This is a genomic window from Polyangium mundeleinium (genome assembly GCF_028369105.1).
Taxonomy (GTDB): domain Bacteria; phylum Myxococcota_A; class Polyangia; order Polyangiales; family Polyangiaceae; genus Polyangium; species Polyangium mundeleinium.
In genome coordinates this window covers 749,731-863,733 of sequence record NZ_JAQNDO010000001.1, presented here as the reverse complement: position 1 = coordinate 863,733, position 114,003 = coordinate 749,731, and the positions used below count along the sequence as shown (strand labels likewise).

Here is a 114,003-nt window from a genome sequence, read left to right as displayed (position 1 = left end):
ATTACGGCGGCAGCGGGCTCGGGCGGATCGATCTCGCGACGATGGAGCTCGAGACGCTCGGGTTTTACGACGCGATCTTCGACTCGGCCGAGCTCTCGGGCACGGGCGATGGGCACCTGTGGGGGTTTTTCACGACAGCCCCGCCGATCGTCGCCGAGCTCGACCCGAAGACGTCCCACGTCCTCTCCCAGTCGTCACAGCCGAGCCTCGACATCGGCACGGCGTGGGCGTTCGCGTTCTGGGGAGGCGATTTCTACCTGTTCACGTGTCCCGGCGTGGCCTCGCGCATCGATCGATATCGCCCCAAGGACGGGACCACCGTCAACCTGAAGTCGAACATCGGCTTCCGGGTCGTCGGCGCGGGCGTCTCCACCTGCGCGCCGCTCGAACCCCCGAAGTGAAGGCTCGTTTTCCAGCCCACCGCTCGCCATGGTCAGCAAAAGTCGACTGACAGATGTTGACTTTTGTCATCGCGTTGCTGATACTTCTGCCCATCCAGCTTCGCGACAGGAGTCCACCATGATCACGCGTTCGCTCGGCTCGAAGGGTCCTCGGGTGTCGGCCTTGGGCCTCGGGTGCATGGGCATGTCCGATCTCTACGGCCCGTCCGACAGGGCCGAGAGCATTGCCACGATTCACGCAGCGCTCGACGCAGGGATCGATCTGCTCGATACGGGCGACTTCTACGGCATGGGCCACAACGAGCTGCTCCTCCGCGAGGCGCTCGAAGGACGGGCCCGCGACAAGGTCGCCATCAGCGTCAAGTTCGGCGCGATGCGCGATCCTGCCGGCGGCTGGGTCGGCATCGACGGGCGCCCCAGCGCGGTGAAGAACTTCCTCACCTACTCGTTGCGCCGCCTCGGCACCGATTACGTCGACGTCTACCGCCTTGCCCGCGTCGATCCGGCCGTGCCGATCGAGGACACGGTCGGCGCGATCGCCGACATGGTCAAAGCCGGGTACGTCCGCCACATCGGGCTCTCCGAGGCGAGCGCCGACACGATGCGCCGCGCTCACGCGACGCACCCGATCTGCGATTTGCAGATCGAATATTCGCTGGTCTCGCGCAGCATCGAGGCCGAGATCCTCCCTACCGCGCGCGAGCTCGGCATTACGATCACCGCGTACGGCGTGCTCTCCCGCGGCCTCATCAGCGGCCACTGGTCGAAGGATCGCGCGATGGCGCCGACCGATTTCCGGAAGTACAGCCCGCGCTTCGCGCCGGAGAACCTCGACAAGAACCTCGCGCTCGTCGAGGCCTTGCGCGGTATCGCCGAGGCGAAAGGCACGACCGTCGCGCCGATCGCCATTGCGTGGGTGCTCTCGCGCGGGAGCGACATCATCCCGCTCGTCGGGGCGCGGCGGCGCGACCGTCTCACCGAGGCGCTGAGCGCGCTCTCCATCGATCTCGGGCCGGAGGACCTCGCGCGGATCGAGCGCGCCGTGCCGGCCGGCGCGGCCGCGGGCGAGCGGTATGCCGCGTCCCAAATGGCGCACCTCGACAGCGAACGCAAGGCGCATTGACATGGTCGAAGAGGCGCTTACCGCTGAACGTATCCTCGAAGCGGCCGAGGAGGTCCTCCGTCGCTTCGGGCCCGCCAAGGCCACGGTCGTCGACGTGGCCCGCGCGCTCGGCGTCAGTCATGGCAGCGTGTATCGGCATTTCCCGAGCAAGACGGCATTGCGGGACGCGGTGGCGGAACGCTGGCTCACGCGTGTATCGAAGCCGCTCGCGGAAGTCGCCGCCGAAAAGGGCCCGGCCACCGAGCGCCTGCGGCGCTGGCTCGGCCTGCTCTTCGAGCTGAAGCGAAAAAAGGCGCGCGACGAGCCCGAGCTCTTCGCGACGTACAGCAATCTCGTCGCCGACGCGCGGGACGTGGTCCGCGTGCACGTCGAGACGCTCGCCATGCAAGTCGCCCGGATCCTCACGGACGGCGTGGAGCAAGGCGAGTTCACCCTCGACGATCCGGTTGCCTCGGCCTGGGCCGTCTTCCACGCGACGGCGCGGTTTCACAATCCAGTCCACGCGTCGGAATGGTCCGACCCGGGTATCGATGCGGCCTTCGAGGGCGTGTGGTCCCTCATCCGCGGCGGCCTCGGCGCGCGAGAAGCTCCCGCGAAGGCGCGCAAGAAACCCTCGAAGAAATAACCTCAGGATCCGTTTCGCACCTCAGCGTTCGCGCCCGCGGCGGTGAGGGAATCGACAATGACGCGTGCCTCGTCGCGCGTGATCCACCGGCGTACCACGACCGGCGCCGACTCCACGAGGTCCTTCGCCTCTTTCACAGGCATCTCCCACAGCGCACGCACGGCCTTCACGACAGCGAATTTGTCCTTTCCGACGTCCAGGAGGACCACGGAAAACTCCGTGAACACCTCGGCAGGATCCGGCAATGGCGCGCCCATCGTGAACCGCATGGGTTGCGGCTCGACGAACGCCGGGAGCCCGAGGCGCTGGACGAGCTCGTCCGCAAGCTCTCCAAGCTCCTCGGCCGTGAGGCTTTCGAGGTACGCAATGACCTCCTCGCGCGTGAGGCTCATGCCTCCCCCTCCGTCTGCCTTCGCTGGGCAAGCAACGAGAGCACCGCAACCATTCTCTCCTGCTGCGTGGTCCTCGTGACCACGTTCCCCTGCCGATCGTGGGCATAACGCACGCAAAGCCGGCTCTCCGGAGGACGCGTGGATAGAAGGCGGTCGGCTTCGGTGCGCGTGAGCTCCGAGAGATTCGTGACGTGCAAGTCGCAGCGCTCGCACCGGCGCGCGCGTTCGTCGCCCGTCATCACTTGCCAGTCCTCGTGGCAGGGCTCGTCGATACGCAGTGTGCTGAGCTTCATGGAGCTTGATGTATCACGCGTCGGCCCGTGTTCGGAAGGTGCATCGCCGGACGGGATGCGGTAGACATCGCCCGCACATGAGCGAAACGCAAGGCGGAGGCGCCACGTCGCCGAAGGAGAGCCGCAAGAGGGGGCGGAAGGTGTTCCGCCGGATCGGAATCGGACTGCTCTCGATCGTGCTCGGGCTCCTCGGCTGGGATGTCGTCACGTTCGACCGCGGCGCGTGGCAGCGCGATTTCGAGGTGCTCGAGGTCGCGATGGCAAAGGAGTACGCGAACCTCGATTGGATGGTCGAGCATCGCGGCGTCGATCTCACGAAGCTCGACCGCGACACGCGTGCCTCGCTCGGCGGCGCGTTCACGCGGGTGCAGGCCTTCCTCGCCCTCCGTCGCTTCGTTCGCACGTTTCAGGATCCGCATTTCAAGCTGACGCGGGGTGCCGGCCGCCCGAGCGCGCCGCCTTTGCAAAGCGCAGCGGCGCCCGAAACGCCTCCCACTCCCGTCGCGAGCTGCACGGCGGCCGGGTACGAGGCGCGCCCGGTCGATTTTCGTTTTCCCTTCAAGAAAATGCCCGGCTTCACGGCCGTGCACGAGGCGCCCTTCTCCGCGGGTGTGGCCGGCGAGCTCGGCGTGATTCAGATTGCCCATTTCGGGGAGGACAGGTACCTCGCCACCTGCGAGGCAGTTTTCGCCGCGGGAATGGATGAAGATGCCTTGCGACTCGCGGTCCGGGCCAAACTCCAGGAGGCCTTGCAGAGGGCGATCGGAGCGCTGCGGGATCGCGGGGCCAAACGGCTCGTCGTTGATCTCACCGGCAATGGCGGTGGCACCGAGTGGGTCTCGGAAGCCGTGCCTCTGTTCACGGGCAGCACATTGCGACGGAGCGAGGCCCGGATCGTCTCGCCGAGCTGTGATCGGACGCCGATCTGGAAGGGCGAAAAGGTGTGCTCGATCTTCGGCGAGCCGCCCGGGATGGCGACACTCGAAGGCAAAGGCGCCTGGAAGGGCCCGCTGTTCGTCCTCGCGGATCGCGGCACGGGCTCGGCCTCCGAGGATTTCGTCGCCTGGTTCAAGGACAATCACGTGGCCACGATCCTCGGCGTGCGCACGGCAGGCGCGGGATGTGGATACGTGAACGGCGGGGGGCGCGTCGAGCTCCGGGAAATCGGCTTCGAGGTGCGAATGCCAAACTGCGCGCGTTTCCTCGCCGATGGGACGAACGAAGTGGAGGGCATCGCCCCGGATGTCGCCCTCCCGCTCGACAAGTCCGACGAGGAGAAAATCACGGCGCTGACGGCCGCGATCGCCGCGACACGGGATTGAACCCCGCTCGCAGGGATGGCACCATCCAAGGCGTGCGCTGTTCGGCTGTCGGGAGGGAACCCATGCGTCTCGCATCGCTGCTGCTCGTGGTGTCGCTCCTCGGTGCCTGCGGGTCGGCGCCGCCCGCGGCTCCCCGCGCGAGCAGCCCGAAGGCCGCGCCCACGCAAAAAACCGCAGAGCCTGCTCGGCCGCGGCTTCCGAAAGAAGAAGTGACCTTCGCCTTTGATCGTGGCCTCTGGCGTCTCGACGGGACGTTGACGTTGCCCACGCGTGAGGAGGGGGAGCGTGTGCCCGCCGTGGTCATCGTGCACGGGAGCGGCCCCATGTCGCGCGACGGCGTGATGCGTGGACAGATCGGGCTCGGCTTCGGCTTCGAGCTCCCCGTCTACCAGCGCCTCGCCGACGCGCTCGCCGATCATGGGTACGCTGTGTATCGGTATGACAAACGCACGTGCGGCGCATTCAACGATTGCGCCGATGGTGGCTTCACGTCCGTTCCATACTCCCTTCTCGAAGTGGAGTTCGCCACGACCGAATACGTGCTCGACGCCGAGGCGGCGCTCGACGCGGTCGCAGAGCGCCCCGAGATCGATCCCGATCGCCTCTTTTTCGCGGGGCACAGCGAAGGCGGGGAGCTCGTGCCCGTGCTGCTCTCGGACAGGCCGCGGGTGCGCGCCGGGGTCATGCTGGCGCCGCCCTTCCACACGATGACCGTCTTGCTGGAGCAGCAAAGCGAGCGCGTCCGCTGGTCCTTCACCATGGCCGGGCAGCCGGCGCGCGCCGAGGCGGAAGGTCGTGAATTGCTCGCGGCCGCGCAGGCGCTCCGGCAAATCGAGCGAGGGACGCACCTCGGCGCGCCCATCCTCGGGCAGCCGCCGGGCCTGTGGGAATCGTGGATCGAGCTGGCGAGGCGGGCGCCCGAGCTTGCTCGAAAGCTCGACAGGCCGCTGCTCGTGCTCGGCGGGAACTACGATTACAACGTCGCGCCCTCGGAGATCGAGAGCTGGGCGAAATGGCTCGACGGCGCGTCACGCGCCCCGCATCGGGTGCGCGTGCTCGATTGTGTCACGCACGCCCTGAACTGCATCACGCAGCCAGACGCCACGCGGATCAAGCCGGACGACATCGGGCGCGACATCTCCCCCGCGGTGCTCGCAGAGGTGTCGCAGTTCCTCGATGCCCACGCCGCGCGTGCCAAGCTGACAGAAGCAGGGCGCTGATCCGCGGCGCGCGGGCCATTTTGTCGCCCGTCCGGGCGGGCTCCGAGCCGTTCTCGCGGGGATCTGCAACGTTCGAAAGCTGGCACGAGGCTCGCTTGTTCCCGTTGTTCATGGGATTCGACGCCCGTTTGAAACGATGGTTCCCCGCGGTCCTGGTCGTGCTCGTGGGTCTCGTCGCCTATTTCCAGGCAGCCGGGCTCGGACGGCTCGTCTCGTCGAGCCTCACGGGTCCGCCGTTCGAGCCGCTCTCGCCGAGGCCGTCGTCGAAGGTGCGGAATGCGCTGGCCGCGCTGCAAGACGAGAAACATGGCGAGGCCATTCTCGGACGAAACCCCTTCGATTCGATCACCGGCCCCCTCACGCGCCACGACCCGCCGGACGACGGGGCCCCGGAGCCCGCCAAGCCGCTCGGGGATCCGTACGCCGATCCGATCTGCGACGCGGCCAAGGTCCTGCTCATCACGGAGGCTGACGACGCGCTCTGGTCGTTCGCGGCCATTGCAGGGTCGGACGGCAAAGCGACGCTGCGTCGGCTGGGAGACGACATCGGCGGGCGCACGGTGCACGCCATGGCCTGGGATCGTGTATGGCTCCGGCAAGGCGAGGCGCGATGCCAGCTCCCCTTGCACGAGCAGCGCGAGGACAATGCGGCGCGGAAGGAGCCTCGAGGCGCGCCGTCGAAGCCCGCCGCGGGCTCGCGTGTGCCGCCCGAGATCGCGAATGGGATTCGCAAGGACGCGGACAACCATTACGTCGTGGAACGATCGATCGTCGACACGATCCTCGAACGTCCGGACCTCCTTGGCGCGGCGCGTTTCGCGCCCGTGCGCGAAGGCGACAGGGTCGCTGGCCTGCGGGTCAGCGGAGTCCGGCCCGGCTCGTTGCCCAGCATGCTCGGGCTTCAGAATGGGGATCGGCTCGACAACATCAACGGATTCGAGATGGGAGATCTCACGAAGCTGATGGAGGCGTTCGCGCGGCTACGCGCCGCCGACCGGCTCGACGTGCGTATCGTTCGCGGCGGCAAACCCATGTCGATCGGGGTCGAGATGCGTTGAAGCGCACGCCGTCGAGCCGCGCCCGCTTGATCAGCCGCCCGCGAGGCGCCCCGAGCGATAATCCTCGAAGGCCTGCCGGATCTCCTCGGCCGTGTTCATCACGAAGGGGCCGCGGCGCGCAATGGGCTCGCCAATGGGCTGCCCCGCGAGGAGCAAGAGGCGCGCCCCGGTGGCGCTCGTCGAGACGGCTGATCGCCCCGCGCCGAGCACGGCGAGTTCGCCCCGCGCGACGGGCGTGCCCTCCGGCCCGATCCGCGCGGCGCCGTCGATGACGTACACGAATGCATTGTGCTCGATCGGGAGCGCATGCCCAAAGCTCGCGCCCGCAGCCAGCGTGACGTCGAGCAAGCTCGGCGCGACGACGACGCCGTCCACGGGCCCGCGCCGGCCGCCCGCCTCCCCGGCGACCACGCGCACCCGGGCGTCCACGATATCGACCTCGGGAATCGCCGAAGGCGGGATGTCCTGATACCGCGGCTTCGTCATCTTCCGCGCGGCCGGCAGGTTCACCCAGAGCTGAAAGCCCCACATGAGCCCCTGCTCCTGTTTCGGCATCTCGGAATGAATGAGCCCGCGCCCCGCGGTCATCCATTGCGCGCTGCCCGGGCCAAGGCGCCCCCGATTCCCCACGCTGTCCCGGTGCTCCATCGCGCCATGGATCATGTACGTGACGGTCTCGAAACCGCGGTGCGGATGGTCGGGGAATCCCGCGATGTAATCTTCGGCGCGATCGGTGTGGAACTCGTCGAGAAGGAGGAACGGGTCGAGATCGGGGAGCGCCTGGCCCCCGAGCGCGCGCGAGAGGCGCACGCCGGCGCCGTCCCGCGTGGGCTGCGCCTGGACGATCCGCCGCACGGGGCGCGCGTCGGGATCGAGCCCGCCCCCCGCGGCGAGGGGCGAAGGCGCGTCGGACTCACGCGCGAGCAGGGCGAACGTCGCCGCAGGAAGGGCAGCCCCCGCGGCGAGGAGGAAGTGGCGCCTGGTCGGAACACGGGCCATGCACGCGAAGATAACGCGCGCGTGGCCCGTGCACAATCGTCGGAACTCAGCTCCGACGGCCGCGCGGGGGACGCGGCGGGCGCGGGCCCCGGGGGCGCGGCTGCTCGGGCGCGAATGCGCGGCGCGGCTCCGGGCGCGGAGCGGGGCGCAGAGCGGGCATCTCCTCGGCGGGAGGCGCCTGCCCCTCCGCGACGGGAATGCGGCGGCGGAGCAGCTTTTCGATATCCGCGAGCAAGGCGCGCTCCTCGCGATCGCAGAACGAAATGGCGCTGCCCGTCGCACCCGCACGACCCGTGCGGCCGATCCGGTGCACGTAACTCTCGGGCACGTTCGGCAGGTCGTAATTGATGACGTGCGAGACGCCCTCGACGTCGATGCCGCGCGCTGCGATGTCCGTGGCGACGAGCACGGGCGTGACGCCGCGGCGGAACCGATCGAGCGCGCGCTCGCGGGCGCCCTGCGACTTGTTGCCGTGAATGGCGAGGGCCTCGATGCCGGCGCGCACGAGCTGCTCGGAGATGCGGTTCGCCCCGTGCTTCGTGCGGGTGAAGACGAGCGCGCGCTCGACGCTCGACGTCCGCAGGAGACGCTCGAGCAGCGCGCGCTTGTCGGCCTTCTCGACGAAGAAGATCGATTGCTCGACCGTGTCGGCCGCAGCGCGCGCCGGCGTGACCGAGACGCGCGCCGGATCGACCAGGATGTTATCGGCGAGCGCGGCGATCTCGCGGGGCATCGTCGCCGAGAAGAAGAGCGTCTGCCTTTGCTTGGGCAGCGCGGCGACGACGCGCCGCACGTCGTGGATGAAGCCCATGTCGAGCATCCGATCGGCCTCGTCGAGGACGAAGACCTCCACGCGATCGAGGCGCACGAACCCTTGCTGCATCAAATCGAGGAGGCGGCCGGGCGTCGCGACGAGCAGGTCGGGGCCCTTCGCGAGGTTCTCCTCCTGCGGCCGCTGCCCCACACCGCCGTAAATGACGGTGTGGCGGAGGCCGAGGTGCCGCCCGTACGCGGTCACGCGCTCGCCGATCTGCGCGGCGAGCTCGCGCGTCGGCGTGAGGACGAGCGCGCGAATGCCGCCGTGCCGCTGCGTCTTCGAGAGGCGCTGGAGGATTGGCAGGACGAACGACGCCGTCTTGCCGGTGCCGGTCTGCGCGCAGCCCAGCAAATCACGGCCGGAGAGCGCCTCGGGGATGGACTGCGATTGAATGGGGGTCGGACGCTCGTACCCCTCTTTGACGAGGGCGCGCACGAGCGGAGCCGCAAGGCCGAGCGCGACGAACGCGGCGCCCGGGGCCTCGGAGGCCATGGAAACGGGAGCGAGCGGCGCGCTGCTCTCGGCACGCGGCGCCTCGACGGGGGCCGCCGTGGGCCGCCCGGGAACGGAAAAAGTCACGATGAAAATGCTCTCTCGCGGCCCGAACCCGTGAAGGGTGTGCTTGTCGCTCTCCCCCTCCCGCCGAGCCGCCAGGGTTCGGGAAGGGCGTGAAACGACCCGTCTGGCCGCTCCACCGCGGCGCGACACTCATCAAGGTGCGCACCGCCACGCCTTCCCGGTCGCCTTCGTTCGGACGCAAGCACGCAGGGCTCTGCCCGCGCATGCTCGCCGGATAGGATCGTGAGCCCGAGCGTGGTAGCGCACGGCAGCCGCACGCGCAAGCGTCATGTTCGCCACGCTCCGCGCCGCCGAGGCTTGACAGTGCGTCGCGCGAGGACGTCTGATCCGCCCCCATGGCCGCCTCATTTCGTGAACGACTGGAAGCCATGGTCGGAGCGCTGCGCGCGCACCCGGACGTCGAGGTGTTCGACTTCCGTTTCGGCTCCCCGGCCGCCGGCGCCGCGCTCTCGCGCGCGGAGCAAGCCGCCGGCATGACGCTGCCGGACGCTATTCTAGAGTTTTACACGGCGCACAACGGCGTTTTCCTGGAATGGGGCCTCCGCGGCAGCACGTATACCCGGACCGACCCGTACGACTTCCCCGATTACGACGCGCCTCCGGGCTGCATCAACCTGCTGCCCATCGCCGCCGCATTCCAGCCCGACTGGCAGAGGGATTTCCATGTGAATGAGCTCCTGCCAGGGCAGGAAGAGCTCTTCTTCGGCCAACAGCTCGATCCCGAGCGCCCGCTGAAGGCCATCACGCTCGACAACTTCAGCAAGTACAACCACGCCGACTTGATCGTCGGCCCCGAACCCGTGGTCCTCGTGTCCACCGATCACGGGGCCGATCTCGATAGCTCCGACTTCATGTCGTTCGAGACCTATCTCGACGTCACGCTCGCCGTGTTCGGATCGAACCGCTTCGCCGCCGTTCGCGCGGACAAACCTGCACGCCTCATTTCGCCTCGCGAACGGCCGACGCTCGACGCGATCGTGGCGTACGTGCGCGAGGACGAGCGGTAATCCGAGCGGACGCGGCGCGGTCGATCCGAACAATCGGAGCTCAAAAGGTACCGACTTCGCCGAGCAGCGACCCGTTCTCGATCAGGTCCACATGGCCCCGAGGGGTCGACGCGCCCGACTCCCAGCGCGCATCGACGGCCAGCTCGAAGTTGGAGCCGCACAGGGAGCAACTGTCCCCCGACCCACCGCCGGCATACACGTCCGGGAACGGGTTTTCGTCGAAGACGAAGGCCAGGCGAAGGTGCGCGGCCCCGTCGTCGCCCCGATAGAGCTCCCCGCGCTGCTCGTGCGCGAGAATGCCATCGGCGCTCGACGCCTGCCCGAGCACGAGGACCTTCAAATACCCGTCGGCACACTCATTGTTGCGGTCGAAGTAGGCCACCACCGGCGAGCTCTCGGTATCGGCAGCGAGAGACCAGCTCACGGCGCTCTTCGTTCCATTGGCCCACGCCACGTCAAAACTCCCGGTCCCGCCCGTCGCATCGAGGGCCTCCTGGCCGCTCACGCCAAGGGGCGTCGGGTCGGTGAGGCCATGCTCCGCGGCCGGACCCACCGGTGAGAAGGAATCGCAGGGATCGGCACCGATCTCCCCCGTCTGTCCCCCGGTCGTCGAGCATCCCACGAGCAGTCCTGCCAAAGCCCAGCAAGCAAGCCGTACGTTCATCGAAAGCCTCCTTCGCCCCACCAATTGCCGCAGCGCGGGGGCCAGCGCAAGCGCCGCGTAGCGCACATACGCATTATCTATCGTGCCGATCTGCTAGAATCGATGCATATATGCGATACAAGAAGGCGCAGTACGATGGAATCGCTAAGGATTTTTGCCGAGCGATCCGCGGTCGGCGCTCGCAGCGGCAGCTCAGCGTTCGGCTCGGGTACGGGACGAACGTCGCCTTCGGCTGGGAGTCCGGGCGACGCTTTCCCACGCTCCCCACGCTGCTTCGCGTCGCGGCGTACAACGGCGTCGACGTTCATCGCGCGCTCTCGGAGTTCGTGCGCCAGGAGTCGGCCCTCGGCGCAGACGTCGCCGTCTCCGACCCGGCCCTCACGGCCGCCTTCTTTCAGGTCATCAAGGGCGGCCTGAGCAACGCCGAGATCGGCTCCCGCATCGGGCGCAGCGCATCCCAGGTGTCGCGCTTCATGGCGGGCACCTCCCAGCCCCGTCTCCCCGATGTGCTCGCCATCGTCGACGCGACCACCGACCGGCTCCTCGACTTCCTCGCCCTCTTCGTCCCGCCGAGCCAGGTGCCCTCGGTGGCGCGCGACTTCCGTGTGCTGGAGGAGCGCCGCCGGGTCGCGACCGAGCTCCCCTGGTCACACGCCGTCCTGCGCGTCCTCGAGCTCGCGAGCTACGCGGCCCTGCCCTGCCATGACGATGCCTGGGTCGCCGCTCGCCTCGGGCTCCCCGACGACGAGGTGCGCGCGTGCCTCGAAGCCCTGTCACGCGCGGGCCTGGTCCGATGGCATGAGGGGCGGTACGCGGCCACGGCCGAGACGGTCGACATGACCCGAGGCCCCGCCGAGCCGCGGCAACGGTTGAAAGCGCACTGGCTCGACGTCGCCGCGCGCCGGCAGCTTCGCGGCGCTCCGGGGCTGTACTCGTACAACCTGGTCAGCGTCGCGCGCCGTGATCTCGAACGGCTGCGGGCCTTGCACGTGCGGTACTTCCACGAGCTTCGGCAAATCGTGTCGGACTCGCGCGAGCCCGACTGCGTCGCGCTGGTGGCGATGCAGCTCTTCGAGCTGGGCGCGTGAGGCACTGCACGCTCGGACCCCAGCGTGCAGAGATTTCGCTTGAAGGACGGGCACCTTGACACCCAACGTGGCTCGCGTTGTCCTCACGGTTCCTCGCTGAGGAAGAGCGCCCATGCTTCGCTTCTGGCAACGCCGCAAAGACGATCCGCGCGCGGGTCCTCCCTCCCCGGAGGGGGCCGACGAGGGCGCGGCGCGCGCGGCGGAGCTCGAAAAGGCGACGTTCAAGCCGGGGATGCAGATCGCCGGCAAGTTCACGCTGCAACGCCTCATCGCCGCGGGCTCGATGGGCACCGTCTTCGAGGCCTGGGACATGTTCGTGGAGCGGCGCGTCGCGATCAAGCTGATGCACCCGAACTACGATCGCGACCCCGGCATGATCGCTCGCTTCCGCCGCGAAGCGCAGACGACGGCCGCGATCCAGCACCCGAACGTCGTCACGATCCACGAGGTGGGGCAGCGCCGCGACGGCACGTTCTACATGGTGCAGGAGCTGCTCGAAGGCGAGAGCCTGCGCGAATACCTGGCGCCGCGCGGCCGGCTCACCGAGCACGAGGCGATGACGATCATGGTCCCGATCATGGGCGCGCTCATCGCCGCGCACCGCCGGGGCATCGTGCACCGCGATATCAAGCCGGAGAACATCGTCCTCACGGATTCGACGTCCGGCGAGATCGTCCCGAAGCTCATCGATTTCGGCCTCGCTCGCGTCAACACGCTCGACCCGAAGCGCAAGCTCACGCTGAGCGGCGTCGTCATGGGCACCCCCGAGTACATGGCGCCCGAGCAGGCGAAAGGAGATCCGGGGATCGACGCGCGCGCCGATGTCTGGTCCGTCGGCGCGGTGCTCTTCGAGCTGCTCTCCGGTCGGCGCCCCTTCGACGGCCCCACGCACCAGGCCGTGCTCATCAAGATCGTCACGGAGGCGCCGCCGATCTTGTCCACGCTCGTCGACGACATCCCCGCGGCCTTCCTGGAGGTCGTCCAGGGCGCGCTCGTGCAGGCGCGCGAGGGGCGCTACCCGTCGATGCAGGCATTCCGAGACAGCTCGTCTTCGCCTACGAGAACATCTCGCACCGCGTGGTGCTCGCGCCGACACGAGGCCCGAAGGACGAGGGCGAGGAGGCGCACGAGCCGCGCGACGAGGTGGAGGAGGCGCACGAGGCCAGCGGCGCGGACGTGCTGGAGCTCGACCCGGCGGATCTCGTCCTCGACGAGGACACGGTGACCGAGCTCGACGAGGCGATCGCAAGCCTCGCGAGCACGACGATCGCCACGCTCCCGCGCTCGGAGATCGAGTGGCGCGACGCGACCGCGCTCTTCCCCGGCGCGCCCCCGACCGCCGACGAGAACGCCGCGTTCGACGCGCTCGGCGTGAACGCGCTGCGCGACGCGGCGGCGCACGCGGCACGCGCGATCGAGGCGTCGGGCACGCCGGAGACGATCGCGCGCATGCGGCTCGTGCAGGCGATCGCCCATCGCTGGCTCGGGAACACGGTCGAGGCGAGGCGCGCGGCCGAAGAGGCGATCACGGGCCTGCCGCGAGGGAGCACGGCCTATCACGCCGCGCTCGGTCACCTCGTCATCGCGTCGGGCAGCATGGGCGACGTCGCGCAGATCGAGGCATTCGTCGACGAGCTCGCGGCGCTCGCGCGCGAGGGCGTGATCAGCGAAGCGCACATCGTAACGGCGGGGCGCCTCGTCATCGCGCTCGTGCGCGCGGGCCTGCCGGATCGAGCGCACCAGGTCTTCGCCGGCGCGCAGCGGCTCGCGCAGCGGCACAGCGTGGTGAGCTCGTTCGTGCTCGGGTGGCTCGACGTGGCGCGCGCGGAGATCGCGCTGCACGAGGGGGATCTCATCGCCTACGTGCGGCGGGTCGAGTCGGCCGTGGAGAACTTCACGTCGGCGGGCGACATGCGCAACGCCTGCTTGCAGCGCTGCAACATCGGCAACGCCTACCTGCAGCTCGGCGCGTACGCCCTCGCGGTCGCGGCGTTCCGCGAGGCGCAGGCGATCGCCGAGCCGATGCAACTCGACTTCGTCTCCTCGCTGCTCGCGAACCTCGGCTACGCGCTCGCGCACATGGAGAACCTGACGGAGGCGATCACCGTGGAGACGGCGGCGCTCGAGCTCCTCGTGCGACAGGGCAACCGGCGCGGTGAGGGGTTCGTGCGGGTCTACCTCTCGATCATCCTGCGGCTCGCGGGACGCACGGACGAGGCGCTCACGATGGCGCGGCACGCGATGGAGGTCTCCGAGGGCGTGCCCGCGGCGCGGGCCTGCGCGCTCGCGCTCATCGCGGCGATCGCGATCGCCCGGAACAACATGCGGGAGGCGTACACGAAGGCCTCGGAGGCGATGCAGATCCTCGGTCGGCTCGAAGGGATCGAGGAGGGCGAGAGCCTGATCCAGTGGACCTACGCGCTCGCGCTCCGTGTGAACGGCGCCGAGGAGGAGGCGCTCCGCCGCATCACGGAGGCGCGGCGGAGGCTGCTCAAGCGGGCGGATCGGATCAGCGATCCGCGCTGGCGACAGAACTTCCTGGAGCAGGTACCCGACAACGCGCGGGTGATGGAGTTCGCAGCGATCTGGCTCGGCGAGCGGTGAGGGACGCGGGCGCGGACTACGGCGTGTCTCCGAGGTAGTCGCCGTACGCCTCGATCTTCGCTTCGAGCTTCGAAGCGAGCGGCGCGCTCCCCGGGCCCAGCGCCGAGAGGATCCGCCTCGCCTCCTCGCGGTACGCGATCCGCTTTTCCCGCGACCAGTACGGCGGCGGCGCGGCGAGGTTCGTGATGCGGTCGGCGAGCTTCACCATCCACACCTCGCGAGGCTCGCGCTGGATGCGTGCGAGCGAATCGGCCATCTGCTCTCCCTTCGGCAGGCGTGCATCCTTGCTCAGCGCGCGCACCCCGCGCGCCACGGAATCGCCGAAGATCCTCGTGATCTCGTCCTCGGACGCGCTCGTATCCTCCAGCGTGTCGTGGAGCAACGCGCACGTCATGGCGAGATCCACGTCGAACGTGTCCTTCGTCGCGACCGCGAGGATCTCCGCGGCGACCTTGGCAACGTGGGTGATGTACGGATGCTGCGTACCGGGCACGCGTTGCGCGCCGTGGGCCTCGGCTGCGAAGCTGAGGGCGCGCGCGTACGTGTCGGGGGAGAACGTCATGCGGGGGATCGTACCCCGCGTTCAGGCCGAGAGCTTCTCCGACAGCTCCCACAGGCCTTTCGCCAGGTCGTCGTTCCTCGCGAGGCTCGTCGTGCGCGTGAGGGCGCGATCGAAGAAGTACTCTCCGCTGTACGACGCGACGTCGTCGCTCGTCGCGAGCCAGATGATCGTCTCGGCGCCCTTCTCCGGCGTCCGCGCGAAGAGCGCGGCGGCCGCCTTGACGAAAATCGCCGCGATCGGGCCGGTGTTCAGCGCGAACCCCGTGCGTACGTAGCCGGGGTGCATGCAGTTCGCCGTCGCGCTCGACCCCACGAGGCGCCGGGCGAGCTCGCGCGTGAAGAGGATGTTGGCGAGCTTCGAGTCGCCGTAGGCGCCAAAGCCGGCCTTGCCTTTCCGCTTGGCGACCGTCGCGAGATCCATCTTGCCGACCTTGTGGGCGTCGCTCGACGTGCTGACCACGCGGGCCTTCGGCGTCTTCTTGATCAGGTCGAGCAGGCTCGTGGTCAGGACGAAGTAGGCCATGTGGTTCAGGGCGAACGTCATCTCGATGCCGTCGGCGCTGAGCTTGTAGTCGGTGAAGACGGCGCCGGCGTTGTTCACGAGCACGTCGAGCCGGTCGTACTTCGCGCGGAAGCCCTCGGCCACGGCGCGGGTGTCGGCGACCTTCGAGAGGTCGCCGAGCAGGAGCTCGATCTTGTCGTTGCCGCTCGCCTCCTTCAGCTCCTGCACCACGCGCTCGCTCTTCTCGCGGCTGCGGCCGACGAGCACGAGCGTCGCGCCTCGCTGCGCGAAGTCCCGGGCGGCGGCCTTGCCGATGCCTTCGGTCGCGCCCGTCACCAGAAAGACTTTGCCTTCGAGATCCTTCGCCATCGCGTCGCTCCTTGGTCGAGGCCGCATCTGTAGCGCACGCGTGTGCTGCCGGGGAGATGCGCGCACGAAACGTTGATCGACGGCGCCTCGCGCGGTAACGAATCGTGCATGACGAGCTCCTCCAGGGACGCGCTCTTCGAGCGGCTCGCGGCCCTCGGCATCGAGACCGAGACCGTCGTGCATCCGCCCGTCTTCACCGTGGAGGAGGCCAAGGCCCATCGCCTGCGGCACGACGGCACGCACGTGAAAAACCTCTTCTTGCGCAACAAGAAGGGCGCGATGTGGCTCGTCGTGCTCGACGAGGATCGCGCGGTGGACCTCAAGGACCTCGGCCGCCGCATCGGCGCGGGCCACGTCTCGTTTTGCTCGCACGAGCGCTTGCGCCAGCACCTCGGCGTCGAGCCTGGATCGGTCACGCCGCTTGCCGCGATGATGGACAGGGACGGCCTGGTGCAGGTCGTCCTTGATGCGAAGATCCTCGCGCGGGATCCGGTGCACTGCCATCCGCTGACGAACGACCACACGACGGCGATCCGGGGGACGGACCTCGTGCGGTTTCTCCGGGCGACGGGGCATGAGCCGGCCGTGCTCGACCTCGACGCCCCTGCCGCGCCCTCTCTATAAGGAGGAGGACGGCGGCATGGGGGACTGCTTCACGCTTCGCCCCAGGTGAAGGCGAGGTGGAACAGTTCGCGACTGCGTTCCATGTCGTCTCGACGGGCGCGGAGCATGACTTCGTCCCCGTCGGTCCCCAGAATGTAGCCGACGTTGATCTTGCCGCAGAGGCGCGACACGACGAGCTCGAGCCCGGGCAGGATGGTCCACTGCAGGCAAAGCGGCTCACCAGTAGCTTCGATCCAAACACTCATCGCACATTCACCTACCCAAGTGGGTACGGTTTCCTCCTGCCTGTTAAGTGTGTCGAGAGGGCGTTTTGTCCGAAGAGTTCGTCGGGGCCGGCGACTTTTTCCCGACGGGGGTTCGGCGGTGGCTCCCTGGGCGAACGGGTTTGGGAGGTAGAACCTCCCGGTAGCTAAGTGTGTTGAGAAGGCAGATCGTCCACCAGAAACGACACAGATGCGTCGATTTTTGCGGGGGCGCCCGAAAGGTTGGTCCACGGACGGTTCATATGTCCAGGTAGAGGGTGGTTCGCGGAAAAACCGCGACGGGTTCGTGCTCGAAAACTTGCACGAGGTCGGCGCTTGTCTCTTTCCTCCGTGACAAACCGCGTGCTACTGGATCCCGGGACGCACCAATGAGAGTTCGCAAGCATTTTTTGACTTTGAATGATGGATGATTTTCAAACGCGGGTCTCACTGATGCGTCTGCGGCCAATTTTCGCTCTCCCGATAAGTTTGCTGTTTTTTGCATTGGCTTGTGACTTCGGGTGGGGAGAGGACTTGGATTTTAAGTTCGTTTGCGTCTGTGGAATCGGTACACCTGAAGATTTCGCCGAGTGCGTTGAACTAGGTTATCCGCGGGAACCCGAGACGTGCCCTGATGACGTCGATGCTGGCACAGATGGGGCTACCGACGCCGATACGGTTGGATGCTTGGGGAGGTGTGCCCCGGAGTCTCTCTTGGACCTCGTATTGATCTAGTTTTAGGGGCTCATCATGCGGCTGTGGCCATATCTCACCCTACCTGTCATCCTGCCGTTCGTCGCCCTGGCCTGTGGTGACGTAGGCTGGAGCGAAGACGCCCACTATGAAGCTGTGTGTGTCTGTGGCGTAGGCACACCTGAAGAATTTGCGGAATGCCTTGCTGAGGGTTGGCCTCCTGATCCGGAAACCTGCCCCGCCGACGCTGGCACGGTCGGATGCCCAGGCGTATGCGCCCCTGAGACGCCTGCCGGTTTTGAAGGCCCCGTCCTCGTAGCCACTGGGCCCGCCATCGGTTTGCCCCTCTGTCCGTTGGGCACAAAGGAGGCTGTTTGGGCCTGGGCCGACCCGCAGCTCGGACCTCGTGATTGCCCAACATGCACCTGCGGCGAACCCCCGGGGGCCTGCCAGCTTCCGACGTCCTGGAATACGCACGCCACCGTTTGTCAGGATCCCACGCCGCCAGCGAGTGCGTCGTTCGACGCGCCGGCAAACTGGGACGGTTCGTGCACGACCGCCAACGCTCTTTCGGAGGGCAAGCTCTGCGGTGGTGTCCCCTGTGTCCGCTCCCTTTCCGTGGCCCCGCCCGTGGTCGTAGAGGGAGATTGTCCCGTCCTGGGGGAGGAACCAACGGACCTCCCGATCCCGTATGGCGGGACCATCAACGAGTGGCCTACGCCGTTCTCGGTCGCGGCATTGGCTTGTGCGAACGACGGGAAAACCCTCTGCAAGTACGCATCCTGCTCGCCGGAGCCGCCGTCGTCCTTCGATGTCTGCGTGTACGCAACAGGGGACGTTGTTTGTCCTCAAGACTGGACCAAACGCTCGGTGTTCTTCGAGGGGGGCACCGACAAACGCGAGTGCAGCGCTTGCACTTGCTCTCCACCCACGGGAGGCTCGTGCACCGTTCAGATCCACGTATACACGGACAGCGCCTGCACGAACGAGCAACTATCCCCGTATGTCTCTTCGGACATGTCTGCTCCGTGCTACGATCTGATGTCGGGTATCTCGCTTGGAAGTAAGAAAGCCGAAGTCATCGAAAGGTTGCCCGGTACGTGCTCCCCTCAGGGCGGTGAGTCCACGGGCGAGATCGAGATGGAGAAACCCATCACGTTCTGCTGCCTCTCGTAAAGCCACCTTGCTCGATCCCACCCCTAGCTGGTAGGGTCGGGCACCATGGCTCTCCGCGGGGGGACGGTACTGGCAGCGTCGCTCTGCCTCCTGGCAGCGCCCGCCGCCGCACAGGAGACCTATCGACTCGACTATGTGCGCAAGCCGGGCGCAGAGGCTTGCCCGAGCGAGGCAGCGTTCCGTGCTGCCGTCTCTCAGGAGGTCGGACGAAATCCGTTCCTACCTGACGCATCGAATCTCCTCACCGTCGTCTTCCACCGTTCCGAAAAGAAGGTCCGCGTCCAGATCGTGGCGAAACCCGCCTCTGGCTCGGAACAAAGCGCGCCCGAGCACGAAAAACCTGTATGGAACTGTGCCGGGTTGTTGCAACACGCGGCTTTCAGCGCCGGGATGCTCATCGATCCGCTCGATCCACCGGAACCTGAGCAACCCGTCGCTGCCTCTGCGCCCCCTCCGCTTCCGGCGCCACCCATTCCACGATCGAGCCCGCCCCCTCCGCCTACCGCCGTACAAACCGCGCGGGCAGTGCGGCCACCTTGGCCCGGGCCACCCATGCGCATCCTGATTTCGTTTGCTGGAGGCGCTGCGTCCGGCAGTACACCGGGTTTGTCTCCCTCGCTGGTGTTCGGTCTTGGGCTCCGACAAGCTGAACTTTCATTAGGCGTAGAAGCCCGCTTTGACGCTCAGAGTGCCCGTATTGAAAAACCATACCGAATCCGCGGATCACAGCAGTTCGGAATGCTTATACCGTGCCAGCACGCGAGGGTACGTTCTTGGCTTCAGCTGGACAAATGCCTCCTCATCTCAATCGGATGGCTGGATCGAAGTATCGAGCACGATAGTCAAGTAAGGAAGTTTCTGGAGGAAAACCCAACTTTCACCTGGGGTGTGGGCCTTCGCGGTGGCTTGTCGGTCCCACTGCAACAGTCCTTGACCCTCCAGACTCGACTTGATGTTCTCTTCGTGCCCGATCCGCCCCGGGAAATTGTCCAAGGCCGCGAAATCTGGACCTACCCCTACGCCTCCGCCGCAGTCCAGGTTGGTCTCGTCTACGCCTTCGACGTGACCCATCCCACCGCCAAACCCCCTCCCGCTCAGCTTTTTCAAAAATCTTCTCCGGCCGTCGGTACATCGGAGGGGTCTGACGACATATAGCAGTGGAGGCGCAGCCCATCATGCTAGCCGCGGTCGACACCACACCCACACGGGAGGAGTTCCGGACGTTTTACGAGGAGAACTTCCGCATCGTGTGGCGTACGTTATGTCGTCTCCGGGTCCGTGATGCCGATGTGGCCGACCTTGTTCACGAGGTCTTCGTCTTCGCGTACAACCACTTCGACGACATCCCTGCCTATCCTCAGGGGTGGCTCGCGCGCGTCTGCTACGAGATGGTACGAAACTACCGGCGCAAGGCCGTGCGACGGCTCGAACGCCTCGCCCCGCAGGTGATCGACGCTGCGATCGATCAGCATGCGACCGATGAACCGACGACGGCGGTCGTTCTCGAAGCGCTCGATCGGATGCCCGAGGACCAGCGGATGCTCCTCTTGCGGTATCACGTCCAAGAGGAGCCGCTGCACGCGCTCGCGAAGAGCCTCGGCATCGCGCGCTCGACCGTGCAGCTCCGCCTCACCGCTGCCGAGACGACGTTCGAGGGGTGGGTCAAAACGCTCCTCGGGGTCGATCCAGAGAAGAACTCGCGGGCGAGTCTCTTTGCGTCCTTCTCGCTGGCCGGGTTCCTGCCGCAAACCTGGGAGTCGAGCGAGGTCCTCGCCAAGGCCCAGCTCGACGGCTGGGGCCGTTTGTCGCGGGCGATCGACGCCTCGAAGATCGCCGCAGGCACGCCAAGGCACGAGGCGCCTCCTTCGATCAAACCGGGGCTCGGGACGACTGCTCTCCCTTTCAAACTCACGATCGCATTTGCCGTGGCGCTCCCGTCCGCGCTTGCGGGCATGCTCCTCGGGCATCTTGGTGCAGGTATCGCTTCGGCGCAGACAGCCGGGGCCCCCTCGCTCCACGCGACAACGCCCCAGGTTTCGATGATCGCTAACGCCTTCGTGAAAAACCCGCTGTCGGGCGATTTTGCGACACCGAGCGCTGTGCCGCTCCCCTCAGAGCAAGCGCCCACGGCTCGCCTCAAGGATGAGGATCACGAAGTCCCGCTGCTTTCACAGACGCGAGCTCTGCTCAAAGACAAAAACCCGAGAGCAGCTCTCGACACGCTCAAGGAGCATGCGCGCCTTTTTCCCAAGAGCACGCATGCTGACGAGTGCGCCAATCTCAAGCGGATAGCCGAAAAAAACCTCGCATCGATGACCGCGAAAGAAGCTACGAAAACGCAAGCTGCGATCAAGGAAGAGGATAAACCCAAACCCTGACCGGCGCGTGGGACCGTATCCCACGAAGGATCGTCGTTCGCAGCCGGCCGCGTTGCCTCTCATTCTGGGCGAGCATGGTGGCGCGGCCGCCTGGGGACGACGATCCCCGATTTTGAAGACGATCACCGCTCGCAGGCGGCCCGTCGTGGCAAACACGAACGGAGGACCCCTGCTCGCGCGCACGAAAACAAGGCCAATCCGAGAAGTTTGTCTCGACGGGTCGCCTACGAGCGGTGATCAAAATAGAACGGGAGGGAGCCATGCACACGCAGCCGGAATCGGACGACGACGTCCCGATCGGAATCCACGAACGGCCGACCTGGCCCGAGGACATGCGACCGACGATGGTCGACCCCTCCTGCGTCCCCCAAAGCGGATGGCGGTCTCGCCTTCGTGATCTCCTCGATCGAATTCGCGCCCGATTTAGCCGCATTCCCGTGCCACCGCCTCTCCCGCCCGCGCGCGAGCGTACGAGTAGCTCAACCACGCTCGTCTCCTCCGGTGTGTTCGTCTTCGAGGAGATTCTTTCGGGATTGTGGCGCCTCCCTCCGGAACAGCTCGACGCCGTCGTTCGCCTCGCCGACCACGTGCGCGAGGCCCGCGACGCGGGCCCGGAAGCCGCAGTGGAGGCCCGAATCCTCTACGTACTCGCCCGCCTCATGCCCGCCCCGGGCGAGATCGTATCCCTCGCAGTGCTCCGGGACAAACTCCTCGGTCTCCCGCGTTCGTCCGTGGATCAGGGCCTCCTCCGGCTGGAGGCGAGCGGGAGAATCGTGCTTTTTTCCGTGCCGGTGGGCGCAGGACTCGCTGGGACGGGTGGTTCGCCAGGCGCGGGGATCGAGCATCCAACACGAGGGAATCTCGAGCGTTGTGCCCTCGCGCCCGAGCGGCGCCACGGCCGGGGCATCCGACGCGCGGCGTGACGTTCGTGTGAAACCGCGGCGCTGGCGTGCGCGGGCGCTTGACTTCCGAGGGCCGCGGGCGCTTGCTCGGTCGGCACGCCCATGTCCTTCACGCCGTTCCCGCCCTCTCACGTCCCCCTCCGGAAAGGCCGCCGCGCCCTCCTCCGAATGTCCACCTACCCCGCCGATTCTGCCGGCCTGCTCGACCTTGAACGCGCGATCGTCGACGCTCGGCACGGAATCGTCAAATACCCCGACGAACTACCCGACGACCCGATCACCTACGGTGAGCTGCAAATACGCGCGGGCATGGCGGCGACGGACGGCTCGGCCTTTTGCATGGTCGCCGAGGAAGAGGGGCGCGGAATCGTGGCCGAGGCGTCGATCCTACGCCTCTCGTTCCGCATGGTCCGACACGTCGCCGTCCTCGGCATCGGCGTGCATCCCGAGGCGCAAGGAATCGGCCTCGGCCGCGTGCTCCTCGAAGCGCTCCTCGGCTGGGTACGCGACCATCGTGACGAGGATGGAGGCCGCATCCACCGCGTCGAACTCCACGTTCGCGCCGACAACCCTCGCGCCATCGCGCTTTATCGATCCCTCGGCTTCCAGCAGGAAGGATCCCGCCGCGCGCTGCTTCGTCGCGACGACGGGCTCTTCATCGACGATATAAGCATGGGCCTCCTGCTCCCCGATCCCGACGAGCCTTCGCCCTCGGCCTGACCGCTCGCCTATTCGTTCCCTTCCCAGTAATCGCGGCTCTCGCCATCCCGCCCGACGAATCGGAATGTGCGCGGCTTTCCGTCCGCGTCCGGGCCGAGCTCGGCGACGATGCCGAAGTTGCCCGCGTCGGGATATTCCACGAACTCGGGCGACATCCGTGTGCTCACGGACAGGAGTTTGAGTTCATCAGTCTCGGACGTATTGATGAACTGGTGTGCGGACGCCGGCCCGGAGGGCGGACACGCGATCATGTCGCCGCGGCGAATCGGGTGTCGTTCTGCGCCAAGACGCATCTCGCCCTCGCCTTCGAGCACGAAAAACATCTCCTCGTTCACGCGGTGGGCATGGAAGGGGAACGCGCGCTTGCCGGGCGGGATGATCGTGACGTTGTACCCGAGCTTCTGCGCGCCGATCTGCTGACCGACGAGGCTCACGCGACAGGCAAAGCGTTCGCCATGGCCCATCGGGAAGTACTGGAGCTCGTCGAGGTTGAGGATGGGGCGGGGCACGGGAATCTCCTGTCGTTATGGTTTGCCCTGCCGGTCTGTCATCGGGCCCCGTGACGGTCAAGGACGAAGCAAATGAGGGTTCCGGACGAATAACGCTTGACGCACGGGATCCGATTTGCGTTGGTGGTTCGACATGGGAACCGTGGCCCACGCCTCGAACCGGAGCGAGCTCGCCGCCGCGATGAAGGAGGCGTTGAACCGCGAGGCGCGCCGGAACGAGATGCGCGTCGCGGTCGTTCGCTTGTCGGCGTACGCGCTCGTGCTCGTACTCGACGTCGTGCTTTGGCTCCGGGGCCTGCGACCTGCGACGAACATCACCGGCGGAGCGCTGTGGGTGCTCCTCTCGGCCGCGCTCTTCTTCGCGATCACGCGGCTCCCGTACGGCCGCGTGTACTGGTTCATCGTGCCCGTCGTCGACTTCTTCCTCATCGACGGCCTGCTCGGCGGGCGTATCGCGCATATGGGCGTCACGACCGCGATGGCGGCGGTCTCCGCGCTCGCTTGTGGCCTCTTCGCCGCGACGGGCGGCATCCGCTTCGATCGCCGCGCGGCCGCGTGGACGACGGCGCTCGCCGTGGTGCTGCTCGTCCGCGTCCTCGGAGATCATGCCTCGCGCGTGCAGCTGCTTTACTCGGGCGTGGCGATCGTCGCGATCGGATTGCTCAACGTCTGGCTCGCCGATCAGGTGCGACGCGCGATGGAGGCCACGCGCGGGCAATTGCTCCTCGACCGCCTCTTGCCGGGCGTCGCGCGCGCGGCCTTGAAGGATCCGCTCTCGCTCCTCGACGCGCCGCGGTCCGTGGAGGCGACGCTGCTCGTCACGGACCTGCGCGGCTTCACCTCGCTCTCGGAGTGCATGGAGCCCGGCGACGTCTTCGAGATGCTGAACCATCTTCAGGGCGCGCTCTCCGAGGCGGTGCACGCGTGCGGCGGCATCGTCGACAAGTTCATGGGCGACGGCATGCTCGCGGTGTTCGGCGCGACCGAGCCCGGGCACGACCACGCGCGCCGCGCCATCGAGGCCGTGCGCCGCATTCGCGCCGCGCTCGACGAGCAGAACCGCATTCGCTCGGCGGGCCTGCGCATCGGCATCGGCGTGCACTCGGGGACCGTCGTGGCGGGCTGCCTCGGCGGCGGCAGCCGGCTCGAGTTCACGGTCATCGGCGACGCGGTGAACACGACCTCGCGCCTCGAAGCGATGACCAAGGACAAGGGCGTCGACGTACTCGTCAGCGAGGAGACCGTGCAGCGCGTGCCCGAGGTGACGTTCGAGGACCTCGGCGTCGCGCTGGTGCGGGGACGGCAGCAGGGGATCCGTGTATTCACGCTGAAGTCGTGACCTCGAAGGCCCTCGCACCTCGCAGGCTGCTGAGAAACGCAGCGAGCGCCCTGGAGCTAGGGAGGAGGACGCAGGAATACAAGCGTATTCCGAGGACGACGACCGACGATCCAGGGCGCGCAGCAAGTTTATCAGCAGCCTGCTGGCGGCGTGCTAGCGTCGGCGCGTGCCTTTGCTCGTGTTCGAGGTTGCCTGCGTCGCCGTCGTCCTGCTCGCGCTCGCGGCCATGGCGCGGAGACGGCCGCCTGCGGATCTCTTGACCGATTATGCGGCGCTCGCCGTCGCCGGGTGGATCGGCGAGGAGACGTGCGTCGCCCTTTACGATTATTATCATTACGCGATGGGCTGGCATGTCCGGCTCGATCGGGTGCCGATCCTCGTGCCGCTCATCTGGCCGCTCGTGATCCTCTCGGCCCGGGAGGTCGCGGCGTGCGTGTGGCCGCGGATCGAGCGGCTCCGCCCGCTCGTGGTGTTCGCGATCGTCGCGTTCGACGCGTCGCTCGTCGAGGTAATCGCGGTGCGCGCGGGGCTCTGGTCGTGGGTGGACGCGGGGCACCTCGGCGTCCCGATCATCGGAATCCTCGGGTGGGGGTATTTTGCGATTGGCGCGGACCTCGCCTTGTCGGGCCGACTCTCGTCCGGCGACGGGCGGCTCCGGCGTGCGCTCGCCACGATCGTCGCGGCTCCGCTCGTCGCGCACGCGCTCATTCAGATCACGTGGTGGGGGTTTTTCCGGTGGGCGCAGCGGGACGCGCTCGGCGTGGCTTCGCTTTGGGGACTCTCGGTCATCGGCGTAGTTGTGCTCGCGTCCATCGTCTTCGCGCGCCGGCGCGGCGGCGCCATTCCGCTCTCCGTCGCGTTGCCGCGCATGGTCGCGGCCGGCCTCTTTTTCGTGCTCCTCGTCTCGACCGCGCCCACGGAACTCCCGCTCTGGCACCACACCGCAATTGTGGCGGTCCCTTATTTCGCGGCGACCGAGCTATCGTCCCGGTGACCGGACGTCCGAATCAGAGAAACACGTTCGCTGGCATGCCCGCCCGTTGCCAGATCGTGGTGCCCACGAGGTAAAACACGAGCTGCGCCGTCCCGAGGTGCGTGAGCACGATACAATCGTGCGACGTGAGGCCCCGACGGTACCGCGGCCGATAAAAGGCGAGCTGCGTCGCGGGCGCGACCAGCATCAAGCCCTCGCGGAGGCCGATCGCGCCAGCGACGATTCCGGCGACGAGAATGCCAGCCGCCCCGACGAGCAGCCCATCGATGATCTGCCGCGCGCGGTGGGGCCCATGCACCACCGGATACGTGGGGATACCTTCCTGCCGATCCCCTTCCAGATCACGCATGTCGTAAAGAATCTCGTACGTCAGCTCGAAGGGAACGAAAAACAACGCAAGACAAACGATCCCGCTCCAGGGCATCACGCGCGCGCCGGGGCTCGTGACGAGGGGATACACGAAACACGTGAGGACGAAGAGGACCGACGAGCCGAAGTTCTTGAGGAAGTAGATCTCCTTCAGCCGGGAGAAGCCGCGCAGCGTGGGGACGATGTTGTAATTGTACGCGAGCCCGATGACCTGGACCGCGATCCGGAACGGCGTGAGCCCCGGCCAAACCAGGTGCGTCGCGACGAACGACCCGCCCATGAGCACCACGGAGCCCACGGTGAGCAGGCGCTTCTGGCGCGCGACGCGCTCGGTGCCGCGGATTCCGTTCTTGAGGTCCTCGTCGATGTCGGTGATCCGGTTCATCAGGTTGATGAGGAACCAGTCGAGGCCCACGACGAGCGCGACGAGCGGCAGGTAGCGGCCCGTCATGAGCCAGCCGAAGACGACGCACGCGGTCATGGCCACGAGCACGATGTGATACCGGGCGATCGCCAGCGCGTCGGCGAGCGCGGAGGAGGCGGGCGCGAGGGCGGCTTCGGACATCGCCGCCCCTTTTAGCATTTTTCAGGGCAGCGCGAGGATCCCGATCGGCCGCGCGAGCCTCGCATCCGCCTTCACCAGCACCGCGCCCGACTGCCCCGACGCGGGCACAGGCGTCCCATCGGCTTCGAAGCGCAGCACCGTCCCCGGGTTGCCCTTCGTGTCGTCCACGTCGAAGCCCACGGTGAAGATACGCCCGCCGTCGCCGAAGCTCAGGCCGCCGAGGTAATTGCCGCTCGGCGAGCTGCCCGTGTAGTTCGTGGCGATCGTGCCGAGCAAGGTCCCCATCGTGAAATCGTAGCGCCGGATGTCATTCGCGAAATCGCTGACGTAGAGCTCACAGAGCCCCGCATTGCAATCCGGCCCGTAGGCGAGGCCGAGCAGGCTGATGTAACCGTGCCCGGCGTCGGAGAGCGCGGGCTGGTCGGCAAAGACCACCATCTCGCCCGTCGTGACATCGATCCGCAAGACCTGGCTCGGGAGCCCCGGAAACATGGGCGTCCCGTTCTCGGCGACGGAGCCCTGGGTCGTGACGTAGAGTTTTTCATCGGGCCCGAAGAGCAGGCCATTCGGCCCGTTCAGGCCGCCGGGCATCCCATCGCCCTCTTTGAAGACGTCGATGAAATCGCCCGTTTTCCCGTCGTATCGCAGGATCTGATCGGTCAGGAAGCTCGCCACGTAAAGCCGCCCGTCCGGCCCGAAGGCGATGCCATAAGGACGGTGGAGGCCCCCGCCGTTCGCAAACTCGCCGTAAAACGCGCCCGTCGAGGAATCGAACCGCAGGACCGCAGAAGTCTCGGGCGTATCGCCGCTCGCGATGTAAAGGTCCCCCTCGGGGCCGAGCGTCATGGAGTCGGGGTGAAAGAGGCCACCCGTGCCTTTCGGGATGAAAACATCAACGAGCGCGCCCGTGTCCTGCTCGAATCGAAGCACGTTGTCGCCGCGGCTATTCGCGACGAGGAACATGGGCTTGCGCGGCACCTCGCCGCCGGTCGTGGTCGTGCCGCCCTCGTCATCCCCACAGCCCGCGAGGGCCGAGAGCGCGAGGGCCAAGGCGACCTTCCCAAGGGTTCGCAAAGGGATTCGCATCGCGCCAGCATATCGGCAGCGGCGCCGAGGCGAAAGGCCGATGGTGGACGAACACGCGGCGCCGTGCGGAGGCACGCGCGCGGAGGTCACGTTCGCCCGCGCGCGACACGTCAGCGGCGTAGGAACGCCGGCACGCCCTCGACATCGAGCGTCGCCGAGAGCTGCTCGCATTTGCCGGTGTCCTCGTTGTATGCGAGGTCCGTGTTCGCTTCGAGCAGCACCTTGATCTGCGGGAGCAGATCCTCGAGCCCATCGCCGTCCGCCACGCCGTCGAGGATCTCCTGCGGCAAGACGCCGCCGCCGAGATAGCCCCTGAGCTTGAGCTCCTCGTCGATCGAAAAACGGAACCGCGCGTCCTGCACGTTCAGCGTGAAGGCGACGTCGAAAATGGCAAGCGGGATCGCGAGGGCAAACGGGCCGGTTTCGAGCACGCCGTTTTCGATCCGCGCATTCCTGACGTAGCTGCGCGTCGCGGTCGGGTCGGGCTCGAACGTCTGGTAGGACTCGATGATGCCGTCCGTGCCGAGGGTCGGCCGCTTCTTCACGCCGACCTGCACGGCGAGGTTCACGCAGGCGTCGTTCTTGAAATCGTCGACGTTCTCCATCTCCATGAGGATGACGAGCTGCCCGTCGTTGATTGACCCTTGCAAAAGCCCGTCGATCGCGTCGCCGACGAATTTCTCCACCTCCGGGACGAGCGGCGCGAGCTGGTTATCCACGCCGCCATGCCCCTCGGAATCGACGAAATCCGCCTTTCCGCAGGAGAGGGAGTCGGTCCCGTCGCTCGTCCGCCCGTCGAGATCGAAGCCGGGCGCCACGGTCGGCGATACCAGGCGCGCAAAGGCGAGCTTCGTGGTAATGGCGGCGTACGTCTCGCCGGTCTCGCAAGACGCGGTCCCCGACCCCTCCTCCTCGCCGCATCCGGCGAGAAAGAGGCCGAGACAAAGCATAGGCAGGAGCCCGGAAAAACTTTTCGTCTTCATACCTCGATCGCCGTCAAGCTGGAGGTCACACGCGCATCGCCCTGGCCGAAGCTGTCCAGCGTCATCCCCATCCCTCGCGCGAGCGAGAGGAGCACCTTGCTCGCGTTCTCGGCCGACGGGGACCGATAATGCAGCCCTGTCTTGAGCGCCCCGTTGCAGCTCCCCGCCACGAGGATCGGATACTCTTCGAGCAGGTGCGATTTGCCGTACGAGCAATCACTCGTCCCGAGGATCGCGCAATGTTCGAGCAGCGTGCTGTCGCCCTCGGGGACGGCGCCGAGCGCCTTCACGAGGTAGGCGAACTCGGACATGATGTAGAGCAAGATGCTCTGCACCTGCGGTTGTTCACCGGCCTCGTCGTGGGTGAGCTGGTGATGCCCGGCGGTCGCCCCCGGATAAAGCGGATTGCCGACGGGGCTCGAGAACCACTGGCTGAACACACGCGTCTGGTCGCAGGCAAGCGCCATGACGAGGATATCCACCATCGCGCGCGAAATCTCGGACATCGGCGGCCGACCGTCCACGTCCGGATACGCGTCGAGCGGCTTTTGCGGCACCATACACGCCGCGAGGCTCGGCGGATTCTGCTGGAGTTTCTCGATCTGTTTCTCCAGCGCCCGGATGCCGTCGAGGTGTTTTTCCAGGCGCTCTTTGTCGGTTTGTCCGAGGACCTGCTGGAGCGCGGCGGCTTCCTCCGTGATCCCGTCGAGGATGCTCTGCCGCAACGGCAGCCGCGGATCCGGCATCGGCGTGCTGCCCGGCATGACGAACCCGTCCACGAAGACACGCTGGAAGAGCGCCGCAGGCGAGTTTTCCGGCGGGTTCACGCTATGGGGCGCGGTGTACGAGAGGCTCCGTCCGCCGGGCTGGACGGCGAATTCGAGCGAGCGGAAACGCGTATCCTGCCCGACGGCCTCGGCGATCACCTGGTCGATGCTCGGCTGCGTGAACGTGGCGAGCTCGGTGCCATTGCTGAGCGGCGTCGCGCCCGAGAGGATGCCCGCCGATCCCGAAAAATGCGGCACCGTGTTCCCGGTGTACACCTTCATGCCGGAAATGACCGAGACCTTGTCCTTCACCTCGGCGAGAGGTGCGAGCGTGGGAGACGGCTCCCAGGTCGGCCCCGTTCCTTTGGGCACCCAGAAATCGGGAAGGGTGCCATTGCCCCAGAAAAAGATCCCGAATCGCTTCGGCAGGGCGTCGCCTTGGGCATAGGCCGTCCCGTTCGCGTTGAGAAAAATCTCGAGCGCCGGCAGCCCGATGGCGACCGCCGCGCCCCCGAGCATGCCCCGGAGCATCGTCCTTCGGCTGAGCTTGGTCCGCTTCATGGCATGATCCCCTTCGTCACCGGTGGTCAAGGCTCGTGCGAGAGCCGGAAACCCGGGCTCTTCGCGATGAACGAGAGAAGCGACTTCACGCGATGACCCGCCGCGCGGAAATCGTACGTGAGGGCATTGATCGCGGCGCTCTCCTCCTTCGCCGGCTCGAACGCCGTCGCATACGAGTAGAGCTTGCGCACGAAACAAGGCGCGACCTTGTCGTTGTCGTGAATGCGCAGGGCGAGCTCGCGCGCGTTCGCGAAAGGCACGCCGTCGAGGTTGCCCGACGGATCGATGACCGCGTCGGTCTCCTTCATGCGGAAACGGCCGATCCCGTCGAAGTTTTCGAGGCCGAGGCCAATGGGATCCATGAGCATGTGGCAAGCCCGGCAGGTGGGATCGGTGTTGTGCTGCGCGATGCGCTCGCGCAGGGTCCGCGCCTCCGTCGACGGATCCGGCAAGCCCGTGTTCACGTTGACGGGCGGCGGCGGAATGCCGTCACAGAGCAAATCCTCGCGGACGAACTTGCCGCGGAGCGTGGCCGACGTGGACCGCGGATGCGAATGCAAAGCGAGGATGCTGATGTGCCCAAGGAGGCCGATGCGCGGCGAATCTGCGGGGAACACCACCTTGCCGAACCCCTCGTCCGTCGGCGCGGGCACGGCGTACATAGAGGCGAGTTTCGGGTTGACGAAGGTCGTCCGCGTGAGGAAGACGTCGCGGTAATCGGCGTCGAGTTCGAAGACGAGGTGCTCGAAGACGCGCAGCGTCTCCTCGCGCGCGGCTGGGCCGACCTCGGGGCTGTAATAGGTGAAGATCGTGGGATCCTTCGAGAGCGCGTCGAGATCGCCGAGGTGCAGCCAATCCGTGACGAACGCCCGCAGGCCTTCCCGCGCCCGCGGCGATTCGATCATGCGCAGGACCTGCTCCGCGAGCCCCTCGTCCTCGACGAGCTTTCCCGCCTCGGCCGCCGCGAGCAGCTCCTCGTCCGGGATGCTGTTCCACAGGAAAAACGATAGCTTCGAGGCCATTTCGAGGCTGGTGTACCGGCGCTTGCCCGGGTTCTTCGGATCCGGCTCGCCGACCTGGGGGCGATAGAGGAAATTCGGCGACTGGAGCATCGCCGCGAGGGCAAACTCGATCCCCTTGTCGAAGCTGCCGAGCGTGGCCGCCGCCTGCACGAGCACCCCGCCCAGCCGATCGACCTCCGCGGCGGTGAGCGGCCGGCGGTAGACGTGACGCCCGAGCGAGGCGGCGAACTTTTTCGCGCAATCGAGGTCGTTCGCTCCCGCGGGTGTACACGGCAGGACCGAGGCTTTCCGCGCGGGGTCCGCCACGACCTGCTCCGCAATCGCGAACGCGGCCTTCTCGTATTTCTCGACGCCGCGCGAGGAAATCGTGCTGACCGAGGAGCCGAGCGTCACGAAGCCGTCGAGCGGGGCGTCGGGCTCGATCGACGTCGGTACGTTGATGTCCTCGCCGAAGAGGTCGCGGATGGCATTGCCATACTGGGCGACCGTGAGGCGCTGCGCCCCGGTCTGCGCGGCGATCTCCGGCATCGGCGGCCGCGGCCCGAGCCCACCGCTCGGCGGGGGCGCCTCTTCGCTGCACGCGCCAAGCGAGGCCACGAGCGCCGCGGGGAGGAGCGCCCGGGAGAAAAAGGTCTTTGAGAGAGGTTCATCCCGGAATGACATCGCACACCTCATTTGTGCTGAAACTTGACCTTCGGCGAGAGGACCTCGGTGCCGTCGAGGATCTTCTGGACCTTGTCGCTCGTATCGCCGAGGATGTGCCGGCGCGCGAACGCAAAGGCATACGTGTTGACGAGCCTCCAGCCCTCGTACGACTCGAACTCCTTGCAGCCGCCGAGCGCGAAGAGCTGATGACAGCCGCCCTCGAAATCGAGCCACGTGAAATCGATCGAGGTCACGCGTGCCCATACGTTCTCGGCGCCGACCGGATCGAGCGTCCCGCTCATCTGCATGTAGGGCTTCTTCACGGCGTCGTATCCGTCGAGCCCGAACCACCCCGGTTCGTCCCCGACGCCGCTCGCCATGGGAATGCCAGCCTTGACGCGCGAATCCCCGAGCCCCTCGCCGAAGACGGCGATCTGCTCGGGCGTACATGGCTCGGAGAATCTCGTGCCCTCGTCGCACATGGCCTGAATCTCGGCGAGGTCGTACACCGCGCCCCCGCTCGCCCAGGCCGTGCGGCCGCCGAAGCTATGGCCGGAGAGGAGCGCCTCATCCGTACGGCAATTGCCCGCGAGCGGATCCTCCGCGGGCAATGCCGCAACGGCGTCGAGCGACGCGGAGAGGTCCATCGAGCGCAGAAAGCTCATGGTGAGCGGCACGGTGTCCTCGTGCTCCGGCAGCGTGTTGCCCTTGTGGTCGGGCGCGATCGCGACCCAGCCGTGCGAGGCGAACCAGTGCATCATGTCGGAGCTCGTCCCACCGAACCCCGAATACCCGTGCGAATGCAGGTGCACGGGGTACCCCGCGGCTTCCATCGGCGGCGCGACGGTCGCGCCCTCGAAGACGTCGTCGTCGGGAAATGCGTTCAGATACTTCGGCGGCGTACCTTCCTCGTCGAGCGTGGGATACCAGAGATTGATGCGGATCTCGCGCGGCCCCTCGACGCCCTTCGGCTGGTACGTGTGCAGAAAGGAGCGATAGCCGACCCGGAACGGGCCGATTGCATCCACGGGGTAGTCGAGCAGGCCGCCCTCCGGCATCTTCGGCCCCGTGTCGGGATTTGCAGGAGGGGCCTCCGGCGAGCATCCCGACAGGAGCGATACCGATCCGATTCCGAGCGCGAGGAGGCGCCGAACCTGGCGGAAGGCGGAGAAGGATACCACGGTCCTCATTGGATCACGAAACCGCCGAGAATGCTACTCGTTTCTTCGCGCCGAGGCCCCTTCGCAATGCCGGCAGGTGGGAACTTTCCAGCGCGACCCTCCCGTTGTAAGATGCGATCGTGTCCGACGACGTCCTCAGCCGCCTGATCGCCGTCCTTCGGATCTCGCGCGCGGAGATCCGCGCGGCGTACCGCGTCGGCTCGCGCGTGTACGGCACGGCCGGACCGGGGTCCGACGAGGACTTCCTCGTGGTGCTCGGCAAGTCCGGGCAAAGGCAGGACCTCGCGTTCGCCGAGGGCCTGAATGTCGTCATTCACGGCGTCGCGACTTTCCAGGATGCCCTCGACGATCAGAGCGTCTTCGCGCTCGAATGCCATTTCGCGCAGCCGGCGCACGTGCTGGTGGCGGCCCGCCCACCGTTCCGGTACACGCTCGACAGAAAAAAACTCGCGGCCTCGGCGATCGGGAAATCCACAGCGGACTGGCAGAAGGCGAAGAAGCGCTTCGCCGACGAGCCGGCGCCGTCCCGAAAGAAGGCCTTCCACGCGCTGCGCGTGCCGGTCTTCGCCTTGCAGGTCGCGAAGACCGGCAAGATCACCGATTACGCCGCCGCGAATCACTTCCTCGCGGAACTGCGCGAAGGCCCCGACGACGATTTCGCGTGGTACGAGAAGAAGCTCGGGCCGACCCGGGAGGCGCTCTGCGCCGAGCTCACGAAGCTCGGCGGAAAACGATAGCAACGAACTTCAGCGCGCGAGGCGCTGCGGGACGATCGCCTGGTGCAGCCAGTGCTCGTCCGTCTGGACGTGGCCCTTGCGCACCCACTTCGCCACGCATCGGCCAAACGCGCTATCGAGGAACTGCGCGGCGACACGCACGACGACGCCCTCCCGCGGGCCGCCGAACGTCGAGGGCTCCCGCGAAAGCCGGTCCGTGAGCGCGCGGAGCTCATCCACCGAGGAGACGACGCCGCGAAAAAGCACGGGCGCCGTCGGCAGGCCGAGGTCGCCGGCCTGGGCCGTCACCATGTCCCAGTCCCACCAGATGCCGGACGCGTCGTCGCGCACCCCGAAGACCAGCGAATACTCGGGGAGCTTGTCGTACGTGATCGAATGCACGGCGTAACAGTATTCGCAGAAGACCGAGATCCCCTCGGAGAGGAGGTGGCCGATGCGGGCGTGCGTGGCCTTCGCGAGGTCGAAGCTCGGGTGCGCGGGCGGGCCCGCGTGCGAGCGCGAAAAGACGTTCTTCCGCGTGTACGTCAGGTTCGAGCCGTCGCATTTCTCGGTGGCGACGATCTCGGCGCCGACGAGCGCGGACACGTCCGACATGCGCTTGTCGTCCGACGTCCCGCCCGGCGACCACGGGAGGTGGAATGTCCTCGGGTACTTTGCAGACACGGCGCAGCGCAGGCTAGCACAGCCGCCCTCGCCCGTGCTATGGTGGCGCCCCTCCTTTTTTCAGTTCACGAGTCCCGCCATGACGCTCTCCCTCCTCACCGAGCCGCCCCGGCCGCCCGCTTTCCGTGTGCCCTGGGACGAGCTGCAGACCTTCGAATGGGTCCGTGCGCTCGAGCCCTGCCCGCAGGACCCTATTCACCACGCCGAAGGCAACGTCTGGATTCACACGCGCATGGTGCTGGAGACGCTCGTGGCGATGCCTGCGTGGCGCGCGCTCTCCGCGGACGATCAAGCGGCCGTCTGGCTCGCATGCCTGCTGCACGACGTGGCGAAGCCGTTCACCACGAAAGAAGAGCCGGACGGACGCATCACGGCGAAAGGACATTCCCGCGCCGGCGAGATGCTGGCGCGGCGGCTGTTGTGGGAGCTCGGCGCGCCGTTTTCGCTGCGTGAGATGGTCTGCGGGCTCATTCGCCACCACCAGATCCCCTTTTACCTGATCGAGCGGGACGACGCGCAGAAGCTCGCCGCGGAGATCTCGCTCGTGTGCCGCGCCGATCTGCTCGCGCTCGTCGCCGAGGCGGACATCCGTGGCCGCGTCTGCCAGGACATGCAGCGGATCGTCGACAACATCGAGCTCTTCCGCGCGTTCTGCGCCGAGGAGGGTTGTTTCGACAAACCGCGGGCCTTCCCGTCCGATCATACGCGCGTCGTCTACTTCCGCTCCGAGGGGCGCTCGCCCGACGTGCTGGTCCACGACGACACGCGCAGCGAGATGATCATGATGTGCGGCCTGCCGGGCGCGGGGAAGGACACCTGCGTCCGCGAGCGATTCCCGGATCTGCCGGTGGTGTCGCTCGACGAGCTGCGCAGCGAGCTCGAGATCGATCCCGACGAGAACCAGGGCGCCGTCGTGCAAGCGGGCAAGGAGCGCGTGCGCGACCACCTGCGGCGCGGCGAGCGGTTCGTTTACAATGCGACGAACCTCAACCGGCAGCGGCGCGGCCCCTTGCTCTCGCTCGCGGCCGATTACGGCGCGCGGGTGCGGATCGTTTACGTCGAGGCGCCGCGGGGCGCGCTCCTCGCGGGCAACCGCGCCCGCGCCGCGCGCGTGCCCGAGGCCGTCATTCGCCGCATGAGCGAGCGATGGGAGGTCCCGAGCCTGCTCGAAGCACACGCGCTCGACGTCGTGCTCCGCTGAGCCCGCTTCGGCTTCAGCCGTGCCGGAGGAGCTGCAATTTCAGGGTGGTGAACGCGATGCCGGCGATCACCACGGCGCCGATGACCACATCGACGCCGAGACCCCAGAAGGCGAGCGACGCGCCTCGTGGCGTCGATCGCTCCACAGGCTTCGAGGAACCAACCGTCAAACCAAGATTTGCGCGCACGAATCCCTCCCCCGGGATCGACTCATCGCACGAGGCGCGCGGTCCTGGCTATCGGGTGTTTCCCTGATTTGCGTGTCGTCACTCTTTCTCGCACTGGAGAAGCACGAGCATCGGAACGTCCACTTCGGACGGCTCCGTCATCGACGCAAACTCGTACGCGCCCTTTTTGGCATATCCGTCCCCGCAGCACCCGCCCGCGAGCCCGATGCCGTGCGAGGGGGTTTCGACCGCGGAGGAAAACGCGTGACCGTGGGAGCGGAGCTCCGGGCTCGTGAACGGGTCGCCGCCAAAAGGCTGGTCTGCGGGCGCGTCCTGCGGCAATCCCACGAGGAGCCTGCCCGCCGTGCCTTCGGCAGGCTTCCAGCCCTCGGGGCATTTCTCCAGATCGTAAAACATGAGCATCCGCGAAGGCAGGGGCGTCGACCGCAGGACGGGCTCCTCGTGTTTCCTGCAAGCGAGGAGCTGGACGTAGGGGACCTCGGCGGACGCCGGGTCCGACGTCGTGGCGAACGAGACGGCCCCGGCCTGCCCCACACCGGAATTCCCACCGCCGGGCGCGCCCACGTACGAGACCGCGGGGATTTCGACGCTCGCCCCGAGCGCGTGGGAATGCACGCGTTCTTCCTGGCTCGAAAGTGGCTCGCCGACGGCCTCGCCGCTCGGCAAGGTTTCACTCGCGGCGACGATCGTGCGCCCCACGGCGGGCTCGTAGGGCTTCCATCCCTCGGGGCAGGCGAGCTTTTTGAAAAACGAGACGGCGCCGGCGGGAAGAGCGTCACCGCGGAGCGATTGCGGGTCCGGGCCCGTGGCGATGGGAGCCCCGGAGCCAGTGCCATATCCATCGAGGCAACCCGCGAGGGAGACGAAAAGCATACTGACGAGCGTGACGTGTGTTTTCATGGCTTCACGCACCCCGCGATCTGCAGAAAGGGCAGCCCCGAGGCGGCCTTCACGGTGCTGCCCGCGAGGGGATACGTCCCCGCGGCGGCGCCGTTGTGGTTCCCGCCATTCGCCGCGGCGATGTTTTTCGCGACGAGCGTGACCTCGCCCGCATAGGCGTGCTCGTGCATCCGCTCTTCGCGATCGGTGAGCGGCGTGCCGACCTCCAGGCCCACGTTCTCCGGATCGATCGCACCGACGACGACGCGCCCCGCAACGTCGTACACGGTCACCCATCCCGGCGGACACGCGCCCCCCGCGACGAACGCGACCATGCCGGAAGGCGCGCCATCATCGGGCGGCGTCTCCCCGGACGCCCGACGCGCCTGCGTGAAACCAAACCCAAGAAATAGCGCAGCGATCACCGTCGCCGCGGCCCATCTTCGTCGATACGATCTTCGTTGCACCATGCCGAGACCGTTGCAAGGTGCCCGGCGCGCGTCAATCCGTCATTTCTTTGCCGCGAAGAGCCCCGCATTCTCCAGCAGCGCCGTGATCTCGGCGCGCATCGGCCCGAGCATCGGGGACGCGATCAGCGGCGCGAGCTTGCAGACGAGGTCGAGCGAGCCGTCCACGAGCGCGCGGGTCTTCCCCTGGTCCTCGGAGGTATCGTTCACGAAGTAAAGGAGCAAGCCGAGGTGCAGCGTCCAGAGCGCCTGCGCGAAGAGCGGCCGCGCGTCCTCGGGGATCGATTCGTCCTCTCCGATCGCGACGTGAAACGCGGCGATGGCCTTTCGACGCACATCGGACGTCTCCTCGCTGAAGACCGAGGTCGGCTCGTCCGCGCCGAGCGTGCTCCGCAGAATGGCCCGAAGGAGCTTGCGGTCGTCCTTCAGCATGTCGATCTTCGCGTGCATCACGGCGCCGAGCCTCGCTCGCAGATCGGGTATGCTTTCGAGGGCGCCCCGCGCCGCCTCCGCGTGCGCGTCCTGCTGGCGCGCGTAATACGCGAGGACGAGGGCCTCCTTCGAGGGAAACCAGTAATACGCAGCGCCGAGCGAGAGGCCGGCGGCGGCGGCGATGTCGCGCATCGTGGTCCCGTCGAACCCTTTTTCGCGGAAGAGCCCGAGCGCGATCGAAAGAATGTGCTCGCGGTTCGCCTCGCCACTCGGACGGCGCTTGCGGGTGGTCATCGGTAATGCCCTCCCGCGTACCGTACCCGGCAGCTCCCGCCGGGGCAATCGTCCGGCGTGATCCACGCGGCGATCGTGCGTCGCTTGCTGGACAACGCGTGGAAGAACCGCTCCGCGAGCGGGGCGAACGTCGGGCCGGAAAGGCGGTACGACCAGGGCCGCCATTCCACGAGCGCCCACAGACACAGCAGGAACGCGGCCGCTCCCGCCCATACGTCGCCCTCGTCGCTCACCACGACGAGCTCCTCGCCGAGCCACGGAACCCCGGCATATCGCTGTTTCGCCTCGTCGCTGGCGCAGGCGAGGAGCTCGAGCTCCACATATGCTTCCTGCGTGAGGAGCCAATCGCGGCAACGCACGCAGAGCGCGCAGGATTCGTCGTAAAGGACCGTGAGCCGCTTCATGGGAACACCTCCCCCTCGTCCTCTCTTGGTAGGCATTTACTCGGCGCCCGCGCGCACCATCTTGAGCTGGGGGACGACCGGAGGCGGCAGCACGGCCATCTGCGCGCGGCGGCGCATGCGGTGGAACAGGTACACGTTGCCGAAATGGATCACGCCGAGCGACAGGAGCAGGAGACCGAGCTTGGCGGCGAGGATCTCGATGGCCGAGATGATGTCCGTCGCGCGCTCCGCCTTCATGATGAGGCACGCATACCCGAAATTGAGCAGGTAAAACCCGACGACGAGCAGCCGATTCACGGCCTCGGCCATTCCGGGGTTGTCCTTGAAGACGTCCGCGAGAAACACCGCGCCGCTTCGAAACAAGGTCCGCGCCAGCCCCACCGTCAGCCCCACGCTGGTCACCGCATACGTCGCATACACCGGGACCAGATACGACGCCGCATCCATCATCGTGTTTTCCATGGTGTTCCTCCCTACGTGATGACGCACCGGAGTCCGCCGGCGAGACCACGTTTGAACATGTTCAGATGATGGGTGCAGGCACGGTTCCGGTCAAGAGAAAATCTGAACACGTTCAGACAATCTCGTAACACATCGAGATGATTCGGTTTACGCTGGGATTGTCAGAGGCGTGTGGGCAGATATACTACAGGAGCGCCGCGCGGGAGGACGGGGCTCAGCGGGTGCGGGCAGAGTTGATGACGACGGGTTCGAGCGGCGCGTCTTTCGAGAACGGGCCTTGCGCGCCCGTCTTTTGCGCGACGATGCGGTCGACGACGTCCATGCCGGCGGTCACCGCGCCGAAGACGGTATATCCCCACCCGGAGCCGGTCTTCGCCGTGTGGTCAAGGAACGCGTTGTCGGCGACGTTGACGAAAAACTGCGCCGTCGCCGAGTGCGGCTCGCTCGTGCGCGCCATGGCGACGGTGCCGCGCGTGTTTTTCCGGCCGTTGTCGGCCTCGTTCGTGACGGGCGCGAGCGTGGGCTTCTTTTCGTACGTCGCGTCGTATCCCCCGCCCTGCGCCATGAAGCCCGGAATGACGCGGTGGAAGATGGTCCCGTCGTAGTGGCCTTCGCCGACATAACGAAGGAAATTGGCGACGGTCTGCGGCGCCGCCTGGGGGTCGAGGGTGATCTCGAAGGATCCGTGGTTGGTCTCGAAGTGAACGACGTTTGACATGACGCGGACCCTATCACGGCCCACACGTCGATTGAAGCCTACAAAGGCAGGATGTTCACGGCGCGTGTAGCCAGGACGATCGTGGGCTCGTCCTCGCCCGCGGCGAAGCTCGTCTCGATGCGGAGCTCGACGTCGGCGATCGGAAGCGGTCGCGGGACAACCCGGTTCCACGAGCGGATGCTCGCTTCCTCGATACGCGCTCGCAAGCTGCCGGAGGTGCCGAGGCCGAGGGGCAGTTCGAGATGCTCCATGAGATACGTCCAGTATCGAAATCCACCGGTCGCGCGGGAGCTCATGGCCGTGGGGATGACGACGTGGAGGGTCTCGCTCTGCGCCGGCGAGCAGGTCGCGCAATGGGTGCGGTAGGCATACGCGAGCCCGCCCGCGAGGGGTTTTACGGCTGTCTGATACCGCCGGAGCACGAGGCCCTTGCAGCTCTTTCCATCAAGCCAGGTCTCGACGACCGTGTAGCGCGGCCCCTCCGGGCGCGACGCTTCGAGCAGATACGTATCGACGCCCCGCGGCTCGCCGGTGTCGGGGCCACACGCCATGGCGATCGGGGAGGCGTCGTCCGACTGGAGATAGCGGAGCCACTGGTTCGATTGGTGGCTGTCGGGGTGATAGAGGTTCCGGATCCGCACGACGGCGGCATGGCCATGGTCGTTGGTCAGGCGAGGCCGGGGCAAACCACTCCAGTCGGCTGCGGGGCGCGAGCGCTCGCTGTCGGGGAGCGGCCTGGGTCCGAGTCCGAAGTTGGCGTTGAAACGTTCAGTGAGCCAAGCGACGTCGGGCTCGGCCTCGACGCTCGGGATCTCCGAGAGACGCAGATCGTGGAATCGATAGGGCTCGTCCGCGCGCGCCGAGCTCGCGCCCACGCCGAACGAGAATCCGAGGAGGAGCGCCGAAGCAACGAGGCAACGTTTCATCACAGATCCTCCAGGTAAGCTTCGAGCGCGCGGAGCTCGTCATGCGAAAGCGCGCCGGTATGTCCCATGGTGCCATCCACGCCGCGCAGAAGGTCGCCGAGCGTCGCATAACGACCGTCGTGGAAATAAGGCGCCGTTCCTCCGACGAACCGGAGGGAGGGTGTATCGAACGGGATGCGGAAAGGCGAGCGCGCGACGTCGTATGCAGAACGGTCCGTGCCGCCGCCCGGGTGGCAGGTGGCGCAGCCCTGCTGCGGGTCGTCGAAGAGCGCGCGCCCGCGTGCGACGAGCGCGCGCCGGGCCTCGTCGGGCTCGGCGCGCACGGGCGCGGGCATGACCTTCAAATAAGCGATGAGCGCGTCGAGGTCGGCAGAATCCGCACCGCTGAAGACGCCGCGCCCCGCGAGGCGCTTCATCGTGCGGCCGACGTGGTGCCGGAGCGTGGTCGTCTCGCCTCGCCACCCGAACGGCGCGCCCTCGTTCATGCGTCCCGCGAGCATGATCGTCTGGTGCCGCCCCTCGGGGGTTTGCCAGGTGATGCCGTCCTCACGCCCGTCGATATGGCAACTCGCACAGGCACGGCCGTCGCCCGAGATGCGCGGATCGTTCGTCGCGTGAAACAGGATCCGGCCGCGCGCTTCCACGGCATTGAGGCCGGGAGGAAGCTCCTTCGAAACGAAGATTTCGGCCGCCGGCATGGTGGAGACGCCTTCGTGCAGGTCGAGCACGCTCACGGCGGCGGCGAACTGGGACCAGACGACGGCGCGCTCGCGCCCAGGCTCGGCCGCGACGCCCGTGGGCCCGGCGGCAACGCGGAATCGGCGACGCTCGAAATGCATGGGGTCGCGCGCGCGGGCGTCGAGCTCGAGGACAGCGTCGACACCGAGGCAACCGAGGAGGAGGCGATCACCGACGAGCGCGGCGGCGCGCGGCAACGTGCAGGCTTTTTCAGGGCCGCCGACGTCGTCGAGGCCCCCGAGGACCGAAAGGTTGCGACCCAGCAGGGATTCGCTCGTGGTATCGACGACGGCGACGAGGGGCGCGGCGGCCAGGAATCGCGAGCCATAGGTCTCGGTGGAGATGCTGCCCGCGTCCTGGTCGACGCTCACCATCGGAGCGAGCAATCGCGTGACGCGCTCGGGGTTCGTCCCGACGAGCGCCGTCAGGACGAATCCCTGGCCGGTGCGGCGGGAGGAGGTTTCCCCATTGTGGCGACGGAGATCGACAGACCTCAGGGCGTGGAGCGGATCCTCGAGGTCCACGATCGAGATCTGGTCGCCCATGGCGTGGGAGACGAAAGCGCGGCGGCCCGAGGGCTCGACGTAAACGGCGCGGGGCTCGCGCGGCAAAGGCACGGCGTAACGGACGTCGAGGGTGTCGACCGCGAATACGGTGAGCGCGCGGCCCCAGCCGCTCGCCACGAAAATCATCGCCTCGTTCGGGGTCACGAAGAGGCCTGTAGGCTCGCTCGGCGTCCGTGCTTCGCAGAGGGGCGCGAGTTTCTCCTCGGGCGCGGGGGCGGGTTCGAGGAGGGCAACACGATTAAAATCGCGGAGCGAGACGGCCACCCGGCCGTCCGCGAGCACGACGAGCTGCGAGGGCGCGCCCGCGAGAGGCGTGGTCGCGAGGAGGGACCGGCCGTCGATATCGACCGTATGAAGGGCGTGGCGATCGGCGTCCGCGACGTAGGCGATCGTCCGATCGGCCTGCCGGGCCAGGGCAATGGTGCTGCTTTGACGCGCCGGTAATTCGGGGCGGGGAATGGAATGGGCGTGGCGCCGCGCGCACGCGTTTGTCGGCCGAAGTGCGTCGTTCCAAGCGGGAGATATGAGCGCAGCCCCGGGCGTTTGCGCCTCGTCCGCAGCAGAGCTTCGTGGGGGCTTCGGCGCAGCGGCGTGCAGGGCGCTCGTGCACGCGCCGGCGAGCGCGGCCACGAGGGGTGCAGTCCATGCGAGGCGGGAGCGGAGCGACATGGCAGAGGGCCTGTACGCCCGCCCCCGCCCCTCACATTCCTGCCCTACCTGCAGTGACGCGCGTGGCAGTCACTGTCGCACTTCGTGGTACACTCGCGATACCGAGGCCCCTGTACACAACGACGGGTACAACTGGTGTTGCAAGACGTGAATTCACGCCCACAGCGAGCGGCAACCACCACAGTGGCGGCCTCCGCCAGCGGCTGGGCCGCTATCGATTCGCTCGGGGCGCTCACGGCCCGGGCGCGGCCAGGGCCGAGACGGCACTTCCCAGAAGAAGCCCGAATCCCACGATAGCCTGAACGATCAGATTCCTCTTCATATCTCCCCCTCAGGACGCGAACCTCGGGGTCCCCGAATCCATGCATTCACCGAGAGCCACCTTGATCGCATCGAAGGAAGACATAAAGGCGCCTTGCCCCGAATGCCAGATGCCATACGCATCGAACGCCGCCGCCGGAGTCCACGAAGGAGATCCCGTAGGCCCGCGCCCGACGCCCGCATTCCCGCCCGCGGACGCGCCGTTCGTTCCGCGATCTCAACCCTTCCGGGGGTAGCGGATGAACACGAGATGGTTATGCCCGTCGGTGCCCCGGGAACTCGGGATCTTCACCTGCTTGCCCCGGAGCAGATCCTCGAAATCGGCGGTGGTGATCGTCACCGAATGCTCGTGCCCTGCGAGGCCCTGGATGTCGTAGGTCCGCTCTGCCTTCGCCTTGACGTGGGCGTCCGGCAGAACGAACTCGTGCTCGTCCTTGCCGGCGACCTCGATTTCGCAGGCATTCACGCGCTCGGGCGGGTCCACGGCCGGGGCGCATTCGAGGAAGAGCCTGTGGATGTGCCCGCCCTCGCGGCTCGACGCGAGGCGCACGATTTGCCCCGCGCCGAGCTTCTTGAATTCGGCGGCCGTGACCGTGACCGTGTGCGGGTGGCCGGACGTCCCTGTGAGGTCATACGTCTTGTCCACGCCCGCCAGCACGTCGGCGGCGACGATCGTGAAGGCGTGCCCGTGATTTCGTCCAATCCTCGCGACGAGCCGCTCGCAGACCGCCGCTTTCTCGGGCGCCTTCCCGGGCGGCGGCGTCTCCCAGTTGCCGTGCCCGTCACACGCGCGCGCCTCGCCCGAAAAGGAAAGTGGGGACACCGCGAGCGCCGCGCCGACCTCCAGGACGCCTCTCCGCTTCATCGCGGCGCGAGCTTACGGCGCTTCCCGTCCGATGGGAAGGGTGCTAGAGCGAGCCGCCCGACGCCATGCAAAAGCCCCTTCCTTTCGACCTCTCCACGATCGACCTCGAAGCATTCCACGCAGACATCAAGGCCCTGCGGCGCGAAATCGACGACGCGCTCGGGGAGGAGGATCTGCGGCACCTCTACAAGTTCGAGCGCTGGGGGCGCACCTGCACCGCGCTCGGCTTGCTCACCGCGGGCCTCGCGCCGAACCCCGCGAGTGCATTGCTGCTCAGCATCGGTCGATCGACGCGGTGGATCCTCATGCATCACATCGGTCATCGTGGTTACGACAAGGTGCCGGGCGTGCCTGCGCGGTACACGAGCAAGGTCTTCGCCCGCGGAAACCGGCGATTTCTTGACTGGTGCGATTGGATTCTGCCGGAAGCGTGGATTTACGAGCACAACGTTCTGCACCACTCCTACACCGGCGAGCTCGACGATCGGGACCTCGTCGAGCGCAACACCGAGGGGCTGCGCGAACATTCCATGCCGGTCCGTTATGGCCTCCTCGGCGCCCTCGCGCTCACCTGGCGGGCTTCGTATTATGCGCCGAGCACGCTGGAAGTCTATCGCGCGCGCCACGCCGAGCGGGACGGCGTGGCCCCCTCGAAGGAGGGCGAGACGCAGGAGCTCTTGCTCAAGTGCTACCTGCCCTATGCCGGGGTCCATTTCGGGCTCTTCCCGCTCTGTTATCTCCCGCTCGGCCCCTGGGGCGTCTTCAGCGCGTTCTGCAACTCGCTGATGGCCGAGGCAATCACGAACCTGCACACGTTCTGTGTCATCGTCCCGAACCACACGGGCGACGACCTTTATCGCTTCGACGACCGCCCGGCCTCGCGCGCAGAGTTTTTCGTGCGGCAGGTGATCGGCTCGACGAATTTCAAGACGGGCGGCGACCTCATCGATTACGCGCACCTCTGGCTCAATTACCAGATCGAGCACCACCTCTTCCCCGACATCCCGATGCTGAAATATCGGCAGGTGCAGCCGAAGGTGAAGGCGCTCTGCGAGAAGTACGGGATCCCCTACGTGCAGGAGAGCGTCTTTTCGCGGGTGAAGAAGATGGTCGACATCGCGGTGGGAAAGACGTCGATGCTGCGCGGCGTGAAGCGCGCGAAGGCGGAGAAGCCCGTCCGGCAAGCGTCCGTCCCCGCGGCGGCGATGCCCGCGCTCTGACGAAGCCTCGCGGACACCCAAAGCAGCCGGGGCTTCCGTGTCCATGCGGCATGAAACGTTCCCGGATCCTCGCCTCGTTCTCGATCTCGATCGTCCTCGCCGTCGGTTGCGCCTCCCAGGCCCCGGAGCCCCCGGCCGCCCCGCAAACCGGACAAACCTTCGCCGACGCCGTGAAGCTCATGTGCGAGGTCGATCAACGCGCCGGGCTCACCGCGGAGGAGGATCCGCTCGCGATCGGGCAGCAGCGGACGACGTGGCTCGCCGATCACATCGAGAACCCCGACGGAATCGAGTTTCGTACGCTCGTCAGCGTGAAGGGCCCGGAGGAGCAGGCGCAGATGATCCGCGCGAAAGCGAAGGAGATCGGGATGGACAAATGCCCGCTCGCCGATTCGATCGAGGCGACGTCGGCAGGCGGGCTCTCTCCTTGAAATGCGTGCTCAGCGCTTGAGCGCGGACAGGACCTTCATGCGCACGACGTCGGAGGTCCAGGAGGCGAGCCTGTCGTCGACAGCACGGGCGTGATCAGCCTCGGGGTGAAGGTCGTCCGCCGTGCCGCGCAGGTCTCGCTTGGTCTGCGCATACACCTCCGCGGGATGCTTCGCGAGCTCTGCCTGGCGCGCGAGGCCGACCTCGTACGGGTCGTCGGCCACCTCGTCGACGAGGCCGAGGCGCCGGGCCTTCTCGGGATCGAAGAGGCCCGCGCCGAGGAGAACTTCATCGATGTGCTGGGGCGGGAGGCGACGCCGCAAAATCGCCAGGATGCGCGGCGGAAACCGAAGACCGAGCGCGGTCTCGTTGAGGCCGATCTTCGCGGTCGGCTTGCTCGTCGCGATACGCACGTCGCAACAAGCCGCGAGCACCGAGCCGCCCGCGATGGCGTGACCGTTGACGACGGCAATCGTCGGCCCCGGGTACAGATAAAGCGTCGTCATGCATTGCTCGAGCAGGCGCAAGAAGGCGATCATGCCGCCGGCGTCGAGCGAGAGGACCTCCTTCAAATCGAGCCCCGCGGAGAACGCGTCGCCCTCGCCCGTGAGGAGGACGGGCGCGCCTGCGGCCTTGTCGAGGCCTTCGAGGACGTGGCGCATCATGACGCTCGAAAGCGCGTTTTTCCCCGGTCCCGACAGCTTGATGATCTCGGTCATCGCGTCTTCCTTTGCGAGGGCCGCGTCGCGTTCGGCTTGCCGGCCTTTGCGCGTGGCGCTTTCTTCGTGCTTTCGTTCTTCTTCGCCGCGACCGTCTTCACGCCGCGCTCCGGGCTCGACGGTCGCGCCGCGCGCGTGGGCTCCGCGCCGTGGTCCGGCGGCGGAGGACGCGTGGCCTTCGGCTTCGGCGCGGGCAACGGCTTCGGCGCGAGCTTCGCGACGAGCTCCTTGTAGTAATCGATGACGATCCGCGTTTTTTCGCCCGGCTCGCAGAAGCGCCCGCGCGCGGGGTCGCCATACCCCTGGTAGCCCGAGAGCCAGCGCTCGGTCTTCGCGCTGCCGGTCCTTGCCTTGCAGAACTCCATGTTGGCCGCGATGATCCCGCCCATCCGCCGGAGGTTCGTCGCGCCGTCGAGCAGCGAGTCTTTCACGCGCTGACAGGCCTCGCTCGGCGCGTTCACCGGATCGGCGTCCTCGCGGCAGGCGCCCGCGAATCGGGCGCGCACCTGCCCGAGGCCGTAATCCTCCCCGTCCGCCGAGACGAGCGCGGGCCGCCACTGCGTCTCGAAATGTACGATGGCCACGGCGATGAGCGGGTCGAAGCCACGCGCCGCCGCGACCTCGGCGAGGACGCGGGCATAACGATTCGCCTCGTCCTTCGGCATCCCCGGCCTCGAAAGGAGCATACCTGCGACGAGGACGGCGATGGGTCGAATCAAGGCTCTTCCTTCCGCTGTGACAGGGTCCGAGGTGAGTGGCACGGGCGCGGAGGAAGGGCCAAGAACCTTGCAACGAGCCCCTGCGTGCCCTGGATCTCGTGTATCCTCGTTGCATGCGACCTCGCCCTCGACACGTTTTTTTCTTCGCCCTCGGCCTCGCCGTCCTCGGCGCGGCCGCCTCCGCTTGCTCCGATACGCAGGGGACCGGCACCGGACCCGGCGGCGCGAACGAAGACGCGGGGACAGACGCGCCCGCGGCCGTCACGCTCCGCATCGATCCGCCCGAGACCACCCTCACGCTCGACCTCTCGGGCACGGCCCCCGCCATCCCGCATCGCGCCTATGCGAAACGAGAAGGCGAGGCCGAGGTCGATGTCACGAGCGAGGTCGAATGGTTCGTGGGAAACCCCGCGCTCGCCGACGTCGTGGGCGGCAATGTCTCGGTGAAAGGGATCGGCGGCAAGTCGAAGGTCTTCGCGACGTACGACGGCGTGACGGCCGAGGCGTCCCTCACGCTGACGCTCCGCGGCGACGTCTTCCTCCCGGGCACGGACGCCTCGACGAAGGCCTCGTTCGACGCCGCGCCGGCCGATCCGGATCCCGCGAATGCCCCGGCCCTCGAATACCCCGAGGACGGCGTGGTGCTGCCCGCGAACCTGCCGCCCATCGAGGCGCAATGGACGCCGGGCGGCGATAGCAACGTCTATCGCGTCCGCATCACGAGCCCCGACATCCTCGACATCACGCTGTTCACGACCGGGCGGGAGCTCGTGTTCCCCGCCGACGTGTGGACGAAGGTCGCGCAGTCGAGCCCGGACGTGGCCGTGAGTCTCTCGGTCGACGGGCTCGGGCCGAATGCCATGCTCCGCGCGGGCAGTCCGCGTTCGCTCACGGTCGCCTCCGACGGGATCGACGAGAGCGCGATTTACGTGTGGCAATCGTCCACGGGCAGCTTCCGCGTGCTCGACATCATCAAGGGCACGGACGTCCCGCTACCGACGAACAGCCCCGCGCTCTCCTCCGGGCAGCCCTGCTCCGGTTGCCACCGCATCTCACGCGACGGCAAGCGATTCGCGTATAGCTTCGACGGGGGCAATTTCAATTTCGGCGCGCTCGCCTACGACGACACACAGAAACTTTACGCATCCACCATCTCGCCGAGCCCCGCCGTCCGCGGGACGTACGCCGCGTTCAATCCGCTCGAAGACAATACGCGGCCTGCGATGATCTATACGTCACCGGACAACGTCCCGCAAAACACGCCGGGCACGGTGCGGCTCCTGCTCGTCGATCCCGATACGAACCAGCCGATCGCGAACAACCTCGCCGAGGCGATTGGCGAACTCCCGACGGCCGTGGGCCACGCGACCTTGATGCCAGACTGGTCGCCGGGTGGTGATTTCGTGGTGTTCACCGCGTACGACAACAACTCCAATTACGTGCGCCTCCTCGGCGACGACACGGTGCTCGGCTCGATCGTCGAGATGTCCGTGAAATACATGGCCGACGGCTCGTTCCAGTTCGGCACGCCCAAGGTGCTCGTGGCCGCGCCCCCGGCCCCGGGGACGAACCCGGATACGGGCGAGAACAACGTGCTGCCGAGCATCTCACCGGACGGCGCAGCGATCTCGTTCACGCGGGCCGACGGGTGGTGGTCGATCAAGACGCAACAATCGCTCATCAACCTCTCGGGCCGCATCGCGGTCGTGCGGCGGAGCGATGGGACCGTGCTCGAGCTCGGCCGGGGCGCGCCGAACGGCCCGGAGAAGGTCTGGAGCAGCACGTGGTCGCAATGGGCACCGTCGGTCGGGAAGAAATGGGTATGGCTCGCCTACGCGTCGGAGCGACCGTACGGGCACAAGCTGACGCCGCAAAACACCCCCGCGTGCGGGCTCGTCCAGGGACAGAGGCAATGCAAGCAGCTCTGGATCACCGCGCTCGATCGGGAAAAACTCGCGGCGGGGACGGCCGACCCGAGCCAGCCGGCCTTCTGGATCCCCGGCCAGAGCATCACGGCGCAATACGTCAGCCCGCAGTGGACGGTGGCGGTCATCGACGCGCCGAAATGATCGTCAGGCGGCGGGGCCGAGCCGAGGGACGGGATCGGGCGCCGGCAATACGATCGGCGCGTCGATCCCGATTCCCTGCGCGATCCCGCACATGCTGCGCACCATCAAGCGGCGCAGGAAGGGCAAGGCCGTGGCGAGGGGAAACCCGAGGTCGCGCAACCAGCCGAGCGGCGCGAGGTCACTCTGGAAAAACGGGGTGAGCCAGCGCGTGACGAACTGGTAATAATCGAGCTGGGAGCGGCGGGCGCGCGAATACGCGTCGAGCGCGATGGGCAAGGATTCGTGCGCCGCGAGCTGCTCCGCGAGGACCATCGCGTCCCATAACGCGAGGTTCGCCCCCTGGCCGAGCTGCGGGCTCATCGCGTGCGCCGCGTCGCCGAGGTACACGACGCGGTCGTCGTTCCACGGATACATCGAGACGTCGTGATACCGCGCGAAGAGGACCTCGTCGGCGGAGTCGATCTGATCGAGCACCGGCGCGGCGGACGGCGCGAGCGCGCGCACCTCGCTCTTCCACGCGTCGAGCCCGGCTTCACGCCAGGCGTCGAGGCCCGCGACGGGGAGGCTATAAAAGAGGCTGATCTTGTCCGTGGCCGGCCCGTCCCCCGGGCCGAACCCCGTCGGCAAGAGGCCCACCATGTGCTCAGTCCCGCGCACGACCTGCGCGAGCTCGCCCCGGAACGTGCCGCCGGGGTCCTCCCCGACAAACCACAATGCGCCCCACGGATAGGGTCGAATGCGCTTGCCGATCGTGGTGTCGTCGCGGAGCTGCGAGCGCGCGCCGTCGGCGACGACGCACGCTGCGTGCGGCCCGAGGCGCTCGCCCTCGGGCGTGAGGAAATACAAGCCGCGGCCTTTTCCGGCGTTCTCCAGATTCTCGACGGTCACGCCGAGGCGCAAGTTCACGTTCGCCGCGCACACCGCGCGAAAGAGGTGCTCGAAGAGGACGCCGCGGTGCAGGCCGTACCCGACGTGATCGCCGGGGATGTCACCATAACGAAGGTCGAAGAGCTGCCTTCCGCCGGCGGTGCGGCAGACCATTCGGGTGATGGGCGTGCAGCGGGCGAGCACGGCTTCCCGCAGGCCGAGCAGGCCGAGGACGGCTTGCCCCGTGGGCTGGAGCATGACGCCCGCGCCGACGGGGCCCGGGTCGGGCACGCGCTCGTAGACCGTGACCCGATGCCCCGCCCGCGAGAGAAAAAGGGCCGCGGCGCTCCCCGCGGTGCCGCAGCCGATGATGCCGACGTCGATGGGTTTCATGCCGCGCGCAACGCGGAAGAGAATGCCATGCCGCGGCGTGTGTCAAGCGCGTTCTCTCCCGCCGCCGAGCACGTACGGCAGGATCCGCGCGATGTTTCGCGCGTCGTCGATGCCGCGGTGGTGCGTGCCCTGAAACGAGAGGCCGAGCTTGCGGAGCGCCTGGCCGACGCCGATCTCGCGGCCCTCGTTGTGCTTCCGCGCAAAGGCCGCCTTGAGGTTCCAGTGGTCCTTGCCGAGCGGGAGGCGAATGCCGTGGCGACGCGCGTCACGCTCGAACTGATTGCGATCGTAGTTGCCCCACGAGCAAAAGAGCGCGGCGTCGCGCCCGAGGAATTCGCGGAGTTTCGCCATGGCCGCGGGGAAGCGGGGCGCGGCGTCGACGTCGGCCTGCGTGATGGTCGTGAGCTTCGTGCAGAACGGCGTGAGACGCGGGTGGCGGATCGGTCGCACGAACGTCTGCATTTCGCGCACGGTCTTCAAGGTCTCGGCCTCGACGAGCACGGCGCCGATCTCGATGATCTCGGTCTCCTCGCGGGGGATCGATCCGTCCTCGGAGCACGTCGCTTCGAGGTCGATGACGAGGTAATGGCTGGGGGAAGGCATCGGTGTCTCCTGTTCTCTTTTTTGCGCAGTTTGACAGAGACCCCTGCCGAAGCGCCCGGACACGATCCCGGACATCGGGTACCCTGCCCGAAGGGGACCGGCCCAATCCACCTCGGCGCCCCGGGTCCGACGCACCATGAAACGTGACCTCGCTCCCGCTCTCCTCGCCCTCTGGGGCGTCGCCCTCGCGTGCCTCGCCGTGCTCGACGCTGCCGATTACGAGGCGCTTTGGGCGTCCTTCGGGTGGCGTTGATGCCCCTCTCGCTGTGGGATCTGCAGGACCTGCTGGCCGCGAAGCCCTTCGGCCCGATCGCGGTCGTGGCGTTCTGCGTCTCCCTGGTCACCTCGCTCGCGCTCGTCGTGGCGGCGCTCTTCGCGCGGCGAAGCGGCGCCACGAAGACCACGAGGGTGCTCATGACCCTCACCTTCGGGACGTTCGCGCTCGGCGCCTTCGCCGTGTCGCGCGTCCTCGCGAATGCGCACGCCGCGATCCTCGATCCCACGCTTTCACCTGAAAAAATGGGGTGGGCGTGGGGAAAGGCTTTCACGGAGATCCACGCGGCGTGGCTCGTCCTCGGCCTCGGGCTCGTGCCGATTGCGGTTTTTTCGGGGGCGTCGTTCGCCCTTCTCACGCGACGCGCGGGCGCGCTGCGGCCCTTCACCGTCGCAGCGGCTCTCGCCTGCGCGCTCGGCGCCGCGACGGGCGTGGGCGTTTCGTACCACTTCGACACGACGAACGTGCGGCTCGGGCTGTTCTGCGGCTCGGTCGAGGATCGGAACAAATGCATCCTCGATTTGCAGCAGGAGGGACGCGACGTGTCATCGACCGCCCGCGTGGTCATCCTCGCGCTGGCGACGCTGGGCAGCGGGCTCCTCGTCGTCGTTTCGCGGCGCAACAGAAAGGAGCCGGACGCGCGGGACCCCGAAGGGATGTTGTCGCTCGGCGCCGCGGTCTTCGCATTCGGGCTCGCAGGATGGACGGGAGCGCGCGGAATGGCCCACGATGCGCGCCATCCGCTGCCACTTCCGGCAGGTCACGAGGGATATTGCTCCGCATGGAACCTTCCTCCGGCCACCTCGCTTCCCCCCGCGGGGCCGTGTGACGGGAGCGACGATGCGCTCGAGGTGGCCATCGACGAAGGGGGGATCCGAATCGACGGCGTGCACACGGCGGATGTCGCGGATCTCCTGGTTGTCCTGGAGAACAAGCGCAAGCTGTATCATCTGGTCCAGCAGAAGGAGCTGGTGAATCCGATCGTCGTCATCGCGTCCCCCGCGGATACGCCCATGGCGTCCCTCGTGCCCATCCTTGCGGCGGTGCAGAACGATTACCGTGGGCGCGTGGCGATCCTCGGCGCCCACCCCGAGGGTCGTGTCTCCACAGCGACGCTCGGCGAGGTGACGCTGCGGCGTCGCTGCTGCTGGAGCAAGCTGCGGATGGCACCGGACGGCGCGCCCCTTTCGACCTACGCGACCTGGGGCGATGTGGCGCGCGCGATGAGCGAGGGAGCTTTTTTCCGCCTGGATCCGTGAACCTGATCTATCCTCGTCCCGGCAAACGATGACGAAGCTCCCCAGGCACCTGCTCCTCGTCACGGCCCTCGCCCTCGTCGCCCCAGGGTGCGCCGCGGAAAAACCGACCTTGCGGCTGCATCATGCCGAGCTGCGCTCCGCGTCGCTGCGCGGGATCGGGCTCGACGTGTACCTGACGGTCGACAACCCGAACTCGTTCGACATCGAAATCCGCAATGTGCGGGTGACGGTGACCTTCGCGGAAAAGTACGCGCTGCCGCCGATCGATTACAGCCCGAACCAGTGGCTCGCCGCGGGCCAATCGACGATCGTGCGCGTGCCGGTGGCGATCCCCTTCACGCTGGTGCCCGGCGTGGTCGACGAGGCGCGGCGGACGCCGACGTTGCGGTACACGGTGAAAGGGAGCGCGGATGTGACGGCGATCCGGGCGCTCGGGGTGGAGAGGGACAACCATCCGATCGACGAGGCGGGGGCGCTCGGGCGGGATGCGTTGCTGGCGGCGGCGGGGATTTCGCTTTGAGTCACCGCATCCGAAACGCATCCGCCAGCGTGCGCGCGTCGAGCCGGCCCTCGGCCGTGATGTACGCGAGCTGCTTGCGGAGCGGATCCAGCGACGGGTCCAGGTTGCCCCGCGTCGCCTCGACGAGCGCCGCCACGACCTCGAAGCCCGCAGGCCGCTGGGCATAGAGGCCGAGCACGTTGCGCGCGTGGTAATCGATCATCGCCGCCTCCCACGTCGGGTCGAGGCCCGCCGCGCGCGACTCCTCGCGTAATGCGGCGAGCGTCTCGCCCGCCTCGCGTTGCCCTTCCCATAACCGGAAGGCCACGCCGCGGAAGACACGATAGGCGCGGACGAACCGCAGCACCGTGGGAGAGGCGTTCGGCGGGGCTTCGAGGTCGAAATTCGTGGCCCAGGGCCGGAGGTGGTCGTGCGCGTGGAAAACCTCGTGCATCACGTCGATCTGGTCGCGCGGGGACAACGTCGCCGTGGCCTCGATGGCGCGGAGGCGTGTCTCGGAGAAAAGCACGAGCGCCCCGAGCGCATTCACGCGCCCCCAGCTCTCCCGCGGCGAGCGCAACGTGAGGTCGAGGACGACGTCACCTCCGCCCTTCAAAAAAAGGAGGACCCAGCTCCGCCCCGCATATTCGGTCTCGATGCGCTTGACGATCTGCGCGCCCTCTTCGCTCGACCAGCGTATCGAGGCGAGCGCCTTCTCGCCCGCCTCCCGGGCCTGTTTGCCCGTGGTCACGGCCGCGTGCGCGAGGCGCCGCTCGCCCGCGAGGGTGAAATCGGTGCCGGCGACCTCGCCGAGCGCGGTGAGGCAAGCAAAACTCATGAGCCGATCGGCGGCGTCGGCCTGTGGGCTTTTCGCGAGGTCCAGGGCCACGCGCAAAAGGAACGCCTCGCGTTCGAGGCGCTGCGGACGCGGCGTGGGAAACGGTTCGAACGCGACGCTTTGCTCCACCTCGATCGTCGGCGGGCTGAGCGAGGCCATCCGGAGGAAATAAGCGCAATGGCGCGCGCCCTCGGCGGCGAAGCTCGGGTCTTCGAGGACATCTCCCGCCTCGCCCGGTTGTTTCACGGCGCGCACGGCATAAAGGGGGAGGGTGCCGGGGTAGGCGTCGGCATTCGGCGGAAACCCGGCGGCGAGAGAGGGGCGTGAGGAGGCCGCGTCCGTGGGCTCGGCCGATGCCGGGGGGGCCGCCTCTTTGCCGGATCCCCCGCCCCCGCCGGGCGCGGCGGCGATCGGCGGGGCGAGACCATGCACGCGGGCGTAGATCTCGACGAGCTCGTCGGGCGCGACGCGGCTGCCGCCCGGGGCCGCGGGCGTACCGGCCATGAGGTCGTGCTCCTCTTTGCCACGGATCGCAATGGGCGCGAGGTGCGCGACGCCGTCGGCCATGGGCTTTCCATAAAACCGCAAGGCGACCTCCGCGGGCCTGCCGACATCGAATACGGACGCGACGACGAGCTGCGCGACCTGCTCGCAGGACCCGCCGCCGTCGAGCAGCGCATCGGCCATGCGGCCGCCGGGCTGCCCGTAGTATTTGATGTCCTCGTAGGCCCACGGCACGGCGAGCGTGACGGGATCGCCTTCGCGGAGGGCCTCGCGCAGCCGGGAGAGGCGATCTTCGTACCGGGTGAGGGCCTCGGCCATGTCGAGCTCCTCGCCGGCCTCCTCGGCGTCGATACGATTCGCTTCGAGGAGAAACCGGCCGAGCGCGAGGCGGCCTTTTTTGCGGTCGATGCGCGCGGCCTCGACAAGCGCCCGGCGGGCCTCGCGCGTGCGCTCGTTCCGCGCGAGGGCCTCGGCGGTGGAGGTGATGGGCGAAGTCGCGGGCGAGGCGATCGTCCGGGGCGCCTCCCGCATGCGCGGGGCGCCGAAGCCGAGGAAAAGGCCGTGGCCGAGGACCGAGAGGATCACGGTGGCCAAGGCGCGGCGGGACATCCGATGGGTAGAGTAGCCGGACGGGGCGGGAAGTTCCCGGCGACACTCCCCCACCCCCCTCACGACCCTCCTCCAAGAGGGTCCCTCCCCTCCCCGAGAGAGCCGCACCCGTCCCCCCCAAGATGTCCGGACAATTCCGGACAATTCCGGACAATTTCTCGGACATGTCCGGTCCCCGTCAGCGCCCCGCCGCCACCCTCCTTCCGACGATACCGCCCCTCCCGCGGGTGGCTACGCCCCCCCTCGGAGACACGCAAACCCCTCCCCAACCTCGGGTCCCCCTCCCCCAACAGACCCTCGAAATCCTTCACGAAAACAGCTTCGTCCCCCCTCCCGCCCGGAGCCCACCGGAGCCCGTCAGGGTCCCCATCCTCCCCACGAAAGACGCACCCGTCGCGGCGTGAGAAACGACCCTCTCCGCCACCGTTTCACCCCTCCCCCGACCCTGGCATACCTATTGCCACTCTATCCCTCGACCGCGACGCAATCCGCGTCGAGGCCACATTCGAGCAACCATCACCCTTCCCGCAAGGAAGAGGAGACCATCCTCATGAGTGACCCCAAGCATCCCAAGGCCGGCGACCGCACCATGGACCTCAGCGATATCGAGCTCGTCGACATCACGCCCGACCACGTGGCCCGGTTGAGCAAGCTCCGTGATGGGCACGCGGGGGCCATCGCGGCCCTGCTCCTGGCAGACCCGGCAGCGCGGCAACGGGCCGGCCTGAGCGAGGTCGAGGTCGCGGAGCTCGGCGCGCTCTGGCAGGACTGCCAGCGGATCGAGGAGGTGCTGCCGGCGGTCGAGAAGCTCCTCGAGCTGCTCCACGAGACGCGGCTCGTGCGGGCGCACGAGATCGCCTATCGCCTCGGCGAGATGGCCCATCAGGTGCGGCGTCGGGCCGAGAGGTCCGCGAATGGCGTCGAGGTGGCCGCGCCGTTCGAGGCGCTGCTCGATTACCACTTCGCGACGGGGCTGAAGGCCGCAGCCGCGCGCGAGAAGAACAAGAAGGAGGCCGAGGCGCCGGCGTCGACGAACACGCCGGCCTGATCTCCCGCCCCCCTCAGCCCGATAACACCCGCCAGAACTCCACGAGCCGCTGTGGCGACACCGTCACAGCGGTTTTTAGCTCCGGAGCAAAGAGCGACACACGGAACTCCTCGATGAGCCATCGGTACGTGTCGAGGTCCTCCCCCGGGACGCCCCGTCCGCGCAGGCCTTCGTGGTGGTCGAGGTAGTTTTTCCAGAACGGTAAGACCTGCTCGGCCTTCGATTGGTCCTTTTGGGGGCCATTCGGCATGCGTTCGAGCCGGATCTGCACGGCCCGGAGATATCGCGGCAAATGCGCGAGGCGCTCCACCCGCTCACGCAGGAACATGCCCGGCGGGATCAGGTGGTCGAGCTGCAATCGGATTTCCGTGAGAGCCGCGCGGGGCGCGCCGGGTTTGCCCGAGAGCGCGCGGAGCGCTTGTTCGGCGCGGGAGAGCTCGGCTCCTATTTCCTGCGCGAGCTTGCCGAGGCGGGAGATGCTCGCCGCGAGCTCGATTTTGCCGGCGTCGAGGCGCGCGAGGAAGTCTTTGCGCGCGCGCGGGAAGCGGCCGGCGTCGTTCAGGCCAAAGGCATCGTCGAGCGCCCGGAGCACGATTTGCCGGCGCAACGGGACGCCGCCCGCGCCCGCGCGTTCGGCAAGCGCGCCCGTGGCGACGGCCGCCGAGACCTGGTGCTCCATCTTGTTCATCGGCATGCTCATTTGCAGGAGAAAGAGCCGCCGCAGGCCGCCGCGTGTCGCTTCGTCAGCCGCCTCGCGCGAGGCGAGCACGCGCAGGGCCACCGACATGTCCGTATCGACGAGCGCCGGATACCCCGCGAGCTTGCGCCCCGCGACCTCGATGCGGACCTCCTCGGGCAAGGTCTCGAAGCTCCACGAGGTGAGGCCCTCGCGTTCGAGCGTGGCCTTCGACGCGCCCGCCCAGGCATCCCGCGCGCGTTTCGCGAATCGCTCCTTGAGCGCCGCGAGGTCACGCCCCTCGCCCACGACACGGCCCTCTTCGTCGAGGACACGGAAATAGAATCGCAAAAAGGGCGGGAGCTCGTCCGGGCGGAGCGCGTCCATCGGCACGCGCACGCCCGTGCGTTCCTGGATCGATCGGGCGAGGGCTTCGAGCATCGGGCCCTCGAAGGGGCGATGGCGCCGCGCGAGGTCGGCCGCGAGCTCTTTCACGCCGCCGACCGATTTGCGGACGGCCTTGGGCATCGCGTCGAGCAGCCATTCGATCTTTTCGGCGTGCCAGCCGGGAATGGTCCATTCGAGCACGGCCGGATCCGCCTGCGGGAGGAGCGCGAGGGGCAAGGTGATCGTGACACCGTCGTCGTCCTCGCCCGGATCGAAGCGGTACGTGAGCGGCAATTTGGTGCCGTAGAGCGAGAGGGTGTCGGGGAATCGCTCGGGCGTGAGCTCGTCCGCCTCACCCTGGAGGACGTCCGCGAGGGAGAGCTCGAGCAGGCGCGGGTTCTTCGCCTCGGCCTCCTTGCGCCAGGCCTCGAACGTCTTGCCGCTGTAAATGCCCTCGGGGACGCGCTCCTCGAAAAAGAGGGTGAGGGCGTGGTCGTCGGCGAGCATGTCGCTCTTGCGCGCCTTGTCCCGCAGCCGCTTGACCTCGTCGAAGAGCTTTTTGTTGTGCTCCATGAAGCGCGCCTTCGTCGCGTATTCCTGCCGGACGAGGGCGTGCGTGAGGAAGATCTTGCGCGAGGCCACAGGGTCGAGCGGGCCATAATGGACCTTCCGATCCCGGACGATCGGCAGGCCGTAGAGCGAGATCTGCTCGCGCGCCATGACCTGCGCGGGTTTCTCCTCCCAGTGCGGGTCGCTGTGGTGCTTGCGGCAGAGCGATCCGCCGGCCTCTTCGAGCCAGCCGGGGTCGACGCGCGCCGCGGTGCGGGCGAAGAGCTGCGAGGTCTCGACGAGCTCGGCCGCCATGATCCACGCCGGCGGCTTTTTCGATAAGCCGCTCGACGGGTGGAGCTGGAATCGCGTTTGTCGGGCCCCGACATACGCCTTCGCCTCCTGGCTCCACATGCCGATCTTGCTGAGCAGCGCCGGGACGATGGCGCGGTGCACGGCGTCGCCCCCGTCGCCCTGCGTGCCCTCGACCCGGAAGCCCATCTCCCGCACGATCTGCGATATCTGCTGGTGGATGTCGCTCCACTCGCGCATGCGGAGGTGGGAGAGGAAGTTGTCGCGGCACCACTTGCGGAGCTGGTTTTTCGAGAGGCGCGCCTCGGCCTGCTTGTAGGCGTGCCAGAGCTTGACGAGGGCCGCGAAATCGCTCTGCTCGTCGCGAAACTTGCGGTGCGCGTCGTCCGCCTGCTTTTGCGCGGAGAGCGGGCGCTCGCGCGGGTCCTGGATGCCGAGCGCCGAGGCCACGACGAGGACCTCGCGGAGCGCGCCCTCCGCCTCGCCGCCGAGGACCATGCGGCCGAGCCGCGGATCGAGGGGGAGCCGCGAGAGCTTTTTGCCGATGTCCGTGAGCTCGCCCGCCTCGTCGATGGCGCCGAGCTCTTCGAGGACCCGATACCCTTCGTCCACGGCGCGGCGCGGGGGCGGGTCGAGGAAGGGGAAATCGCGGATGTCGCCGATGCCCAGCGATTTCATCTGCAAGATGGCGCCCGCGAGGCCGACGCGTAAAACTTCGGGATCGGTGTAGGCCGGGCGCAGCTCGAAGTCGCGCTCTTCGTACAGGCGGAAGCAGACGCCGCTGCGGATGCGGCCCGCGCGGCCCTTGCGTTGCTCGGCGCTGGCGCGGGAGATGGGCTCGATCTGGAGCGCCGTGACGCCCGAGCGCGCATGGTACCGATTGACGCGGGCGAGGCCGGCGTCGATGACGTAGACGATGCCGGGGATCGTGAGCGAGGTCTCGGCCACGTTCGTGGCGAGGACGATGCGCCGCTGCGGCAAGGGGGTGAAGACGCGTTGCTGCTCGGATTGCGGGAGCCGGCCGTAGAGCGGCAGGACGACGGTGTGGGGCAAGCCGTGCGAATGCAGCTCGTCCATCGTTTCGTGGATCTCGCGCTCGCCGGGCAAAAAGACGAGGATGTCCTCGCGGGGGTCGAGCTCGGTGATCTCCTCGATGGTATTGCCGACCGTCTCGGCGAGCTCCGTCTCTTCTTTGCGCGGCGGCCGATGGATGACCTCGACCGGGTGCGTGCGGCCCGAGACCTGGATGACGGGCGCGCCGTCGAAGAACGCCGAGAATCGTTCGGTTTCGAGCGTCGCGGAGCTGACGACGACGCGCAGGTCCTTGCGGCGGGGCAGGATGCGCTTGAGGTAGCCGAGGAGGAAATCGATGTTGAGCGTGCGCTCGTGGGCCTCGTCGACGATGAGCGTGTCGTAGGCGCGGAGGAGCGGGTCGCTCTGGATTTCGGCGAGCAAGATGCCGTCCGTCATGAAGCGGACGTACGTCGACGGGCTCGTCCGGTCGGCGAAACGAATCTTGTAGCCGACCTCCTTGCCGAGGTCGACGCCGAGCTCCTTGGCGACGCGGGCCGCGACGCTCGTGGCCGCGATACGTCGGGGCTGCGTGACGCCGATCCGCGCGTGGAGGCCGCGGCCCATGGCGAGCGCGATCTTCGGGAGTTGCGTGGTCTTGCCCGAACCCGTCTCGCCCGCGATGATCACGGCAGGGTGGTCGTTCAGCGCCTGCGCGATGTCGCGCACGCGCGCAGAGATGGGCAGCTCTTCGGGAAATTCGACGGTCGATCGGCTCACGGCGGCCGAGGGATAGCATCCCGGCAAGTGACGCGCTTGTGCTCCGATGACCCCCGGCTCCCTACATCCGCGCCTTGCGCACGCGCGCCTGGAGCTCGGCGCCGATCCAATCGAGGAATGCGGCGTCCCAGGGCGCGCCGTCCGGATATCGCGCGAAGATCGCCTCGGCGAGCTCGAGGTCCCAGCGGCCGAAGAGCGCCGTGAGCCGATCGTGCATCTTGCGGCCGCGCAGGGTTTGCGGATCGCCCTCCGCTTCCGCCGCGGCGAAGGCCTCGTCGCAAAGATAATAGTTGCAGGTGGCGCTCCTGCGATCGGGCGGGAGGACGCAGCCGGCCTCGCCGAGGTAGCCACATCGCTCGGGGAAGGGTCCGCTCGGCGGGGCGCGTCGAATGGAGAGGCCACGCGTTTGCGGGACGAGGCGGCCTTCGTGGATCTCGGCCAGCAAGAAATCACGGCCGCCGAGCGATACGATGCGGCCGATGTCGGCCCAGGCCACGGCCGGCGGGGCTTCGCAGCAGCCCGCGCGCCCGTGCGGGCAACGCGCGCAGAGCGGCGATAGGAGGAGCGTGTGAACGCCGGCGAGCGCGAGCCGAATCATGCGCCACGACTGGATACCAGGGCGGGCACACGCCGTCCACGCGGGCATGAAGCGGACGGGATATGTCCGAAGTTCGCCTTCCGTGGAGCTCGCTCGTTGTTTCTTTCTGGTATTCTCGTGTTGCCGTGCTCGATCCCCGCGACGACCGCCGCGCCTTGCGTCGCGCCCTGCCCGGGCACGTGGCGCTCGGGCTCGTGTTCGCGCTGGCGGTCGCGGCGGCGGCGCACGCGTCGACCGCGCCCGAGGTGCCGCTGGAAGGAATTTCCTGCAACGAGCAAAAGCCGCTGCCGTTTCTGGTGCGCGGCAACTACGCGCTCCAGGACGGGATGCCGGCCGAGGAGCGCAAAGCCCGCATCGAGATGCAAACACGGGCGCTCCGATTCCGGACGGAGCGGTATGGAAGGTCCTTTGGGACGGTGCCGCTCGAATGGAACGAGCGCGCGGTCGGCGACTACATCGAGCAGGTACGTTTCCTCGGCCTGCCCGTGCAGGTGAACCGCCGGATCGTGCCGGCGCTGCGCTGCGTGGAGCAGGCGATCACGATGCGCTGCGGCCATACCCCCTACGAGCCGCAGCGCCTGCTCGGCGTGCGCGGCAAGAACACGTTCCACAACGGCGAGGTTTCGAACCACCTCTATGGGATCGCGATCGACATCGATCCCGAGCGGAACCCCTGCTGCCGCTGCGTGGAGCCGTTCCCGGACCATCCGGCATGCCGCAAGCGCGAAGCGACCGCCTACGAGCGCGCAGAGCTTCCGCGCTGCTGGATCGAGACCTTCGAGCGATACGGGTTCTACTGGCTCGGGCACGACCGGCTCGAGGACACGATGCACTTCGAGTTCCTCGGCGACCCGGACCGGATCACGTCCACGCCGTAACTAGAAACGCGGGATGGCAGGGGCCCGCGCGCGTGGTACGTTCGTCCGGTCGGTCCGGCGACAAACCCCTGTTCGAGGATGGGGGGCTGCACGCGGACGAGCCGAGCACCACGCCAACCAAACCCCCATGTCGAGCCTCCGCCTCACCTTTCTCGGGACGTCCGCCGCAGCCCCGACCGCGTACCGGAACCTGTCCGGCCTCTTCGTCAAGCGCGAAGGACAGAGCTTCCTCTTCGACTGCGGCGAGGGCACCCAGCGGCAGATGATCCGCTACGGTACGGGCTTCTCGCTCGACGCCGTGTTCTTCACCCATTTCCACGCCGACCATTACCTCGGCATCATCGGCTTTTTGCGCACGCTCGGGATGCTCGGCCGCACCGAGCCGCTCGCGCTCATCGGCCCCCGCAGCGCCGCGACGTTCCTGCCCAAGGTGATCTGCCTCGGCGCCGAGGACGCGCCCCTGCCCGTGACGATCGCCGAGGCCGAGCCCGGCGACGTGGTCTTCCGCGGAGAAGGGTATCGCATCGAGGCGTTCGCGACCGACCATCGCATTGCCTCCGTGGGCTACGCGCTCATCGAGGATGCACGGCCCGGCCGGTTCGACGCGGCCGCAGCACGCGCGGCCGGCGTGCCCGAGGGGCCGCTCTTCGGCAAGCTGCAGCGCGGCGAGGTGGTGCGGCTGCGGGACGGGCGTACGATCACGCCCCGCGAGGTGATGGGCCCCCCGCGGCCCGGACGGCGGATCGTGATATCGGGGGATACACGGCCTTGCGAGGGCACGACACGCGCAGCGGAAGGGGCCGACGTGCTGGTGCACGAGGCGACGTTCGGCGATCAGGAGCAGGCGCGCGCGCGGGACACGCGGCACGCGACGGCGCGGGAGGCGGCGATCGTGGCGCGCGACGCGGGCGTGCGGCGGCTCGTGCTCACGCACCTGTCGACACGATACGATCGGGATCCGGACATTCTGCTCGGCCAGGCGCGCGAGGAGCTCGGGGAGCGGGCGCCCGTGATGGTGGCCGAGGACGGCGACGGGATCGATCTGCCCCTGCACGATTGACGCGCCGGAGAGGAGGGCCGGCCGCGCTTGACGTTGCCGGCGATCCGGCCGAACATGGCCCCCCTTTTGTCGGTTTTTCCCCGGGAGTCGCCATGAACAACAAGAGCTACGCGGGCATGTGCCTGGCCCTCTCGCTCTTCGCCGCCTGCTCGCTCGTCAACGCGCCCGATCCCGTGAAGGGCAGCGGCGAGGGCGGCGAGGGCGGCGAAGGCGGGACCGGCGGCGGGGTCCCGTCGCCCTGCGGGAACGGCGTGTATCAGACCGGCGAGGAATGCGACGACGGCAACGACGTCGAGACGGACGGCTGTCTCTCGACCTGCAAGCAGGCGAAATGCGGCGATGGGTTCGTCTGGGAGGGCGTCGAGGGCTGCGACGACGGCAACATGGTCGAGGACGACGGCTGCACGAATACCTGCAAGCTCTCCACCTGCGGCGACGGCACGATCCAGGAAGGCGAGGATTGCGACGACAGCAACATGGACGACACCGACAACTGCACGTCGGCGTGCAAGGTCGCGACCTGCGGGGATGGATTCGTGCACGCGGGGTTCGAGGCCTGCGACGACGGGAACAAGGACGACACGGACGCGTGCCTGCAAGGCTGCATCGCCGCGACGTGCGGCGACGGGTTCGTCCAGGTGGGCGTCGAGGAATGCGACGACATGAACGTGTCGAACACCGACGGGTGCGTCGGGACGTGCAAGAACGCGGTCTGCGGCGACGGCTTCGTACGGGCCGGCGTGGAGGCGTGCGACGACGGGAACCTCCTCGGCGGCGACGGCTGCGGGCCGGCCTGCACGCTGGACAACCTCCTGCCGCAATGCATGAACTACGCGGTGCTGAGCGAGGCGGATCGAAACGTCAATTTCAATGACGGCGACCTCGGGGTCGAGATCTGTGACAGCGATACACTCGGGGAGGGCTGGTACCGGTTCATGGGCGCTGCGGGCGTCCAGATGCCGACGTTCCCGCCCCCCGAGTATGCCTGCGGCACCGACGCGCCCGGCTGGGTCCAGGGTTCGTACCCGCTGAACCAGGGCGAGGTCGTGAACGCCACGGTGTGCTTCAACTGGTCGGGCAACACGTGCGAGTGGTCGTCCTCGATCCAGATCGCGCATTGCGGAGGGTATTACGTCTTCTACCTGCCGCTGACACCGGTTTGCACCCTCCGGTACTGCGGTACGAACTGAGGTCGTCCGATCCGGCGGCCGCTTGACGTTGCCGGGAATCCGGCCGAACATGGATGGTATCTTTGCTGGATCTTGCCCGGGAGATGCCATGACCGCCTTTCGCCACGCTGGGATTTTCCTCGCCTTCACGCTTTTCGCTGCCTGCTCCCTCGTCAACGCGCCCGATCCCGTGAAAGGGAAAGGTGAGGGCGGCGAGGGCGGCGAGGGCGGTACGGGCGGCGGCGGACCGCCGTCCCCCTGTGGAAACGGCGTGTATCAGACCGGCGAGGAATGCGACGACGGCAACGACATCGAGACCGACAGTTGCCTCTCCACCTGCAAGAAGCCGACATGCGGCGACGGGTTCGTCTGGGAGGGCGTCGAGGGGTGCGACGACGGCAACATGGTGAACGACGACGGCTGCACGAATGACTGCAGGCTCTCCACCTGCGGCGATGGCACGATCCAGGAAGGCGAGGATTGCGACGACAGCAACACGGACGACACCGACAACTGCACGTCGGCGTGCAAGGTCGCGACCTGCGGGGATGGATTCGTGCACGCGGGGTTCGAGGCCTGCGACGACGGGAACAAGGACGACACGGACGCGTGCCTGCAAGGCTGCATCGCCGCGACGTGTGGCGATGGGTTCGTCCAGGTCGGCGTCGAGGAATGCGACGACATGAACATGTCGAACACCGACGGGTGCGTCGGGACGTGCAAGAACGCGGTCTGCGGCGACGGCTTCGTGCAATCCGGCGTGGAGGAGTGCGACGACGGGAACCTCCTCGGCGGCGACGGCTGCGGGGCAGGCTGCACGCTGGATAACCTGCTGCCGCAGTGCATGAACTACATCGTGCTCGACACGGCCGACCGGAACATCGGACACGTCGACGGGAGCACGCGGGTCTGCGATTCGACCATGAACGGGAGCTGGTATCGCTTCATGGGCGCCGCCGGGACGATGATGGCCACCTCGCCGCCCCCCGAAAACGTCTGCGCGACGCACGCGCCGGGCTGGGTCCAGGGGGCCTACCCGCAAGCCCAGGGCCAGGTGGTGAACGCGACGGCGTGCTTCAACTGGTCCGGAAACCCCTGCAACTGGTCGTCGGCGATCCAGATCGCCCATTGCGGGAGTTATTACGTGTTCCAGCTCCCGCCGGCGCCGGTCTGCCAGCTACGGTATTGCGGGACGAACTGACGTGAACGAGGGGCCGGTTCGTCCCGGCCCCCGTATCACGCGGCTTCGCGTCCCTGCCTCAATCCTGGGCCGAGATTTCCTTGTCGAGCGTGTCGAGCTCCGACTTGTAGTTCGCCTCGGTGATGTCTTTCTCCGCCTGGTCGTCGTAATCGGCCGCGGTCGGGATGTCCTTGTCGTCGAGAACCACCGGGGCCGCGGCGGCGCCGCCCGTCGTCGAGCCGCCCTGGGGCTTCGGCTCTTCACAAGCGACGGCGAGCAAAGGCAGCGCGAGGAGCGCGAGCATGATCGATCGATTCATTTCTCACCTGCCTTCTCCGCGGGCTTGCCGTCCACGCCCTTCGCGCCCGTGGTCTTCGCGTCGTAGTTCGCCATCCACTTATCGTGGCGCGCATTCTCCTTGTCGAGGAGCTTCTGCACGCGCTCGGTCGCCTCGGTGTCCTTCGCCTCCTCGGCGAGGTCCTTCACGCGCTCGAGGCGCGCGAGGCGGCGCGCGTGCCGCTCGAGCTCCTGCTTCATGGCGACGGCCATCGGCTGGCCCTTCAGCGCGGTCGAGACCTTCTTCTTGAGCACGTCGCGCTCGTCCTTGGACTTCGCCTTGCGCGCTTCCTTCTTGGCCTTGCGCTTCTCGTCCTTGGCCTTCGCGTCCGCCTCGGACTCGGCCGGAGCCGCGGCCGCGTCGGCGCCCGCGTCCTTGTCGTCGGGTTTGCCCTTGTCGTCGGGTTTGCCCTTGTCGTCGGGTTTGCCCTTGTCGTCGGGCCCCTTGCCCTCGGGCCCCTTGCCCCCGTGTTCGCCGCCCTTCGGGTTCGCCCTCTCCGGGCCCTTGCCCTTGTCCACCGCGGGGGCAGGGATCGGTGTGCGGGGCAGGTCCGCGGACGCCACGCCCGTCACGCCGAGCAACCCGCCCAGCACGAGGGCCACGGCGCCCTTCTTCCACAAAGCGTTCATCGTAGATCTCCCTTCGCGCGCCGCCCCCCACCGAGGGGTACCCACGGCGCTCGTCGATCTGTTCGAAGCGGGTGGACTTTATCGCGGGTGCTTCGGCGCGGGCAAATCCAATCACGTGTTCGTGGGGCCGCGCCCACGCGTGCCACGAATCGACAAGGAGCCGGGCGCCCCCTCGATCGCGTATTGCTCTTCGAGCAGATGCGCCGTCGCGTCGTCGATACGCACGGGCGGCTCGTTCGCGTCGGCGCGCGGGCGTTCGAGAGCGCGCGTGCCACGCTCGATCACGGAGGCCGATAACCCCGCCCCCGGCGGCAAAGCCCCGCCGGTCACCAGCGACAATCGAACACCGGTCACTTGTTTTACCAGGTCGAGCGCCGCATCGGCCGCGCGCAGGAGGCCGTCGGCGCATTCCCCTTCGAATACGGCGGCCACCCCACGACCGAGCAAGGGAATGACCACCCCGCCATGCTGTTCGGCGATGCGCTGAAAGAGGGCGCGTGTCCGGCCCACGTTGCTCGACAAGGGCAATCGGCCGAAGATCACGCCGACGAGGTGATCGTCGCTCGGGACGAGGGCCGGCGGGAGCGTGATCTCCTGCGGGGGCGCCGCGCCTTCGAGGACCACGCGCTCGATCGTCGCGAGCGCGTCGGCCATCTCGCGGGCCGAGGAGAATCGCGCGTCGGGGTCCCGCGCGAGCGCCCGCGTGACGAGGGCGTCGAGCGCAGGCGGCGCGTCCGGCCAGGCATCCGAGAGGCGCGGCGGCGCCTGGAGGACGATCTTGGCAAGGACGGAGAAGGCATCCTCGCCCGCAAAAGTTTTTTTCCCGGAGAGCAGCTCATACAGGAGCACACCGAGGGAAAAGAGGTCCGAGCGGGGGCCGATCTCGGTGTCGCCCCGGGCTTGCTCGGGGGACATGTAAAAAGGCGTGCCGAGCGCGACGCCGTCGACGTTCTCGGAGGCGCTGTCGTGCGCGACGCCGAGGTCGAGGAGTTTGACGAGGAAGGGCGCGCCTTCGCCCTGCTCCGCGAGGAAGAGGTTTCCCGGCTTGACGTCGCGGTGGACGATGCCCGCCTCGTGCAACGCGAAGAGCCCGAGCGCCGCCTGGCGCGTGATCGTGAGGGCCTCGGCCGTGCCGAGCCGCGCGCCCGAGGCGCGCATGCGGTGCGCGAGGTCCTCGCCTTCGAGCCATTCGAGCGCGAGGTAGGGGCGGTCCTCCGCGTCGATGCCGGTGTCGACGTACCCCACGACGTGCTTGCTCGTGATGCGCGCCGAGAGCCGCGCCTCGCGCTGAAATCGTTCACGGGTGATCGGGTCGACGGCGAGGTGCTCGTGCAAGCGCTTGATCGCCACAGGCACACGGCGCTCCTGGTCGAAGCCCCGAATGACCTCCGCCGTCGCGCCAATGCCGACGCGCTCGGCGAGCGTGAATCGATCCGCGCTCCCCATCACCCGCGCCCCAATGCTATCGTTCCCCCCCCGCCCATACTCCTCAGTGCCAGGCCGACGCGGTCCGGACCGCCTGGCCCGTCCGGTCGTGCTCGGCCAGAAGCTCCGTCGAGCGCGCGCGGCAGCCGCTGCACGAGGGGAACGTCGAGCCGTGCAGGCAACGAAGCATGACCGCCTCGCCCGTCTGCATCTCCTCGGGTTCGAGGTGACGGCCGCACGCAATGCAATGAATGTGGTGCGTGTGCGTGTGCGTCTGTGCCGCGGGCCGCGGCGGCGCGAGGGCCTTGCGCTCGCGCTTCGTCAATCGCTTTTCTCGCTTCATCGCTCGTGTTCCCTGGCCGGGCCGTGGAAGGCCCTCGCCGGGTCATACGAGGTTCGGCGCACGCGGGCAAGAGCTTGTTTTGTGCGCCGCGTCTCGGGCCCTACGGCGCGCCCGTCGGTCCATGGCTGCCCCACTCTTCGTGGAGCGAGAGCGCGCCGAACGTCCGCTGCACGCCGCTCGCAGGCCCGCGCTCGTCCTCCTCCTCGTGCGCCTCCTTCCCGCCGCGCGCGCCCTTGCTCCCAACCGCCTTCGGTCCGCCTCGGGCGATCGGGACGACGACGGCGGCGCGCCGCGAGCGCGTCTTGCGCCCCGCACGGCGCGTCCCACGGAGGCGGCGCATGCCCGCCAAAAAGCCGAGGTAGACGCCGAGGAATGTCGCGCCGGCCCACGCCGCGAGCGCGCCGAACGCGAAACCTGCGGCCTTCACGCCCGTGTCACCGCGGCCGAAGTTCGCCATGCTTTCCAGGGATCCGCGCATCCCGGCCACGTCCTCCATCGGCCCGCGCAGCGCCGAAAGCTTGCCCATCGGCTCGTCGAGCCGCGCGACCTTGCCCATGACGCCGTCGAGCGCCGCGACCTCTTTCATGGGCTCACGCAGCAGAGCCACGTCTTCCATGGGCTTTTCCAGCCGCGCGAGGCCTTGTTCCATGCGGCCCATCTGCGCTTCGAGGCGCGACATGCCCGCGCCGAGCCGATCCATCACGGGGCCGAGCGCGGCGACGTCTTTCATCGGCGCTTCGAGGCCGGAGAGCCGCTCCATGGGCGGGCCGAGCGTGTCGAGCTCTCCGGCCATTCGCTCCATGTTGGAATTCGACCGTCCGAGGACATCGGCGGCCTCGTTCATGGTTTTCGTGGTTTCCTGGATGGCGCGCGTGTTCGTCTCGATCATCGAGGCCATGCCGCAGCCCGTGATCGCAGGCGCGAGCAGGGTGACCAGGATGACGAGCGTGCTCCTTCCCGACGAGCTCATGCATGGAAGCATCGATTGGGAGACGCTGCGCGTCAACGCATTCGCGCACCGCGTAAGGACAGAAAATGTCCTATGTGCGAGACACCTTGATTCGGCGGGGGAGGACGGAGGCCGGGTTTCCTTTTGTGCTCAGCCTTCCAGGCTCGCGAGCAGGAACCAGGTGTGTTTGTCGAACGTCGTGATGATGTTCGTGAGCAGGTCGGACGTGTCGGCGTCGCGGTTCTCGTCGGAGATCACGCGCGAGGCGTGCAGGCCCTGGATGTAAAGGCCGAAGCGCTCGGCGAGGTGACGCACGTGGTCGAGGCCGCGCGTGGTCTCCTGCGGATACTCGGGCAGCCGCGAGGAGGCCGCGACGTGGCGCGCCGTGCCGGCGGCGAGGCCCCCGAGCGTGACGGCGCGCTCGGCAATTTCGTCGTTGAAAGCCGCAAGCTCGGTCGCGAACGTCTCGAAGAGCGGATGCAGGGCGGCGAAATGCGGGCCCTTGATGTTCCAGTGCGCGACCTTGATCTGGCTGTGCAAATCGAGGCCGTCGGCGAGGCGCTCGTTCAGCGTCTTGACGATGGCCACGCGGGAGGACTCGGGCAAATGGCTAGAACTCGCGTACATGAGAAGCTCCTATCGAAAATCGGGGAGGGTTCGTCCTTCTGGAACACGGCGCCCCGCCACGCGGGGGGCAGCGCAGCGAGGCGCCGTGCCCGAGGGTTTGGGAGGTTAAACCGCCCCGGCGGTGATCTCCAGCGCGACCGTCGCGGCCTGGACCGTCGCGGCGATGCGCACGGCATCGTGCACGTGGTCCTCGCCGAGACCGCTCGCGAGGACGGCCACCTCGTGCGACTTCACGCACGCTTCGCAGCCGTTCATGGCGCTCACGGCGAGGCTGATGAGCTCGAAATCGGCCTTCGACGTCTTCGGCTGGCCGATGCGGTTCATGCGGAGCTTCGGCGAGCGCTGCGAATACGTCTCCTTTCCGATCATGTGCCGGAACCGGTAATACACGTTGTTCATCGCCATCAAGGTCGCCGCCGCGTAAGCGTCGTCGATGACGGCCTCGGCGTGCTCGAGCTCCGCGCGCGCCTGCTCGATGAACGCCTCGCGAAGCGGCGCGCACCGTGCGTTCGCCGCCGCCGCGATGGCGATCCCGAGCCGCTGCGCCCGCGTGAGGGACGAGTCACCCTCGAGCACCGATTGCAGGTTCAGCTTCGTGTCCCGCGCGGCGTCGGGCAACTTCGCGCGGATGGCCTCGAGCGCGCTCATGGCTTCAACCCGCCTCCAGCGTCGGCTGGCCCTTCACCCAGTTGCACGGGCAAAGCTCGTCGGTCTGCAGCGCGTCGAGGACACGCAGGACCTCGTCGACGCTGCGGCCGACGGAAAGGTCGTTCACGCCGACGTGCCGGATGATGCCGTTCGGGTCGACGATGAACGTCGCGCGGAGCGCCACGCCCTCCTGCGGGTGCAGGACGCCGAGGGCCTGCGAGAGCTCACGCTTCGTGTCGGCGACCATCGTGAACGGCAGGTCGCGCAGGTCCGGGTGCTGCTTGCGCCAGGCGAGGTGCACGTATTCCGTGTCGGTGCTGATGCCGAGGACCTCGCAATCGCGATCCTTGAAGTCGCGATAACGCTTGCCGAACCCGGCGATCTCGGTCGGGCAGATGAACGTGAAGTCCATCGGCCAGAAGAAGAGCACGGCCCACTTGCCCTGGAGGTTCTCGCTCTTGACGTCGTGGAACTCCTTGCCCTGCTCGAGGCTCACGACGCCCTTCAGGTTGAACGAAGGCAACTTCTGCGAAACGGTCAGCATGTCTTTCTCCTTGGTTGTCTCTATCGAATCCAGAATCCGTTTTGTACTTCGTCCAGTTCTGGACCTCGTCTAAATGCTCGGCGCAAAAAAGCCGCCATGCGCGGGCGCGCGGACGCGTCAGGAAGAGCGGGTCTTCTTGAGCTTGCCGCGCAGCACGACCTGATATTCGTGCACGTCGAAGCCTTCGAGCGCGTCCACGTTCGAGACGGCGAGCGCGCTCCACGGGACGTCGTGAATGGCGCCCGTCTCCTCGTCGATGAAATGATGGTGTGGTTCGAGGTTCGGATCGAACACCACCTTGCCCTCCGCGAGCACGTGGGCCCGAAGCAGGCCCCTGTCCACGAAGAGGTTCAAGGTGTTGTAGACCGTCGCCCGCGACACCATCGGCAGCGCCCGTTTGACCTTCGCGAAGACCTGGTCGGCCGACGGGTGTTCGTCGGTCCGCAAGACGTACTGCGCGATGGCGAGGCGCTGCGCCGAGGGGAGCACGCCGTGCCGTTCGAGGAGCTCTGCCTCGTTCAGCACGGTGCCCGCCGGGATCGGCTTGGCTGGCTTCGTCGGCCTCACGGGGGGTTAGACTGTGTCTAAACCGAGACCCTGTCAAGAACGGCGAACGATTTTCTCGCAAGGCCACGGTCGAGAGCGGCGCGTGAGCAGGGTTCGCGCGTGCAGGCGGCCCGAGCGCGCGCGGCGGCCGCCCTGCGCAGACGAGGGCACGTCCGCCCGTCCGGACGAACCATTGCGGCACGCCGCATGCGAGAAAACGAGGGGGGGTCGTGGGGGCCCGCCGGGCATCGTCCAGGCAACGGCCCTCAGGCGTGAAGAAACACGGGAGACGTACGCATGGACAACAGGGACATTGGCAATACGACGAGCACCCGGCCGCCCGAGTTCGACAGGCAAGAGCGCGAGCGTTCGATGCAGGTCGTGACGGCCGGCTCGCTCGTGGAGGCCCTCGGCGGCGTCGCCGCCGTCGTGCTCGCGGTCCTCGGTCTGGCGGGGATCGCCCGGCAAACGATGATCGCCGTCGCCATCATCGCGATCGGCGCCGCGCTCCTGTTCGCAGGCGCGCGCTGGCCTCGCGGTATTCGCAGTTCGCCTCGCGCGTGAGCGGGCAGCGCGTCGACGAGGTGGAGTTCGGCGGAGGCGTGGGCGTGGAGTTCCTGACGGGCGCCGCAGGCGTGGTGATGGGCGTGCTCATCCTGCTCGGCATCGCCCCGCTGACGCTGTCGGCCGTGTCCGTCGTGGCCTTCGGCGGCGGTCTGCTCTTGTCGACGGGCGCGACGAGCGCGGTGAACCAGCTCGGCGAGGCGTTCCCCTACGACCGGCGCGTGCGGATGGCGCGCGAGGCCGTGCAAGGCGCAGCCGGCGTGCAGGCGCTCGTGGGGATCGGCGCGGCGATCCTCGGCATCCTCGCGCTGCTCGGGATCCAGCCGTACACGCTGCTCCTGGTGGCGCTGCTCGGTCTCGGCGGCGGCGTCTTGATCTCGGCGTCGGCCGTGAGCGGGCGGATGCTCGTCGGGATGCGCGGCTTCCGCTGAGCCGGGGCTCCGTCCACGAAGGCCCACCGCGCGTTCGTCTGTCGGGACAACCTCCTAGCGCTGGGTCCGGGAGAGCGCCCAGGCGACCGCGCTCTTCAAGGTCGCCCGGGTGGCGATCCCCTGCATCGAGTGGTCGAGGTCGACGAGCGTGCGCGCCACCGCGGCGCGGATGCCGGAAATGACGACCTCGGCCCCGAGCAGGCCCACGGCCGAGGCCGCGGCGACGAGCGCAGACGCGACGCTCGCCGAGGCCCCCCGCACCCCCGTGATGTCGAGGATCAAGACACGCGCGCCGCTCGACGAGACGCCCGCGAGCGCGGCCGAGAGGATCTCGGCGGCGCGGCGTTCGTCGAGCACGCCGATGAGGGGCATCACGACGATCCCGTCCGCGATGGGCAGGAGAGGCGCCGAGAGCTCGCGCAGGCGCTCTTCCTGCGCTTCGAGCATCACATCGTGGAGCGCCTCCTTTTCCCGCTCGGCGCGCTCGCGCTCGAGGAGCTCGCGTTCGAGCTCGGCGGTGCGCACCCGGACCTCGTGCTCCAGGCGCTCGTTCGCGAGCCGCTGCGCCTCGTGCATGCGCTGGATGCTCGCCACGAGCAGCGCATTCTCCACGGCAATCGCGGCCTGCGAGGAGAGGAAGGAGGCGACCGCGATGCGCGCGTCGTTGAAGACGTCGGCCACCGAGCGGTTCTCCAGGTAGAGCACGCCCGCGAGGCGGCCACGGTGGGCCATGGCGAGGCAGAGGAGCGACCTCGGCCGGCGCTCGGCGAGGTACGGATCCTTGGAGAACCGATCGAATCCACGGGAGCCGCCGAGCACGACGGGCGCGCGGGTCGCCGCGACCTCGTCGACGAGGGCACGCGGCAGCTCCTCGCCGGCCACGCGCGCCGCCTCGACGCCAACGAGGACACGGTCGGGGTCGATCGTCATGGCCGCCTCGACGTGCAGGCCCGAGCCGCGATCGAGCAGGAGCACGGCGCGCTGGGCGCCCGCCGTCTCCACGATCACGCGCATGACCCGATCGAGCAGGACGTCGAGCACGATCTCCTCGGCGATGGCCCGCGTCGCGCGCATGACGGCGCCAAGATCGAACTCGCCCGCGAGCACGCCCGGCAAGGGCGCGGCCGAGGGGCCGACGCTGCGGCGCGGCAGGAGAAAGCCGTACCGCTCGCGGAGCATGTCGACCTTGGTGATCGCGCCCCAGCGGAGGTAGGCCTGGTACGCCTCGCCCATGTACGCCCGCGCAACCGTGTCGCGATGTCGTTCGAGGTGGAAGCGCGCGGCGAGCTCGTTGGCAAGCGCCTCGTCCCGCGAGACGCCACTCTCGGCAGCCGCGCGGATCGCCTTCTCGTAGAGCGAGAGCGCCGTGGCCTCGTCCCCCGCGGCGCGCGCGCGCTCGGCCGAGACGAGGAGCCATTTGCGCTCATAGTTTTCGGGACACCGCGCGGCGAGGGCCGCAAGGACGGCGAGGATCACGTCCACCCGCGCAAGGCGGGACGCACGCTCGGCGGGGAAGCCGGTGCTGTCGAGGAGGAGCGCGAGCGCGAGCCAGACGGGCAGGTCCGTCGCGAGGAACTCGCCCTCGACGTCGGCGAGGCCGGGCGTCGCCGCGAGCGCCTCGCGCGCCGCGCCCGCCGCGTCCTCGTGCAGGAGGAGGAGCTCGGCGCGGCGCGCGTGCCCATAGAAGCGCGCCCGCGCGCGGCCGGCGCGCTCGTCGGCCGCGAAGAACGTGGCCTCGTCGAAGTCGTCGCCGTCGAGGCTCCCGGGAGCGCGGGTCCGCCCGAGCAAGCTGCGCACGGCCTGCAAGCTGACGCGCGTGGCCAGATCGGCAGCGACCTGACCGCACGGAGCGCGGTGCGCGAGGGCGAGGCTGCGCTCGGCCTCGTCGCAAGCGCGGGCGAGGTCATCGCCGAGCTCGAAGCGCGCAGCGAGGACCTCCGCGGACGCGCGGCAAGCCGTGGACATGTCGCCCACGGCGGCGGCTTGGCCCACGGCGCGGTGGAAATGGAAGAGCGCGAGGCGCCGGGGGCGGCGCGCGTGCAGGATCGAGCCGACCGCGAGGTGCACGCGGCACGCGAGCGGCCCCTCGCCGAGGTCCTCCGCGAGCGCGAGGGCGACGTCGCCGAACGCCTGTCCGGCTTCGGAGAGCTCGGGGAGGACGAACAACGCGGCGCCGTACGCCGCATAGCCGACGGCCGACGCCTCGGTGTTTCCGTGGGCCATGGACGCGCGCACCAGCGCGGCCGCGACGAGCCCCGTGGCCGAACGGCTCACGGCGCCCGCAGGCGTGAGCAATTCGAGGAGGAGCGCCATCGTGGCCACGGCCTCCGGGTTCCGCGCGGCGGGGAGCGACAGGAGTGAGCCCGGCGCGCGGCCGGCGAGCTCCGCCTCGATCGATCGCGCCTCCCGGACGAGCGCGGCGCGCCGCTCGGCCTCGCTGTCCGGCACGACGAACGCGAGCGCGCCGAGGTCCCGCGCGCCCACGCGGAGCGCCTCGATCGGATGGTCGGCGGCGGCTTGCCGTGCGACCTCCAGCCGCTGGGCCTCGATCTGCTCGAGCTTCGTCCGCGCGCCCTCGGCGAGCGCGGCGACGAGCGCCTCGGCCGCGCCGCTTGGCTCGCGCGTGACGAGGCAGGCGCAGAGCTCGCGGGTCAGATCGAACCAGAGCGCGTGGGGCTCGTCCCCGGCGAGGGCCGCGAGCCCGGCCTCGAAGCAGCCGATCGCCTCGGAGAGCGCGCCGATCGCCTGGAGCCTCCGGCCCGCGAGCAGATCCCGCTCGGCGAGGGCGCGCCGCTTTCCCTCGTCTCGCATCGACGCGAGCCCTCGGTTTTGCTGGCGGACGGCCGCCAGCATGTCGCTGTCGCCGTGCTCCCCGCGCGAGGCCAGGATCTCGCCGAGCCGAAGGTGCTCGTCCTGCCGACGCGACGCGGGGATCCGCGCATACACGGCCTCGTGCACGCGCTCGTGGGAGAAGGCGTACGGCACGTCCCACGCCTCCCCCGGGGAAGGCGGCGCCGCGGAGGCGTGCGCGTGCGCGAAGCGGTAATCGGACGAGAGCGGCAGGACGAGGCCCGCTTCGAGCGCGGGCCAGAGGTCCTCGGCGACGGCGGCGGGCTCCCGCTCGGCCACGCACGCGAGCGTGCCGAGGTCGAAGCGCGGGCCGAGGCAGGCGGCGAGCTCCAGGATCCGCTGCGAGCGCGCCGGCAGCGCCGCGACCCGCTCGCCGACGAGATCCCGCGCGCCCTCGGCGCCGAGGTGGTCGCGTACGAGCTCGACGTCCCAGCGAAAGGCGCCCGCGCCCGCGTCGAACCGCACGAACCCCTCGGCGTGGAGCGCGCGGAGGGCCTCGCGCAGGAGGAACGGGCTGCCGTGCGTGGCCGCAGCGAGCACGTCTGCGAGATCGGCGACGCGATCCTCGGGCGCTCCGAGCGTATCGCCGAGCAGCGCGCGCACGTCCGAGGGCGCGAGCGGGCCGACCGCGATCTCCGTCACGGCGACGCCTGCTTGCCGGAGCTCGCGCACGTCGAGGGGCCGCGCCTCGTCGGACCGGGCGTTCTCCCTTCGCGAGAGCACCACGCAGAGCCGCTTCGCCGCCGCGTCCGCGCAGACGACCCGCACCACGGCGATCGAGTCCGCGTCGGCCGCGCCAACGTCGTCGAGGAAAAGCACGAGCGGGCCTTGCCGACTCGCCGCGTCGAGCAGCCCGCGCACGAGCACCGCGAGCTTCCCGCTCGACGCGGCCGCCGACATCGGCGGTTGCGCCTCTCGCTCGCCGAGGGCCGCTTCGAGCTCCGGGACGAGCGCGAACAGCGCCGCCGCGCCCGCGTCGACCGTCCGCGCGAGCTCCCGCAGAAAGGCGCGCGCGTCCTCGGGGGGCCCGCCGAGGATCCGCCGCACGAGGTCCCGCAGCGCCGACGACAAAAGCCCACATGGCGCGGGGCTCCCGAGCGCGTCGGCCCTGCCCTCGGCGAAGACCCCTCCGCGCAGCGCCGCCGCGCTCTCCAGCTCGCGCGCGAGCGTCGACTTGCCGACGCCTGCTGGCCCCGAGAGCACGATCACCCCGAGCCGCCCGGACGCGGCGCGCTCGAAGGCCTGGGCCATCTGCTGCCGCTCCCGCTCCCGCCCATAGAGCTTTTGCGGCAGCACGAGCTCCGCGCCGAGGTCGTGCCTGCCGAGCGGAAACGGCTCGATCTGGCCGTGTTGCTCCCACTGGGACGCGCAGAACGCGAGGTCTGCTTCGAGCCCGCGCGCGCGCTGGTAACGATCGTCGGCCGATTTCGCGAGCAGCTTGACGATGATGTCCGAGACCACGCGCGGCAGCTCGGGCACGAGCGCGTGGGGCGGCACGGGTGCGCGCGCGATGTGGGCGTGCACGAGCTCCAGCGGCTCTTCCATCACGAACGGCAGCGCGCCGGTCGCGAGCTCGTACAACGTCACGCCGAGCGCATAGAGATCCGCGCGATGATCGACGACGCGGTTCATCCGGCCCGTTTGCTCCGGTGCCATGTACGCGAGCGTCCCTTCGACCGCCGAGGCGGCCGCGATGCGCCCGTCTTCGCGGAGCAACCGCGAGGCGTGGCCGAATCCGATGAGCTCCACCTCCAGCGTCCCGTCGTCGACCAGGAGATTCGCGGGGCAAACATCCTTGTGCACGAGCCCCACGAGGTGCACGCGGTCGAGCGCGCGCGCGATCGCGGCGCCGAGCCGGAGCACCACGCCCACATTCTGCCGCCCGCCGCGCAGCCGCTCGACGAGCGGCCGTTTGCCCGCGTCCGAAAGCACGAGCGCCACGCCGTTGCGGCACGGCGAAAGACCGAGCGCCTCGGGCACGCAGGGCAACACGAGCCCACGCATCACCAAGAATTCGTGCCGGATCCGCGCCACGTCACGCGCGACCGGGTAATCCTCGTTCAGCGCCTCCACGAGGACCGGCGCACCATCGACGTCCCGGTACCCCCGATAAAGCGTGGTCACCTCCCCCTCGAGGACGACCTCCGTGAGCGTGTGCCCCTCCAGCCAGAACCTCATCGGCCCAGCCATCCGTCCCCTCTCGCCTCGCGTCAACCGCGCTCGCAACGACGTTGGTCCGGAACGACCATACTTGTGTCCCGCGACACAGGTCATTCCGGATTGCTTTGCAGACCGTTTCTTGGCGCGCCTCTGCGAAGCGGGCCGGGTATCGTACCGGGGCGAACCTCGCTGCGTTTGCCGTTATGGCCAAAGCACCTCCACGTACGCCGCCCTCCGAAGCGCCGCTCCCGATCCTCGCGTCGGCGGGGCTCCTCGTGGCGCTCATCGGCTCGGCGCTCGCGCACCGCTCGTTTTTCCTCGCCGGATACCTCGCGCTCGTCGCGCTCGTGCCTGCCGTCCCTCGCGAGCGCTTGCGCGCACTCGGCGTCGCTCTCGCGTGGCTCGGCGTCCTCGTTTGTCTCGTCTCGATCGTCCTCGTCCCCCTCGGCGCGCGCGTTGCGGCCGTGTATCTCCCTGGCTGCGTCGTCCTCGTCGTCCGCGTCGCTGCTCTCCGCGCCGCGTCCACGCGGGCGTGGGCCCTGGGAGGGCTGGATTCCTCCGGCTAGCTGCTACGCTCCGCCACCATGACCCGCTTTCACGAGACGCTCATGGGCGTCTACTTCGACGACCTCGACGCCTTCCAGATCCTGCACAACGCGCGGTATCTCCTCTTGTTCGAGCGTACGATCGGCTCCTTCTGGAAGCACCTCGGGTGGGGCGGCGTCCTCGACGCCCAGAAGAACCCCGACCAGTTCCACTTCGTCCGGGCAAACAACATCGAATATCTCCGCCCCGTCGTCGGCGTCCGCGACGTGCGCGTGCGGGTCTGGGTGGAGAAGCTCGGACGATCGAGCCTCACCTTCGGCTTCCGCGTCCTCCCGACCGACCAGGACGAGGACTTCGCCCGCGGCACCCGCACCGTCGTGCGCGTCGATCCCACGACGCACCGGCCCGTCCCCTGGACCGACACCTTCCGCGCGACCCTCGAACCTTACCGCGCCGACCTCAACGCCTGAGCGCCCAGGCGATCCCCGCCCGCAACGTCGAGCGCGTGGTGATGCCGCCGAGCCCCTCACCGAGGTGGACGAGCGTCTGCGCCACGTCGCCGCGGATCCCCGTGAGGACCACGCGCGCCCCGAGGAGCTCCCGCAGCGCTGCCCGCTGCGCCTCGATCACCTGCTCGCGCAGGAGGTCCTGCTCCTCCTCGGCGCGCCTCCGGGCCGGGTTGAAAACCGCGGCGAGGTCACGCGGAAAAATGTCGCAATCGGTCAACCCCGTGATTTCGCCGAGGACTTTCCCGCGACCTTGCCTTCGAGCTCTGCCACGCGCGCCCGCAGCACCCGGACCTCCGCTTCGAGCTCGGCGATCCGCGTCGCGTCGCCCTTCATCGCGTCGTGTCCCCGATGCGACGGCTCTTCATCCCGCTCGCATGCGCGCCTTCGAGCAACTGCTCCAGCACCTCATGCCAGCCGAGCTGATCCCTCGCCACGAGGTCGACCATCACCCCCGCCGCGCTCCGCGTCGTCACCCGCCGCCGCGGCCCCTGCATGAACACCAGCGTGTGGAGCCGCTCGAGCACCTCCTCGTCCACCGGCCGCAGCCGCCCCGCCGCCGGCAAACGCCCTCCACGCTCGCGCGCGAGCACCCACTTCGCGATCTCGACATCGTCGAGCCCCGTATCATCCCGCAGGATGTACACGTCCTCCAGCATTGCGCGATATGTCGCTGCCCAATCGACGCACACCACGCGGGTCGTCGGCAGCGCGACCGTCAGCGCCTCGACCTCGTCCGTCCGGCCGAACGGCGTATCCGTCAGATCGAGCTCTTCGAGGTGCTTCATCGACCGCAGCGCGGCCGGGACGCTCGCGAGCGGAATTCCTTGCAACCACAAGAACTTGAGGCGCGAGAGCCAGCCTATCGCCTCGGGCAGCGCCGTGATCCCCGTCAGCGACAAATCGAGCTCTTCGAGCCCCTCCAGCGTGAAGATCACGTCCGGCGGCTTGCCGTCCCGCAGGCCCACGGGCGACCCGGCGAGCAGCAACGTCCGGAGCCCGGTCAGCCGCGTGAGCACGTCGGGCAGACTTTCGAGCCACGTATTGCGCAGATCGAGCCGCCGGAGCGCGGCGAACGCAGCGACCTCCTCGGGCAACGCGACGAGCGGGTTGTCGCCGAGCTCCAGCGCCTCCATCCCGTCCCACGCGTGTCCCGCGAGCGGCAGCGCGCCGATGCGGTTGCCGGCGACGTCGAGCGCGCGGAGCCGGAGCCCGGGGAGCATGGGCGGCAGCTCCGTGAGCCGGTTTCCGCGCAGCACGAGCGCCCGGAGCGCGCCGAGCTTGCCGATCGACGTCGGCAACCCCGAGAGCCGGTTTTCCCCGAGGTCGAGCTTCTCGAGCGCCGCGAGCGTGCCGAGGTCGCCCGGCAGCGCCTCGAACCCGAGCCCCGCGAGCCCGAGCTCCCCGAGGTCGGCGAGCGCGAGCACCGGCTCCGGGAACGCGTCGAGCGGGTTCTTCCCGAGCACGAGCGCCCGCAGCGCCTTCCGGTCCGCGAGCCACCGCGGCACGGACGCGATGCGGTTCTGGCCGAGGTCGAGCGACACGAGCGCTGGCAGATCGGCCACGAACGAGGGCACGACCTCGAGCTTGTTGTGGCTGAGGTCGAGGACCCGCAGCTTGTCGAGCCGCCCGAGCTTGCGGGGCAGGTCTTCGAGGGCGTTGCGTTCGAGCCGGAGGACCTCCAGCGACGTGAGCTCGCCGAGCCACGCGGGCACCTCGGTGAGGGCATTGCTCCCGAGGTCGAGCTCGACGAGGTTCCGGAGCGCGCGGATCGCAGGGGGGACCTGTCCGAGCACGAGGCCACGCAGATCGAGCTTGCCCGTTTTTTCGGCGGTCCCGAGGCGTTCGGCCAGCATTGCGCGCATGCTAGGAAGCCCTTGCTCTGCGCGTCAACCCTTGACGCCGAGGACCGATCCTGAAATGCGTGTGTGAGGAGGCGGGCATGTTCACGCTGGTCGTCGAGGACGCGAGGGGGCGCGAGACACGCGAGCTGTTCGACAAGCCGATCGTCACCGTCGGCCGAACCAGCACCAGCGACGTCGTCATCGGCTCGAACGGCACCTCGCGGCGCCATGCCCAGATCGAATGGCGAGACGGCCGGATCCGCATCGAGGATCTCGGCTCGGTGAATGGCACGATCGTCAATGGCAAGCAGATCCAGGGCAAGATGGATCTGGCCCCCGACGACGTGATCGAGATCGGCGGGAGGCGCCTGCGAATCGAAGCCGACCCCACGGTCTGGCGCGAGCCACGCAAGCAGCCGTGGGGCCTGCCGCAACCACGCAAACGGCCGAGAAAACCCGCCCCGAACGACAACGGCGTGCTCCTCGCCGATGCAAGCGAAGGCGATTTCCTCGCGGTGCGAGGCGTCACTGCCGACATCCACGTCGACGGGCTCCTCGCGCGGGCCCGCCTCGTCGTCACGTTCCACAATGATCTCGGCCGCACGCTGGAGGGCGACCTCGTCTTTCCGCTCCCGCCCATGGCCGCGCTGCGCGAGCTCGTCGTGAAGCTCGGCAGCCGCACGATCGAGGCAAAAATCCGCGCGCGGGGCCGGGCCCGCGCCGACTACAAGCGCGCCGTCGAATCGGGGCAATCGGCCGCGCTCGGCGAATCCGAGGGCGAGGACCTCGCGCGATTGCGCATTGCCCCGATCGAGCCCGGCGAGGACGTCGAGGTCACGCTCACGGTCGATCAATTGCTCCTGCCGATCGCCGACGGCCACCGGCTCATCGTCCCGCTCACGTACATGCCGCGGTACGTGGAGAACGAGGCGAACGTCACGGAAACCGAGGCCGCGGCGCTCGATCGCCCGAGGCCGACGACGCTCGCGGCGCGGGCCCGCGTGGACATCACGATCGACGATGGCCCGGACGAACCCGCGACCCTTCGCTGCACCTCCCATTCCACGACCATGATGCAGGCCGGCGCGCGCAAGCGGCGCATCGAAGTACACGACGCCCCGCTCGACCGCGATTTGCAGATCGAGATCGCCAATCGACCCCGCGGCGACAAACCTGCCTTGTGGGTCCGCCACGACACGACCGCGGGCCCCGATCAGAATGGTCCGTCGACGGCGATCGGCATCCTCCCGCCGGCGTTCGCGGACGAGGGACCCGTCCTTCCGCGCGCAGTCACGTTCCTCGTCGATCGCTCCGGCTCGATGGGCGGCGCGCCCATGCAATCGGCCATTCGCGCCGTGCGCGGCGCCTTGCGCTCGCTCGGGCCCGACGACCGCTTCAACGTGATCGCGTTCGACGACAGGCTCGAAGCGCTCGCGGTGACGCCCGTCCCCTTCGACGACGAGCACCTCCAGACCGCGGACGATTTCATCGGCCGCATCACCTCCCGCGGCGGCACCGAAGCGTCCAGCGCCATCCGCGCGGCGCTCTCGTCGCGGCTCGGCACCGAGGTCCCCGTCGCCACGACCAACCTCCCGCCGCCCGACCAGACGTACCGGCTCCGGATCGTCGTTTTCATGACCGACGGTGACGTCGCGAATGCCGCGAACGTGCTCAGGGCCGCGAAGGACCAGCTCCTCGACACGCGCCTGCACGTGCTCGGCATCGGTGAATCCGTCCAGCATTCGATGCTCGCCGAGCTCGCGCAGCTCGGCGGCGGCACGTACACGCCCGTCACGACGAACGAGGACCTCGAGCGCGCGCTCGTGCGGCTCAAGAATGCGATCACCGCGCCGCTCTGGACGGGCATCCGTGTGCTCGTCGAGCGCGACGGCGAACGCAAGAGCCCGAAAATGCTCGAACCCCCCGGCCCGATCGACCTCTTCGCCGCCGAGCCCGTCCTTTTCGCATTTCGCGGCCCCATCGAGCCGGGCGATCGCCTCGTGCTCCTCGGGCAACGCGCGGACGGCGAGGAGCAACGCGTCGCCCTCTCGCTCGACGTGCCCGCGGACGCGCGCGCGGAGGGCGCGGCCACGTTATGGGCGCTGCTCCGCAACAAGCGCCTCACGTATCGATTCGATCCCGACGACGACCCCACGCTCGAAGGCCTCGGGACCACGTTTGGCCTGGTGAACCGCACGGTCGCGCTCGTCGGCGTGAACCCGGACGATCGCAAGGTGACGATCGAAGGAAAGGTCCCGGTCACCCTCCCCTTGCCGACGAACGTGGCCGAGGAAGCCTTCTTTTCGAATGCGCTCCCCGGGTCGCCTGCCGCGCCCGGCGCCAGGCCGGCCGCCGCCGCATTCCGTCCGGCCGCGCCCGCGCCGCCCGGCGGATTCGGGCCGCCGCCGCCCCCCGCCATGGGCGCGCCGCCCCCCGCATTGGCGGCACTGCCACCGCCTCCGAGGTTGGCCGTCCCCGGCGCGCCGACCCCGCCACCGCCGCCCGCGCGTCGTGCCCCGGCCCCCGCCCCGGCCCCCGCCGCCGAAATAACCCGATCCGCGCCGCCTGCGCCCCCGCGCCTCACGGACGACGACGCCGGCCTCCGCGCGCTCCTCCTCCATCAAAAGGCCGACGGCCTCTTCGACGCTGATCTCGGCGCCACGCTCGCCGCCGTCGCGGCCCTCGTCGCGCGTGGCCACACCGCCCGCGAGGGCCTCTTCCGCGCCGAGCTCCGCCGCACCACGGTCACCTTGCGTGGCAAGCTCGCGGGATTGTCCGCCGAGGACAAACTCTGCGCCCTGCTCGCCCTCGCGCTCCTCACGATGCCTCACGGCGACCCTGCGCCCGACGGCCTCCCGGCCCCGATCGCCGCGTCCCTCACGGGCCTCTCGCTCGCCGATCGCCCCGGCGCCGCCGCCAAGATCGGCGCCGCCCTCGGGCACCTGCCTTCTGGCTGGGCCAACAAGCCCCTCGCCGCCGAGGTGAAGCGGGTCTTCCTGTAAAACCGTTTGCCATGGAACCCGGGCGTCCGGACGACGTGAACCGCTCCGGAAACATGGTAGGCTCGGACCCATGCAAGCAGAGACCATCGTGGTGGGCGCCGGCTCGTCCGGCGCGGTGATCGCGGCCCGCGCGACCGAACGCGCGGAGCGCGAGGTGCTGCTCGTCGAGGCCGGGCCCGATTATCCCCCGAGCGTGACGCTCCCCTCGGACCTCGTGGACGGCACACGAAACTCGATCACCGCCCACGACTGGGGTTTTTCCTATCTGCCCATGCCGGGGCACAAGCCCTTCGTGTACCCCCGCGGCAAGGTCGTCGGCGGCTCCTCCGCGGTCAATACCTGCATCGCGCTCCGCGGCCAGCCCTACGATTACGACGAATGGGCGGCGCTCGGCTTGCCCGAGTGGAGCTTCGAGAACTGCCTGCCCGCCTTGAAGCGCCTCGAAGACGATCAGGACGTCCAGAATCGCTGGCACGGCCGCGGCGGCCCCCTTCCCATCCGGCGCCACCCGCCCGAGGAGCTCGCGCCGTTCCAGGTCGCCTTCATGGAAGCCTGCCGCGCCCTCGGGTTTCCGGCCTGCCCCGATCAAAACGACCCGGACCCGTTCGGCGTCGGCCCGCAGCCCATGAACAAAATCGGCGGCGTCCGCATGAGCGCCGCGCGTTGTTACCTCCGCGAAGACGTCCGCCGCCGGGACAACCTCACGATCCGGCCGCACACGTCCGTGCGCCGCGTCCTCTTCCACAATGGCAAGGTCACGGGCCTCGAGGTCGAGACCTCCGGCAAGATCGAGGTCCTCGCGACGAACCGCGTCGTCCTCGCGGCCGGCGCGATCGCCACGCCGGGGATTCTCATTCGTTCAGGCATCGGACCGCGCGACTTGCTCGAACGGCTCGGCGTGGACGTCGTCTCCGACGTCCCGGCCGTCGGCGCGCGCCTCCTCGATCACCCGGGCTCCCTCGCCATCTTCGTCCCGAAAACGTACGGATTCGCCAGCATCCGCCATCCCCTCATTCAAACGGTGCTGCGATACACCTCGGAGGGCAGCCCCTTCCCGAGCGACATGCAGCTCCAGCCGTTCTCGTTTTTCGCCTGGCCCGGCAATTACATGCCGCTCGTCGGCATCTCCTGCTGCGTCGGCAAACCCCGCGGCCACGGCCGCATCACGTGGACCAGCGCTGATCCCTCCGCCAAACCCCGCATCGAACTCGACATCATCCTCCACCCCGATGACCGCGCCTGCGCTGTCGAGGCCATGGAGCTCGCCGGTGATGTCGCGCGCACGAAGCCCCTGCGCGACCTCGTCGTCCCTTTCTGGCCGAACGACCGCGTCCTCCGCAATCGAGCCGAAATCTCGCGCTGGATCGAATGGAGCTCCGGCTCCGGGTATCACCCCTCCGGCACCGTCCCGATGGGGCCGGAGGGCGATCCCGAGGCGGCCGTCGACGGCCGCGGCCACGTGCGCGGCGTCTCGGGCCTCGTCGTGGCGGACGCGAGCATCATGCCGACGATCGTCAGCACGAACACGAACGTCACGGCCTTGATGATCGGCGAGCGATTCGGGGAATGGCTGCGGGACGGGGGGCTTTAGCGCGACTCATCCAGGAGCCCGCTCGACATCGGAGTCGCCGACCCCGTGATCGGGGTGCACCCTCTTCGACATCGGAGTCGCCGACCCCGTGATCGGAGTGCACCCTCTTCGACATCGGAGTCGCCGACCCCGTGATCGGAGTGCGCCCTCTTCGACATCGGAGTCGCCGACCCCGTGATCGGAGTGCGCCCTCTTCGACATCGGAGTCGCCGACCCCGTGATCGGAGTGCACCCTCTTCGACATCGGAGTCGCCGACCCCGTGATCGGAGTGCACCCTCTTCGACATCGGAGTCGCCGACCCCGTGATCGGAGTGCACCCTCTTCGACATCGGAGTCGCCGACCCCGTGATCGGAGTCCTCGCCCTTTGACCGCGAAGTCAGCGAGCGCGTGGCGCGGGACGCGCCAGGGTGAGGTGTGGGATGTTGGGATCGCGATTCCGGTCGCGTAGATCCACGGACTGTTAGGCGAGGATGGGATCAGGGCCCGGGGCCAGGCCCGGGGTCGGGATCGGGCGGGGGGGCCTGATCGTAGATGCTCGGGCTGCATGTACCCCACGTGGCATTGCAGCCGGTGAACCCGAGCGTCTTGCAGTCGACCTTGTCGATCCGGCCGGCGTGGCAGACGACGATCGAATCGCCCTCGCACGTCGCGTTGTCCCCGCTGAAGGGATCACACGCGCTCCCAAATCCGCAAAAGTACGACGCACCCGAGCTGTTGCAGGCAGACCCCTTCACGAGCTTGTCGCAATCGACCGCCTGCTCGCCTCCGTTGATGCAGGCGCGCAGCTCCGGACCGTCGCACGTGAGACCTGAGCTGTAGTCAATCGTGAGCCCGCCGCCCGTGTCCGACTGGCACGTCGCGCCCGTTCCAACGCACCCAACGCCACCGAATTGCAGATCCTTGCACGTGAGTCCGAAATCGGCGCAAGCCGGCCCGTTCGTCTCCAGCTCGCCCGAGCACACCCGGGGCACGCCGTCCTGGCAGACCTCCTTGAACGTCTCGTCGTTGCACGTCGCCCCGGGCTGAATGCTCTTGTCGACGCAGTCCCTCGCCTCCTCGGAGCACTCGCGGCCGACCACGCTGCAATCGACCGTGAATGCGAGCTGGTCGTCGCACACCTTGAGCACGTTCCCCGTGCAGGTGGGCATGCAAGGACCGGAGAGATCGACCGTCACCCCGAGGCACTCCTCGATCGCCTTGCAGCCGTTGGTCTTGCTCGCGAGGCACTTCGTGTAGCTCAGGACGTCGAGATCGGTGTCGACCCCGCGCTCCGCATAGAAATCGCGGAGCCAGTTATCGACGAGGCTATCCGGAACGCAGCTCCCCATGAGGATCGCCGCTTTCAAGAGGTCGTCCGGATCTTTGGGCCCCGGCGGATCGACGGGGGTGCCGCCGCCCACGCCGCCGGAGCCGCCCGCGCCACCGGAGCCGCCGGAGCCGGTGGTATTGCTGGCCTCGGGTCCACACGCCAGGACAACCCCCGCGAGGACCGAGGCCAAGAGAACCGTCTTTCGATCGAGCATGGCCCTCTTCATCCGCTCAGTTGGCGCCACCCGGGTCGCAGGCGAAAAGCACGGCGACCTTGGCCGCCGCGTCGTTCTTGACCACCCCGCAGGTATCCGGGCAGAGGATGATCTTGTTCGCGGGCTTGTCGATGTAGAACGCGTCCGCCGCGCACGCCGCCGCGTCCGCGACCTGGCTGAACTGCTTGTTCGGGGACATGTCGCCGGGCGTGTAATCGACGACCACGCTGCTCAGATCGACGGTCGTGCCCTCGGGCGGATCGGGGATCCCGAATTCGCAGGCGACCTGCGCGCCGGCGACGACGCCTTCCGCGATCGCCTGGAACACGGCGTCGTACGAGGTCGTGTCGCAGAGCGGGAACTTGAGCCCGCCCGTGAGGTTGCTCAGGCCCTGATAGCCGGTGCCGGGATCGGCGGCCGTCGGGCACTTGCCCGTGATGACCGGGTCGGAGGGCTCGTACGGCTTGTTCGCCGGGTCGTTGTAGGCCATCGCGACGATGCTGTAGAAGCGATAGTTGCGATTCTCGGCGGTGCCGAAATTCTCCGGCGACAGCGCGAGCAGCGCCGTGTCCCAGTTCGTCGCGACCGTGTTCCCGCCGTTGACGGAGTTGCTGTCGTTGTAGGTCTTGCCGCCGTAGCTGCAGTTGACCCCGTCGTCCGTGAGCTCGATGAACGTTTTGAACGCGTCGGGCCGCAGCCACTCCTTCCAGCCCATCGGCGCGAACCCGTACTCGTCCTGCACGCCATACGTCGAGAGCACCTTGCAGAGCGAGTCGTGGCTCGCGACCTCGACGCTGTAGTGGAAGAATTTGCCAGGGTTGTTCACGGGCGACACCGGCGGGGGCATGCAGCCGCCCGCGGGAATGCCGGAGAGCGGCGCCTCGATGCACACGCTCTGCGCGCTCGACGCGTTGCCGTGCCTCGCAATGAGGATGACACGGTAATCGAGCCCGCTCGCCTCGAGGATCTGCGCGAAGTTCTGGTTGATGTTGTTCTGAACGCCGATGATCTCGGCCGACATGCTGCCGGAGTTGTCGATCAGGACAATGACGTCGACCGGCTTCTTGACGAGCGTCGCCTCCGAGCTCTGGCTCACACAGGCGCTGTCCTCGGTGAGCCCGCCATCGCCCGGCCCTGCGTCGAAGAAGGTGATGTCGCCGCCCTCACCGCCATTGCCGCTTCCCCCCTGCCCATTGCCGCCGCCGCCCTGCGACGAGCCGGACGAGTTGCCGCCCGTGTTGCCCGATCCCGAGGTGTTGTCCCCACCCGAGCAACCCGCGCCGAGCCCCGCGCCGATGAGGGAGAAGCCCGCGAACGCGCAAAGGAAGATGGTTCGTTTCGTGCGCATGTTATTCCTCCGAGGTCCAAGCATCGGGCAGCACGCTTCTGAATGCAAGGACTCGAAGCCTCCCGCATCGGCTATTCTCCTGTCCACGCGAAGCTCCCTTCGCGGCCGGGGGTTTCTGAACGGACCCGAATTTGGTATGGGTTTCGAGCACGCGGGAGCGCTCGGAGGAGACACATGGGCAAGCGATGGTTCGGCACGGTGGACGGGTCCTCGGGGTACATCGCGGCGGTGATCCTCGGCCCCCTCGTCGCGGCGTGCAGCGGCGCGGCGCCCGCCCCTCCGCCCGATCCCGCGAGCGCGAAGAGCGATCCGGCCCCCGCCGCGAAGGCCACGAACGCCGAGAAGCCGAAGGCCCAGGCGCCGAGCACCGCGCGTGTCCCGAGCCGCGGCATGCTCGACCTCTTGCGCCGCGCCGAACTTCTGCCGAGCCCCGACGCCGCCAGCACGAAAAGCGCACTCGCGTCCTTGCCCGAGGGCGGCAAAGGCGACGTGCGCGAGAACTACCGCGCCGTCGCGCCGGCCACCGTCATCATCCGGACGCCCACGGGCCTCGGCACCGGCGTGATCGTCGGCCCCACCGGCTGGATCCTCACGAACAACCACGTCATCGAGAGCGGCGAGCGCGAGGACTTCCGCATCAAGGTCTCGGTCGAGCTCGGCAAGCTCGACAAATCGGGCGCCATGGAGCGCACGAACAAACCGGTCACGGCCTGGGTGCACAAGGCCGATCCGATGCGCGACCTCGCGATCATCAAGCTCGAAGGCAACCACAAAGACCTGCCCTTCATCCGCCCGGCCGCGAAGGATCCGGCCCCCGGCGAGCCTGTCGCGAGCCTCGGCCACGCCGGCTCGGGCCTCGTATGGGCGATCAAGGACGGCGAGGTCGCGGCCGTCGGCAAGCTCGCCACGCACCTCTCGCAGCTCGTCTCGCTCGAGTGCACCGTCCGCGAATCCGCGGGCGACGACGCCTGCCCCAAGCGCAAGCAAGAGATGTTCGAGGGCCTGAAGAAGGTGTTAGAGCACGACAAACCTCTCATGGTCGTGCAATCCACCTGCCCGAACTGGCCGGGCGACAGCGGCGGCCCGCTCGTCAATCGCGGGAGCGAGCTCGTCGGGCTGAACAGCTTCGGTTACGGCAACAGCGAGTACCGCGCGACGTTCCACGTGCACGTCTCGGAGATCCGCTCGTTCCTCTCGGAGATCCCGGTCCAGCCTGCGGACGTCCTGCCCGACCCGTGGTTCGACGGCGGCGAGGAGGCGACGATCGAGGACGCGGATCTCGACGGCCGCTACGACGTCCTGCGCACCGAGGGCCGCTCGGCCATGGCGCGGTTTTACGACCTCGACCAGAGCACGATCGGCGAAGGCGCGGGCAAACCCGACGTCGGCGCGCTCTACGGCAAGCGCAGCTTCGACGCGGAGGTCATCTACCTGGCCACGCCGGGCGGCAGCTTCGCCTGGTACGACACTGACGACGACGGCCGTTACGACGTGGTGCTTCACGACGAACGCGGCTCGGGCCGCGTGACCCACGGCTACCGCATCGGCAAGAACGGCAAGCTCGGCCGGGACGACGCCCTCGGCTCGGGCGGGCCCCTGATCCAGCCGGATCTCGTGGCGCAGAGCGCGGAGCGGAGCGCGCTCGCGCGGCTCGGATCGATCACGCTCGGCGCGTCGATGGTCGAGGCGCGCGGTGGCGAGCTCGCGGAAAACCTCCCGAGCCCGTTGCTCGGCGGCGGCCGCGAGGTCGCGATCGAGGACATGGACGGCGACGGCCGCACGGACACGCTGGTCACGCGCTCGGTCTACAGCCATGGGTTCGTCTTCGACGTCGATCAGGGCACGCTCGGCGAGGTGCACAAGAACGACGCGGCGCAGGCGCTCCTGGAGAAGCAGGCGGTGGACGCCGAGGCCACGATGATCGCGCAGGGCTCGCGGCTTTGGGTCTATTACGATCGAAACGACGACGGCAAATTCGATTTCCTCACGTACACGAGCCGTGTCGGCACGGGCGTCGCGCTCGAAGCGTACCGGCTTGGCGAGGACGGCCGGAAGGAGCCCGCGCCCGAGCACGTGGGCCGCAAGATGCTGCGCCCGCACCTGCTCGACAATGGCACGCTCGCGGCGCGGCTCGGCCGCGTGGCGACGCGCGCCATTCCCTCGACGACCTCGGCGATCGCCGACGACGCGCTCGACTCGTTCCCGGATCCGCTGCGGCACGGCGGCATTTATTTCAGCTTCAGCGACACCTCGCGGTGGAGCACGGCGTTCGGCCCGAAGACGGGCTGGGACAAAGCGGTGATCGTCTCGGCGGGCATGACGTCGACCTCGCTCCTCGTCGACGTCAACAAGGACAGCCCTGCCCCGGGCAAACTCTCGGCGCAGGAAGTGATCTCGGGCGGCAAGTTCAAGCCCGAGTTCGCGTTCCTGCACCGCGACGGCGCCGAGTGGACCTATTACGACACGGACCAGGACGGCCACTACGACCTCGTCCTTTTCACGTCGACGCCCTCCTCAGGCACGGCCGAACGCGCGTATCGCATCGACGCGAAGGGCGTGGTGACGATGGATCCCTCGCTCGCGGGCGGCAAGATGGTGCGGTCTTCGCTCTTCACGAAAAAACCCACGGCGACGCAGTTCAAGAAGGTCGCTGGCGAGTTGTTCCAGGCCCGATCGCTCGAATAGGAACCTCCGAGGAGCTTGGCCATGAGCGTCTCCGGTCCTCTCGCAGGACTCTCGCTGGTATGGGCCGCGGACGGCGTTCGCCCCGAGGGCGCGACGCTCTGGCTCGATCGAAAGGCCGCAGCGGGGCATGATTCGCTCTCGCTCCTCGTCTTTCGCGATGAGGCCCCCTTCGCCGCCTCGGGGGCCGCGCTCGAAGGCGCCACGATCGCGATTCGCTCGTTCCCGCACCTCGACGAGGTCTGGTCCCTTTACCTGCTCGCGTGCAAGCGGCGCGGCGAGGCGCTCCCGCCCGCGTGGGAGGCGATGTGCCGATATGCGGGCGACGTGCGGCAGGGCCTCTGGCCGGACCGTGTCCCGCCCGAGCACGCGGTGCAGGCGGTGTACCTCGCGCTCGCGCAGCACCATTTGCTCGAAGACCCGCCCCGGCGGGAGACCTTTCTCGACGACGCGCTCGCGTTTTGCGCGATCATCGGAAAAAAACTCGCCGCGGGCGCGCGCCTCTACGACGACGACCTCGTCGCGGGCGAGGCGCGCCTCGAACGGTTCGTCGCGTTGCTCACGCAGGACCACAAGCTCTACGAAGAGGACCTCGGGCGGAGCCTCGGTTTCATGGCCGAATTGCCGGGCTCGACGAGCTCCGGCGGCGCTGCGCGGACGCTCCCGCTCCTCTGCATTCAGCGGCCCGTCTCGACGCAATTCAAGCTGTGGGCGAGGACCGACGTCCGCGCGCCGGGCGGTCGGGGATATCCGCTCCTGCTCGTCGAGCAGGACAAGAAGATGATCGTCCTCAGCGCCGACCCCGCGAGCCGCGCGAAGGTCGGGCTCCTGGCGAAGGCGCTCGGGGAGCGGGAGAATCGGGCGCGCGCGAATCAAGGGAAAGAGGCGGCGGCGTGGTACGACGGCAAGGACCACGGCGGCACGCTCGCTGCCGCGCCACGTGAGGGGACGGCGCTCTCGTTCGAAGAGGTCGTTGCCTGCCTCGAAAAGGAGTTGCGGCTCCGGCCCATTCGACAGGGCAAGGGGCGCGGCCGTCTCGTCGCGGCGGGCGCGCTCGCGGCAGCGGCGCTCGCCGGAGCGATCGGGCTCGGTTTTTTCCTGCGCACCCCGGGCAAACCTGCGCCGATCGCCGACGCGCGGCCCGCTCCGGTGTCGGACGACGACACGACCGAGGCAAACGCCCCCGCGAAGGAGGGCCGTCCGCGGGGCAGCAAGGGGGATCCGCTGCCCGCGGCGGAGGTGATCAGCCTCATCGCCAAAAACGACGGCCCTCGCTCGATCGAGCCTTATGCGCTCATCGCGGGCGTGTGCGGCTACGAGGGCGAACACGCCTTGCATTCGCCCTGCCGCGACGCGCGGGCGATGCGGGATCTCCTCATCGAAAAATATGGCTACAAGCGCGCGAACATCATCTACCTCGTCGACCAGCCCGCGCCGGGCGACAAGGCGGACGGCGCGCCCACGGCCGAGGGCCTCAAGCTCGCCGTGGAAAAGTTCCGGGCGCGGTTCGGCGACAAGGAGGACAGCTCGTTCCTCTTTTATTACTCGGGCCACGGCGGCTACATCAAAGGCGCGCGCCAGGATTACGGCGTGCTTCAGCCCGCGGAGTTCTTCGGCAAACGCGCGCACCTGCCGAGCTCGCACAAGGGCTGGGACATGCAGGATCTCGTGAGCGACATTCGCAAAGGCGTGCCCTCGAAGCACGTGATGCTCCTGCTCGATTGCTGCTACAGCGGGTGGGCCGTCGGCGCGAAGGGCGACGACGAGCTCGAAACGCACCTCGGTTCTTTGTGGAAAGAGCGCGCCGAGGTCGTCTTGACCGCAGGCAGCAAGGGCCAGCGGGCGTGGGAGGACGACCCGGACGAGCGGGCGTGGGCCTGGGGCGGGCATTCGGCGATGACGGCGTTCGTCCTCGAAGGGCTCTCCGTCGCGGCCGCGGGGACGGCGGCGGCCGATACGAACCAGGATCACGTGGTGACGGACGAGGAGCTCGCGAAATTCGTCAAGGAGCGCGTGCCTCGCTCGGTGCAGGACAAGAAGGACGCCAAGCAGACGCCGACCCTCTTCCGCTTCGACGCGAGCCTGCCGAAGAGCGGCCAATTCCTGTTCGTCCCCAAGCCCTGACGTGCAAACGCCCGAACCCGTGGTTAGGCTCCGCCGCATGGCCAACGCCGAACCGAAGGGTCGCATCGTCACGGACAGCCGGCGCATCGCAGAGATCGCCCGCGGCGCCAAGCGGGTCGCCGTCCTCGGCATCAAGACCGAACAGCAATCCGATCAGCCCGCATTCTACGTGCCCGCGTATCTCCAGGGCGCGGGCGTCGAGGTCGTCCCCGTCCCCGTGTATTACCCCGACGTCACGCGTATCCTCGGCCAGCCCGTGTATCGGCGCCTCGCGGACGTGCCGGGCGAGATCGACATCCTCGACGTCTTCCGGCGCCCGAGCGACCTCCCGCCGCACGTGGACGACATTCTCGCGATGCGCCCGAAGGCCGTCTGGTTCCAGTCGGGCATCCGCAACGACGAAGTGGCCACGCGCCTCGCCGCCGCGGGGATCGAGGTCGTGCAGGACCGTTGCTTGATGGTCGAGCACCGGCACGCGCGCTGAAGCGATTCGGTTATTTGGCGAGCTCGGCCTGGATGGCCTGGACGATGGGGTTCGTGTCGAAGCTGTCGTTCGGGTTCTGCGGATCGTCGCCGGGATAGGTCGACGAGGTCCACTGCGCCACGAGCTTTCCGTCCTTCGAGATCAGGTACTTGTGGAAGTTCCACAACGGCTCGATCGTGGACGCGGGGCCGGGGTTCGGCTGCGCGAGCATCCATTGCCACACGGGCTGCGGCACCTCCGGCCCGGCGCCGTCCGGATCCTTCACGTGGCCGATCGCGAATTGCTTGAAGCTCAAATGATAGCTGTCGATGCACCCGCCGATCTGCTCGTCCGAGCCTCCTTGGTTGCCGAAATCGTTGCTCAAAAAGCCGAGCACGTGGAACGCCTGGCCGCTGAACTTCTCCGCCAAGGCCTGGAGGCCCGCATATTGGGGTGTGTAGCCACAAGCGGCCGCGGTGTTGACGATGAGCACGACCTCCCCGCGGTACTTGCAAAGCGGCACCGGTTCGAGGTCGTTCACGTCGTAGGACTCGACCGAATGCTCGTAGAGGCTGCCCGGCTCGGCGGGCGGGTCGCATACGAAGCCCATCGCTCCGCCGGCGCCGCCGGATCCCACGCTCGCCGAAGAGCTCGCCACCGCGCCGACGCTCGACGAGGACGAGGCGACCGTCGTCGTCCCCGCATTCCCGCCCGATCCCGGGCCCGCCACGCCTCCCGCGCCGCCTTCGCCGCCCGTGCTCTCCCCGCCACCCGAAGAGCACGCGAATGCGCCGAGCGTGAAGGCCACGGCGACGCACCACCGCTTCCCATCCTCCAAGATAACCATCGTGAACGCCTCTCCGCGGCCCGAGGCCGCCGGCAAAAGATTCGGCGAGTCTACCAAAAAGATACCTCGGACCGGAGACCTTGTGCAGAATGCGGCGTCGTCGAGTCGTGATGCTCCCCGAGAACACGGTCTTCGCCGGACGTTACCGGATCGTACGTCGAATCGCGGCAGGCGGCATGGGCGAGGTCTACGAGGCGCGGCACCTCGAAACCGAGCGGCCCTCGGCGCTCAAGGTGATGCTGCCGCACGTCGCCGAGAGCGCCGCGCTGCGCGAGAGGTTCCGGCTCGAAGCGCGCGCCGCCGCGCTCGTCGAGAGCGCGCACGTCGTCGAGGTGCTCGACGCGGGCGTCGACGAGGCGACGGAGAGCCCGTTCCTCGTGATGGAGCTGCTCCGCGGCGAGGACCTCGGCCGCAGGAAAGCGCGGCTCGGGTCGCTGCCGCCCGAGGAGGTCGCGACATGGATCACGCAGACCGCGCGCGGGCTCGACGCGCTGCACGCCGCGTCGATCGTGCATCGTGATCTGAAGCCGTCGAACCTGTTCGTCGCGGAGCGCGCGGGCGAGGCGCGCATCAAGCTGCTCGATCTCGGCGTCGTGAAGCGCGTGGCCGAGACGGCGGGCTCGACCGCGGCCGTGGGGACGCCGTTCTACATGGCGCCCGAGCAGCTCCGGAACGGCAAGGTCGGTCCTCCGACGGACGTGTATGCGCTCGGCATGGTCGCGTATTCGCTGCTCGTCGGGCGCGAGTACTGGGCCGACGAGGCGAAGGCCTCGGAGAGCACGCTCTCGTTCGCGCTGACGACGCTCGACGGGCCAAAGGAGCCCGCCTCTGCGCGCGCGGCGCAGGCCGGGATCTCGCTGCCCGCCGCGTTCGACGCGTGGTTCGCGCAGGCGACGGCGAAGGAGGCCGAGGATCGTTTCCCGAGCGCGGGCACGGCCGCCGAGGCGCTCGCGCGCGCGCTCGACGTGAAGGCCGAGAGCCCGACGCGCGCGGCCCCGGAAGCGCCCCGGCGCGAGGCCTCACCCGAGGCGGAGACGAGGCCCGCGCTCGCGCCCGCGGAGCCGCAGACGCGGACGCTTTCGCTCGGGGGCGAAGAGAAGATTGGCCCGCCAAACCCGAAGGTCCTCCCGGCGAAGGAGGCCGCGGCGATCTCGCAGGCGCCCGCGGACGAACCGTCCACGAAGGGGCGCTCGCTCGGGCGGAAGATCGCGGCGGCGCTCGGGATCGCGGCGCTCGCCATGTGCGGCGTGGTGCTCCTGCGGCAAAAGACCGAGGCCCCCACGCCGCCGCCGAAGCCCGCGCCGCCCGTGATCGTCGCGGCCGTCGAATGCACGGCCGCGACGATCACCGGGCCGGGCGCGACGACCGCGCTCAGCGACGCGCTCGGCAAAGGGGCCTGCGCGCGCCTCGCGGTCGAGCTCGGCGTGGTTTGGAAAAACGAACCCGCCACGCGGCTCGACGTGAACGCGGAGATCGGCGAGAACGCCACGAAGGTCACGCTCGGGATCGCCGGCAAGAAGGCCGAAGGCAAGGGCGCGACGCCAATCGCCGCGACGAACGCCGCGATCCAGGTGCTCCTGCCTGCGTTGACGAGGCCGGCGCCGTCGAAGGCGCACCTCGTGGCGTGGGGCGTTCCGGACGAGGCGAGCGCGTTTCGACTCGAGCGCCTGGTGCGGCGGCGCGCCTTTGGCTTCGCGGCGCAGGATGGCGTCGAGACGGAGGCGCTCGTCCAAACCAATCCGACGTCGGCCGTGGCGCACACCCTGCTCGCGTGTGATCTGCGGAGCCACGCCGATCCGACCCGCGCCACGGCGGCAAAGGAAAAGGCCCTCGGCCGCCTCACGGACGTGCCCAAGGGTCGTGCGAGCGTGCTCGAAGGCCTGCTCCGCACGTACGTGCAGCCCGCGAACGACGACGAGGTTGGGCGGGGAGTGACGCTCTTGATCCAATCCTACGGCGAACTCGCGGAGGACCCGGATTTCGCGGCGCTCTACACGTCGTGTGGGTGCATCGTGACGGATCAGACGTTGCCCATGACGGATTGGCTGGCCAAACGATGGCCCACGCTGGCGCTGCCGATCCTGCGCTGCGCGTTCCCCTGGGCGGACGAGGACGACGCGCGGCTCTCGCGTTTCCTCGGCTGGACGAGCGCGACGCTGCCGGAGCTGCGAGGCCTGTGGGTCGAGACGCTGCTCCGCGCCGGCCGGATCGAGGAGGCACGCGAAGCGGAGGCGATCCGGCGGGCCCTCGGCGTGGAGTCGGCGACGCCCGCGGCGCTCGCGCGGGATCGAGCGCTCATCGCGTTCGCCTCGCTCGACGGGGCGGCGGCGCTCGAGGCCGCGGAGGAGATCCTCGGCGAGCCCGATCCCGAGGCGAACCATGAAGGCGCCACGCTGCGCATCGGCGCGATGCTCCTGTCCGGCCGCGTGGACGATGCGCTCGCGGCGTCGAAGCTCGAAGCGGGTCGCCAGAAGGCGCTGGGACGCGAGAAACAAGCGGAGGCGCTTGCCGAGGAGGAACGCCGGATCCGCCGCTTGCTCGGCCGCGAGAAAGGAGAAACGCGCGCGGAGGGCGAGCGTGGCTCCTTGGAAGCGGCCCTCGCCCTGGAGACACGCGGCTCGAAACAAAAAGCGGAGGACGCGTACCGGGATTGCCTCGTGCAGCCGTGGAACGCGCCCTTCGACGCGATCGCGGCGCGCGTCCGGCTCGCGGAGATCCTCCGCGCGGCGGGCAAGGCGGACGAGGCCCGCTCGCTCGATGCCGTCGTGGACAAGGCCTGGGCCGGGGCGGATCCGGGCCTACGCGACTTCGTTCGCCGCATGAAGTAAAACGGCTCTGCGATGACGAGCAGCGACACGAAGACGCTCTCGCCCACCCGGGACGCGGGCGGCGATCGCGCGGCAATTCGCGCGCCGCTCCTCTTCCTTTGCCTCGAAAGCCACCGCCCGTTCGCCTCCGCCGCGCGCCTCTCGCTCGCGGGCCTCGACGAGATCACCTTCGGCCGCGGCGCCGCGCGATCGTTCGAACGCGTACCACCGCGGCGACTCGCGGTGCGCGTGGACGACGCCTGGATGTCCACGAACCACGCGCGCCTCGGAAAGGTGCTCGGCCGCTTCACGATCGAGGACAGCGGTTCGAAAAACGGCACGCGCGTGAACGGCGAGCCCATCACCCGCGCCGTGCTCGCGGATGGAGATCTGATCGAGCTCGGCCGCACGTTCTTCGTGTTCCGCGAGGGGCTCGAGGTCGCTCCCGACGATCCGCCCGTCGTCGAGGTCTCCTCGGACGGGGCCAAGGCGCCCGGCCTCGCGACGCTCTTGCCCTCGCTCGACCGCGCGTACGAGACGCTGGCGGTGATCGCGCGGGCGACGCTCCCGATCCTCGTGATGGGCGAGACGGGCACGGGCAAGGAGGTGACGGCGCGCGCGATCCACGCGCTCTCGGGGCGGCCGGGGGCGTACGTCGCGGTGAACTGCGGCGCGCTGCCGGAGTCGCTCGTCGAGGCGGAGCTCTTCGGCCATCGGCGCGGCGCGTTCTCGGATGCGAAGGAGGATCGACCGGGCCTCGTGCGCGCGGCCGATCGCGGCACCTTGTTCCTCGACGAGATCGGCGAGCTCCGGCCGCCCGCGCAGGCGGCGCTGCTCCGCGTGCTCGAAGAGCGCGAGGTGCGACCGATCGGGGCGACGTCGCCGGTGAAGGTCGACGTGCGCTTCGTCTCGGCCACGAACCGCGGCCTCGAACGCATGGTGGAGGCCGGCACGTTCCGCGCGGACCTCTTCCACCGGCTCGCGGGCCATCGCATCGAGCTCTTGCCGCTGCGCGAACGTCGCGAGGATCTGTGGCTCGTCGCGGCCTCGCTGATCGAGCGCCACGCGGGGGCCGAGGCGGCGCGCGTGCGGCTGCATCCGTCGGCGGCGCGCGCGATGTTCGAGCATGTGTTTCCGGGCAACGCGCGCGAGCTGGAGAAGGTGCTCGGCGCGGCGCTCGCGCTCGCGGCCGGAGGCGAGGTCACGCTCGACCACCTGCCGCCCTGGGCGCGCGGCGAGGCGCCCGCGGACGAGCCCGCGAGCGCAGCGAACGACGGCGCGGGCGAACCCTTGCGCGAGGAGCTCGTGCGGCTCTTCCGCGAGCACAAGGGCAACGTCTCGGCCGTGGCGCGCGTGATGGGCAAGGCGCGGATGCAGGTGCAGCGCTGGATGAAGCGGTACGGGATCGAGCCGGAGGCGTTCAAGAAGTAGGGGTGCAACGGGTGCAACGGGTGCAACAGGGGGGTGCAACCGGTGCAACCGCCACGCGGCAGCCAGGTGCAGGCGTGTTTCAGGGAGCCAGCCCACGAATCCCTGCGCTGCGGCGCCCTTTTGGGCCTGGCACGCTCGCTGCAATGCCTCCTCGACGAAGCCAACAACAACCCCGGCTGAAATTGATGGAGGTTCCCATGACGACGTTCAAGCACTCGATCCTCTCGCTCGCGATTGGCCTCTTCTCGGCGATGTGCATCGGCGGCTGCGCGGCCGAGGCGGCGGGTATCGACGAGGGGACGACGGCGGACGCGGTCTCCGAGTCCGGCAATGCGAAGAAGAGCGATTATGGTTATGAAATGAAAGACCTCCGCCTCGTCTCGGGCGAGGCCGTGCCCGCGGCGGACGCGGTGACGCCGGATGGACGCGTCGCGCCGGAAGAGGTCCTGCGCCAGGCGAACGCGAAGATCCCCGCGCTCCGGGCCTGTTATGCGGAGGCGCTGAAGAAGGAGCCGGGCCTCAGCGGCAAGGTGATCGTCCGGATGCACGTGGAGGCGAATGGCGCGGTGAGCTCCTCGCGCGTGAGCGGCGGCTCGATCGGCGACGCGGCGCTCGGCACCTGCCTCGCGAAGGAGCTCGGCTCGATCACGCTGCCGGCCGCGACGAAGGGCGTGCTCGAGGTGATCGTTCCGATCGAGCTCGACCCCGCGGATCTCACGAAGAGCGCGCCCGCCGGCGCCTGATACCCGAGCGCTCGACATCGGGGCGCATGCTGGCCTACCCTGCGCCGCATGCGCCCTCGATTCTCAGCTTGTCTCGCTCTTCTTACCCTCACGGGCCTCCCGAGCGCCGCGGCCGCCGCGCCGTACTTCGTCGAAATGACGGCGAACCTCGGCTCCCCGCAGCCCTGCGCCGACACGAAGGAAGGTTGCTACTCCCATTATGTGCTCCTCGTCGACCTCGACGGCGACGACGACCTCGACGCCGTGTTCGCGAACGGCGGCGGGTATTACACGCCCTCCACGACCGCCCCGCTCGCGGCGTACCTCAATGACGGTACGGGCCACTTCACGGAGGTCGGTGGCACCTCGTTCGGGGGTTTTTCCGGGCGCGTGCGGCAAATCGCAGCGGCCGACGTGGACGGCGACGGCGACGTCGACCTCTATGTGCCGGACTCCTACGGCATGCAGCCCGACGCGCTCTTCGTGAACAACGGCCAGACCCCGCCCGTGTTCAAGAACGAAGGGGCGGCGCGCATCGGCACATCGTCGCGCTCGGCCGGCGCGCGGTTCGGCGACTTCGACGGCGACGGGGATCTCGATCTCGTCTCCACGGACTGGGGAGCCGACCCGCCAGGCTCGCCCGGCACCGCGCGGATCTACCTCAACGACGGCGCCGGGTTTTTCCAGGAAAAGGCCGCGGCCGTCCCGCAGAACACCCAGGCCATCGGCACCGGGCCGATCGACGTGGACCTCGTCGACGTGGACGGCGATTTTGATCTCGATTTGCTCCTCGCGAGCCGCCAGGGCGAGTCGCTCTTGTTCCGGAACGACGGCACGGGCACGTTCGTCGACGCGAACGGGGACCTGCCGGATCAGCCCGGCCCGTACGTGTACGGCCCGGACGCGTGTGACATCGACGGCGACGGCGACCTGGATCTCTGGCTCGACAATGGCGCGTCGAACTTGCACGAGCAGCTCCTCGTGAACGACGGAAAAGGCGTCTTCACGGACGAGACGGCAGCGCGGGTCGTGGGAAACATCGGCGCTGACGACAACGAGGTGCAATGCGCGGACATCGACGGGGACGGTGATTTCGACGCGGTGATCGCGTCGCTCTCCGGCAACGAGCGGATCCTCGTGAACGACGGCACGGGCCATTTCTCGCTCCTCGCCAACACATTCCCCACGGTGCATGATCCCACGCTCGGGCTCGATCTCGGCGACGTGAATGGCGACGGGATCCTCGACGCGATCACGGCGCAGGGCGAGGGCTCGGATTATCTCGATCGGCTGTATTTCGGCGTATCGCCGCAGCCGGTTGATACACAGCCGCCGGTGATCCGGGCCATCGAGGCGCTTCCGAGCGGAATGCCGGGCGGCGAGCGGGTCGTGCGTTTCGCGGTGAGCGATGCGTCGACGACGGACACGGGTCCGCGGCTCGCGAAGGCCTTCGTCGAGCTGGAAGACGCGGGCGGCGTGGCGCTCGCGCACTTCATCGGCGGAGACCTGTTCCGGGCGACGTTCGTGGCGCCCGCGGACGCGACGGTCGTGTATCGCGCGTGCGCCGAGGATCGGCGAGGAAACAAGGCGTGCAGCGCGTCGCAGAGCTTCACGACCGGAAGCGGAAGTAGCAGCAGCAGCAGCGGCAGCGGCGGCGCGGGTGGAAACGGCGGCGCAGGCGGCAGCGGCGGCGCAGGCGGTGCGGGCGGCAGCGGCGGCGGAAATGGGGGAATGGGCGGCGCGGGCGGCGGGGACAACCCCGGCCCCGTCATCGACGACGACGGCGGCTGCGGCTGCGGGATCCCCGGGACACAAGGGTCCGATGGACGCGCGCTTGGCCTCGTCGCGCTCGTCTTTGGCTGGCTCCTCCGGCGTGGAATCTCCAGTGACCACCGGAAAGGTTCACACCCAAATCGTTGAAATCGAGCGGCGGGTCGCGCGCGCGGCGCTCTTCTGGTACGCTCGGACCATGAAGAACTTGCTCCTTTCCGCGATCCGCCCGCTCTTCCTGCTCACCTTCCTCGCCGCGGCGCTGCCCGCGTGCCGCACCGACGCCGAGGCCGTCTGCGACTACAAGTGCGAATGCGAGGGCTGTAGCGCCGGGCAGCTCGACGATTGTTATCGCCACACCGACAACGAAGCCATCGAGGCCGACCGCCGCGGCTGCCTCGATTACTGGGACGACCTCCAGGCGTGTGAATACGACACCGGGCGCTGCGGCGGCGCGGATTGGTCGACGAGCTGCAAGAACGAGAAGGAACGCTGGGACAACTGCAGGAAGTGACGCGCGCTCGTCCGCTTCCCCGGATGGCCCTGGCCGCTCCCTGTCCAAGGAAAGCATGGGCGCAAGCGGGTTGCCGGGACACCACGCCGTCTCCATGCCCCCCTCGGAATGCCTGAGGTCAACCCGAAACAACGCGCGTGGAGCTGGCTTTTCTATGCGTTCCTGATCGTCGCGGCGCTCGCGTTTTCAGGTGTCTTCGGGCCCACGGGCGCGCGCACCGTGCCCTACGACGAGGCCGTGCGCCTCGTCCAGCAAGGGCGCGTCGAATCCGCATCGATCACGGCCGAGGACGTCGTCCTCCGGCTGAAGCCGGAAGGCGCGACGCCCGCGGAGCCCACGAAAAAGCCGCCGAACCTCCTGCCCACGTCCCCCGAAAAAGGCGAGGAGGTGCGCACCGGTCGCATCCCGGGCGTCGAACACGAGCCGCTCGTCGACGCCCTGCTCACGCGCAACGTCGCCGTCGACGCGCGGCCCTCGCGCACGCCGTTCTGGGTCATGGCGCTCTGGTGGATCGTCCCGCTCATCGCCATCAACCTCCTGTTTTTCGCGGCGTTCCGACGATCGGCCGGGGGCGGCGTGGGCGGGCCGCTCGGGCTCACCCGCGCGAAGACGCGGCTCTACGACCGCACGGGGCGCGAGCCGGTCCGCTTCTCCGACGTCGCCGGCGTGGACGAGGCCAAGGACGAGCTCGTCGAAGTCGTCGACTTCCTCAAGCACCCGGCGCGCTACCGGGCGCTCGGCGGGCGCATCCCGCGCGGGATCCTTCTCGTCGGGCCGCCGGGGACCGGAAAAACCCTGCTCGCGCGGGCCGTGGCCGGCGAGGCCGAGGTGCCGTTTTTCTCGCTCAACGCGAGCGAGTTCGTGGAGATGTTCGTCGGCCTCGGCGCCGCCCGCGTCCGCGACCTCTTCAACGAGGCCCGGAAAAGCGCGCCGTGTATCGTGTTCATCGACGAGATCGACGCCGTCGGCCGCAGCCGCGGCGGCCTCGGCGCGCTCGCCACCCACGACGAGCGCGAGCAGACCCTCCAGCAGCTCCTCGCCGAGCTCGACGGCTTCGATCCACGCGCCACCGTCATCCTGATGTCCGCGACAAACCGGCCCGAGGTCCTCGACCCCGCGCTGCTCCGGCCCGGTCGTTTCGATCGACAGGTGATCGTCGATCGGCCCGATCTCGCCGGGCGCGAGGCGATCCTCGCCGTGCACGCGCGGCGCCTGCCGCTCGGGAGCGACGTCGACCTCAGCGCGGTCGCGCGACGCACGCCCGGCATGGCCGGCGCGGATCTCGCGAACATCGTGAACGAGGCCGCGCTCGCTGCGGCGCGCAGGAGCGGCACGGAGATCACGCAGGCCGATTTCGAGGACGCGCTCGACCGCGTGCAGCTCGGCCTGCGCCGCCGTGGCCTCATGATGACGCCGGGCGAACGGCGTCGCGTCGCCGTGCACGAGGCGGGACACGCGCTCGTCGCGCTCGCCTTGCCCGAGGCCGATCCCGTGGAGCGGGTGTCGATCGTCGCGCGCGCGGTCTCGCTCGGCGTGACCATCCAGGTCCCGCGCGACGAGCGGCACGTGCTCACCGAGTCCGAACTCGAAACACGCGTGATGGTGCTGCTCGGCGGCCGGGCGGCCGAGGAGCTCTGCCATGGATCCCCGTCGACGGGCGCGCACGACGACCTCGGGCGAGCGACTGCGCTCATGCGGGAGATGATCACGCGCTTCGGCATGAGCCGGCGGCTCGGGCTCCCCGCGCTCACGCGGAACGTGGGCGCGCCGCTGCTCGGTGTGATGCAGGAGGAGCGGATGTGCAGCGACGAGACGGCACGCGAAATCGACGAGGAGGTGCGCGACCGGCTCGCCGAGCTCTTCGGTCGAGCGAGGACCTTGCTCGAAGGCCGGCGCGCGGGCCTTCAGGCGGCGGCGGACGCGCTCGTCGCGCGCGAGACCTTGACGGGGGCCGAGCTCGCGCGCATCGCGGACGAGGCAAACGCGCGCGAACGGCCGGACGCGGCCTGAGCGCGGAGGGCCTGGAGAAGCCCTACGACGCCGAGGGCGAGGAGCGGGTATCCGGCGAGGAAGAAGGCCGAATCGCCGACGAGGAACCCGACGAGCAGCAGCATCAGCACGATGCACACGCCCACCTGCGCTTTGTCGCGGTAGGACAGGCGCGGATCGATGGCCGCGAGACCGACGGCGGCGACGCTCGCCGCGACGGAGCCGATGGAGCCGGCGATCATGACGCCGAGCCCGCCGCGGCCGATGATCACGGCGGCGAGGCCGACCGCCGTGAAGACGCTCGCGAGGATGAGGTCCTTTCGGGGCGAGCTTTGCGTGGCCTGCCCTTCCCGCGCCGATTCCATGCGCTCCATGAACGTCCCCACGGTGCACCTCGCGTGCCCGCCCGGATCGAGCGGTAAAACCAGGGGCCACATCCTCGCGCGCCGCGCGAAAATCGCGAAGAACTCACGCTACGGAAGGCGCGCGGATTGCGTGTCTCGCGCATGATTTGCGTTTCGAATACGGCGCGAGGGCATGATATCGTTACGCAACGAAAGCGCGTTCGAGGAGTTTGCAATGTCGATGCCCGATCATGTCGCGAAGAACCGAGAGTACTGGAACCGAATCGCCGCTGAATATCAGCAGCAGCACGCCGATCAGCTCGGCATCGTGGAGCCGACGTGGGGCGTGTGGGGCATCCCGGAGCGCGAGCTCGGGCTCCTGGGCGACGTCGCGGGCAAGGACGTGCTCGAATTCGGCTGCGGCGGCGCGCAGTGGTCGGTGGCGCTCGCGCGTCGCGGGGCGCGCATGACGGCGCTCGACCTGTCCGACGAGCAGCTCCGCCACGCGCGCGCGCTCGTCGAGCGGGAGGGCGCCTCCGTGACGCTCGTGCAGGGCAGCGCCGAAGCGGTGCCCCTGCCGGACGCGAGCTTCGACCTCGTGTTCTGCGATCACGGGGCGATGACGTTCGCCGACCCGCACAAGGCCGTCCCGGAAGCGGCGCGGCTCCTGCGTCCGGGCGGGATGTTCATCTTCAACATGGCGACGCCGCTGCTCTACCTCGTCATCGACAAGGCCACGGATCGGGTGGTGCCCGCGCTCGTGAACGATTACTTCGGCATGAAGGCGTGGGAGGAGGAGGACGGCTCGACGTCGTTCCAGCTCCCGTACGGCGAGTGGATCCGGCTCTTTCGGCGCTCGGGGTTCGTGGTCGAGGACCTCGTCGAGATCCGGCCGCCGGCGGACGCCAAGACGACGTACGAAGGGTATGCGCCGCTCGAATGGGCGCGGAAGTACCCGGCAGAGCACGTCTGGAAGGTGCGGCGCGAGCCTGCGCGCTGAAACGCCATCACGCCGACACTTCACCAGCCATTCGCGGTTTCACCAGATAGGGCTCGTCGATGCGTTGACGCCGGGGAAACGCCGGAGTTCCGCTTTACAAGCGATGTCTACGCGTGCGATGGAAAGATGACCATGGACGATCCCACGGGTCGACGCAGCTTTTTGCTCGTCCGGGCGCGCTCCTGGATTTGCGCGTTGCCCGCGTCGTCGGTCGTCGAGACGATGCGCCCGCTGGCGATCGACCCCATCGCAAACGCGCCGCGCTTCGTCGTGGGCCTCTCCGTGGTCCGCGGCGAGGTCGTCCCCGTCGTATCGCTCTCGGCCGTTCTCGGAGAAGGCGGCGAGCGGGCGGAGGCGCGGCGGCTCGTGCTGGTGCGCGCGGGGGAGCGGCGAATGGCGCTGCTCGTGGAGGACGTGGTGGGCATCGAGGAGCTCGACGAGGCGCGCCTCGATACACTGCCGCCGCTGCTCGGCGCGGCGCTGCCTGCGGAGGTCGAGCGCCTGGGCGCGCTGGATGGGCGTGCGCTCGCGGTGCTCGACGCCGCACGCCTGCTCCCGGAGGCCGTGTTCTCCTCGCTCCCGAGCGCCGATTCCCTTGCCACCGCCTTGCCACCGCCGCCGAGATGAACGCCCCGCGTGACGCCAAGGGCATCGAGGACCTCATCGAGGCCCGCTTCGGCCTCGCGCCCTCCGGCTTTCAGCGCGACCGCATCGAGATGATCCTCGGCGAAAAACCGGCGCGCAGTGGCGGACCGATCCCGCTCGAACGCCTGGTCGAGGCGGTGACGGTCGGCGAGACCTATTTCTTTCGCGAGCCCATGCAAATCGACGCGCTCGTGCGGCGGGTGCTGACCGAGCGCGCGCTCGTGGGGACGCGGGGGCGGAAGCTCAGGATTCTCTCGGCGGGCTGCTCCTCCGGCGAGGAGCCTTATACGATGGCCATCGCGGCCGACGTGGTCACGCCGGAGCTCTCGCCGCTGCTGTCGATCACGGGGCTCGATGTGAACGGGGCCGCCATCGAAAAGGCCCGGCGGGCGCGGTATTCGTCCTGGGCCCTGCGCGGGGCCTCGCAGCCGATCCGCGATCGGTTTTTCAAGAAAGACGGCGAGACGTTCGTGCTCGATCCGCGCATCCAGAGCCGCGTCGTCTTCGAGGAGGGCAACCTGCTGGAAGTGCTCGCGCGCTTGCCGGAGGCCACGTACGACGTCATTTTTTGTCGCAACGTGCTCATCTATTTCTCGGAGCGCGCGCTCCACCGGGCGCTCGCGGGGTTTGCCCGGGCGCTCCTTCCGGGCGGTTATCTCTTCCTCGGTCACAGCGAGTCGCTTCGCGGGATCTCCGACGATTTCGAGCTCGTCCACGAGAACGACGCATTTTATTACCGCGCGAAGCCCCCGAACGTGTCCCCGGCAGCGACGACGATCGCGCCGCCCGTCCCTCGGCTCTTGCCCGAGCCCCCGATGCGCCCGCCCTTGCCCACGCCCGAGGAAGGGGCATTCGCGTGGGCGGAGGAAATCCAGCGCGCGACGGATCGGATCGCCCGGATTGCGGAGACGCGGGAGGCCGAGGGCGCGGCGAGCGCGCAAAAGGCGCGGGGGGCGGAGGGGCCTTCGGCGCTCACGCGTGTGCTCGACCTGCTCGAAGCGGAGCGGCACGACGACGCGCTCGTCGTGGTGATGGCCGCGGGCCCGGACGCACCGCCGGAGCTCGAGCTGTGCCGGGCGGCCATTTACGGGGAAAAAGGTCGATTGCGGGACGCGGAGCGCACGCTCGGCGCCCTGCTCGCGCGGGGGCAATGCGAGACGGGCGCGCATTACCTGCTCGGGCTCCTGCGCGAGAACGAGCGCGACATCGAGCGGGCGGTGTGGCATTACCGCGAGGCGAAGCGGCGGGATCCTCGTTTCTCGCTGCCGCGCCTGCGGCTCGGCATGGTGTTCCGGCGCGAGGGTCACGGCGCGAGCGCGCGCGTGGAGCTCGAAAAAGCGCTCGAGTTGCTCGAACGCGAGGAACGCGCGAGGATCGTGATGTTCGGTGGGGGGTTTCGCAGGGAAGTGTTGCTCGAGCTGTGCAAGGCCCAGCTCGACGCGCTGGGCGTCCCGAAACGGGATTCGACGCGCGTGTGATCAGCATCGAGGAGGGAGGCGGGGCTCGTGGAGAAGTCTTGGACGGTCGGACAGCAGATCGCAGCGGGGTTTTTGCTCCCGCTCCTCATTCTGATCACGCTCGGCTCGTTTTCGTACCGGAGCACGGAGCGGCTCCTCGCGACGACCGAGGCCGTCACGCACGCGCACGAAGAATTGACCGGTTTGTCGGGCTTCCTCGCGGCGCTCGACGAGACCGAGACGGGCAAACGAGGATTCGTGATCACGGGCCGCGAGGATTTCTTGCAGCCCTATCACACGGGTAAAAAAGGCATCTCCATCGAGCTCCGGCAGCTCGAAGAGCTCTTCAGCGACGACGCGGACCAGAAAGAGCGCCTCAAACAGCTCCGGCCCCTCGTGGAGGAGCGCCTGCGCGAGATCGACGAAACCATCGACGCGCGGAAGAGCCTCGGGTTCGACGCGGCGCTGAAGCTCGTGCTCGAAGGCAACGGCCCGAAGGTGATGGAGCAGATCCGGCGGATCGTGGCCGAGATGAAGAGCCACGAGCAAAAGCTCCTCACCGAGCGGAGCACCGAGGCAAAGCAGGCCGCCGCGTGGCTGAGCCAGATCCTGATCTTCGGCACGCTCGTGGCCGTGTTGATCGTGGCGGGCGTCGCGGTGTTCGTGACCCGCGGCCTCGGGGCGCGGATCGGCGCGGCCGTGCAGCACATCCGGAGCGCGGCGGCGGAGCTCGAAGCGGCCGCGACCCAGCAGGTCCGGGGCGCGAAAGGCCAGGTCTCGGCGGCGACCGAGGTGAGCACGACGGTGCGCGAGCTCGTCACGACCTCGCGTCAGATTTCGGAGAGCGCGCAGCGGGTCACGCAAGTCGCGAGCGAAACGGCGCTGGCCGCGAAGGGCGGGAACCAGACTGTCGAGGGCGCGCAGGACGCGATCGACACGGTGCGACGGCAGGTCGATCAGATCGTCGCGCACATGCTCGATCTCGGGCGCAAATCCCAGGAGATCGGCGGGATCCTCGACATCGTCTCGGAGCTCAGCGAACAGACGAACATCCTCGCGATCAACGCGACGATCGAGGCCGTCGGCGCGGGCGAGTCGGGGCGGCGGTTCGGGGTCGTGGCGGGCGAGATCCGCAAGCTCGCGGATCGCGTGGGGGGTTCGGCGAAGGAGATCCGCCGGCTCATCGAGGAGATCCGGGCCGCGGCGAACACGACGGTGATGGCCACCGAGGACGGAGCGAAGGCCGTGGAGGCCGGGACGCGCCGGTTCGGCGAGGTGGCGCAGAACTTCCGTCGGATCGTCGAGTACGTGGGGTCGACCGCCGAGGCGTCGCGCGAAATCGAGCTCAGCACGAAACAACAAACGAGCGCGATGGAGCAGGTGGCCTCCGCCATTGCGGACGTCGCGCAGACGGCGCGCGAAAGCGAGGCCGGTTCGTCGCAGACATTAAACACCGCGTCGCAGCTCTCGGGGTTGTCCGGGGACCTCGTGCGTCTCATCCGACAACAAGAGGAGCAGGCTGCGTGATCCGGGGGCGAACGTCCCTACACCGTGGGATTGACGCCTACCGGCCGCTCCCATTGCAACCGTCGAAGCGACGGGGCGGGCCCGCGGCGAACGAGGAAAGCAAAAAACGAGCGGGGATGGGCGGGGGTGAGGGGCTGTGCGGGCCCGAGGGCCCGTGGTATCTTCGTGAATCCGTTTCACGGGTCGAGGGGGCTCGATGAACGTTCGGTCGCAAGGACGGGACAAGCCGGGCGATGGGGCGCCGCTTCCCGGAGGCGCCATTGCAGCGGGGCGACACGTGGCGGAGCTGCGCCACGCATTCGACGCCTCGTTCGCCACGCCGCCACGCCACGCCGATCAGTCCGGCGAGCTCGTCCTCGCCATTCAAGCGGGGGGCCAGGGCTACGCGATCCGGCTGTCCGACATCGACGGCGTCCACGAGTGCCGCAAGGTGGTGTCCCTGCCCGGGAGCCCGCCGGGCCTGCTCGGGATCACGGGGATCCGCGGTCGACTCTTCGCCGTGCACGCGCTCGGGGCGCTGCTCGGCCTGCCGATGTGGAACGAAAAGCCGCGCTGGCTCCTGATCGCGGGCGGCGCCGAGCCCGTGGCCCTCGGCGTCGCGTCGATCGAAGCCTGCCTCGAAGTGAGCCCGGCCGATCTCCTGCCCGCCCTTTCGACGAAGGACGGCGAGGGGCACATCCGCGAGATCGTCACGCTCGCCGGGCAAACGCGCGGCGTCCTCGTCCTCGAATCGCTCGTGGCGATCGCAAAGCAGCGGGCCGGAGAGCGCCGCGAGGGGGCGCAATGAGCGCGTCCCGGGAGAATCGGCGATGAACGAGCTCGAGGACTATTTCCGGGCCGAGGCGAACGAAATCGTCGAAGGGCTCACGCGGGACCTGCTCGCGCTGGAGAAAAACCCGACCGATACGTCGATCCTCGCCCGCAGCCTGCGGCTCGCGCACACGCTGAAAGGCGCGGCGCGGGTGGTCCGGCAGACGCGCATCGGCGAGATGGCGCATACCATCGAGGACGCGCTCGCCCCGTTCCGCGACGGCGAGGACACGATCACGAGCGATTACGTGAGCGACCTCCTGCGCATCCTCGAACGGATCCGCGAGGAGACCACGAAGCTCGGGGCGAGGCCCGCGCCCGCCTCCACGGGCGAGGGCAAGGGCGAGAGCACGCCCCCGGCCGCGCCGATCGACGATCGGCTGGAGACCGTGCGCGTCGACATCGCCGACATGGACGCGCTGCTCGAAGGGTTGTCCGAGGCATCCATCCAGATCGGCCCGCTGAACGGTGGCCTCGTCGCGCTGCAGCACGCGCTGCGGCTCGCGAGTCTCTTGCGGGAGGAGCTCGAGCTCGGACAAACCGTCGGCGAGCGCGGACGAGGCACGCGGCTCGGGGCGACGATCGCCGAGATCACGCAGAGCCTGGTCCACGCCGAGCGGGACATCGGCGCGGGGCTCGGGCGGATCGAGCGCGAGCTCGGCGAGGTGCAGTCGCGCGCGGCGACGTTGCGGCTCCTGCCGGTGGGCGCGATCCTGGGCACGCTGGAGCTTTTGGCGCGCGACACGGCCGATGCGCTTGGCAAGAGCGTGAGCTTTTCGGCGCGCGGCGGCGACGTGCGCCTCGAAGGGCACGTGCTCTCGGCGGTGCGTGATGCGCTCCTGCACGTGATCCGCAACGCGGTGGATCACGGCATCGAGGCGATCGAGGAGCGGATCGCCTGGGGCAAGCCGGAGGCGGGCCGCATCCACCTCGACATCGAGCGGCGCGGCCGGCGGGTCGCGTTCCGCTGCAGCGACGACGGGCGCGGGATCGACGTCGCGGCCGTGCGGCAAGCGGCCGAGCGTCGTGGCCTCGCCTCGGGTAGCGAGGAGCTCGACGAGGAGGCCGCGCTCGCCCTCGTGTTCCGCGCGGGGCTCACGACGGCCGCGGAGGTGACGGAGATCTCGGGGCGCGGCGTGGGGCTCGACGTCGTGCGCGAGGTGGCCAGCCGGCTGCGCGGATCGGTGCAGCTCTCGAGCAAGCTCGGCGAGGGCACGACGATCGAGATCGAGGTACCGGTGTCGCTCTCGTCGATCCCGGTGCTGTCGGTGATGTTCGGCGGATCGACGGCGCTCGTGCCGCTCGACGCCGTGCGCGGCACGCGGCGCGTGACCACGGCGGAGCGGCTGCAAGGGCCCGATGGCGAGCGGATCCTGTTCGGCGATCGGGCCGTCCCGTTCACGCCGCTCGGCGAGGTGCTCGCGCCCGAGGGCGAGGGGCACGATCTGCCGCAGGCGTGCTCGGCGGTGATCGTGCAGTCGGGCGAGGCGTGGGTCGCGCTCGGCGTGGATCGGCTGCTCGGCACGATGGACGTCGTGCTGCGGCCGCTGCCGCCGGGCGCGGGATCACCGGCCGCCGTGGCGGGCGCGGCGTTCGACGCGCAAGGCGATCCGATGCTCGTGCTCGATCCCCCTGCGCTCTCGCGAACGGGCGCGCGCAAGGTGGGGACGGCGCCGGCGACCACACGCGCGGCGCCGAAGCGGCTGCCGATCCTGGTCATCGACGACTCGCTCACGACACGCATGCTGGAGCAGAGCATCCTCGAGTCGGCCGGCTACGAGGTGGAGCTCAGCGCGTCGGCCGAGGAGGGCCTGCGCAAGGCGAAGGCGCGCAGGTACGGCCTCTTCATCGTGGATGTCGAGATGCCAGGCATGGACGGCTTCGAGTTCACGGCGACGACGCGCGCGGATCCGGCGCTCCGCGACGTACCCGTCATCATCGTCACTTCGCTCGCCACCTCGAAGGATCGCGAGAAGGGAACCGCTGCGGGAGCCTCGGCGTACATCGTGAAGGGGGAGTTCGACCAGAAGCACTTCGTCGGGAAGGTCGCGGAGCTTCTGGGAGCGGCCTCATGACCAAGACACGCGTGCTCGTCATCGAAGACTCACTCACGGTGCGACGCCGGCTCGTCCAGGCGCTCAGGGCCGATCCTGGCTGCGAGGTGGTCGGCGAGGCCGAAGACGGCGCGCGGGGCATCGCGCTCTGCGAGTCGCTCCGTCCCGACGTGGTCACGCTGGATCTGATCCTGAAGAACGGCACCGGCGTCGAGGTCACCGAGCACATCATGGCGTTTTACCCGACGCCGATCGTGATCGTGTCGGCCTCGTTCAACCGCGGCGACGTGATCAAGACCTACGACGCGCTCCGGGCCGGCGCGCTCGAGGTGATCGAGAAGCCGACGGGCGACGAGCCCGACGAGGACTGGTCACGGCGCTTCGTCGAGACGGTGAAGCTCGCCGCGAAGATCCGGGTGATCACGCATCCGCGGGCCAAGCTGAAGTCGAACCCGGGCTTGCCGCCGGCTCCGCCGCCGAGCCGTTTGCGCGCGCCGCTGCCCGAGCGGCTCCCCGAGCGGCTCCCCGAGCGTTTGCCCGCGCGTGTCCCCGCCGCGCCCTCACCGATGTCGCTCGCCGAGACGGGCATGTCGCCCTCGCTCATCGCGATCGGCGCCTCCACCGGCGGGCCGGGCGCGCTCGTGCAGATCCTGCGTGAGTTGCCCGAGACGTTCCCCCTCTCGGTGTTGCTCGTGATCCACATCGGCCAGCCGTTTGGTCGAGCGTTCGCCGAGTGGCTCGACGGCATGGTGCCGCTCCCCGTCATGGAGGCGAGACACGGCGAGCCGCTGCCTCCGCCGGGCGCAGGGCGCATCTTGATGGCGCCGCCCGAGCGTCACCTCATCGTGCGCGCAGGTAGGCTCTGGCTCGACGACGGCCGCGAGCGGCACTCGTGCAAGCCCTCGGTCGACGTCCTGTTCGAGTCGGTCGCCGCAGAGGTCGGTCGGACGGCGATCGGCTGCCTGCTCACAGGGATGGGCAAGGACGGCGCGCTCGGCCTTCTGGCAATGAAGCGCGCCGGATCGACGACGCTCGTCCAGGACGAGTCCACGTCGGTCGTCTTCGGCATGCCACGGGAGGCCATCCGGCTCGGTGCTGCCAGCCGGATCCTCCCGGTCGGCGACTTCGGGCGCACGCTGCTCGCACTCGGTCGCCCGGTTCGAGGTGGAAACGTGTAAAAGGGTAGTTTGGGGGAAATGGGGGATTGATGAAACCACATGTCCTCGTGGTCGACGACAGCCTCACCGTCCGGATGGATCTCCGCGGCGCCCTCTCGGCCGCGGGCTTCACAGTCACTGCCTGCGAGTCCAAGCGCGAAGCCGAGAAGGCCCTCCGCGAGCGCACCTTCTCGCTCGCCGTGCTCGACGTGATCCTGCCCGACGGGAGCGGCATCGAGCTGCTCGGCGCGATCCGCGCGAGCGCAGAGCTCGCTCGACTTCCGGTCATCCTCCTCTCGACCGAGGCCGAGGTGCGCGACCGCGTGAAGGGGTTGACCACGGGCGCCGACGAGTACGTGGGCAAACCCTACGACATCACCTACCTCGTCCGCCGCGCGCGCGCGCTTTGCGCACGGACGAGCGGCGAGGAGACCGGACCCGTCGCCGCCGCGCGCCGCATCCTCGCCGTCGACGACAGCCCCACGTTCCTCACGGAGCTCGCCTGCAAGCTGCGCGAAGACGGCCACGACGTCGTGCTCGCGCGCTCCGGCGTCGAGGCGCTCGAGCTGCTCGCGGTGCAGTCGGTCGACTGCGTGGTGCTCGACCTCGTGATGCCCGACGTCGACGGCATCGAGACGTTGCGCAGGCTTCGGCGCATGCCCGGCCGCGAGTCCACGCCGACGGTCATGCTCACGGCGAGCGAGGATCCGACCGTCGCGCGGCGCGCCACGGACGCGGGCGCTTCCGAGTTCGTCCACAAGAGCGTGGACCTCGACGCGGTGCGCGCGAAGATCCGCAACCTCCTGCGCAACCGTCGCGCCGCGCAGACCACGACACCCCCCGCGCGCGCGTCGAGCGTCGAGCGATCGCCCGCCTCGCGCCCGAACGGCCCGGTCTCGGAGGGCCCCCTGTTCCCGCGCGTCGTCGCGGCGATGGGGCTCGCGCCCATGCTCGCGCGCAGCGTGCTCACGAAGGCTTGTGCGCGCGCCGGCGTCGACGCGGGCGTGCTCGGCGTCGAGGGCTTGAAGCGTGCTCTGCCGGCCCTCCGCGACTCGCTGCACATGTTCTACCCGGCCGAGGAGGCGCAGCGCCGCGCGCAGATGATCGCGGTGTTGGTCGCGCCCTCGGATCATCCGGCAGCGTGAACGCTGCGCGCCGGCTACGCTCCCGGCCATGACGGGTGCTCCGGACACAAGGCAGCTCTTCGAGCGCATCCTCTCCGTCGTCGAGGCGATGGAGGAAAACCAGCGGCAGAAGGTCCTCTCCCTGGCACGGCGCCTCTTGCCGGGGCTCACGCCGGAAGACATCCGCAATCCTCATGATTTCCCCGACCTCGACGACCCCGACTGGCACTTCGAGGATGGCCAACTGACGGGAATTCAGTCCGTGCGGTTTGCGCTACGGGCGCTCTCGGGTGAAGTTCTCTCTCATGGCGACCAAGGCGCGAGCCGGGCGAACGAGCACCAAGAAGACGCAGAAAAAGCCGAGCAAGCAGGCGGCCGATAGCCCGTTCTTCCGCCCGTTCGCGAAGCTCGCGTCGAAGGGACGCAAGGGAAAACCAGAGAAGGGCACGAAGGTCGACAAGGCCGAGAAGCCCGAAAAATCTGCGTCCTCAAACAAATCGGAAGGCGGGACGAAGAAGCAGCCGTCGCAACGTGTACCTGTACAGTCGACGGACGAGCCGGCGGAGCCGCAGGTGCAGCCGAGCGACGCCGAGACCTTCGCGATGTACATGGCGGGCGTGCGCACGCTCGAGGATCGCAAGGCGCGCGTCCCTCGCTCGTCCACGCCGATCGAGCCGAAATCCAAGGCTCCGCGCGAGGTGAAGGACCTCGATGCCGACGCGCGTCACAGGCTGCACTCCCTCGTCGCCGAGGGCGTCCGCTTCGAAGTCACCGACGACGGCGAGCGCATCGAAGGGCGCCGGATCGACGTGGATCCGCGCGAGGTGCGCCGCCTTCGACGCGGTGCGTATACCGTCGATGGTCGGCTCGATTTGCATGGCATGAACGCTGGCGAGGCGCGTCGTGAGGTGGAGAAGTTCGTGCGCAAGCGTCGCGCGGACGGAGAGCGTGTCGTGGCTCTGATCCACGGTCGGGGGAACCACTCGCCGCGAGGAATCGGCGTGCTGCGCGGCGAAATCGCAGCGTGGTTGAGCCAGGGTCCGGCCGCCCACCATGTGGCCGCGTTCGCGTCGGCGCCCGAGGAGGAGGGCGGCACGGGAGTCGTACTGGCGCTCTTGGCACGATGACGGGATCGGGCTACTTCCTCTCTCGCACTCCCCCTCGCTGCGGACGTCGGACGCGGGGGTTAGGGCAACGAAGGAAGCTCAGAACGACGATTCTCCGAAGGAGCGCGTGATGGTCGACAAGCTGAAGAAGATCTGGATGGAAGGCGAGTTCGTCGACTGGGACGACGCCAAGGTGCACATCCTGACGCACTCCTTGCACTACGGGCTCGGTGCCTTCGAAGGGATCCGCGCCTATCGCAGGGCCGACGGCGGCACCTACGTGTTCCGGTTGAAGGAGCACATCGATCGCCTCTTCGACACGTGCAGGCTGCTCGCGATCCAGCCGCGGTTCACGCGGCAGCAGGTGGCCGACGCGACGGTGGAGACCCTGCGCCAGAACGACATGCAGGAGGGCTACATCCGCCCGCTCGTGTACCTGGGCGAGGGGCCGATGGGCGTGTACGCGCACGACAACCCCGTGCGCACCACGATCGTCGCGTGGCACTGGGGCGCGTACCTCGGCAAGGGAGCGACCGAGGCCGGCATCCGCGCGAAGATCAGCGCGTTCGCCCGGCACCACATCAACGTGGGTTTGCCCAAGGCGAAGATGATGGGGCAGTACACGAACAGCTCGCTCGCCAAGCGCGAGGCGCGCATCGCCGGCTACAACGAGGCGATCCTGCTCGATACGAACGGCTACGTCAGCGAAGGCTCGGGCGAGAACATCTTCGTCGTGCGCCGCGGCCGGCTCATCACGCCGCCGCTCTCGGCCTCGATCCTCGAGGGCATCACGCGCGACACGATCCTCACGCTCGCCCGCGAGGAGGGCATCCCCGCGGCGGAGGAGATGATCACGCGTGATCAGCTCTACCTCGCCGACGAGGCATTCTTCACGGGCACGGCCGCCGAGGTCACGCCGATCCGCGAGGTCGACGATCGCGCGATCGGCGAGGGCCAGGTCGGCGCGATCACGCGCAGGCTCCAGCAGCGCTTCTTCGGCATCGTGCGGGGCGAGGACAACTCGCACCCCGAGTGGCTCACGCGCGTCTGACCGTGCGCGCGCCCCTCGCGCTCGCCCTCGCGCTCATCTGCGGATGCGGCGGCGCGCCCTCGTCCCCCCCGACAAACCCACCACGCCCGCTCCCCTCCACGGGGAGCGCGGCGGCCCCCAGCCCACCACCCGACGCCCTCGCCGCGGCCTCGTCCTTCACGACGTTCACCTCTGCGCGTTTCGACCTCGCGTTGCCGCTGCCCGACGGCGCGTCCTTCCGCGTCGACGATCGTGCCGAGCGGTGGCTCGTGGCGCGGCACGACGCGACGAGCTCGGTCCTGCTCGTGCGCACGTGGCGCGAGGACGAGGTCGGCAACCGCGCGCGATGCGAGGCGCGCGCGCGCACCTGGCGTGACCTGCCTTCGCGCGACGGAGCCCGCCTCGTCTCGGCCTCACGCCTCGCCG

104 protein-coding genes and 1 pseudogene (2 of these 105 cut by a window edge) are annotated in these 114,003 nt (G+C 68.6%); 56 read left to right on the top strand and 49 right to left on the bottom strand.

Features of this window, described 5'->3' with window-relative positions; translation table 11 throughout:
* The 3 genes from POL67_RS03570 to POL67_RS03560 all read left to right on the top strand — a co-directional run.
* Positions 1-401 carry the 3' portion of an NHL repeat-containing protein gene (locus tag POL67_RS03570; RefSeq protein ID WP_271915617.1) on the top strand. Its footprint begins 499 nt before the window's first position, so 401 of the gene's 900 nt are visible here — the last part of the coding sequence; the start codon falls outside the window, past its left edge; the stop codon is at positions 399-401.
* A gap of 118 nt (positions 402-519) precedes the next feature.
* Entirely contained in the window at positions 520-1,524 is a 1,005-nt protein-coding gene (locus tag POL67_RS03565) for an aldo/keto reductase (protein ID WP_271915616.1), read from the top strand.
* A gap of 1 nt (position 1,525) precedes the next feature.
* Positions 1,526-2,149, top strand: a complete 624-nt coding sequence (locus tag POL67_RS03560; protein WP_271915615.1) for a TetR/AcrR family transcriptional regulator — start codon at positions 1,526-1,528, stop codon at positions 2,147-2,149.
* 2 nt (positions 2,150-2,151) lie between these two features.
* Here POL67_RS03560 and POL67_RS03555 read toward each other — a convergent pair whose 3' ends face one another.
* Together POL67_RS03555 and POL67_RS03550 are read right to left on the bottom strand one after the other, a co-directional pair.
* Complete coding sequence (locus tag POL67_RS03555) at positions 2,152-2,541, bottom strand: ribosomal protein bL12 (RefSeq protein WP_271915614.1); 390 nt, start codon at positions 2,539-2,541, stop codon at positions 2,152-2,154.
* Positions 2,538-2,834 (bottom strand): hypothetical protein, encoded by a 297-nt coding sequence (locus POL67_RS03550; protein WP_271915613.1) that lies wholly within the window; start codon positions 2,832-2,834, stop codon positions 2,538-2,540. The genes POL67_RS03555 and POL67_RS03550 overlap by 4 nt, the downstream gene beginning before the upstream one ends.
* Before the next feature lie 77 nt (positions 2,835-2,911).
* On the opposite strand from POL67_RS03550, the gene POL67_RS03545 reads away from it, so the two are divergent.
* The 3 genes from POL67_RS03545 (at position 2,912) to gspC (ending at position 6,434) form a co-directional block, all read left to right on the top strand.
* Positions 2,912-4,156, top strand: a complete 1,245-nt coding sequence (locus tag POL67_RS03545) for a S41 family peptidase (protein ID WP_271915612.1) — start codon at positions 2,912-2,914, stop codon at positions 4,154-4,156.
* 62 nt (positions 4,157-4,218) lie between these two features.
* Positions 4,219-5,376: an alpha/beta hydrolase family protein gene (locus POL67_RS03540; RefSeq protein ID WP_271915611.1), complete on the top strand. Its 1,158-nt coding sequence runs from the start codon at positions 4,219-4,221 to the stop codon at positions 5,374-5,376.
* Positions 5,377-5,504: 128 nt separating this feature from the next.
* Positions 5,505-6,434 (top strand): type II secretion system protein GspC, encoded by a 930-nt coding sequence (gspC, locus tag POL67_RS03535; protein WP_271915610.1) that lies wholly within the window; start codon positions 5,505-5,507, stop codon positions 6,432-6,434.
* 30 nt (positions 6,435-6,464) lie between these two features.
* Here the strand turns inward: gspC and POL67_RS03530 are convergent, their stop codons facing one another.
* On the bottom strand, positions 6,465-7,433 hold the full coding sequence (locus POL67_RS03530) for a pirin family protein (protein WP_271915609.1): 969 nt from the start codon (positions 7,431-7,433) through the stop codon (positions 6,465-6,467).
* A 46-nt stretch (positions 7,434-7,479) separates the two neighbouring features.
* Positions 7,480-8,829, bottom strand: coding sequence for a DEAD/DEAH box helicase (locus POL67_RS03525; RefSeq protein WP_308789504.1), 1,350 nt, complete (start codon positions 8,827-8,829; stop codon positions 7,480-7,482).
* Positions 8,830-9,197: 368 nt separating this feature from the next.
* Between POL67_RS03525 and POL67_RS03520 the strand changes: the two genes are divergently transcribed.
* Positions 9,198-9,836, top strand: coding sequence for an SMI1/KNR4 family protein (locus tag POL67_RS03520; RefSeq protein WP_271915608.1), 639 nt, complete (start codon positions 9,198-9,200; stop codon positions 9,834-9,836).
* Between the two features lie 40 nt (positions 9,837-9,876).
* On the opposite strand, the gene POL67_RS03515 is transcribed toward POL67_RS03520, so the two are convergent.
* Complete coding sequence (locus POL67_RS03515; protein WP_271915607.1) at positions 9,877-10,500, bottom strand: hypothetical protein; 624 nt, start codon at positions 10,498-10,500, stop codon at positions 9,877-9,879.
* 110 nt (positions 10,501-10,610) lie between these two features.
* On the opposite strand from POL67_RS03515, the gene POL67_RS03510 reads away from it, so the two are divergent.
* The 3 genes from POL67_RS03510 (at position 10,611) to POL67_RS54080 (ending at position 14,192) form a co-directional block, all read left to right on the top strand.
* Complete coding sequence (locus POL67_RS03510; RefSeq protein WP_271915606.1) at positions 10,611-11,588, top strand: DUF4423 domain-containing protein; 978 nt, start codon at positions 10,611-10,613, stop codon at positions 11,586-11,588.
* Between the two features lie 112 nt (positions 11,589-11,700).
* Positions 11,701-12,813 (top strand): serine/threonine-protein kinase, encoded by a 1,113-nt coding sequence (locus POL67_RS03505; RefSeq protein ID WP_271915605.1) that lies wholly within the window; start codon positions 11,701-11,703, stop codon positions 12,811-12,813.
* A gap of 224 nt (positions 12,814-13,037) precedes the next feature.
* Complete coding sequence (locus POL67_RS54080; protein WP_373372397.1) at positions 13,038-14,192, top strand: tetratricopeptide repeat protein; 1,155 nt, start codon at positions 13,038-13,040, stop codon at positions 14,190-14,192.
* A 16-nt stretch (positions 14,193-14,208) separates the two neighbouring features.
* Here POL67_RS54080 and POL67_RS03500 read toward each other — a convergent pair whose 3' ends face one another.
* Positions 14,209-14,754 carry an HD domain-containing protein gene (locus POL67_RS03500; protein ID WP_271915604.1) on the bottom strand — a complete coding sequence of 182 codons (546 nt, stop codon included), beginning with the start codon at positions 14,752-14,754 and terminating at the stop codon, positions 14,209-14,211.
* 21 nt (positions 14,755-14,775) lie between these two features.
* On the bottom strand, positions 14,776-15,624 hold the full coding sequence (locus POL67_RS03495; protein WP_271915603.1) for an SDR family oxidoreductase: 849 nt from the start codon (positions 15,622-15,624) through the stop codon (positions 14,776-14,778).
* A gap of 108 nt (positions 15,625-15,732) precedes the next feature.
* On the opposite strand from POL67_RS03495, the gene POL67_RS03490 reads away from it, so the two are divergent.
* Positions 15,733-16,248 (top strand): prolyl-tRNA synthetase associated domain-containing protein, encoded by a 516-nt coding sequence (locus tag POL67_RS03490; RefSeq protein ID WP_271915602.1) that lies wholly within the window; start codon positions 15,733-15,735, stop codon positions 16,246-16,248.
* A 29-nt stretch (positions 16,249-16,277) separates the two neighbouring features.
* On the opposite strand, the gene POL67_RS03485 is transcribed toward POL67_RS03490, so the two are convergent.
* On the bottom strand, positions 16,278-16,493 hold the full coding sequence (locus tag POL67_RS03485) for a hypothetical protein (RefSeq protein ID WP_271915601.1): 216 nt from the start codon (positions 16,491-16,493) through the stop codon (positions 16,278-16,280).
* Positions 16,494-19,534: 3,041 nt separating this feature from the next.
* Here POL67_RS03485 and POL67_RS54075 point away from each other — a divergent pair.
* The 4 genes and pseudogenes from POL67_RS54075 to POL67_RS03465 all read left to right on the top strand — a co-directional run.
* Positions 19,535-19,939 (top strand): annotated as a pseudogene (locus POL67_RS54075) (RNA polymerase sigma factor); the annotation flags it as partial.
* A 36-nt stretch (positions 19,940-19,975) separates the two neighbouring features.
* Positions 19,976-20,737: a hypothetical protein gene (locus POL67_RS03475; protein ID WP_271915598.1), complete on the top strand. Its 762-nt coding sequence runs from the start codon at positions 19,976-19,978 to the stop codon at positions 20,735-20,737.
* A gap of 260 nt (positions 20,738-20,997) precedes the next feature.
* Complete coding sequence (locus POL67_RS03470) at positions 20,998-21,660, top strand: hypothetical protein (protein ID WP_271915596.1); 663 nt, start codon at positions 20,998-21,000, stop codon at positions 21,658-21,660.
* Between the two features lie 147 nt (positions 21,661-21,807).
* A complete protein-coding gene (locus POL67_RS03465) occupies positions 21,808-22,359 on the top strand; it encodes a GNAT family N-acetyltransferase (RefSeq protein ID WP_271915594.1) in 552 nt (183 codons plus the stop codon).
* Between the two features lie 8 nt (positions 22,360-22,367).
* On the opposite strand, the gene POL67_RS03460 is transcribed toward POL67_RS03465, so the two are convergent.
* Positions 22,368-22,868, bottom strand: coding sequence for a cupin domain-containing protein (locus tag POL67_RS03460; RefSeq protein WP_271915592.1), 501 nt, complete (start codon positions 22,866-22,868; stop codon positions 22,368-22,370).
* A gap of 133 nt (positions 22,869-23,001) precedes the next feature.
* On the opposite strand from POL67_RS03460, the gene POL67_RS03455 reads away from it, so the two are divergent.
* Positions 23,002-24,207, top strand: a complete 1,206-nt coding sequence (locus POL67_RS03455; RefSeq protein ID WP_271915590.1) for an adenylate/guanylate cyclase domain-containing protein — start codon at positions 23,002-23,004, stop codon at positions 24,205-24,207.
* Positions 24,208-24,373: 166 nt separating this feature from the next.
* Positions 24,374-25,201 (top strand): hypothetical protein, encoded by an 828-nt coding sequence (locus POL67_RS03450; RefSeq protein ID WP_271915588.1) that lies wholly within the window; start codon positions 24,374-24,376, stop codon positions 25,199-25,201.
* Between the two features lie 13 nt (positions 25,202-25,214).
* Here the strand turns inward: POL67_RS03450 and POL67_RS03445 are convergent, their stop codons facing one another.
* The 6 genes from POL67_RS03445 to POL67_RS03420 all read right to left on the bottom strand — a co-directional run bounded on the left by POL67_RS03445 (position 25,215) and on the right by POL67_RS03420 (position 32,380).
* A complete protein-coding gene (locus POL67_RS03445; protein WP_271915586.1) occupies positions 25,215-26,135 on the bottom strand; it encodes a UbiA family prenyltransferase in 921 nt (306 codons plus the stop codon).
* A gap of 21 nt (positions 26,136-26,156) precedes the next feature.
* Positions 26,157-27,221 (bottom strand): Vgb family protein, encoded by a 1,065-nt coding sequence (locus tag POL67_RS03440; RefSeq protein WP_271915584.1) that lies wholly within the window; start codon positions 27,219-27,221, stop codon positions 26,157-26,159.
* A gap of 110 nt (positions 27,222-27,331) precedes the next feature.
* Entirely contained in the window at positions 27,332-28,204 is an 873-nt protein-coding gene (locus tag POL67_RS03435) for a hypothetical protein (RefSeq protein WP_271915582.1), read from the bottom strand.
* On the bottom strand, positions 28,201-29,532 hold the full coding sequence (locus tag POL67_RS03430) for a DUF1552 domain-containing protein (RefSeq protein WP_271915580.1): 1,332 nt from the start codon (positions 29,530-29,532) through the stop codon (positions 28,201-28,203). Before POL67_RS03430 ends, POL67_RS03435 begins: the two co-directional genes overlap by 4 nt.
* 26 nt (positions 29,533-29,558) lie before the next feature.
* Positions 29,559-31,217: a DUF1592 domain-containing protein gene (locus POL67_RS03425; protein ID WP_271915578.1), complete on the bottom strand. Its 1,659-nt coding sequence runs from the start codon at positions 31,215-31,217 to the stop codon at positions 29,559-29,561.
* 8 nt (positions 31,218-31,225) lie between these two features.
* The gene (locus POL67_RS03420) at positions 31,226-32,380 is read right to left on the bottom strand and encodes an alpha/beta hydrolase family protein (RefSeq protein ID WP_271915576.1); all 1,155 of its coding nucleotides are present in this window, start codon (positions 32,378-32,380) and stop codon (positions 31,226-31,228) included.
* Positions 32,381-32,499: 119 nt separating this feature from the next.
* Between POL67_RS03420 and POL67_RS03415 the strand changes: the two genes are divergently transcribed.
* A complete protein-coding gene (locus POL67_RS03415; RefSeq protein ID WP_271915574.1) occupies positions 32,500-33,117 on the top strand; it encodes a nucleotidyltransferase domain-containing protein in 618 nt (205 codons plus the stop codon).
* 9 nt (positions 33,118-33,126) lie between these two features.
* On the opposite strand, the gene POL67_RS03410 is transcribed toward POL67_RS03415, so the two are convergent.
* Positions 33,127-33,780 carry an RNA ligase family protein gene (locus POL67_RS03410; RefSeq protein ID WP_271915572.1) on the bottom strand — a complete coding sequence of 218 codons (654 nt, stop codon included), beginning with the start codon at positions 33,778-33,780 and terminating at the stop codon, positions 33,127-33,129.
* Between the two features lie 79 nt (positions 33,781-33,859).
* Here POL67_RS03410 and POL67_RS03405 point away from each other — a divergent pair, with 79 nt between their 5' ends.
* Entirely contained in the window at positions 33,860-34,981 is a 1,122-nt protein-coding gene (locus tag POL67_RS03405; RefSeq protein ID WP_271915570.1) for an AAA family ATPase, read from the top strand.
* A 13-nt stretch (positions 34,982-34,994) separates the two neighbouring features.
* On the opposite strand, the gene POL67_RS03400 is transcribed toward POL67_RS03405, so the two are convergent.
* The 10 genes from POL67_RS03400 to POL67_RS03355 all read right to left on the bottom strand — a co-directional run bounded on the left by POL67_RS03400 (position 34,995) and on the right by POL67_RS03355 (position 42,909).
* Complete coding sequence (locus POL67_RS03400) at positions 34,995-35,168, bottom strand: hypothetical protein (RefSeq protein WP_271915568.1); 174 nt, start codon at positions 35,166-35,168, stop codon at positions 34,995-34,997.
* A gap of 78 nt (positions 35,169-35,246) precedes the next feature.
* Positions 35,247-36,068 carry a hypothetical protein gene (locus POL67_RS03395; protein WP_271915565.1) on the bottom strand — a complete coding sequence of 274 codons (822 nt, stop codon included), beginning with the start codon at positions 36,066-36,068 and terminating at the stop codon, positions 35,247-35,249.
* Positions 36,065-36,517 (bottom strand): hypothetical protein, encoded by a 453-nt coding sequence (locus tag POL67_RS03390; RefSeq protein WP_271915564.1) that lies wholly within the window; start codon positions 36,515-36,517, stop codon positions 36,065-36,067. The genes POL67_RS03395 and POL67_RS03390 overlap by 4 nt, the downstream gene beginning before the upstream one ends.
* Positions 36,518-36,556: 39 nt before the next feature.
* Positions 36,557-37,240 carry a TetR/AcrR family transcriptional regulator gene (locus POL67_RS03385; RefSeq protein ID WP_271915562.1) on the bottom strand — a complete coding sequence of 228 codons (684 nt, stop codon included), beginning with the start codon at positions 37,238-37,240 and terminating at the stop codon, positions 36,557-36,559.
* Positions 37,237-37,644: a thiol-disulfide oxidoreductase DCC family protein gene (locus POL67_RS03380; RefSeq protein ID WP_271915560.1), complete on the bottom strand. Its 408-nt coding sequence runs from the start codon at positions 37,642-37,644 to the stop codon at positions 37,237-37,239. The genes POL67_RS03385 and POL67_RS03380 overlap by 4 nt, the downstream gene beginning before the upstream one ends.
* A 36-nt stretch (positions 37,645-37,680) precedes the next feature.
* Positions 37,681-38,106 (bottom strand): hypothetical protein, encoded by a 426-nt coding sequence (locus POL67_RS03375; RefSeq protein ID WP_271915558.1) that lies wholly within the window; start codon positions 38,104-38,106, stop codon positions 37,681-37,683.
* Between the two features lie 214 nt (positions 38,107-38,320).
* Positions 38,321-38,824, bottom strand: a complete 504-nt coding sequence (locus POL67_RS03370; protein WP_271915556.1) for a peptidylprolyl isomerase — start codon at positions 38,822-38,824, stop codon at positions 38,321-38,323.
* Between the two features lie 38 nt (positions 38,825-38,862).
* Positions 38,863-39,750, bottom strand: a complete 888-nt coding sequence (locus POL67_RS03365) for a hypothetical protein (RefSeq protein WP_271915554.1) — start codon at positions 39,748-39,750, stop codon at positions 38,863-38,865.
* A complete protein-coding gene (locus POL67_RS03360) occupies positions 39,750-41,723 on the bottom strand; it encodes a hypothetical protein (RefSeq protein ID WP_271915552.1) in 1,974 nt (657 codons plus the stop codon). The genes POL67_RS03365 and POL67_RS03360 overlap by 1 nt, the downstream gene beginning before the upstream one ends.
* 538 nt (positions 41,724-42,261) lie before the next feature.
* On the bottom strand, positions 42,262-42,909 hold the full coding sequence (locus POL67_RS03355) for a hypothetical protein (protein ID WP_271915550.1): 648 nt from the start codon (positions 42,907-42,909) through the stop codon (positions 42,262-42,264).
* Positions 42,910-42,974: 65 nt separating this feature from the next.
* Here POL67_RS03355 and POL67_RS03350 point away from each other — a divergent pair, with 65 nt between their 5' ends.
* Positions 42,975-44,129, top strand: coding sequence for a fatty acid desaturase family protein (locus POL67_RS03350; RefSeq protein ID WP_271915548.1), 1,155 nt, complete (start codon positions 42,975-42,977; stop codon positions 44,127-44,129).
* 50 nt (positions 44,130-44,179) lie between these two features.
* On the top strand, positions 44,180-44,560 hold the full coding sequence (locus tag POL67_RS03345; RefSeq protein ID WP_271915546.1) for a hypothetical protein: 381 nt from the start codon (positions 44,180-44,182) through the stop codon (positions 44,558-44,560).
* Between the two features lie 9 nt (positions 44,561-44,569).
* Here POL67_RS03345 and POL67_RS03340 read toward each other — a convergent pair whose 3' ends face one another.
* Positions 44,570-45,277 (bottom strand): enoyl-CoA hydratase/isomerase family protein, encoded by a 708-nt coding sequence (locus tag POL67_RS03340; RefSeq protein WP_271915544.1) that lies wholly within the window; start codon positions 45,275-45,277, stop codon positions 44,570-44,572.
* Positions 45,274-45,996: a hypothetical protein gene (locus tag POL67_RS03335; protein WP_271915542.1), complete on the bottom strand. Its 723-nt coding sequence runs from the start codon at positions 45,994-45,996 to the stop codon at positions 45,274-45,276. The genes POL67_RS03340 and POL67_RS03335 overlap by 4 nt, the downstream gene beginning before the upstream one ends.
* 113 nt (positions 45,997-46,109) lie before the next feature.
* Here POL67_RS03335 and POL67_RS03330 point away from each other — a divergent pair, with 113 nt between their 5' ends.
* On the top strand, positions 46,110-48,065 hold the full coding sequence (locus POL67_RS03330) for a TolB-like translocation protein (RefSeq protein ID WP_271915540.1): 1,956 nt from the start codon (positions 46,110-46,112) through the stop codon (positions 48,063-48,065).
* A gap of 3 nt (positions 48,066-48,068) precedes the next feature.
* On the opposite strand, the gene POL67_RS03325 is transcribed toward POL67_RS03330, so the two are convergent.
* Both POL67_RS03325 and POL67_RS03320 read right to left on the bottom strand, forming a co-directional pair.
* Positions 48,069-49,325: an FAD-dependent oxidoreductase gene (locus POL67_RS03325; protein WP_271915538.1), complete on the bottom strand. Its 1,257-nt coding sequence runs from the start codon at positions 49,323-49,325 to the stop codon at positions 48,069-48,071.
* A gap of 42 nt (positions 49,326-49,367) precedes the next feature.
* Positions 49,368-49,928 carry a 3'-5' exonuclease gene (locus POL67_RS03320; RefSeq protein ID WP_271915536.1) on the bottom strand — a complete coding sequence of 187 codons (561 nt, stop codon included), beginning with the start codon at positions 49,926-49,928 and terminating at the stop codon, positions 49,368-49,370.
* Between the two features lie 252 nt (positions 49,929-50,180).
* On the opposite strand from POL67_RS03320, the gene POL67_RS03315 reads away from it, so the two are divergent.
* Together POL67_RS03315 and POL67_RS03310 are read left to right on the top strand one after the other, a co-directional pair.
* Complete coding sequence (locus POL67_RS03315; RefSeq protein ID WP_271915534.1) at positions 50,181-51,461, top strand: hypothetical protein; 1,281 nt, start codon at positions 50,181-50,183, stop codon at positions 51,459-51,461.
* A gap of 28 nt (positions 51,462-51,489) precedes the next feature.
* Positions 51,490-51,981, top strand: a complete 492-nt coding sequence (locus tag POL67_RS03310; RefSeq protein ID WP_271915532.1) for an LEA/WHy family protein — start codon at positions 51,490-51,492, stop codon at positions 51,979-51,981.
* A 1-nt stretch (position 51,982) separates the two neighbouring features.
* Here POL67_RS03310 and POL67_RS03305 read toward each other — a convergent pair whose 3' ends face one another.
* Positions 51,983-53,911, bottom strand: coding sequence for a hypothetical protein (locus tag POL67_RS03305; protein WP_271915530.1), 1,929 nt, complete (start codon positions 53,909-53,911; stop codon positions 51,983-51,985).
* Positions 53,912-54,461: 550 nt separating this feature from the next.
* Between POL67_RS03305 and POL67_RS03300 the strand changes: the two genes are divergently transcribed.
* A complete protein-coding gene (locus POL67_RS03300) occupies positions 54,462-54,959 on the top strand; it encodes a hypothetical protein (RefSeq protein WP_271915528.1) in 498 nt (165 codons plus the stop codon).
* Positions 54,960-54,972: 13 nt separating this feature from the next.
* Here the strand turns inward: POL67_RS03300 and hrpA are convergent, their stop codons facing one another.
* Positions 54,973-58,674, bottom strand: a complete 3,702-nt coding sequence (hrpA, locus tag POL67_RS03295; protein ID WP_271915526.1) for an ATP-dependent RNA helicase HrpA — start codon at positions 58,672-58,674, stop codon at positions 54,973-54,975.
* 61 nt (positions 58,675-58,735) lie between these two features.
* Complete coding sequence (locus POL67_RS03290) at positions 58,736-59,272, bottom strand: hypothetical protein (protein ID WP_271915524.1); 537 nt, start codon at positions 59,270-59,272, stop codon at positions 58,736-58,738.
* 125 nt (positions 59,273-59,397) lie between these two features.
* On the opposite strand from POL67_RS03290, the gene POL67_RS53455 reads away from it, so the two are divergent.
* The 4 genes from POL67_RS53455 to POL67_RS03270 all read left to right on the top strand — a co-directional run bounded on the left by POL67_RS53455 (position 59,398) and on the right by POL67_RS03270 (position 63,580).
* On the top strand, positions 59,398-60,150 hold the full coding sequence (locus tag POL67_RS53455) for a M15 family metallopeptidase (RefSeq protein ID WP_271915522.1): 753 nt from the start codon (positions 59,398-59,400) through the stop codon (positions 60,148-60,150).
* Positions 60,151-60,277: 127 nt separating this feature from the next.
* The gene (gene rnz, locus POL67_RS03280; protein WP_271915520.1) at positions 60,278-61,210 is read left to right on the top strand and encodes a ribonuclease Z; all 933 of its coding nucleotides are present in this window, start codon (positions 60,278-60,280) and stop codon (positions 61,208-61,210) included.
* A 92-nt stretch (positions 61,211-61,302) separates the two neighbouring features.
* Positions 61,303-62,400, top strand: coding sequence for a DUF4215 domain-containing protein (locus POL67_RS03275; RefSeq protein WP_271915518.1), 1,098 nt, complete (start codon positions 61,303-61,305; stop codon positions 62,398-62,400).
* Positions 62,401-62,488: 88 nt separating this feature from the next.
* Complete coding sequence (locus tag POL67_RS03270; RefSeq protein ID WP_271915516.1) at positions 62,489-63,580, top strand: DUF4215 domain-containing protein; 1,092 nt, start codon at positions 62,489-62,491, stop codon at positions 63,578-63,580.
* A 58-nt stretch (positions 63,581-63,638) separates the two neighbouring features.
* On the opposite strand, the gene POL67_RS03265 is transcribed toward POL67_RS03270, so the two are convergent.
* The 9 genes from POL67_RS03265 to POL67_RS03225 all read right to left on the bottom strand — a co-directional run bounded on the left by POL67_RS03265 (position 63,639) and on the right by POL67_RS03225 (position 69,628).
* The gene (locus tag POL67_RS03265; protein ID WP_271915514.1) at positions 63,639-63,878 is read right to left on the bottom strand and encodes a hypothetical protein; all 240 of its coding nucleotides are present in this window, start codon (positions 63,876-63,878) and stop codon (positions 63,639-63,641) included.
* Positions 63,875-64,525 carry a hypothetical protein gene (locus tag POL67_RS03260; RefSeq protein ID WP_271915512.1) on the bottom strand — a complete coding sequence of 217 codons (651 nt, stop codon included), beginning with the start codon at positions 64,523-64,525 and terminating at the stop codon, positions 63,875-63,877. The genes POL67_RS03265 and POL67_RS03260 overlap by 4 nt, the downstream gene beginning before the upstream one ends.
* Before the next feature lie 111 nt (positions 64,526-64,636).
* Entirely contained in the window at positions 64,637-65,971 is a 1,335-nt protein-coding gene (locus tag POL67_RS03255; RefSeq protein WP_271930721.1) for a protein kinase domain-containing protein, read from the bottom strand.
* A gap of 43 nt (positions 65,972-66,014) precedes the next feature.
* The gene (locus POL67_RS03250; RefSeq protein ID WP_136933905.1) at positions 66,015-66,293 is read right to left on the bottom strand and encodes a hypothetical protein; all 279 of its coding nucleotides are present in this window, start codon (positions 66,291-66,293) and stop codon (positions 66,015-66,017) included.
* 100 nt (positions 66,294-66,393) lie between these two features.
* Positions 66,394-67,263, bottom strand: a complete 870-nt coding sequence (locus tag POL67_RS03245) for a hypothetical protein (RefSeq protein ID WP_271915509.1) — start codon at positions 67,261-67,263, stop codon at positions 66,394-66,396.
* Positions 67,264-67,392: 129 nt separating this feature from the next.
* Positions 67,393-67,869 carry a DNA starvation/stationary phase protection protein Dps gene (dps, locus tag POL67_RS03240; protein WP_271915506.1) on the bottom strand — a complete coding sequence of 159 codons (477 nt, stop codon included), beginning with the start codon at positions 67,867-67,869 and terminating at the stop codon, positions 67,393-67,395.
* 105 nt (positions 67,870-67,974) lie between these two features.
* Positions 67,975-68,517 (bottom strand): carboxymuconolactone decarboxylase family protein, encoded by a 543-nt coding sequence (locus POL67_RS03235; RefSeq protein ID WP_271915504.1) that lies wholly within the window; start codon positions 68,515-68,517, stop codon positions 67,975-67,977.
* 4 nt (positions 68,518-68,521) lie between these two features.
* Complete coding sequence (locus POL67_RS03230; RefSeq protein ID WP_271915502.1) at positions 68,522-69,061, bottom strand: peroxiredoxin; 540 nt, start codon at positions 69,059-69,061, stop codon at positions 68,522-68,524.
* A 117-nt stretch (positions 69,062-69,178) separates the two neighbouring features.
* Positions 69,179-69,628, bottom strand: coding sequence for a Fur family transcriptional regulator (locus tag POL67_RS03225; RefSeq protein ID WP_271915500.1), 450 nt, complete (start codon positions 69,626-69,628; stop codon positions 69,179-69,181).
* 276 nt (positions 69,629-69,904) lie between these two features.
* Between POL67_RS03225 and POL67_RS03220 the strand changes: the two genes are divergently transcribed.
* Positions 69,905-70,171, top strand: coding sequence for a hypothetical protein (locus POL67_RS03220; protein WP_271915497.1), 267 nt, complete (start codon positions 69,905-69,907; stop codon positions 70,169-70,171).
* Positions 70,168-70,602 (top strand): hypothetical protein, encoded by a 435-nt coding sequence (locus POL67_RS03215; RefSeq protein ID WP_271915495.1) that lies wholly within the window; start codon positions 70,168-70,170, stop codon positions 70,600-70,602. Before POL67_RS03220 ends, POL67_RS03215 begins: the two co-directional genes overlap by 4 nt.
* Positions 70,603-70,656: 54 nt before the next feature.
* On the opposite strand, the gene POL67_RS03210 is transcribed toward POL67_RS03215, so the two are convergent.
* Positions 70,657-75,642, bottom strand: a complete 4,986-nt coding sequence (locus POL67_RS03210; RefSeq protein ID WP_271915493.1) for an AAA family ATPase — start codon at positions 75,640-75,642, stop codon at positions 70,657-70,659.
* A gap of 173 nt (positions 75,643-75,815) precedes the next feature.
* Between POL67_RS03210 and POL67_RS03205 the strand changes: the two genes are divergently transcribed.
* Both POL67_RS03205 and POL67_RS03200 read left to right on the top strand, forming a co-directional pair.
* Positions 75,816-76,178: a hypothetical protein gene (locus POL67_RS03205; RefSeq protein ID WP_271915491.1), complete on the top strand. Its 363-nt coding sequence runs from the start codon at positions 75,816-75,818 to the stop codon at positions 76,176-76,178.
* An 18-nt stretch (positions 76,179-76,196) separates the two neighbouring features.
* Complete coding sequence (locus POL67_RS03200; RefSeq protein ID WP_271915489.1) at positions 76,197-76,628, top strand: acyl-CoA thioesterase; 432 nt, start codon at positions 76,197-76,199, stop codon at positions 76,626-76,628.
* Here POL67_RS03200 and POL67_RS53450 read toward each other — a convergent pair.
* Both POL67_RS53450 and POL67_RS03190 read right to left on the bottom strand, forming a co-directional pair.
* Positions 76,618-76,884: an STAS domain-containing protein gene (locus POL67_RS53450; protein ID WP_308789503.1), complete on the bottom strand. Its 267-nt coding sequence runs from the start codon at positions 76,882-76,884 to the stop codon at positions 76,618-76,620. The two genes, POL67_RS03200 and POL67_RS53450, sit on opposite strands and share 11 nt — an antisense overlap.
* Positions 76,885-76,996: 112 nt before the next feature.
* Positions 76,997-78,520 (bottom strand): leucine-rich repeat domain-containing protein, encoded by a 1,524-nt coding sequence (locus POL67_RS03190; RefSeq protein WP_271915487.1) that lies wholly within the window; start codon positions 78,518-78,520, stop codon positions 76,997-76,999.
* Positions 78,521-78,606: 86 nt separating this feature from the next.
* Between POL67_RS03190 and POL67_RS03185 the strand changes: the two genes are divergently transcribed.
* Both POL67_RS03185 and POL67_RS03180 read left to right on the top strand, forming a co-directional pair.
* A complete protein-coding gene (locus POL67_RS03185; protein WP_271915485.1) occupies positions 78,607-81,510 on the top strand; it encodes a vWA domain-containing protein in 2,904 nt (967 codons plus the stop codon).
* Positions 81,511-81,580: 70 nt separating this feature from the next.
* Positions 81,581-83,101 carry a GMC family oxidoreductase gene (locus tag POL67_RS03180; RefSeq protein WP_271915483.1) on the top strand — a complete coding sequence of 507 codons (1,521 nt, stop codon included), beginning with the start codon at positions 81,581-81,583 and terminating at the stop codon, positions 83,099-83,101.
* Between the two features lie 478 nt (positions 83,102-83,579).
* Here POL67_RS03180 and POL67_RS03175 read toward each other — a convergent pair whose 3' ends face one another.
* Both POL67_RS03175 and POL67_RS03170 read right to left on the bottom strand, forming a co-directional pair.
* On the bottom strand, positions 83,580-84,626 hold the full coding sequence (locus POL67_RS03175; protein ID WP_271915481.1) for a hypothetical protein: 1,047 nt from the start codon (positions 84,624-84,626) through the stop codon (positions 83,580-83,582).
* A 16-nt stretch (positions 84,627-84,642) separates the two neighbouring features.
* Positions 84,643-85,974, bottom strand: coding sequence for a hypothetical protein (locus tag POL67_RS03170; RefSeq protein WP_271915479.1), 1,332 nt, complete (start codon positions 85,972-85,974; stop codon positions 84,643-84,645).
* A 174-nt stretch (positions 85,975-86,148) separates the two neighbouring features.
* Between POL67_RS03170 and POL67_RS03165 the strand changes: the two genes are divergently transcribed.
* Genes POL67_RS03165 through POL67_RS03155 form a run of 3 tightly spaced genes read left to right on the top strand, consistent with a single transcriptional unit; the run spans position 86,149 to position 91,264 of the window.
* Positions 86,149-88,659: a S1 family peptidase gene (locus tag POL67_RS03165; RefSeq protein WP_271915478.1), complete on the top strand. Its 2,511-nt coding sequence runs from the start codon at positions 86,149-86,151 to the stop codon at positions 88,657-88,659.
* Between the two features lie 21 nt (positions 88,660-88,680).
* Complete coding sequence (locus POL67_RS03160) at positions 88,681-90,780, top strand: caspase family protein (protein WP_271915476.1); 2,100 nt, start codon at positions 88,681-88,683, stop codon at positions 90,778-90,780.
* Positions 90,781-90,817: 37 nt separating this feature from the next.
* Positions 90,818-91,264 carry a CoA-binding protein gene (locus POL67_RS03155; RefSeq protein ID WP_271915474.1) on the top strand — a complete coding sequence of 149 codons (447 nt, stop codon included), beginning with the start codon at positions 90,818-90,820 and terminating at the stop codon, positions 91,262-91,264.
* A gap of 10 nt (positions 91,265-91,274) precedes the next feature.
* Here the strand turns inward: POL67_RS03155 and POL67_RS03150 are convergent, their stop codons facing one another.
* Entirely contained in the window at positions 91,275-92,090 is an 816-nt protein-coding gene (locus POL67_RS03150; protein ID WP_271915471.1) for a glutathione peroxidase, read from the bottom strand.
* 89 nt (positions 92,091-92,179) lie between these two features.
* Between POL67_RS03150 and POL67_RS03145 the strand changes: the two genes are divergently transcribed.
* The 6 genes from POL67_RS03145 to ftsH all read left to right on the top strand — a co-directional run bounded on the left by POL67_RS03145 (position 92,180) and on the right by ftsH (position 101,344).
* Complete coding sequence (locus POL67_RS03145) at positions 92,180-94,918, top strand: serine/threonine-protein kinase (protein ID WP_271915470.1); 2,739 nt, start codon at positions 92,180-92,182, stop codon at positions 94,916-94,918.
* Between the two features lie 12 nt (positions 94,919-94,930).
* On the top strand, positions 94,931-96,328 hold the full coding sequence (locus POL67_RS03140; RefSeq protein ID WP_271915468.1) for a sigma 54-interacting transcriptional regulator: 1,398 nt from the start codon (positions 94,931-94,933) through the stop codon (positions 96,326-96,328).
* A gap of 197 nt (positions 96,329-96,525) precedes the next feature.
* Positions 96,526-97,071: an AgmX/PglI C-terminal domain-containing protein gene (locus tag POL67_RS03135; protein WP_271915467.1), complete on the top strand. Its 546-nt coding sequence runs from the start codon at positions 96,526-96,528 to the stop codon at positions 97,069-97,071.
* Positions 97,072-97,119: 48 nt separating this feature from the next.
* Positions 97,120-98,970, top strand: a complete 1,851-nt coding sequence (locus POL67_RS03130; RefSeq protein ID WP_271915464.1) for an FG-GAP repeat domain-containing protein — start codon at positions 97,120-97,122, stop codon at positions 98,968-98,970.
* 49 nt (positions 98,971-99,019) lie between these two features.
* Positions 99,020-99,334 carry a hypothetical protein gene (locus POL67_RS03125; protein WP_271915463.1) on the top strand — a complete coding sequence of 105 codons (315 nt, stop codon included), beginning with the start codon at positions 99,020-99,022 and terminating at the stop codon, positions 99,332-99,334.
* 108 nt (positions 99,335-99,442) lie between these two features.
* Complete coding sequence (gene ftsH / locus POL67_RS03120) at positions 99,443-101,344, top strand: ATP-dependent zinc metalloprotease FtsH (protein ID WP_271915462.1); 1,902 nt, start codon at positions 99,443-99,445, stop codon at positions 101,342-101,344.
* On the opposite strand, the gene POL67_RS03115 is transcribed toward ftsH, so the two are convergent.
* Positions 101,239-101,709, bottom strand: a complete 471-nt coding sequence (locus POL67_RS03115) for a hypothetical protein (RefSeq protein WP_271915460.1) — start codon at positions 101,707-101,709, stop codon at positions 101,239-101,241. The genes ftsH and POL67_RS03115 overlap by 106 nt on opposite strands.
* Before the next feature lie 193 nt (positions 101,710-101,902).
* On the opposite strand from POL67_RS03115, the gene POL67_RS03110 reads away from it, so the two are divergent.
* The 12 genes from POL67_RS03110 to POL67_RS03055 form a co-directional block, all read left to right on the top strand.
* Positions 101,903-102,667, top strand: a complete 765-nt coding sequence (locus POL67_RS03110; protein ID WP_271915459.1) for a class I SAM-dependent methyltransferase — start codon at positions 101,903-101,905, stop codon at positions 102,665-102,667.
* Between the two features lie 132 nt (positions 102,668-102,799).
* A complete protein-coding gene (locus tag POL67_RS03105; protein ID WP_271915457.1) occupies positions 102,800-103,294 on the top strand; it encodes a chemotaxis protein CheW in 495 nt (164 codons plus the stop codon).
* Positions 103,291-104,790 carry a CheR family methyltransferase gene (locus POL67_RS03100; RefSeq protein ID WP_271915455.1) on the top strand — a complete coding sequence of 500 codons (1,500 nt, stop codon included), beginning with the start codon at positions 103,291-103,293 and terminating at the stop codon, positions 104,788-104,790. Before POL67_RS03105 ends, POL67_RS03100 begins: the two co-directional genes overlap by 4 nt.
* A 27-nt stretch (positions 104,791-104,817) precedes the next feature.
* Entirely contained in the window at positions 104,818-106,296 is a 1,479-nt protein-coding gene (locus POL67_RS03095; RefSeq protein WP_271915453.1) for a CHASE3 domain-containing protein, read from the top strand.
* A gap of 196 nt (positions 106,297-106,492) precedes the next feature.
* Positions 106,493-107,083 (top strand): chemotaxis protein CheW, encoded by a 591-nt coding sequence (locus tag POL67_RS03090; RefSeq protein WP_271915451.1) that lies wholly within the window; start codon positions 106,493-106,495, stop codon positions 107,081-107,083.
* A 22-nt stretch (positions 107,084-107,105) separates the two neighbouring features.
* The gene (locus POL67_RS03085; protein WP_271915449.1) at positions 107,106-109,181 is read left to right on the top strand and encodes a hybrid sensor histidine kinase/response regulator; all 2,076 of its coding nucleotides are present in this window, start codon (positions 107,106-107,108) and stop codon (positions 109,179-109,181) included.
* Entirely contained in the window at positions 109,178-110,338 is a 1,161-nt protein-coding gene (gene cheB / locus POL67_RS03080; RefSeq protein WP_271915447.1) for a chemotaxis-specific protein-glutamate methyltransferase CheB, read from the top strand. Before POL67_RS03085 ends, cheB begins: the two co-directional genes overlap by 4 nt.
* A 29-nt stretch (positions 110,339-110,367) precedes the next feature.
* Complete coding sequence (locus POL67_RS03075) at positions 110,368-111,462, top strand: response regulator (RefSeq protein WP_271915445.1); 1,095 nt, start codon at positions 110,368-110,370, stop codon at positions 111,460-111,462.
* 28 nt (positions 111,463-111,490) lie between these two features.
* Positions 111,491-111,823, top strand: coding sequence for a hypothetical protein (locus tag POL67_RS03070; protein ID WP_271915443.1), 333 nt, complete (start codon positions 111,491-111,493; stop codon positions 111,821-111,823).
* Complete coding sequence (locus POL67_RS03065; protein ID WP_271915442.1) at positions 111,747-112,568, top strand: Smr/MutS family protein; 822 nt, start codon at positions 111,747-111,749, stop codon at positions 112,566-112,568. Before POL67_RS03070 ends, POL67_RS03065 begins: the two co-directional genes overlap by 77 nt.
* A 109-nt stretch (positions 112,569-112,677) precedes the next feature.
* Positions 112,678-113,598: a branched-chain amino acid transaminase gene (locus tag POL67_RS03060; RefSeq protein ID WP_271915440.1), complete on the top strand. Its 921-nt coding sequence runs from the start codon at positions 112,678-112,680 to the stop codon at positions 113,596-113,598.
* Positions 113,580-114,003, top strand: the 5' portion of a protein-coding gene (locus POL67_RS03055) for a hypothetical protein (RefSeq protein WP_271915438.1). Its footprint extends 281 nt past the window's final position; the window shows 424 of its 705 coding nt (coding positions 1-424); the start codon lies at positions 113,580-113,582; the stop codon falls past the right edge of the window. The genes POL67_RS03060 and POL67_RS03055 overlap by 19 nt, the downstream gene beginning before the upstream one ends.

Coding starts and splice junctions, on each gene's coding strand:
- POL67_RS03565 (WP_271915616.1), top strand. CDS start 520: ATGATCACGCGTTCGCTCGGCTCGAAGGGTCCTCGGGTGTCGGCCTTG.
- POL67_RS03560 (WP_271915615.1), top strand. CDS start 1,526: ATGGTCGAAGAGGCGCTTACCGCTGAACGTATCCTCGAAGCGGCCGAG.
- POL67_RS03555 (WP_271915614.1), bottom strand. CDS start 2,541: ATGAGCCTCACGCGCGAGGAGGTCATTGCGTACCTCGAAAGCCTCACG.
- POL67_RS03550 (WP_271915613.1), bottom strand. CDS start 2,834: ATGAAGCTCAGCACACTGCGTATCGACGAGCCCTGCCACGAGGACTGG.
- POL67_RS03545 (WP_271915612.1), top strand. CDS start 2,912: ATGAGCGAAACGCAAGGCGGAGGCGCCACGTCGCCGAAGGAGAGCCGC.
- POL67_RS03540 (WP_271915611.1), top strand. CDS start 4,219: ATGCGTCTCGCATCGCTGCTGCTCGTGGTGTCGCTCCTCGGTGCCTGC.
- POL67_RS03530 (WP_271915609.1), bottom strand. CDS start 7,433: ATGGCCCGTGTTCCGACCAGGCGCCACTTCCTCCTCGCCGCGGGGGCT.
- POL67_RS03520 (WP_271915608.1), top strand. CDS start 9,198: ATGGTCGGAGCGCTGCGCGCGCACCCGGACGTCGAGGTGTTCGACTTC.
- POL67_RS03515 (WP_271915607.1), bottom strand. CDS start 10,500: ATGAACGTACGGCTTGCTTGCTGGGCTTTGGCAGGACTGCTCGTGGGA.
- POL67_RS03510 (WP_271915606.1), top strand. CDS start 10,611: ATGCGATACAAGAAGGCGCAGTACGATGGAATCGCTAAGGATTTTTGC.
- POL67_RS03505 (WP_271915605.1), top strand. CDS start 11,701: ATGCTTCGCTTCTGGCAACGCCGCAAAGACGATCCGCGCGCGGGTCCT.
- POL67_RS54080 (WP_373372397.1), top strand. CDS start 13,038: ATGCGGCTCGTGCAGGCGATCGCCCATCGCTGGCTCGGGAACACGGTC.
- POL67_RS03500 (WP_271915604.1), bottom strand. CDS start 14,754: ATGACGTTCTCCCCCGACACGTACGCGCGCGCCCTCAGCTTCGCAGCC.
- POL67_RS03495 (WP_271915603.1), bottom strand. CDS start 15,624: ATGGCGAAGGATCTCGAAGGCAAAGTCTTTCTGGTGACGGGCGCGACC.
- POL67_RS03490 (WP_271915602.1), top strand. CDS start 15,733: ATGACGAGCTCCTCCAGGGACGCGCTCTTCGAGCGGCTCGCGGCCCTC.
- POL67_RS03485 (WP_271915601.1), bottom strand. CDS start 16,493: ATGAGTGTTTGGATCGAAGCTACTGGTGAGCCGCTTTGCCTGCAGTGG.
- POL67_RS03470 (WP_271915596.1), top strand. CDS start 20,998: ATGCACACGCAGCCGGAATCGGACGACGACGTCCCGATCGGAATCCAC.
- POL67_RS03465 (WP_271915594.1), top strand. CDS start 21,808: ATGTCCACCTACCCCGCCGATTCTGCCGGCCTGCTCGACCTTGAACGC.
- POL67_RS03455 (WP_271915590.1), top strand. CDS start 23,002: ATGGGAACCGTGGCCCACGCCTCGAACCGGAGCGAGCTCGCCGCCGCG.
- POL67_RS03445 (WP_271915586.1), bottom strand. CDS start 26,135: ATGTCCGAAGCCGCCCTCGCGCCCGCCTCCTCCGCGCTCGCCGACGCG.
- POL67_RS03440 (WP_271915584.1), bottom strand. CDS start 27,221: ATGCGAATCCCTTTGCGAACCCTTGGGAAGGTCGCCTTGGCCCTCGCG.
- POL67_RS03435 (WP_271915582.1), bottom strand. CDS start 28,204: ATGAAGACGAAAAGTTTTTCCGGGCTCCTGCCTATGCTTTGTCTCGGC.
- POL67_RS03430 (WP_271915580.1), bottom strand. CDS start 29,532: ATGAAGCGGACCAAGCTCAGCCGAAGGACGATGCTCCGGGGCATGCTC.
- POL67_RS03425 (WP_271915578.1), bottom strand. CDS start 31,217: ATGTCATTCCGGGATGAACCTCTCTCAAAGACCTTTTTCTCCCGGGCG.
- POL67_RS03405 (WP_271915570.1), top strand. CDS start 33,860: ATGACGCTCTCCCTCCTCACCGAGCCGCCCCGGCCGCCCGCTTTCCGT.
- POL67_RS03395 (WP_271915565.1), bottom strand. CDS start 36,068: ATGAAAACACACGTCACGCTCGTCAGTATGCTTTTCGTCTCCCTCGCG.
- POL67_RS03390 (WP_271915564.1), bottom strand. CDS start 36,517: ATGGTGCAACGAAGATCGTATCGACGAAGATGGGCCGCGGCGACGGTG.
- POL67_RS03385 (WP_271915562.1), bottom strand. CDS start 37,240: ATGACCACCCGCAAGCGCCGTCCGAGTGGCGAGGCGAACCGCGAGCAC.
- POL67_RS03380 (WP_271915560.1), bottom strand. CDS start 37,644: ATGAAGCGGCTCACGGTCCTTTACGACGAATCCTGCGCGCTCTGCGTG.
- POL67_RS03375 (WP_271915558.1), bottom strand. CDS start 38,106: ATGGAAAACACGATGATGGATGCGGCGTCGTATCTGGTCCCGGTGTAT.
- POL67_RS03370 (WP_271915556.1), bottom strand. CDS start 38,824: ATGTCAAACGTCGTTCACTTCGAGACCAACCACGGATCCTTCGAGATC.
- POL67_RS03365 (WP_271915554.1), bottom strand. CDS start 39,750: ATGAAACGTTGCCTCGTTGCTTCGGCGCTCCTCCTCGGATTCTCGTTC.
- POL67_RS03360 (WP_271915552.1), bottom strand. CDS start 41,723: ATGTCGCTCCGCTCCCGCCTCGCATGGACTGCACCCCTCGTGGCCGCG.
- POL67_RS03355 (WP_271915550.1), bottom strand. CDS start 42,909: ATGAAGCGGAGAGGCGTCCTGGAGGTCGGCGCGGCGCTCGCGGTGTCC.
- POL67_RS03350 (WP_271915548.1), top strand. CDS start 42,975: ATGCAAAAGCCCCTTCCTTTCGACCTCTCCACGATCGACCTCGAAGCA.
- POL67_RS03345 (WP_271915546.1), top strand. CDS start 44,180: ATGAAACGTTCCCGGATCCTCGCCTCGTTCTCGATCTCGATCGTCCTC.
- POL67_RS03340 (WP_271915544.1), bottom strand. CDS start 45,277: ATGACCGAGATCATCAAGCTGTCGGGACCGGGGAAAAACGCGCTTTCG.
- POL67_RS03330 (WP_271915540.1), top strand. CDS start 46,110: ATGCGACCTCGCCCTCGACACGTTTTTTTCTTCGCCCTCGGCCTCGCC.
- POL67_RS03325 (WP_271915538.1), bottom strand. CDS start 49,325: ATGAAACCCATCGACGTCGGCATCATCGGCTGCGGCACCGCGGGGAGC.
- POL67_RS03320 (WP_271915536.1), bottom strand. CDS start 49,928: ATGCCTTCCCCCAGCCATTACCTCGTCATCGACCTCGAAGCGACGTGC.
- POL67_RS03315 (WP_271915534.1), top strand. CDS start 50,181: ATGCCCCTCTCGCTGTGGGATCTGCAGGACCTGCTGGCCGCGAAGCCC.
- POL67_RS03310 (WP_271915532.1), top strand. CDS start 51,490: ATGACGAAGCTCCCCAGGCACCTGCTCCTCGTCACGGCCCTCGCCCTC.
- POL67_RS03305 (WP_271915530.1), bottom strand. CDS start 53,911: ATGTCCCGCCGCGCCTTGGCCACCGTGATCCTCTCGGTCCTCGGCCAC.
- POL67_RS03300 (WP_271915528.1), top strand. CDS start 54,462: ATGAGTGACCCCAAGCATCCCAAGGCCGGCGACCGCACCATGGACCTC.
- POL67_RS03290 (WP_271915524.1), bottom strand. CDS start 59,272: ATGATTCGGCTCGCGCTCGCCGGCGTTCACACGCTCCTCCTATCGCCG.
- rnz (WP_271915520.1), top strand. CDS start 60,278: ATGTCGAGCCTCCGCCTCACCTTTCTCGGGACGTCCGCCGCAGCCCCG.
- POL67_RS03275 (WP_271915518.1), top strand. CDS start 61,303: ATGAACAACAAGAGCTACGCGGGCATGTGCCTGGCCCTCTCGCTCTTC.
- POL67_RS03270 (WP_271915516.1), top strand. CDS start 62,489: ATGACCGCCTTTCGCCACGCTGGGATTTTCCTCGCCTTCACGCTTTTC.
- POL67_RS03265 (WP_271915514.1), bottom strand. CDS start 63,878: ATGAATCGATCGATCATGCTCGCGCTCCTCGCGCTGCCTTTGCTCGCC.
- POL67_RS03260 (WP_271915512.1), bottom strand. CDS start 64,525: ATGAACGCTTTGTGGAAGAAGGGCGCCGTGGCCCTCGTGCTGGGCGGG.
- POL67_RS03255 (WP_271930721.1), bottom strand. CDS start 65,971: ATGGGGAGCGCGGATCGATTCACGCTCGCCGAGCGCGTCGGCATTGGC.
- POL67_RS03250 (WP_136933905.1), bottom strand. CDS start 66,293: ATGAAGCGAGAAAAGCGATTGACGAAGCGCGAGCGCAAGGCCCTCGCG.
- POL67_RS03245 (WP_271915509.1), bottom strand. CDS start 67,263: ATGAGCTCGTCGGGAAGGAGCACGCTCGTCATCCTGGTCACCCTGCTC.
- dps (WP_271915506.1), bottom strand. CDS start 67,869: ATGTACGCGAGTTCTAGCCATTTGCCCGAGTCCTCCCGCGTGGCCATC.
- POL67_RS03235 (WP_271915504.1), bottom strand. CDS start 68,517: ATGAGCGCGCTCGAGGCCATCCGCGCGAAGTTGCCCGACGCCGCGCGG.
- POL67_RS03230 (WP_271915502.1), bottom strand. CDS start 69,061: ATGCTGACCGTTTCGCAGAAGTTGCCTTCGTTCAACCTGAAGGGCGTC.
- POL67_RS03220 (WP_271915497.1), top strand. CDS start 69,905: ATGGACAACAGGGACATTGGCAATACGACGAGCACCCGGCCGCCCGAG.
- POL67_RS03210 (WP_271915493.1), bottom strand. CDS start 75,642: ATGGCTGGGCCGATGAGGTTCTGGCTGGAGGGGCACACGCTCACGGAG.
- POL67_RS03205 (WP_271915491.1), top strand. CDS start 75,816: ATGGCCAAAGCACCTCCACGTACGCCGCCCTCCGAAGCGCCGCTCCCG.
- POL67_RS03200 (WP_271915489.1), top strand. CDS start 76,197: ATGACCCGCTTTCACGAGACGCTCATGGGCGTCTACTTCGACGACCTC.
- POL67_RS03190 (WP_271915487.1), bottom strand. CDS start 78,520: ATGCTGGCCGAACGCCTCGGGACCGCCGAAAAAACGGGCAAGCTCGAT.
- POL67_RS03185 (WP_271915485.1), top strand. CDS start 78,607: ATGTTCACGCTGGTCGTCGAGGACGCGAGGGGGCGCGAGACACGCGAG.
- POL67_RS03180 (WP_271915483.1), top strand. CDS start 81,581: ATGCAAGCAGAGACCATCGTGGTGGGCGCCGGCTCGTCCGGCGCGGTG.
- POL67_RS03175 (WP_271915481.1), bottom strand. CDS start 84,626: ATGCTCGATCGAAAGACGGTTCTCTTGGCCTCGGTCCTCGCGGGGGTT.
- POL67_RS03170 (WP_271915479.1), bottom strand. CDS start 85,974: ATGCGCACGAAACGAACCATCTTCCTTTGCGCGTTCGCGGGCTTCTCC.
- POL67_RS03165 (WP_271915478.1), top strand. CDS start 86,149: ATGGGCAAGCGATGGTTCGGCACGGTGGACGGGTCCTCGGGGTACATC.
- POL67_RS03160 (WP_271915476.1), top strand. CDS start 88,681: ATGAGCGTCTCCGGTCCTCTCGCAGGACTCTCGCTGGTATGGGCCGCG.
- POL67_RS03155 (WP_271915474.1), top strand. CDS start 90,818: ATGGCCAACGCCGAACCGAAGGGTCGCATCGTCACGGACAGCCGGCGC.
- POL67_RS03150 (WP_271915471.1), bottom strand. CDS start 92,090: ATGGTTATCTTGGAGGATGGGAAGCGGTGGTGCGTCGCCGTGGCCTTC.
- POL67_RS03145 (WP_271915470.1), top strand. CDS start 92,180: ATGCGGCGTCGTCGAGTCGTGATGCTCCCCGAGAACACGGTCTTCGCC.
- POL67_RS03140 (WP_271915468.1), top strand. CDS start 94,931: ATGACGAGCAGCGACACGAAGACGCTCTCGCCCACCCGGGACGCGGGC.
- POL67_RS03135 (WP_271915467.1), top strand. CDS start 96,526: ATGACGACGTTCAAGCACTCGATCCTCTCGCTCGCGATTGGCCTCTTC.
- POL67_RS03130 (WP_271915464.1), top strand. CDS start 97,120: ATGCGCCCTCGATTCTCAGCTTGTCTCGCTCTTCTTACCCTCACGGGC.
- POL67_RS03125 (WP_271915463.1), top strand. CDS start 99,020: ATGAAGAACTTGCTCCTTTCCGCGATCCGCCCGCTCTTCCTGCTCACC.
- ftsH (WP_271915462.1), top strand. CDS start 99,443: ATGCCTGAGGTCAACCCGAAACAACGCGCGTGGAGCTGGCTTTTCTAT.
- POL67_RS03110 (WP_271915459.1), top strand. CDS start 101,903: ATGTCGATGCCCGATCATGTCGCGAAGAACCGAGAGTACTGGAACCGA.
- POL67_RS03105 (WP_271915457.1), top strand. CDS start 102,800: ATGGACGATCCCACGGGTCGACGCAGCTTTTTGCTCGTCCGGGCGCGC.
- POL67_RS03100 (WP_271915455.1), top strand. CDS start 103,291: ATGAACGCCCCGCGTGACGCCAAGGGCATCGAGGACCTCATCGAGGCC.
- POL67_RS03090 (WP_271915451.1), top strand. CDS start 106,493: ATGAACGTTCGGTCGCAAGGACGGGACAAGCCGGGCGATGGGGCGCCG.
- POL67_RS03085 (WP_271915449.1), top strand. CDS start 107,106: ATGAACGAGCTCGAGGACTATTTCCGGGCCGAGGCGAACGAAATCGTC.
- cheB (WP_271915447.1), top strand. CDS start 109,178: ATGACCAAGACACGCGTGCTCGTCATCGAAGACTCACTCACGGTGCGA.
- POL67_RS03075 (WP_271915445.1), top strand. CDS start 110,368: ATGAAACCACATGTCCTCGTGGTCGACGACAGCCTCACCGTCCGGATG.
- POL67_RS03070 (WP_271915443.1), top strand. CDS start 111,491: ATGACGGGTGCTCCGGACACAAGGCAGCTCTTCGAGCGCATCCTCTCC.
- POL67_RS03065 (WP_271915442.1), top strand. CDS start 111,747: ATGGCGACCAAGGCGCGAGCCGGGCGAACGAGCACCAAGAAGACGCAG.
- POL67_RS03060 (WP_271915440.1), top strand. CDS start 112,678: ATGGTCGACAAGCTGAAGAAGATCTGGATGGAAGGCGAGTTCGTCGAC.